Annotated in this window: 111 protein-coding genes and 1 pseudogene; 75 read left to right on the top strand and 37 right to left on the bottom strand. The window is 35.7% G+C overall.

Features of this window, described 5'->3' with window-relative positions; all coding sequences use genetic code 11:
* Nucleotides 1-65 precede the first annotated feature (65 nt).
* Nucleotides 66-368, top strand: coding sequence for a metal-sensitive transcriptional regulator (locus DFR56_RS17230; RefSeq protein WP_110396690.1), 303 nt, complete (start codon nt 66-68; stop codon nt 366-368).
* A gap of 675 nt (nt 369-1,043) precedes the next feature.
* Nucleotides 1,044-1,760, top strand: a complete 717-nt coding sequence (locus DFR56_RS17225) for an FAD-dependent oxidoreductase (RefSeq protein ID WP_110396689.1) — start codon at nt 1,044-1,046, stop codon at nt 1,758-1,760.
* 208 nt (nt 1,761-1,968) lie between these two features.
* On the opposite strand, the gene DFR56_RS17220 is transcribed toward DFR56_RS17225, so the two are convergent.
* From DFR56_RS17220 to DFR56_RS17210, 3 genes are all read right to left on the bottom strand, one after another.
* Complete coding sequence (locus DFR56_RS17220) at nt 1,969-3,165, bottom strand: MFS transporter (RefSeq protein ID WP_110396688.1); 1,197 nt, start codon at nt 3,163-3,165, stop codon at nt 1,969-1,971.
* Nucleotides 3,166-3,271: 106 nt separating this feature from the next.
* Nucleotides 3,272-3,538, bottom strand: a complete 267-nt coding sequence (locus DFR56_RS17215) for a helix-turn-helix transcriptional regulator (RefSeq protein ID WP_110396687.1) — start codon at nt 3,536-3,538, stop codon at nt 3,272-3,274.
* 11 nt (nt 3,539-3,549) lie between these two features.
* Nucleotides 3,550-4,245 carry a hypothetical protein gene (locus DFR56_RS17210; protein WP_110396686.1) on the bottom strand — a complete coding sequence of 232 codons (696 nt, stop codon included), beginning with the start codon at nt 4,243-4,245 and terminating at the stop codon, nt 3,550-3,552.
* Nucleotides 4,246-4,702: 457 nt separating this feature from the next.
* Between DFR56_RS17210 and DFR56_RS17205 the strand changes: the two genes are divergently transcribed.
* Entirely contained in the window at nt 4,703-5,755 is a 1,053-nt protein-coding gene (locus tag DFR56_RS17205; RefSeq protein WP_110396685.1) for an NAD(P)/FAD-dependent oxidoreductase, read from the top strand.
* Between the two features lie 326 nt (nt 5,756-6,081).
* On the opposite strand, the gene DFR56_RS17200 is transcribed toward DFR56_RS17205, so the two are convergent.
* Entirely contained in the window at nt 6,082-6,966 is an 885-nt protein-coding gene (locus DFR56_RS17200) for an aminoglycoside 6-adenylyltransferase (RefSeq protein WP_110396684.1), read from the bottom strand.
* 607 nt (nt 6,967-7,573) lie between these two features.
* Between DFR56_RS17200 and DFR56_RS17195 the strand changes: the two genes are divergently transcribed.
* The 3 genes from DFR56_RS17195 to DFR56_RS17185 all read left to right on the top strand — a co-directional run bounded on the left by DFR56_RS17195 (nt 7,574) and on the right by DFR56_RS17185 (nt 10,093).
* Nucleotides 7,574-8,155: a manganese efflux pump gene (locus tag DFR56_RS17195; RefSeq protein ID WP_110396683.1), complete on the top strand. Its 582-nt coding sequence runs from the start codon at nt 7,574-7,576 to the stop codon at nt 8,153-8,155.
* Nucleotides 8,156-8,500: 345 nt separating this feature from the next.
* A complete protein-coding gene (locus DFR56_RS17190) occupies nt 8,501-9,130 on the top strand; it encodes a DUF1232 domain-containing protein (RefSeq protein WP_110396682.1) in 630 nt (209 codons plus the stop codon).
* Nucleotides 9,131-9,142: 12 nt separating this feature from the next.
* Nucleotides 9,143-10,093, top strand: a complete 951-nt coding sequence (locus DFR56_RS17185) for an LCP family protein (protein ID WP_110396681.1) — start codon at nt 9,143-9,145, stop codon at nt 10,091-10,093.
* Between the two features lie 313 nt (nt 10,094-10,406).
* Here the strand turns inward: DFR56_RS17185 and DFR56_RS17180 are convergent, their stop codons facing one another.
* Nucleotides 10,407-10,874 (bottom strand): cupin domain-containing protein, encoded by a 468-nt coding sequence (locus tag DFR56_RS17180; protein ID WP_377725729.1) that lies wholly within the window; start codon nt 10,872-10,874, stop codon nt 10,407-10,409.
* A 267-nt stretch (nt 10,875-11,141) separates the two neighbouring features.
* On the opposite strand from DFR56_RS17180, the gene DFR56_RS17175 reads away from it, so the two are divergent.
* Nucleotides 11,142-12,080 (top strand): ArsR/SmtB family transcription factor, encoded by a 939-nt coding sequence (locus tag DFR56_RS17175; RefSeq protein ID WP_110396679.1) that lies wholly within the window; start codon nt 11,142-11,144, stop codon nt 12,078-12,080.
* A 67-nt stretch (nt 12,081-12,147) separates the two neighbouring features.
* Entirely contained in the window at nt 12,148-13,386 is a 1,239-nt protein-coding gene (locus DFR56_RS17170) for an MFS transporter (RefSeq protein ID WP_377724582.1), read from the top strand.
* A gap of 92 nt (nt 13,387-13,478) precedes the next feature.
* Here the strand turns inward: DFR56_RS17170 and DFR56_RS17165 are convergent, their stop codons facing one another.
* The 3 genes from DFR56_RS17165 to fdhF form a co-directional block, all read right to left on the bottom strand.
* On the bottom strand, nt 13,479-14,927 hold the full coding sequence (locus DFR56_RS17165; RefSeq protein ID WP_211320650.1) for a bifunctional metallophosphatase/5'-nucleotidase: 1,449 nt from the start codon (nt 14,925-14,927) through the stop codon (nt 13,479-13,481).
* Nucleotides 14,928-15,453: 526 nt separating this feature from the next.
* Complete coding sequence (locus DFR56_RS17160) at nt 15,454-15,930, bottom strand: helical membrane plugin domain-containing protein (RefSeq protein WP_110396727.1); 477 nt, start codon at nt 15,928-15,930, stop codon at nt 15,454-15,456.
* A 7-nt stretch (nt 15,931-15,937) separates the two neighbouring features.
* Nucleotides 15,938-18,874 carry a formate dehydrogenase subunit alpha gene (gene fdhF / locus DFR56_RS17155; RefSeq protein ID WP_110396678.1) on the bottom strand — a complete coding sequence of 979 codons (2,937 nt, stop codon included), beginning with the start codon at nt 18,872-18,874 and terminating at the stop codon, nt 15,938-15,940.
* Nucleotides 18,875-19,461: 587 nt separating this feature from the next.
* Between fdhF and DFR56_RS17150 the strand changes: the two genes are divergently transcribed.
* The gene (locus DFR56_RS17150; RefSeq protein ID WP_110396677.1) at nt 19,462-20,058 is read left to right on the top strand and encodes a nucleotidyltransferase family protein; all 597 of its coding nucleotides are present in this window, start codon (nt 19,462-19,464) and stop codon (nt 20,056-20,058) included.
* Nucleotide 20,059: 1 nt separating this feature from the next.
* Here DFR56_RS17150 and DFR56_RS17145 read toward each other — a convergent pair whose 3' ends face one another.
* A complete protein-coding gene (locus tag DFR56_RS17145; protein WP_110396676.1) occupies nt 20,060-20,644 on the bottom strand; it encodes a Uma2 family endonuclease in 585 nt (194 codons plus the stop codon).
* Between the two features lie 115 nt (nt 20,645-20,759).
* On the opposite strand from DFR56_RS17145, the gene DFR56_RS23860 reads away from it, so the two are divergent.
* From DFR56_RS23860 to DFR56_RS17130, 4 genes are read left to right on the top strand one after another with little or no spacing between them, the layout of a single operon-like run.
* Complete coding sequence (locus tag DFR56_RS23860) at nt 20,760-21,134, top strand: HAD hydrolase-like protein (RefSeq protein ID WP_342353172.1); 375 nt, start codon at nt 20,760-20,762, stop codon at nt 21,132-21,134.
* Nucleotides 21,127-21,426 (top strand): HAD family hydrolase, encoded by a 300-nt coding sequence (locus DFR56_RS23855; RefSeq protein ID WP_342353171.1) that lies wholly within the window; start codon nt 21,127-21,129, stop codon nt 21,424-21,426. Before DFR56_RS23860 ends, DFR56_RS23855 begins: the two co-directional genes overlap by 8 nt.
* 5 nt (nt 21,427-21,431) lie before the next feature.
* Entirely contained in the window at nt 21,432-21,989 is a 558-nt protein-coding gene (locus DFR56_RS17135; RefSeq protein WP_110396675.1) for a GNAT family N-acetyltransferase, read from the top strand.
* A gap of 13 nt (nt 21,990-22,002) precedes the next feature.
* Entirely contained in the window at nt 22,003-22,587 is a 585-nt protein-coding gene (locus DFR56_RS17130) for a GNAT family N-acetyltransferase (RefSeq protein ID WP_110396674.1), read from the top strand.
* 182 nt (nt 22,588-22,769) lie between these two features.
* Here the strand turns inward: DFR56_RS17130 and DFR56_RS17125 are convergent, their stop codons facing one another.
* The 4 genes from DFR56_RS17125 to DFR56_RS17110 form a co-directional block, all read right to left on the bottom strand.
* Nucleotides 22,770-23,534 (bottom strand): LamB/YcsF family protein, encoded by a 765-nt coding sequence (locus DFR56_RS17125; RefSeq protein ID WP_110396673.1) that lies wholly within the window; start codon nt 23,532-23,534, stop codon nt 22,770-22,772.
* Nucleotides 23,535-23,560: 26 nt separating this feature from the next.
* Nucleotides 23,561-24,859, bottom strand: a complete 1,299-nt coding sequence (locus tag DFR56_RS17120) for a TRAP transporter large permease (RefSeq protein WP_110396672.1) — start codon at nt 24,857-24,859, stop codon at nt 23,561-23,563.
* Between the two features lie 35 nt (nt 24,860-24,894).
* Nucleotides 24,895-25,434 carry a TRAP transporter small permease subunit gene (locus tag DFR56_RS17115; protein WP_110396671.1) on the bottom strand — a complete coding sequence of 180 codons (540 nt, stop codon included), beginning with the start codon at nt 25,432-25,434 and terminating at the stop codon, nt 24,895-24,897.
* A gap of 117 nt (nt 25,435-25,551) precedes the next feature.
* Entirely contained in the window at nt 25,552-26,613 is a 1,062-nt protein-coding gene (locus tag DFR56_RS17110; protein WP_244916564.1) for a TRAP transporter substrate-binding protein, read from the bottom strand.
* A gap of 338 nt (nt 26,614-26,951) precedes the next feature.
* On the opposite strand from DFR56_RS17110, the gene pxpB reads away from it, so the two are divergent.
* Genes pxpB through accC form a run of 4 tightly spaced genes read left to right on the top strand, consistent with a single transcriptional unit; the run spans nt 26,952 to nt 30,515 of the window.
* Nucleotides 26,952-27,692 carry a 5-oxoprolinase subunit PxpB gene (pxpB, locus tag DFR56_RS17105; protein WP_110396670.1) on the top strand — a complete coding sequence of 247 codons (741 nt, stop codon included), beginning with the start codon at nt 26,952-26,954 and terminating at the stop codon, nt 27,690-27,692.
* Nucleotides 27,682-28,701, top strand: a complete 1,020-nt coding sequence (locus DFR56_RS17100) for a 5-oxoprolinase subunit C family protein (RefSeq protein ID WP_110396669.1) — start codon at nt 27,682-27,684, stop codon at nt 28,699-28,701. The genes pxpB and DFR56_RS17100 overlap by 11 nt, the downstream gene beginning before the upstream one ends.
* Nucleotides 28,688-29,161 carry an acetyl-CoA carboxylase biotin carboxyl carrier protein gene (accB, locus tag DFR56_RS17095; RefSeq protein WP_170124512.1) on the top strand — a complete coding sequence of 158 codons (474 nt, stop codon included), beginning with the start codon at nt 28,688-28,690 and terminating at the stop codon, nt 29,159-29,161. The genes DFR56_RS17100 and accB overlap by 14 nt, the downstream gene beginning before the upstream one ends.
* Before the next feature lies 1 nt (nt 29,162).
* Nucleotides 29,163-30,515, top strand: a complete 1,353-nt coding sequence (gene accC, locus DFR56_RS17090) for an acetyl-CoA carboxylase biotin carboxylase subunit (RefSeq protein WP_110396668.1) — start codon at nt 29,163-29,165, stop codon at nt 30,513-30,515.
* Nucleotides 30,516-30,642: 127 nt separating this feature from the next.
* Here accC and DFR56_RS17085 read toward each other — a convergent pair whose 3' ends face one another.
* Complete coding sequence (locus DFR56_RS17085; RefSeq protein WP_110396667.1) at nt 30,643-31,398, bottom strand: IclR family transcriptional regulator; 756 nt, start codon at nt 31,396-31,398, stop codon at nt 30,643-30,645.
* Nucleotides 31,399-31,688: 290 nt separating this feature from the next.
* Between DFR56_RS17085 and DFR56_RS17080 the strand changes: the two are divergent.
* The 5 genes and pseudogenes from DFR56_RS17080 to DFR56_RS17055 all read left to right on the top strand — a co-directional run bounded on the left by DFR56_RS17080 (nt 31,689) and on the right by DFR56_RS17055 (nt 35,775).
* Nucleotides 31,689-31,999 (top strand): annotated as a pseudogene (locus DFR56_RS17080) (hypothetical protein).
* A 185-nt stretch (nt 32,000-32,184) separates the two neighbouring features.
* Entirely contained in the window at nt 32,185-32,901 is a 717-nt protein-coding gene (locus DFR56_RS17075) for an alpha/beta fold hydrolase (RefSeq protein WP_158525691.1), read from the top strand.
* 193 nt (nt 32,902-33,094) lie between these two features.
* Nucleotides 33,095-33,355, top strand: coding sequence for a PH domain-containing protein (locus tag DFR56_RS24050; protein WP_110396664.1), 261 nt, complete (start codon nt 33,095-33,097; stop codon nt 33,353-33,355).
* Nucleotides 33,356-33,511: 156 nt separating this feature from the next.
* Nucleotides 33,512-33,760: a hypothetical protein gene (locus DFR56_RS17060; RefSeq protein ID WP_110396663.1), complete on the top strand. Its 249-nt coding sequence runs from the start codon at nt 33,512-33,514 to the stop codon at nt 33,758-33,760.
* Between the two features lie 14 nt (nt 33,761-33,774).
* A complete protein-coding gene (locus tag DFR56_RS17055) occupies nt 33,775-35,775 on the top strand; it encodes a S9 family peptidase (RefSeq protein ID WP_110396662.1) in 2,001 nt (666 codons plus the stop codon).
* 43 nt (nt 35,776-35,818) lie between these two features.
* Here DFR56_RS17055 and DFR56_RS17050 read toward each other — a convergent pair whose 3' ends face one another.
* A complete protein-coding gene (locus DFR56_RS17050) occupies nt 35,819-36,121 on the bottom strand; it encodes a hypothetical protein (RefSeq protein WP_110396661.1) in 303 nt (100 codons plus the stop codon).
* A gap of 500 nt (nt 36,122-36,621) precedes the next feature.
* Between DFR56_RS17050 and DFR56_RS17045 the strand changes: the two genes are divergently transcribed.
* From DFR56_RS17045 to DFR56_RS17020, 6 genes are all read left to right on the top strand, one after another.
* Complete coding sequence (locus DFR56_RS17045; RefSeq protein ID WP_110396660.1) at nt 36,622-37,632, top strand: permease; 1,011 nt, start codon at nt 36,622-36,624, stop codon at nt 37,630-37,632.
* Nucleotides 37,633-37,642: 10 nt separating this feature from the next.
* The gene (locus DFR56_RS17040) at nt 37,643-38,590 is read left to right on the top strand and encodes a TIGR03943 family putative permease subunit (RefSeq protein ID WP_110396659.1); all 948 of its coding nucleotides are present in this window, start codon (nt 37,643-37,645) and stop codon (nt 38,588-38,590) included.
* Nucleotides 38,591-39,238: 648 nt separating this feature from the next.
* On the top strand, nt 39,239-39,439 hold the full coding sequence (locus DFR56_RS17035) for a hypothetical protein (protein WP_110396658.1): 201 nt from the start codon (nt 39,239-39,241) through the stop codon (nt 39,437-39,439).
* 393 nt (nt 39,440-39,832) lie between these two features.
* Complete coding sequence (locus tag DFR56_RS17030) at nt 39,833-40,018, top strand: hypothetical protein (RefSeq protein WP_110396657.1); 186 nt, start codon at nt 39,833-39,835, stop codon at nt 40,016-40,018.
* A complete protein-coding gene (locus DFR56_RS17025; RefSeq protein WP_110396656.1) occupies nt 40,019-41,011 on the top strand; it encodes an LLM class flavin-dependent oxidoreductase in 993 nt (330 codons plus the stop codon).
* Between the two features lie 553 nt (nt 41,012-41,564).
* Entirely contained in the window at nt 41,565-42,188 is a 624-nt protein-coding gene (locus DFR56_RS17020) for an AAA family ATPase (RefSeq protein ID WP_244916562.1), read from the top strand.
* Nucleotides 42,189-42,528: 340 nt separating this feature from the next.
* On the opposite strand, the gene DFR56_RS17015 is transcribed toward DFR56_RS17020, so the two are convergent.
* A complete protein-coding gene (locus DFR56_RS17015; protein ID WP_110396655.1) occupies nt 42,529-43,485 on the bottom strand; it encodes an acetamidase/formamidase family protein in 957 nt (318 codons plus the stop codon).
* Between the two features lie 11 nt (nt 43,486-43,496).
* Complete coding sequence (locus tag DFR56_RS17010; RefSeq protein ID WP_110396723.1) at nt 43,497-44,558, bottom strand: helix-turn-helix domain-containing protein; 1,062 nt, start codon at nt 44,556-44,558, stop codon at nt 43,497-43,499.
* A gap of 711 nt (nt 44,559-45,269) precedes the next feature.
* On the opposite strand from DFR56_RS17010, the gene DFR56_RS17005 reads away from it, so the two are divergent.
* From DFR56_RS17005 to DFR56_RS16995, 3 genes are all read left to right on the top strand, one after another.
* Entirely contained in the window at nt 45,270-45,650 is a 381-nt protein-coding gene (locus DFR56_RS17005) for a hypothetical protein (RefSeq protein ID WP_146214314.1), read from the top strand.
* A 221-nt stretch (nt 45,651-45,871) separates the two neighbouring features.
* Nucleotides 45,872-46,249, top strand: a complete 378-nt coding sequence (locus tag DFR56_RS17000) for a hypothetical protein (protein WP_110396653.1) — start codon at nt 45,872-45,874, stop codon at nt 46,247-46,249.
* 45 nt (nt 46,250-46,294) lie between these two features.
* The gene (locus DFR56_RS16995) at nt 46,295-46,765 is read left to right on the top strand and encodes an SgcJ/EcaC family oxidoreductase (protein WP_110396652.1); all 471 of its coding nucleotides are present in this window, start codon (nt 46,295-46,297) and stop codon (nt 46,763-46,765) included.
* Between the two features lie 58 nt (nt 46,766-46,823).
* On the opposite strand, the gene DFR56_RS16990 is transcribed toward DFR56_RS16995, so the two are convergent.
* The gene (locus DFR56_RS16990; RefSeq protein ID WP_110396651.1) at nt 46,824-47,027 is read right to left on the bottom strand and encodes a hypothetical protein; all 204 of its coding nucleotides are present in this window, start codon (nt 47,025-47,027) and stop codon (nt 46,824-46,826) included.
* A gap of 855 nt (nt 47,028-47,882) precedes the next feature.
* Here DFR56_RS16990 and DFR56_RS16980 point away from each other — a divergent pair.
* The 6 genes from DFR56_RS16980 (at nt 47,883) to DFR56_RS16955 (ending at nt 53,547) form a co-directional block, all read left to right on the top strand.
* Nucleotides 47,883-48,905 (top strand): DUF2332 domain-containing protein, encoded by a 1,023-nt coding sequence (locus DFR56_RS16980; RefSeq protein ID WP_110396649.1) that lies wholly within the window; start codon nt 47,883-47,885, stop codon nt 48,903-48,905.
* Nucleotides 48,906-48,991: 86 nt separating this feature from the next.
* Nucleotides 48,992-49,660, top strand: coding sequence for a response regulator transcription factor (locus tag DFR56_RS16975; RefSeq protein ID WP_110396648.1), 669 nt, complete (start codon nt 48,992-48,994; stop codon nt 49,658-49,660).
* Nucleotides 49,657-50,997, top strand: a complete 1,341-nt coding sequence (locus tag DFR56_RS16970) for a HAMP domain-containing sensor histidine kinase (protein WP_110396647.1) — start codon at nt 49,657-49,659, stop codon at nt 50,995-50,997. The genes DFR56_RS16975 and DFR56_RS16970 overlap by 4 nt, the downstream gene beginning before the upstream one ends.
* A gap of 187 nt (nt 50,998-51,184) precedes the next feature.
* A complete protein-coding gene (locus DFR56_RS16965) occupies nt 51,185-52,096 on the top strand; it encodes an ABC transporter ATP-binding protein (protein ID WP_110396646.1) in 912 nt (303 codons plus the stop codon).
* Nucleotides 52,093-52,803, top strand: coding sequence for an ABC transporter permease (locus DFR56_RS16960; protein ID WP_110396645.1), 711 nt, complete (start codon nt 52,093-52,095; stop codon nt 52,801-52,803). Before DFR56_RS16965 ends, DFR56_RS16960 begins: the two co-directional genes overlap by 4 nt.
* Nucleotides 52,804-53,547: an ABC transporter permease gene (locus DFR56_RS16955; protein WP_242694438.1), complete on the top strand. Its 744-nt coding sequence runs from the start codon at nt 52,804-52,806 to the stop codon at nt 53,545-53,547. It abuts the gene before it with no gap.
* Nucleotides 53,548-53,565: 18 nt separating this feature from the next.
* On the opposite strand, the gene DFR56_RS16950 is transcribed toward DFR56_RS16955, so the two are convergent.
* Together DFR56_RS16950 and DFR56_RS16945 are read right to left on the bottom strand one after the other, a co-directional pair.
* The gene (locus DFR56_RS16950) at nt 53,566-55,131 is read right to left on the bottom strand and encodes a Vga family ABC-F type ribosomal protection protein (protein WP_110396644.1); all 1,566 of its coding nucleotides are present in this window, start codon (nt 55,129-55,131) and stop codon (nt 53,566-53,568) included.
* A gap of 338 nt (nt 55,132-55,469) precedes the next feature.
* Nucleotides 55,470-57,056: an amidohydrolase gene (locus tag DFR56_RS16945; protein WP_110396643.1), complete on the bottom strand. Its 1,587-nt coding sequence runs from the start codon at nt 57,054-57,056 to the stop codon at nt 55,470-55,472.
* 372 nt (nt 57,057-57,428) lie between these two features.
* Between DFR56_RS16945 and DFR56_RS16940 the strand changes: the two genes are divergently transcribed.
* The gene (locus tag DFR56_RS16940) at nt 57,429-59,120 is read left to right on the top strand and encodes a methyl-accepting chemotaxis protein (RefSeq protein ID WP_110396642.1); all 1,692 of its coding nucleotides are present in this window, start codon (nt 57,429-57,431) and stop codon (nt 59,118-59,120) included.
* Nucleotides 59,121-59,157: 37 nt separating this feature from the next.
* On the opposite strand, the gene DFR56_RS16935 is transcribed toward DFR56_RS16940, so the two are convergent.
* The 5 genes from DFR56_RS16935 to DFR56_RS16915 all read right to left on the bottom strand — a co-directional run bounded on the left by DFR56_RS16935 (nt 59,158) and on the right by DFR56_RS16915 (nt 63,356).
* Nucleotides 59,158-60,195: a TolB-like translocation protein gene (locus DFR56_RS16935; protein WP_110396641.1), complete on the bottom strand. Its 1,038-nt coding sequence runs from the start codon at nt 60,193-60,195 to the stop codon at nt 59,158-59,160.
* 25 nt (nt 60,196-60,220) lie between these two features.
* Entirely contained in the window at nt 60,221-61,084 is an 864-nt protein-coding gene (locus DFR56_RS16930) for a permease prefix domain 1-containing protein (RefSeq protein ID WP_110396640.1), read from the bottom strand.
* Nucleotides 61,081-61,404: a PadR family transcriptional regulator gene (locus DFR56_RS16925; RefSeq protein ID WP_110396639.1), complete on the bottom strand. Its 324-nt coding sequence runs from the start codon at nt 61,402-61,404 to the stop codon at nt 61,081-61,083. The genes DFR56_RS16930 and DFR56_RS16925 overlap by 4 nt, the downstream gene beginning before the upstream one ends.
* A 442-nt stretch (nt 61,405-61,846) precedes the next feature.
* Entirely contained in the window at nt 61,847-63,037 is a 1,191-nt protein-coding gene (locus DFR56_RS16920; protein WP_242694439.1) for a chromate transporter, read from the bottom strand.
* Nucleotides 63,038-63,047: 10 nt separating this feature from the next.
* Nucleotides 63,048-63,356: a PadR family transcriptional regulator gene (locus DFR56_RS16915; RefSeq protein WP_110396637.1), complete on the bottom strand. Its 309-nt coding sequence runs from the start codon at nt 63,354-63,356 to the stop codon at nt 63,048-63,050.
* A 217-nt stretch (nt 63,357-63,573) separates the two neighbouring features.
* Here DFR56_RS16915 and DFR56_RS23065 point away from each other — a divergent pair, with 217 nt between their 5' ends.
* Nucleotides 63,574-63,747: a hypothetical protein gene (locus DFR56_RS23065; protein WP_158525688.1), complete on the top strand. Its 174-nt coding sequence runs from the start codon at nt 63,574-63,576 to the stop codon at nt 63,745-63,747.
* 291 nt (nt 63,748-64,038) lie between these two features.
* Here the strand turns inward: DFR56_RS23065 and DFR56_RS16910 are convergent, their stop codons facing one another.
* On the bottom strand, nt 64,039-66,144 hold the full coding sequence (locus DFR56_RS16910; protein ID WP_110396636.1) for a GDYXXLXY domain-containing protein: 2,106 nt from the start codon (nt 66,142-66,144) through the stop codon (nt 64,039-64,041).
* Between the two features lie 102 nt (nt 66,145-66,246).
* On the opposite strand from DFR56_RS16910, the gene DFR56_RS16905 reads away from it, so the two are divergent.
* Both DFR56_RS16905 and DFR56_RS16900 read left to right on the top strand, forming a co-directional pair.
* The gene (locus tag DFR56_RS16905; RefSeq protein WP_110396635.1) at nt 66,247-67,356 is read left to right on the top strand and encodes a serine hydrolase; all 1,110 of its coding nucleotides are present in this window, start codon (nt 66,247-66,249) and stop codon (nt 67,354-67,356) included.
* A gap of 88 nt (nt 67,357-67,444) precedes the next feature.
* Nucleotides 67,445-68,779, top strand: a complete 1,335-nt coding sequence (locus DFR56_RS16900; RefSeq protein ID WP_158525687.1) for an FAD-dependent oxidoreductase — start codon at nt 67,445-67,447, stop codon at nt 68,777-68,779.
* 171 nt (nt 68,780-68,950) lie between these two features.
* Here DFR56_RS16900 and DFR56_RS16895 read toward each other — a convergent pair whose 3' ends face one another.
* From DFR56_RS16895 to DFR56_RS16885, 3 genes are all read right to left on the bottom strand, one after another.
* Nucleotides 68,951-69,772, bottom strand: coding sequence for an aldo/keto reductase (locus DFR56_RS16895; protein WP_110396633.1), 822 nt, complete (start codon nt 69,770-69,772; stop codon nt 68,951-68,953).
* A gap of 132 nt (nt 69,773-69,904) precedes the next feature.
* Complete coding sequence (locus DFR56_RS16890; protein ID WP_110396632.1) at nt 69,905-70,846, bottom strand: ring-cleaving dioxygenase; 942 nt, start codon at nt 70,844-70,846, stop codon at nt 69,905-69,907.
* A gap of 302 nt (nt 70,847-71,148) precedes the next feature.
* The gene (locus DFR56_RS16885; protein WP_110396631.1) at nt 71,149-72,132 is read right to left on the bottom strand and encodes a ring-cleaving dioxygenase; all 984 of its coding nucleotides are present in this window, start codon (nt 72,130-72,132) and stop codon (nt 71,149-71,151) included.
* A 340-nt stretch (nt 72,133-72,472) separates the two neighbouring features.
* Between DFR56_RS16885 and DFR56_RS16880 the strand changes: the two genes are divergently transcribed.
* Entirely contained in the window at nt 72,473-74,068 is a 1,596-nt protein-coding gene (locus tag DFR56_RS16880) for a catalase (RefSeq protein ID WP_110396630.1), read from the top strand.
* A gap of 49 nt (nt 74,069-74,117) precedes the next feature.
* Here DFR56_RS16880 and DFR56_RS16875 read toward each other — a convergent pair whose 3' ends face one another.
* Entirely contained in the window at nt 74,118-74,576 is a 459-nt protein-coding gene (locus tag DFR56_RS16875) for a DinB family protein (RefSeq protein ID WP_110396629.1), read from the bottom strand.
* Nucleotides 74,577-74,624: 48 nt separating this feature from the next.
* Between DFR56_RS16875 and DFR56_RS16870 the strand changes: the two genes are divergently transcribed.
* The gene (locus tag DFR56_RS16870) at nt 74,625-75,155 is read left to right on the top strand and encodes a D-glycero-alpha-D-manno-heptose-1,7-bisphosphate 7-phosphatase (RefSeq protein ID WP_110396628.1); all 531 of its coding nucleotides are present in this window, start codon (nt 74,625-74,627) and stop codon (nt 75,153-75,155) included.
* A 428-nt stretch (nt 75,156-75,583) separates the two neighbouring features.
* Here DFR56_RS16870 and DFR56_RS16860 read toward each other — a convergent pair whose 3' ends face one another.
* A complete protein-coding gene (locus DFR56_RS16860; protein ID WP_110396626.1) occupies nt 75,584-76,459 on the bottom strand; it encodes a LysR family transcriptional regulator in 876 nt (291 codons plus the stop codon).
* Between the two features lie 247 nt (nt 76,460-76,706).
* Here DFR56_RS16860 and hpaB point away from each other — a divergent pair, with 247 nt between their 5' ends.
* From hpaB to DFR56_RS16825, 7 genes are all read left to right on the top strand, one after another.
* On the top strand, nt 76,707-78,170 hold the full coding sequence (gene hpaB / locus DFR56_RS16855; protein WP_110396625.1) for a 4-hydroxyphenylacetate 3-monooxygenase, oxygenase component: 1,464 nt from the start codon (nt 76,707-76,709) through the stop codon (nt 78,168-78,170).
* A 29-nt stretch (nt 78,171-78,199) separates the two neighbouring features.
* Nucleotides 78,200-79,183, top strand: a complete 984-nt coding sequence (gene hpaD, locus DFR56_RS16850; RefSeq protein WP_110396624.1) for a 3,4-dihydroxyphenylacetate 2,3-dioxygenase — start codon at nt 78,200-78,202, stop codon at nt 79,181-79,183.
* 30 nt (nt 79,184-79,213) lie between these two features.
* Nucleotides 79,214-80,038, top strand: coding sequence for an FAD synthetase family protein (locus DFR56_RS16845; protein ID WP_158525686.1), 825 nt, complete (start codon nt 79,214-79,216; stop codon nt 80,036-80,038).
* Nucleotides 80,039-80,490: 452 nt separating this feature from the next.
* Entirely contained in the window at nt 80,491-80,958 is a 468-nt protein-coding gene (locus DFR56_RS16840) for a flavin reductase family protein (protein ID WP_110396622.1), read from the top strand.
* Between the two features lie 373 nt (nt 80,959-81,331).
* Nucleotides 81,332-82,120: a fumarylacetoacetate hydrolase family protein gene (locus tag DFR56_RS16835; protein ID WP_110396621.1), complete on the top strand. Its 789-nt coding sequence runs from the start codon at nt 81,332-81,334 to the stop codon at nt 82,118-82,120.
* On the top strand, nt 82,117-82,863 hold the full coding sequence (locus DFR56_RS16830; RefSeq protein WP_110396620.1) for a fumarylacetoacetate hydrolase family protein: 747 nt from the start codon (nt 82,117-82,119) through the stop codon (nt 82,861-82,863). The genes DFR56_RS16835 and DFR56_RS16830 overlap by 4 nt, the downstream gene beginning before the upstream one ends.
* 22 nt (nt 82,864-82,885) lie before the next feature.
* Nucleotides 82,886-83,266 (top strand): 5-carboxymethyl-2-hydroxymuconate Delta-isomerase, encoded by a 381-nt coding sequence (locus DFR56_RS16825; protein WP_110396619.1) that lies wholly within the window; start codon nt 82,886-82,888, stop codon nt 83,264-83,266.
* Between the two features lie 278 nt (nt 83,267-83,544).
* Here DFR56_RS16825 and DFR56_RS16820 read toward each other — a convergent pair whose 3' ends face one another.
* Nucleotides 83,545-84,204 (bottom strand): GntR family transcriptional regulator, encoded by a 660-nt coding sequence (locus DFR56_RS16820; protein ID WP_110396721.1) that lies wholly within the window; start codon nt 84,202-84,204, stop codon nt 83,545-83,547.
* 280 nt (nt 84,205-84,484) lie between these two features.
* Here DFR56_RS16820 and DFR56_RS16815 point away from each other — a divergent pair, with 280 nt between their 5' ends.
* The 5 genes from DFR56_RS16815 (at nt 84,485) to hpaE (ending at nt 90,320) form a co-directional block, all read left to right on the top strand.
* Nucleotides 84,485-85,561 carry a TRAP transporter substrate-binding protein gene (locus DFR56_RS16815; RefSeq protein ID WP_110396618.1) on the top strand — a complete coding sequence of 359 codons (1,077 nt, stop codon included), beginning with the start codon at nt 84,485-84,487 and terminating at the stop codon, nt 85,559-85,561.
* Between the two features lie 18 nt (nt 85,562-85,579).
* Nucleotides 85,580-86,083, top strand: a complete 504-nt coding sequence (locus tag DFR56_RS16810; RefSeq protein ID WP_110396617.1) for a TRAP transporter small permease — start codon at nt 85,580-85,582, stop codon at nt 86,081-86,083.
* Nucleotides 86,080-87,381, top strand: coding sequence for a TRAP transporter large permease (locus DFR56_RS16805; protein WP_110396616.1), 1,302 nt, complete (start codon nt 86,080-86,082; stop codon nt 87,379-87,381). Before DFR56_RS16810 ends, DFR56_RS16805 begins: the two co-directional genes overlap by 4 nt.
* A 176-nt stretch (nt 87,382-87,557) precedes the next feature.
* Entirely contained in the window at nt 87,558-88,469 is a 912-nt protein-coding gene (gene hpaI / locus DFR56_RS16800) for a 2,4-dihydroxyhept-2-ene-1,7-dioic acid aldolase (protein ID WP_110396615.1), read from the top strand.
* Nucleotides 88,470-88,823: 354 nt separating this feature from the next.
* Nucleotides 88,824-90,320 (top strand): 5-carboxymethyl-2-hydroxymuconate semialdehyde dehydrogenase, encoded by a 1,497-nt coding sequence (gene hpaE, locus DFR56_RS16795; protein ID WP_110396614.1) that lies wholly within the window; start codon nt 88,824-88,826, stop codon nt 90,318-90,320.
* A gap of 164 nt (nt 90,321-90,484) precedes the next feature.
* On the opposite strand, the gene DFR56_RS16790 is transcribed toward hpaE, so the two are convergent.
* Together DFR56_RS16790 and DFR56_RS16785 are read right to left on the bottom strand one after the other, a co-directional pair.
* The gene (locus DFR56_RS16790; protein ID WP_110396613.1) at nt 90,485-91,024 is read right to left on the bottom strand and encodes a hypothetical protein; all 540 of its coding nucleotides are present in this window, start codon (nt 91,022-91,024) and stop codon (nt 90,485-90,487) included.
* Between the two features lie 648 nt (nt 91,025-91,672).
* Entirely contained in the window at nt 91,673-93,070 is a 1,398-nt protein-coding gene (locus DFR56_RS16785) for an NAD-dependent succinate-semialdehyde dehydrogenase (RefSeq protein ID WP_110396612.1), read from the bottom strand.
* Nucleotides 93,071-93,213: 143 nt separating this feature from the next.
* Here DFR56_RS16785 and gabR point away from each other — a divergent pair, with 143 nt between their 5' ends.
* The 7 genes from gabR to DFR56_RS16750 all read left to right on the top strand — a co-directional run bounded on the left by gabR (nt 93,214) and on the right by DFR56_RS16750 (nt 102,673).
* A complete protein-coding gene (gabR, locus tag DFR56_RS16780) occupies nt 93,214-94,623 on the top strand; it encodes a MocR-like transcriptional regulator GabR (protein ID WP_110396611.1) in 1,410 nt (469 codons plus the stop codon).
* Nucleotides 94,624-94,764: 141 nt separating this feature from the next.
* Entirely contained in the window at nt 94,765-96,057 is a 1,293-nt protein-coding gene (locus DFR56_RS16775) for a hemolysin family protein (RefSeq protein WP_110396610.1), read from the top strand.
* A gap of 124 nt (nt 96,058-96,181) precedes the next feature.
* A complete protein-coding gene (locus DFR56_RS16770) occupies nt 96,182-96,682 on the top strand; it encodes a hypothetical protein (RefSeq protein ID WP_110396609.1) in 501 nt (166 codons plus the stop codon).
* A 21-nt stretch (nt 96,683-96,703) separates the two neighbouring features.
* Entirely contained in the window at nt 96,704-98,494 is a 1,791-nt protein-coding gene (locus tag DFR56_RS16765; RefSeq protein ID WP_110396608.1) for a S9 family peptidase, read from the top strand.
* A 261-nt stretch (nt 98,495-98,755) separates the two neighbouring features.
* A complete protein-coding gene (locus tag DFR56_RS16760) occupies nt 98,756-100,549 on the top strand; it encodes a S9 family peptidase (protein ID WP_110396607.1) in 1,794 nt (597 codons plus the stop codon).
* A 188-nt stretch (nt 100,550-100,737) separates the two neighbouring features.
* Nucleotides 100,738-100,998, top strand: a complete 261-nt coding sequence (locus DFR56_RS16755) for a YiaA/YiaB family inner membrane protein (RefSeq protein WP_110396606.1) — start codon at nt 100,738-100,740, stop codon at nt 100,996-100,998.
* A 178-nt stretch (nt 100,999-101,176) separates the two neighbouring features.
* Nucleotides 101,177-102,673 carry a GGDEF domain-containing protein gene (locus DFR56_RS16750; protein ID WP_158525685.1) on the top strand — a complete coding sequence of 499 codons (1,497 nt, stop codon included), beginning with the start codon at nt 101,177-101,179 and terminating at the stop codon, nt 102,671-102,673.
* 127 nt (nt 102,674-102,800) lie between these two features.
* Here the strand turns inward: DFR56_RS16750 and DFR56_RS16745 are convergent, their stop codons facing one another.
* Nucleotides 102,801-103,424 (bottom strand): DUF3298 and DUF4163 domain-containing protein, encoded by a 624-nt coding sequence (locus DFR56_RS16745; protein WP_110396604.1) that lies wholly within the window; start codon nt 103,422-103,424, stop codon nt 102,801-102,803.
* Nucleotides 103,425-104,267: 843 nt separating this feature from the next.
* Here DFR56_RS16745 and DFR56_RS23540 point away from each other — a divergent pair.
* The 12 genes from DFR56_RS23540 (at nt 104,268) to DFR56_RS16695 (ending at nt 112,928) form a co-directional block, all read left to right on the top strand.
* The gene (locus tag DFR56_RS23540) at nt 104,268-104,387 is read left to right on the top strand and encodes a YobA family protein (protein ID WP_242694440.1); all 120 of its coding nucleotides are present in this window, start codon (nt 104,268-104,270) and stop codon (nt 104,385-104,387) included.
* 60 nt (nt 104,388-104,447) lie between these two features.
* Nucleotides 104,448-105,698, top strand: a complete 1,251-nt coding sequence (locus DFR56_RS16740) for a GTPase (RefSeq protein ID WP_158525684.1) — start codon at nt 104,448-104,450, stop codon at nt 105,696-105,698.
* A gap of 75 nt (nt 105,699-105,773) precedes the next feature.
* Nucleotides 105,774-106,874 (top strand): M24 family metallopeptidase, encoded by a 1,101-nt coding sequence (locus DFR56_RS16735; RefSeq protein WP_158525683.1) that lies wholly within the window; start codon nt 105,774-105,776, stop codon nt 106,872-106,874.
* A gap of 20 nt (nt 106,875-106,894) precedes the next feature.
* Nucleotides 106,895-107,224 carry a chaperone CsaA gene (gene csaA, locus DFR56_RS16730; RefSeq protein ID WP_110396601.1) on the top strand — a complete coding sequence of 110 codons (330 nt, stop codon included), beginning with the start codon at nt 106,895-106,897 and terminating at the stop codon, nt 107,222-107,224.
* A 15-nt stretch (nt 107,225-107,239) separates the two neighbouring features.
* The gene (locus DFR56_RS23260; RefSeq protein ID WP_170124510.1) at nt 107,240-107,383 is read left to right on the top strand and encodes a hypothetical protein; all 144 of its coding nucleotides are present in this window, start codon (nt 107,240-107,242) and stop codon (nt 107,381-107,383) included.
* 564 nt (nt 107,384-107,947) lie between these two features.
* Nucleotides 107,948-108,226: a GNAT family N-acetyltransferase gene (locus tag DFR56_RS16725; RefSeq protein WP_110396600.1), complete on the top strand. Its 279-nt coding sequence runs from the start codon at nt 107,948-107,950 to the stop codon at nt 108,224-108,226.
* A 157-nt stretch (nt 108,227-108,383) separates the two neighbouring features.
* Nucleotides 108,384-109,025, top strand: coding sequence for a hypothetical protein (locus DFR56_RS16720; RefSeq protein ID WP_110396599.1), 642 nt, complete (start codon nt 108,384-108,386; stop codon nt 109,023-109,025).
* 2 nt (nt 109,026-109,027) lie between these two features.
* Nucleotides 109,028-109,786: a cytochrome c biogenesis CcdA family protein gene (locus DFR56_RS16715; RefSeq protein WP_110396598.1), complete on the top strand. Its 759-nt coding sequence runs from the start codon at nt 109,028-109,030 to the stop codon at nt 109,784-109,786.
* Nucleotides 109,787-109,800: 14 nt separating this feature from the next.
* Nucleotides 109,801-110,325: a TlpA family protein disulfide reductase gene (locus DFR56_RS16710; RefSeq protein ID WP_110396597.1), complete on the top strand. Its 525-nt coding sequence runs from the start codon at nt 109,801-109,803 to the stop codon at nt 110,323-110,325.
* Nucleotides 110,326-110,353: 28 nt separating this feature from the next.
* A complete protein-coding gene (locus tag DFR56_RS16705; RefSeq protein WP_110396596.1) occupies nt 110,354-111,040 on the top strand; it encodes a response regulator transcription factor in 687 nt (228 codons plus the stop codon).
* Nucleotides 111,033-112,121 (top strand): sensor histidine kinase, encoded by a 1,089-nt coding sequence (locus tag DFR56_RS16700; RefSeq protein WP_110396595.1) that lies wholly within the window; start codon nt 111,033-111,035, stop codon nt 112,119-112,121. The genes DFR56_RS16705 and DFR56_RS16700 overlap by 8 nt, the downstream gene beginning before the upstream one ends.
* A 63-nt stretch (nt 112,122-112,184) precedes the next feature.
* Nucleotides 112,185-112,928, top strand: a complete 744-nt coding sequence (locus DFR56_RS16695; RefSeq protein ID WP_110396594.1) for an N-acetylmuramoyl-L-alanine amidase family protein — start codon at nt 112,185-112,187, stop codon at nt 112,926-112,928.
* A gap of 337 nt (nt 112,929-113,265) precedes the next feature.
* On the opposite strand, the gene DFR56_RS24045 is transcribed toward DFR56_RS16695, so the two are convergent.
* Nucleotides 113,266-113,442, bottom strand: a complete 177-nt coding sequence (locus DFR56_RS24045; protein ID WP_372442843.1) for an ImmA/IrrE family metallo-endopeptidase — start codon at nt 113,440-113,442, stop codon at nt 113,266-113,268.
* 330 nt (nt 113,443-113,772) lie between these two features.
* Nucleotides 113,773-114,372, bottom strand: a complete 600-nt coding sequence (locus tag DFR56_RS16690) for an Ltp family lipoprotein (protein WP_242694441.1) — start codon at nt 114,370-114,372, stop codon at nt 113,773-113,775.
* 357 nt (nt 114,373-114,729) lie between these two features.
* Here DFR56_RS16690 and DFR56_RS16685 point away from each other — a divergent pair.
* The coding region (locus DFR56_RS16685) for a hypothetical protein (RefSeq protein WP_211320648.1) at nt 114,730-115,343 on the top strand (614 nt) is incomplete at its 3' end.

Genomic DNA, 115,343 nt, shown 5'->3' with positions numbered 1-115,343 from the left:
TAAGTTTCATATGTGGAGAAAGTCCTAAGAAAGACTTTCTCCCCTTTAAGGGAGGGGTTTGAAAAATGGAAAATTTTCTTCATGAACATCCGATTGTGCCAAGAACAGATGAGGAAAAACAAGCTGTGATTAACCGATTGAAACGAATTGAAGGGCAAGTTCGTGGGATTCAACGTATGGTTGAAGAAGATCGGTATTGTGTAGATATATTAGTGCAAATTAGTGCTATTAATGCAGCTCTGAAAAAAGTTGGTTATACTGTTACAGAACGACATATGAAGCATTGTATTAGCCATGCAATTAAAGAGGGAGAAGGCGACTTAGCAATTGAAGAATTATTAGAAGTTATGAAACATCATTCTAAATAATTAGGGATATAACCGGAACTGTGTAAGATCTGATGCTCTATTACTTACACAGTCACGCCATTCTTTGGTTAAACTGTGCGAAATATTTGTTTCTCATGCATGATCTAAATGGCTGATTTATCAGTATATCATAATCCACATAACACGCCGACTATGATATAAGTCTAATTGAATAATGCTTGATAGGAAAGGGGTTGCTGAGGAGCAGACCTCTTTTTTGATGAAAAGTTAACATAAAAGGACACTAAGTCAAACGTTTGGATAAGTCCTATTCTATTTATTTGTGATCTCTCATCGACTGGAAAATCTCTCCCTCTCTGTGGGTGGCTGTTATTATTACTTACCCGCACCTCTCTTTGGACTAATTGATTCGTCTAATAAAAAGGACGAAGAAGTTCCACCAGATAAAAACACGACGTCCTGGGCTGTGATACTCGTCCTTTTCGAATATCGGAAAATGAAAAGGATTTAATCCAGTTTATTTATCAAGCGATACGAATTATCGAGGAAATGAGGTGTGCAACGAATGGACCATATTCAGTTATCGCAGAGTTAGAACGATAAAAGAATTGAGGCCTATATGATAAAACGAACAAATCTATTTAATTGAGAACTATTATCATTTATTGTATAGTAAGTAGTAAAGAATGTGTAATTGAAGGAGGAGAATGGATCATGCAAATTTATTGGACTAAAATAAATAAAATTATTGAAGAAACACCTGAGGTTAAAACATATATGATTGACTGTCCGGAAGGTTTTACATGGGAAGAGGGTGCTCATACCCACTTGGCACTGAAAGGGTTTAATGCTGGAGATAAACCAAACCGTGGGCTCGTTCGCCATATGTCCATTATGACTTTACCGCATGAAAATTTAATCGGTATTACTACACGCATTAGGGAGCAGTGCTCTGCATATAAAATGATTTTAAGAAATTTGGAAGTAGGAGATAAGGTTGCACTTTTTAAAACACATTCGAATGTACCGCTTAAAAGGGAAGGGAAAAATGTATACCTACTGTCATCAGGTGTCGGCTTAGCAACTTTTAGACCGCTCGTCCTAGATTATTTCGGACATCCTGAAAACGTTACAAAAATTCATTCCTTAAATATTGATTCATCAAGGGAGTTTCTATTCACAGATATTTTTGAAACGTCACGTGAAAAGAAGTTTACATCACAGTTCGTCGATAATCGTCAAGACTACTATGAAGAGGTGAAAAATCTTGCCTCAGATAAGGGTGGGCTCTTTTATGTCGTTGGTAGTGACGAATTCCTCAGACAGAACATTGACGTACTGCGCGATCAAGGCATCAAGCCGGAACAGATTATGCTTGATAAGCGCGAACAACAACGGCCTACGTTTTTATCAATAGAATTGCCAATGTAATCAGGATAAAACATTTATTTAAATTCATCAGAAAGAAATGAGCCTGGGTCATAACTAAAACAATCAAATCTAAAAAAACAATGTATTACCTTCTTGAAGTATATCTCCGGAGCGGGTTAGATGCAGCTACCATTGTTCGGATTTTTCTTTAGCAAAAACTTATTTGTCCCAGCCTCATACCTTCCTTGTAAATATAGTATTGATTATTTTAGTTTGCTAGTTCCTTCGCCCGTTGTAAGGTTAGACTTCGATGTGAAACAAACACATAGATCGTTAAGAAAATACTAATGAAAATACAAGTCCAATATGGTGCTTCTGGGTGAAATCGATATAATTCCGTCCCCATTACCGGTGCTAATAATGAGCCAATCCCAGTTGCTGCAGCAGTTAAACCTCCAGCCGCACCTTGATCATCTTCCCCAACAGCAAGAGAAATTCCAGTTGTATAACCAGGCATGAGAAAACCGCCACCAGCCCCAATTAACATGAAGGCAATGATAAATCCTGCTAGGTGATGGATAAAGATTAAAATGAGAAAACTAACGATAAAAACAGGAAGCCCAATTCGTACTAAAATATGTGGTGGCAATGTTCGTTTTTGGACAATGGTCATTTGAACGAGTGCCATCATAAAACCTACACAGAATAAGCCAATTCCGAACCAAATAGCGGTCTCTTTTGCGTCTAAAGAAAATCGATCTTGGATAAAGAATCCTGTAGTAATTTGTAACATAACGATCATTACCATTAAGCAAATTCCAATGAACAAATAGGGACGCAAGCCAACTTGTTTTAAATTAACTTTAATCTGTTTTTTTGTTAAAGTTGGTTTTGTTGGTGGTATGTTAACAATAATTAGTACCATTGCACAAAGAGATAAAATGGATGTAATAATAACCGGGAAAACGAGATGTATTGATGATAATGCTGCTCCTATTGCAGGTCCAATAATAAATCCAATCCCAGTTGCTGCTCCGATTATTGCCATTCCAGCAGATCTTTCGCTCGTTGTTGTTACATCAGCCATTAATGCTTGAGAAGCTGAAGTGATCGCTGGGAAAAATAAACCGAACAATACTCGCGAAAACAAAAGTAGGACAAATACAAGGTTTAAGGAAAGAATTCCTTTCATGCCAATCCATCCTAACAAAGCAAAAACGGCTAAACTAATCGAAAAACCTAAAAAACCAGTCACGATGATTCGTTTTCGACCAAATCGATCACTTAGTCGCCCCCAGACAGGAGCCGTTACTAATAGTACAAGTGCCGCAATAGAAATGACGATGCCAGCATGTCGTTCCTCCAGTCCCATTTCCCTAATTAAAGGAGCTAGAATAGGGTTAATCACTCCGAACCCAATATAACAAATAATTAAAGATATAAAAATGACTTTTTTTGAATCCATTTCTTTTCCTCCTTCGTTGACTTTATTATCGATCAAAGAAGAGTACTTAACTACTCTAAGAAGGATAGTTATGAACGGTAAACGGAATATTACTATTCATCGTCACTTATTTCGTTAGTAATTCATGTGGAAAAGCGAAGTCCCGTTTCAGTACTTCACTTGGATTATATCCAAATGTTTTACGAAATCGAGAAGCAAAGTGGCTCAAATTATGATAACCAACTAACATTGCTGTCTCCGTTACGTTTGTATTTCCTTGTTCTAACAGCTGCCTCGCTTCATACATTCTTAATCCTCTTACATAACCAAATACAGTTGTTCCGAATAATTCCTTAAATCCGTGTTTTAATTTGTAATCATTCAATCCAACCATTTTGGCAAGTGCTAGTAAACTAGGGGGGATAGAAAGGAATGATCAAGTACCTCTTTTGCTTGCTGAAGTGCTTCAATATCTGTCAAACTAAGCCTAACTGCAGCCCTTTTCATTATTTCCTCTTGTTCAACTCGATGTAAATGTAGAGCTAGTAATTCAAGAGCTATTCCTTCTAAATACAGTTTTTTAAGCGCACCTGTATATGGGCAATTTTTCATTTGTTCCATCATGACTCGTATTCGAGGGCATCCAGTTATCTGTTTACAAAAAAATTGTTTATTAAATAACTGCTTTTTTTCTACATAAAGGTGCTCCAAAAGTCTTAAATCAAAACGTAATTCCATTTGGATAATCTTTTCTTTAGCCGAAAACTCCGCATAGACTTTTTGGTTTTGAACAAATAAAAGATTTGAGGTATTTGTACTCATTTCATAACTATTTCTTTCATTTTCCCAAAAGCCACTTCCTGATAATGAATAAAAGATTTCAAGATGTGGGTAATGAACATGACAGTTTAAGGAGAATGATTCCTCAGGTGTGACATCAAACCAAAGTAGTTCAATTCCGTTTCTGAGCGGAATTCTTTCAACAGTTCCAGAACCATTTTGTAAAGGAAGTGTGTATACTTGTTGAAGCCGCTTCTCGCTTATCATTGTCATTTTATAATAAATAGAATTTAAATCTTCTGAGTTTAATTTTATGTTCAAGGGACTTATTCACCTTTCTTTACATATTTATTAAGTTTAGTATAAAACACTTCTTTCCTCTATAAAACTTTTTTGCTCACAGGAAAAATGCAAGGATGGAATAAGAGAAAAGAAAAATATCGCGAATGAAAATCATTATCATTTACGTGGTGTAATCATATCATTATCCATTTAATATTTAAAGAATAACTTCTAAGGGGGAAGAAATATTTACAACATAATAAAGAAGAATTACAACTTAGTAGACGTCAATATCACGACCTTTACTTTAATCATTGTGGTTAAAGGTTGAGGAACTCTAACGATTGGTTCTAATATATTGCAATTAAGACGTAGGCTGTTTTTTCAAACACTTCATTTGATGAAAAAAAATGTTACGTTAATGATAGACATTGTGATGAAAAAAGTGTATTCTAATTGATAGTGATTATCATTTTCATAAAGAGGTGCAAATAGAATGGCTAAGCGAGATATATTTGATGTGACAATTATTGGCGGTGGACCAGCAGGTTTATTTTCTGCTTTCTATAGTGGTTTAAGAGAAATGAAGACCAAAATTATTGAATTTCAACCATATTTAGGTGGTAAAGTCCATGTCTATCCTGAAAAAATGATTTGGGATGTTGGAGGCGTAACACCTGTTACAGGAGCTAAACTAATTGATCAAATGATTGAGCAAGGTAAAACATTTGACCCTGAAGTTATTCTTGGAGAGAAGGTTATTTCTATATCAAAGGATGAAGACGGAATATTTATGTTAGATACATTATCTAAACAAAAGCACTATTCTAAAACAGTTATTTTAGCTATCGGCGGTGGTATTTTACAACCAACGAGGCTTGAAATAGAAGGAGCCGAAAGATTTGAAGTAACAAACCTCCATTATACTGTTAAATCTTTAGCTAATTTTAAGGGAAAAACAGTGCTTATTTCTGGTGGAGGAAATGCAGCAGTTGATTGGGCAAATGAATTAGAGCCAATTGCTAAAAAAGTGTATCTAACGTATCGTAAAGATATGTTGAAAGGACATGAAGCTGAGGTTTCTCGACTTTTAAATAGCTCTGTCGAATGTTTATTAAATACGAACATTAATAAGCTTATTGCCTCAAAGGATCATGAAACAATTGAAAAAGTTACATTAGTTGATGAACATGATGAAGAAATTGTTATATCTGTCGACGAAGTGATTGTCAACCATGGCTATGATCGTGATCGAACAATACTTGAAAATAGTGAATTAGACATTGCGATGGCAGAAGAGAGCTTTGTAGCAGGTAGTTCAATGAGCGAAGCATCAGTTGAAGGATTATATGCAGCAGGCGATGTTTTGCACCACGAAGGTAAATTACACTTAATTGCAGGTGCTTTTCAAGACGCAGCAAATGCTGTGAATAAAGCAAAGCAGCTCATTACTCCTAACGCCTATGCAATGGGGCGGGTTTCTTCCCATAATGATATATTCAAAGAGAAAAACCAAAAGTATATAAAACATTTGTACACGGCAAAATAGACTAAAGAATTTTCTACGTTTCTAATCTCCAATATATTGATATTGGAGGTTTGTTGTTATTCTCACATATGTATAGTACTGAAGCAAATGGTTTACTTTAACTCAAAAGTGAGCTATACCGCATATCTAATGTATTTTTATGTAGTAATGTATATTCCAGTTGAACTTTTTCGCAAAGCCTATAAAAATAGACTATACTTCCATGTTTCATGTTTGAAGCTACATCATTCAACAGATTGTTCGAACTAATCTACATTATTTACAAGGAGCAGTAGATTGGCCTAAGATTCAGTTCCATTTATATGATGATAGGATAAAACGGATAATTAATTAAAAATAACGGTTGCATTCTTTGGCAGCTTGCTAACTTGATGAAGGTATTTTGTCATGTTTTGATCGTCTTTGTTTGGATAGGAGAACTTTAAATCATCAGCAATTTCTTTCGCCAATAATCTAAATAAATCACATGAGACAAAAATAGCATCCCAGAAATATTTTTCATTACCATCAGAGTAAGTGTTTCTATATAACTCCCAATATGCTTCTGGAAGATATCTTTTAAAATATTTTCCCATCTTACCAGTTGAAACTTGAAAGCCGTTCTGGGTTCCTATCCACCAGGAAACCATTTTATTCAATTCTTCCCTAATCATATGTTCAAACATCTGTTTTGCATATGGTAATTCTTCACGCCAAATACCTTTGGCAACATTTTGAAGACACCACCAAAAGTTATTACAACAACTAAAATACATCGATTCTGTTGGCTTTTTTACCCTATAATCAATATCTGTTGGTATAGCGATCAAGGGAAGAAGCTCGTCTTTATCTAATAATGGGATAGTAAGTTTGTCGCAACCGTATTCATTCATGACGGCATCTATCGTCTTAATTTGAAGGTCTATACGATTTCCATCTGTAAAAAGCATTAAATATCCATAAGATTGATCAACATTTCTTTTTAAACCAATTGATTGATCATTTTTATCAGGTTCTTGTATCATAAGCAGTTCTCCGAAGGCTTGAATCCACCCGTTATTTTTAATAAAAGAAGCAGTTTCTGTGACAACATACACAATATCATAGTCTTGAAAAATATCTTGGGGCACATTAGGATTGGTTCTTGATCCGTTCATATAAGCAGCACGAATTCGTTCATCTTTTTTTGCAACAGTTAAAATTAAGTCAAACATTTCATTTTCTATTCTCAAAACATCTCCACCTTAGTAAAACAATTCATTCGAAGTAATTTTTTTTTGGTATGTAGTTTTTTTATTTGTATAGTTGTTTTCAGCAAACGCTCTGATATCTTATTAGCGACTGAACATGATGTAAATGCGTATCTTAAAGTCTGCCGGACACTTCAAACGAATCATTTTGTCCGATCCAATGGGGGCTGCAATGGCTCCTGTTCAAAAGTGTCAAAATATCGGTTTATTCCAGCGGTCAGAAAAAATGATCCCTAAAAATAATTTGCAAAGGTGCATGGTGACTTTATACGTAATTACTACTTCCTACCAATAATGATATAACAAAATCCTATTTATATGAAGAGTAATTTTTAGAATGGGGGCATTTCAACATAAAGGTTCACCTGATGAAATTATATTTAAAGGAGAAAAACAATATTTTATAATGAATAAAATACAACATACTTTCCTTTAAAAAAGGAGATTCATATGACTAGACTTCCAACAAATATAAAAGTGATTAACCTTATCTTGTTGTAAAATTGTCAACGATATAAGGGTACAAGTTTCAAAGTGTCAACACGAACGTACATTAATAGTAATTAGAATAGAGGAGTTGGAAAGCTGTATGGCACCTTGGTTTATCATTGTTGTATTAACAATATCTTCAAGTATTGATAATTTGGGAGTGGGTTTATCCTATGGTATACGTAAAATTCGAATTAGCATTTATTCGAATTTTTTAATAGCGGTCATTTGCTTTTTATTTAGTGTTACCGGCATTTATTTCGGTCTCTGGATTGCTACTGTTTTACCTGGAATACTACCAATGATATTAGGAGCAATTATTCTAGGTATCATTGGTATCCGGATAATTCTTTTGACAAAACCAACTAAAGAGAAAGAAGAGATTGCTAAACTTCCTACAAATACAAAAACATCGTATATTGGTTGGGGAGAGTCGATTATGCTTGGGATCGCTCTTTCAGCAAATGCACTCACAAACGGAGTAGGAGCTGGATTACTTGGGTTTTCACCATTTTTGATTTCCTTGCTTGCAGCGATTGGTAGTTTTGTAACGGTTTGGGCTGGAGTAGAATTCGGAGTCAAATTAATTAATATCAGAATAGGAAAATATACTATAGGGGAATTTGGAACGGTAATAAGTGGTGTATTACTTTTAATTGTAGCGGTTTTAGTTTTCTTTTAAATGAATAAGAACATTAAAACATGAAACAATGAAAAGTCTAGAATGCTCTTCCATAAGTATTCATAGACTTTTCATTGGTAACCATTTAGCTCAATCATCTCCTTTGTTGCATACTCAATGATCTGATTAACAAAGAATCAGAGCCTACTTTTGTAAGAATGGATGCAACTTTTAAAGTGGTGTTGCATATTATGCAATAAATGAAATGGTTTTTATCTTTAGTTGTTGACATTTAATCAACATAATTATATAGTTATTTCTTAAGATGACTTAACGATGTATTTACGTGAATTCGTTAATAAGTTCATTTCTGGTACTCTTCTATTTTGAAAGGGGCTATTTAACATGATGGTGGAAAAGAATAATCAGCTTGGCGTCATATTAAAAGACCTATTAAAAAAGCACTCCTTATCCATGAGAAAATTGAGCGAACAAACAAATATAGATACGGCAACTATTTCAAGAATTGTAAATGGGAAACGGAAAGCTACATTAGAACATTTGGAGAAATTTTCCGAGCATCTACATATTTCTTTACATGAGCTGTTAGAGGCTGCAGGGTATCCACTCGAACAAGGGGAACGTCGATCTGAAACCAATGAATATGTAGGTAATATTCAATCTTTACTTGAGACCGCTGAGTTATCCGAACTTCCGATTAAAAAGATCGATCAAAAATTAGCCGATTTTACCGATTTTGCGCAAACAGAGGAAGGAAAAGAAACTATTGACGATAACTTTGAGGAAAAAATTAAGAAGGTTGATAGTGTTGGACCATTTATTACTCATTTAAAGGACTTTTATGAGCGTTTTCGATCAAGAGAGGGGACGCCACGGGAACTCATTTTAATTGGTGGAGCATTATTATATTTTATTGCACCAGTAGATGTTATTCCGGATTATATATTTCCAGTTGGCTATTTAGACGATGCAATCGCGATTCAAATTGTAATGAGATCATTATCAAAAGAATGAAGGTGTAATGACTTGACAAATAATCAGCAGAAATCAAGAAAGCGAACTCTAGTAAAAAGACTATTAATATCGGTTGTTTTTTTCATTAGTATCATCGTAGCTTATAGTATTTATCAATATAATGATGGTCTGTCTAACGCGAGAGAAGTATATGAGAAGGATGAAAATGACTTTGATTCGTTTGAGGGGGAGGAAATCCAATTCGGAGAAATGAAAGTTCTTTTGATTGGAAACGATGCAAGAGAGGGGGAGCAAGGTCGTTCAGATACATTGATGATAGCCTACTACAATCAACATACAAATCAAATAAAATTGGCTTCTTTGATGCGAGATATGTATGTAGAAATACCTGAATACGGAATGCAGAAACTAAATGCAGCATTTGCCTTTGGTGGTCCTGAACTGGTAAGGAAAACAATAAAGCACAATTTTGATATCGATGTTAACTATTATGCTGTAGTTGATTTTTCCGGTTTTACTGAAATAGTTGATTTGATTGCTCCTAAAGGAATAGAAGTCGATATTCCTGAGGAAATGTCTACCGGAATTGGAATGACCTTACACCCCGGAAAACAGACTTTATCTGGAGAGGAAGTTTTAGGATATGTTCGTTTTAGAAAGGATAATCAAGGCGATTTCGGACGAGTTGAACGCCAACAAGAAGTGCTATCCAAAATTAAGGATGAAGCTTTAAGTGTAGAAAACATCATTCATCTACCTAAAATTATTGGTACAGCTGATCCTTATATTGATACAAATGTGGACAAGCAGACATTACTTTCCATTGCAAAAGGACTAGTATCCACTGATTCTCACGAAATAAAAACGTTACGAATACCTTTAGACGATTCGTATACAGATGAACATGTGGATGTAGGAGCAGTTTTATCTGTAGACCTCGAAGAAAATAAACAAAAATTAAAACATTTCTTTTTCGAGGAAAGCAGTGTAGCTCATGATTAAGAAGATACGTTAAGGGTAGTCTAACTTCATGTTGCAGATATTTTTAACTATTTCACCGAACTTGTTTCACGCCAGAAAATCATTATTTTCAGTCCTCCTTGGACTCCACCGAGACAACAATGTTTATTGCAACGAGTGTGATAAACATTCATATCATCATTAGGAGTCGCCGTCGATATATATAGTTGTTAGCGATGAAAAGAATGGAGGAACAAGGAAGTGTTTGGCATCGAAAAAATAAGTACTAATGAGGAGAGAATGGCTCTTATCATTAGTACTTTTATTTTCGATTATCTGTATTCCATCATCGCCTTTAATGATGCTCTTCAGCAGCCATTGCGTCTGCTTTTGTTTGCTGCACTGTCCCAAATGGATGATTTGGAGGAGCATAAATTGTATATAATTTAAGTGGTTTATTACCTGTGTTCGTTACATTATGCCATGTCCCTGCAGGAACCATAATCGCATCATCATCTTGAACGCTTCTTTCAAAATTTAAATTATCCCTCGTAGGGCCCATTTGAACAAATCCTTCCCCATCCTCAATTCGCAAAAATTGGTCAACGTTAGGATGGACTTCTAAACCGATATCTTCTCCAACATCAAGGCTCATTAATGTGACTTGTAAATGCTCTCCTGTCCATAAAGCGGTACGAAATGTATTGTTCATTTTAGCAGCCTCGTTAATATTCACGACGAATGGCTGTTTGCCATAATCTTTTATTTCTATATGGCGACTTCTTATAGGCGATAGCATATTTCCTTGTTGATTCATCTGCATGTAGTAATTCATCGGTTGTCTTCCACAAGTACATAGAGGTACACAATAAGGGTATTGATACATTGGAACGTAGTACATAGTTACTCAATCCTTTCAATGACTTATCAAAATATTCTATGCTCACTGTTTAAAAATGGTACTTTGCCTATGTAGAAGTTATCATTAGTAAACCTTCACAGTTATGAATCGAACATTATATAATATGATCTTGTTTATTGTATATAGTTCGATTATAATCGAACTATATATCAATGGGAGTTTTAGAATATGAAAGTTGAATTAATTTTTCATCCAATATATGAACTGTTAAATAGTATACATGCCTATTCCGAAACAACTATTTATAAAAAAACAGAATTGGGCACTAATTGGAGAAAGCAAGCGACAAGTAGAATAAGTAAGGAGCTTGCAGAATCTTTAAATACCAATAAAAAGAAACTATTTAAGTTTCTTTATGAGTATGTATTAACACGATCATTTGATGAAATGCCGATCGAACAGATATTGGAAGAGTTAACAAACGTTGATGAACAACTAGTGATTAGCGATTTTTTTGCAAAGTTAAAGATGAAAGAAGACCAAATGAAGCTGATTACTGAAACATTTCATGAAGCTGTCGGCCTTGTAAAAAGGTGGAATGAAGAATATTTCCAACATGTAGACAAAACGATCATTACTCGATTAGAGTTAGACTTCAAACAAAAGAAAGATCAGTTAAAGAAATGCGCACCAAATAATGTATTACCTTTTATAGAAAAGGTGACAAATGGTCTTGTTTTAAACGATTTTAACGATGTAAAAAAAGTGGTTCTTTATCCAATTTATCATTCTAATCCAATGATTATTTACTCTATTTATGAGCAAATACATTTTTATGGTTATCCGACAGAGATTATCCTTCCTGAAGCGGAGCATGAACCCGCACCGAGATTGATGTATCGAGGGATGGCTTTAACAGATAAAAATCGTTTGAAAATTCTTCGTTATCTTGAAAACAAGGAGAGAAGTTTTACCGACATCGTTCAATTTATCGGGCTTGCTAAAAGTACTGTTCATCATCATATGGTTATTTTGCGTGCGTCTGGTTTAGTTCAAATTATTTTATCTCCTAATACTTCAGAACGTTTTCGATTACGGGAAAAAGGACTTGAAGAAATTTATCGGAGTTACCACGACTATTTATTCCGTGCTTCCAAAAAGGAATAACGGATAAAACATCCGAATATAGTTTCAATGCTTATAGTAAGCTTGCTTTTTCAAAAGGGGAGGAGTAATGGCGTTGAAAGACTTATTTCTAAATAGAAGGTTCGTGTTTTTATGGTTGGCTCAAGCGGCATCTGGATTAGGAAGTACTTTTGCTGCATTTTCTTTATCATGGTTACTTTATGAAATGACTGGATCTAAGATGGCGATGGGAAGTATTTGGGTCATTTTTATGGTACCTAGTATTATTGTCCAAATGTTTGCTGGTCCTTTTTTGGATCGATGGGATCGCAAAAAGATTATGATTTTTTCAGAGTGGTTAAGAGCGGCAGCTTTTATTTTTCCGGCCATAATGATACCGATGAATCAGTTGGAGGCTTGGCATTTATATGGAGTAGCTATTGCGATCGGGGTTGCACAGCCGTTATTTTATCCTGCCCTGATGGCTTATACAGCTGATATTTTACCGAAAGAAAAATTAATGAAAGGAAATTCCCTCCTAGAAGGAACGGGACAACTAATGATGCTTTTAGGACCTGCTTTAGGTGGATTATTGATTTCCGTATTTGGAACAGAATTAGTATTATTTATTCTCATTTTTTCTTTAGGCACAGCTGGGTTTTTATTAATGATGAATCCTAGTATTCAGAAAAAGCAATCGGAGAAAAAGGAAAGCTGGTATGTGCAATTTAAAGAAGGGTTGCAATTTTATCGTATCTATCCAATGCTTTTAGGTGTCGGAATCATGATGATGATTATTAATTTTTGCACGGGTGCCGCACAACCAATGTTTTTACCTTATATTACAGATGACTTAGGTGGTACAGCCTTTCAATACGGTTTATTTTCATCGTTTTTTTCTTTCGGTATGGTTGCCGGTTCGTTACTTACAGGCTTTCTAGATGAACCGAAAAATCGAAAAAGGGCGATGATCGGCTCCTTATTTATCAATGGCGTATTATTTATTGGACTCGCATGGACACCATATATTTGGCTGGCCCTTGTTATTTCTTTTGGTCAGGGGTTATTTGTAATTATTTTTAATATTAATAATACGACCCTTTATCAACGGAGAGTTCCTGATCATCTACGTGGTAGAGTATTTTCAGTCAGAGTTTTACTAGCACAAGCGGGAATCCCATTTGGCGCAGGTTTAGGTAGTCTTTTTGCTGAATGGTACTCTGTGCCAATATTATTTATGGTTTTAGGCTGTATTATTGTATGTACGACTGTGGTTTGCTCGTTGCATCCTACGTTTAATAGCCTTAATGATCAAACTCATGTAGATGTTCAACTAGAAAAAGTTTGAGAAAAATATTTTTTGCAAAGGTTCGATAGATAAAAAGAGGTTGATTTAACACGATTACATAGGATTAGCTTCATCGTTCCTATTTTTATCTATCATATTATTTGTACAGTTCCATGTAATTCAATGGATATAGTCCCTTTTTTCACGATGTATTGCTTTAAAGCATCAATTGCTTTTATTTCGAGATCACGGCGATTTGTACCATATTTTCTTGGAATGCCTTGTATGGTGACAAAAGAAGCAAAATACTTCTTTGTTTTGTCGACACGCTCATTCCCAATAAATAAATCTTGAACTCGCATTCCATTCGGATTTTCCAATTTAACGTACATTTTCATTCCAAGACAACGTTTCACATATCCTCCCATTTGCTTATATGGGTCAAAGGAAAAAGTATGCTCTAAGTTTTCTTCTAACATAGTCAACAGCTCTTCCCCCGTTATCTCCACGGTTGAGATTGGTGGATTTGTTGGGATGATATTCCACAGATCATTCATTGTTATTGGACCCGGAGGAATAGGCGCACCATAACGCCATCCATTTGAAAAAGCAAGACTGGCACCAGCGGCATCTCTGATAGCTTCAAGTAGCAGGTTGTCCATCGTCGACTCAAGTTGGGCGTAGCGATTCAACGCTGTTTCTGTTTGCCCGATAACCGTTTCAAGCATTTCACGATCGGATTTTATTGCTGAATTTATCATGGCTTGTACCTTCAGGTCGGGTTCAATTTCTTCTGTTACTTCGATTAACTCATGACGATGACGGATGATTCGTCCTTGTTCAACTTCCACATCAAGTCTACCGATAAAAGAACCATGACAACCAGATTGTATAAGAATCGTATCATTTACTATGACAGGCTCAGCTATCCGGTTATGTGTATGGGCACTTAACAGAATATCAATTCCATTAACTTCATTAGCTAGTTTTACTTCTTGTGGAAAACCGACATGTGATAACACGATGACAAGGTCTACTTTCTCTATGGTACGTAACGTATGAATAAGACTTGGTAATTCTTTATTACCGAGCGTAAAGTAGATTCCTTTTGAAAATTGAGGGGGCATTGTTTTGTCCACGATATGTTCAGAAATACCGATAATCCCGATTTTGAGACCCGCTCTTTCAATAATCGTATGGGAAGGGAAAACAAGTTCGGTTGTCTTTTTTCGATAACAGTTGTTTGCAAGCATTGGGTATGTTAACATGGAAACGATTTTTTCAAATTGTGCTGGACCATATGCGAACTCCGAGTGGGCTGTCATCCCATCTAAATTCAATGCATTTACTATCGGAACTAATGCTTCTCCTTTACTATGTACAGCCGGATATGTTCCGTGGAAAGTATCACCATTGTCTAAAGTTACCACTCCTTGTGGATTTTGCTCTCGAATTTGCTTAAAAAGTGTAGCAATCCGAGCATAACCACCAGCATGTCGGTAATAGGCACCTCCAGTTTCTATAAATATTTCAGGGTGAAGATTTAGGTATGCATGGGTATCATTCATTTGCAAAACAGTTAACTGTCTAGTGGTTTTCATTAAAATTCCTCCAAGTATGTAAATGTGTTCATTCAAACAGTCTAATACCGCACTTTCAGCTTTTATTCGGTTTTTCCGCACTAACCGATGTAAATTCCGCAATGGTCTTATAAATTCCACACTTGCCAATAGAAATTCCGCAACACCCTCACAGATTTCAGAAAAAGCTCTTCATCATAGATATCCTACCCTAATATTTTGTTACTAAATCGCGTAAAAATGATTATTTTTAAACTAGCAGTTACAGAATCGTGCTTGTTTTAACTCTTTTTAGCATATGGTTTTGGTTTCCATGTTCTCGAATCATTCACCCCATCGATAGCATATTTCTCAGCCCAATCATATAAAGTTGCCTTCATACTACTGTATTTTGAAGCCATAACACTTATATTTAAACTGAATTGAATAAAATTTATTTTTAGTGGACATAAAAACTCCCCCTAAGGTAAAAGCAGATTTTAATTTTTAAATCTGTCTACCTTAAGGGGAGTATATCGCTTCTCTAGGATAACTCTTATTTATATAATTATTTCAACCCTTTTCCCATTCCTTTTAAGAAATGAAGTCCGAATTTCATCGCCCGATTAATATCGGGATCATTGATAGCTTTCATTAAACTCAAAATAGATACTTTATCATCATTTGCAAGTTGTTCCTCTGCTTCATCCATTCCAATTTTTATACTGTTTGAAAGTTTTTCCGTAACTTCTGGGCTGATGGAGGAAGCAATAGCAGAGAGATTGAGACCGTGATTTATTAAATTTGTAATTGGTTCACGAGTTATTTGTTCAAGTCCAATCTTGGCAATATCTTCTTTGGCATCTAGCATCGCTTGTAATCCATCAATCGCACCAATTCGATCTAATTCTCCAGTTATATTTAAAAGCTTTTCTAATGCATCACCATGCTCGACAAGTAAAGATTGTAGTTCATTCAATTTCTCTTTTTCGAGCTCTGTTTCTGACTTGATCGTTCTTTTGATAGCTGTGATTGGTTCCGCCACTTGCACATCACCTCTTCTCTACATAATCTGTTAAATGGACGTAACCTGGTCTAGCCCATTTACGTTCTACCTCCACCCCATCTTGTGGATAACGTTCTTTATTACGATGGTTTGATTTCGGTAATGGATTTTTTCCGTTTGTTTTAAGCACTTCCATTCGAACCATTGTTTGTTTATAAGCAGGCGTATTTGTTCTCGTATCTGTTGCACTTCCGGTTAAAAAGTTGATCGCACTCTCTTTCTTCACAGAGTTCATCGGTAAAAATAATTCATTGCCCTTGACACGGTCCGTTACTAAAACAGGCAATTTTAAGGCACCATAAGGGGAGACGAGACGCACTAGTGACCCACTTTTCACACCACGTTTTTTAGCTAACTCTGGTGATACTTCAATAAACGTTTCTGGAACTTTTTCCTGAATTCCTTCTGACTTATTAGTTAAGTTACCTTCATGAAAATGTTCTAGTAATCGACCATTATTAATATGAAGATCAAACTCTTCCGGAAATTTTACAGGTTCAATCCAATCATTTAGAGAGAAACGGGCTTTCTTATCTGGAAAATTAAAACCATCTTTATAAAGCATAGGCGTACTTGCACCATCTAAACTTCCCCATAAGAAGCTACCCCAATCTTTTAATACGTCATAGTCTGCCTGGCTAAAGATAGGAGATAGACTTGCCATCTCATCAAAAATATCAGAAGGGTGACGATAATCCCAGTTTTGACCTAATCTATTAGCAACATCTTGGATAATTCGCCAATCTTCACGAGCATCCCCCAAATTAGGCAATGCTTTATACAATCTTTGTACTCTTCGTTCTGTATTTGTAAATGTACCGTCTTTTTCCAAAGAAGGTACAGCAGGTAAAATAACATCTGCATATTGCGCAGTGCGCGAGAAGAAAATATCTTGCACAACGAGAAATTCCAACTTCGATAATACATCATGTACATAGTTTGCATTGGAATCAACAAGTGCCATATCTTCTCCAACAATATACATTGCTTTCATAATGCCTTCATCGATTTTTTCTAGCATTTGAATATTATCTAGTCCAACCTCTCCGCTAATGGAAACGTCATATGCTTCTTCAAATTTTTTCCGTGCTTCATCATCGGTAATGTGCTGGTATCCTGGTAGCCATGCAGGTAATGAACCCATATCACAAGCACCTTGCACATTATTATGTCCTCGTAAAGGATATGCTCCGGCTCCTTCTCTTCGATAGTTCCCAGTTGCCAGTAAAAGGTTAGAGATGGCAGCAGATGTCTCAGAGCCACCCGTATTTTGCGTGACACCCATTCCCCACAAAATACATGTTCCATCGGCATCACGGATCATTTCAGCAATGTTTATGAGCGTTTCTTTTGATATTTTGGTGATTATTTCCGCATATTCCAACGTATATTTTTCAAGCACTTCTTTAAACTCACCAAAATGATTGACGTTTTCTCGAATAAATTGTTCATCATGCCAACCTTGATCAATCATATACTTTGTAACAGCCATTAGCCATACTTGATCGGTTCCTTGTTGGGGACTAATAAAGATATTAGAACGATCAGCCATTTCATTTTTCCGTAAGTCGGCGACAATTAATTTTTGTCCATGTAATTTATGGGCACGTTTCACCCGAGTTGCTAATACAGGGTGACCTTCTGCGGGATTTGCTCCAATAATAATGATCAGCCCTGCTTTTGCAATATCTTTAATTGTTCCAGAGTCCCCACCCATACCAACCGTTCGAAATAGTCCGTCAGTTGCGGGAGATTGACAATAACGAGAACAATTATCTACATTATTCGTTTTAAACACTTGACGAGCTAACTTTTGAATCACATAGTTTTCTTCATTCGTTATTTTAGAGGAAGAAATAACACCGATACTATCTTCTTCTTGTTCTTTCATTATTTGTGTAAATCGATCCGTAATAAGATTAAGTGCTTCATCCCAGGATGCTTCAACAAATGAATCTCCTTTACGAATAAGTGGGGAGGTAAGTCTTTCCTCACTATTGACAAAGTCCCAACCAAATTTCCCTTTCACACAAGTGGAAATCTGGTTTACTGGTGCATCTGACACAGGTTGAATTTTAAGGATTTTACGATCTTTTGTCCATACTTCATACGAACATCCAACTCCGCAAAATGTACAAACAGTCTTTGTTTTTTTCGTACGAGTATCACGCATCGCAGCTTCAATCTCTGAAACTGACATAATGCCACTGTAACCTGGCTCGATTTCTTTCACGAGAGTAATCATCGGTTCAAGCATTTCATTATCCATTCCAGTCATAAATCCAGCTTCACCAAGCATTGATTTTTCCATTAATGCATTACATGGACACACGGTGACACAATGACCGCATCCGACACAGGAGGACTCATTGATACTCTTTCCGCCATCCCAAAGTACTCGAGGACGATCAGCTTCCCAATCAATTGATAGTGTTTCATTCACTTGTAGGTTTTGACATACTTCTACACATTGTCCACAGGCAATACATTGATTTGGGTCATAACGATAAAATGGATGGGACATATCCACTTCACTAGTTGGAACTTTTGGTTCATATGGATATTTTTGATGTTCAATTCCCATCATATCAACCGTATTGTGGATTTTACAGTTCCCATTGTTATTATCACAAACTGTACAATAGAGTAAGTGATTCTCTAAAATTCGATCCATTGCTTCTGTCTGTGCTGCTTTTGCTCTAGGTGAAGAGAGTGAAACTTCCATACCTGAAATAACTTTCGTAGAACAAGCTCGCGCAAGTTGACCATCCACTTCAACGATACAAGTATCACATGTTTCAATTGGATCCACTTCAGGTAGGTGACAAATCTGTGGATGGGAAAGTTGATGTTCATTAATAACATCAATAATTGTCATGCCATGTTGAATTTCATATTCGTTCCCATTGATTTTGATCGACATGAAGATATCCCCCTTACATAAACTCACAATGAAACAGTATCTCTAAAAGACACCGTTTTCATATTAGATGATCTTTTAAATGCTATCATTCAATCCTAGACGATTGTATGGGTGAAATAGCCAAACAATATTATTAGTCTTTATTATAGTTTATTTTGGAATAATTACAATATTTTAAATAAAATACTATCATAGACTAAGAGAGGGTTAAGCATGGAGTGCTGAATTTAATCTTTTTCACACTGAACAAACTTGTCATTCCGCTGAATAATTCGCATTCGCGCTGAATGGTCTCCTATTAGCGCTGAATAATTTGGATCCGCGCTGAATTATATCCTACTTGCGCTGAATTAAACAGTATTCTCGCTGAATTAATTGGCCTTCATGCTGAAAAATTTGCATCCACGCTGAATGAGGCTACTATCGCGCTGAATCAATTTTATTTGTGTAACATCAACTCTCGATTAAGGATTGACGCTAAGTTATGTCTTCTAAATGCTTTTAAAAAGGGTTCCGAAATATTAAGATGAATGAAAGAGTGTTTGGAAATTGAAAAATGAAAAATTTGTTTAGGAAAGGTGGGGTTAATGAAAATGAAAAACGAAGAAGATATTATTTTCTTCATTCAAGAAGACGAATGGATGATGGAAATATTGAAAACCGTTAAATCGTTCCATTTGCCGGATTGGTGGATTTGTGCAGGTTTTGTACGATCAAAAATATGGGATGTGTTACATGGGTTTGAAGGACGAACACCTTTACCAGATATTGATGTTATTTACTATGATTGTACAACTATTAATGAAGAGAAAGAAAAGGTACTGGAAAAGAAACTAGCATCTATTCATCCTTGTCTTCCATGGTCAGTGAAAAATCAAGCGAGAATGCATCTTGTTAATAACGTTTCTCCTTACGTTTCATCTGAAGACGCTATGTCGAAATTTCCTGAAACTGCGACTGCTTTAGGAGTTAAACTAGATGAAAAAGACAATGTCCTATTGTCTTCACCATGTGGAGTAAAGGATGTGCTAAATTTAGAAATTAAACCAACTACCTATTTCCAAGGCTGCACGAAACGAATGAAAATTTTTGAGGAAAGATTAAAAACAAAGAATTGGCAATCAACATGGTATAAAATAAAGCTATTTAGGAATGAATTATGGCAGAATGATAAAAGCTTATGATCTAGTTAGATAGTTTAGGTATCTTTTCCATTACTTCTTTCATTGTAAAAGAAACACAAGGGATGTTTGGGGATAAAATTTGATCGTCATCTTGGAAAATATTGATCATTTCATAGTGGCTTTCCTTTAACGTATATTGCTCGATAATTCCAAGATTCGGATCCAAAATCCAATATTCTGGAATGTTAAAAAAAGCGTACGATTTTATTTTTTCTATTTTATCACGTTTCAATGAAGATGGTGAAAGAATCTCGATTACTAAGTCTGGAGCTCCCTCTATACCGCGATTTGTTAGAATATCCATTCGGTCTCGATGAACTAAAACAAGATCAGGCTGACGGACTTCTTTTGCTGATAGGATAACATCAATTGGGGCAAAAAAGATAAAATAGTCTGATTTACAATTAGATGAAATATGTTCATGTAATTCACCTAATATTAACTGATGAATAGTCGATGGAGACGGACTCATCAATTCTAATTGTCCTTTTACAAGTTCATATCTATTTTCATCGTCTAATGTTGCATAATCGTCATACGTTAGGTTATTTTCTTTTAGAATCTCTCGCTTCTTGTTTTTTTTCATTTAAACGTTCTCCTTTCTGTTTTTAATATCGTACCATATTAATTGAATATTCTCTACAAATAGTTAATGATGTAAGTAAATGGATGAGAGGCTTTGGAGATAAAGGGGTGTTCATTTGATCAAATCAGTCATTTTTGACCTAGATGGAACGTTACTAAATCGTGATGTTTCCGTTCAAAAGTTTGTTGAACGGCAATATGAGCGATTACATAAATGGGTCGGACACATTCCAATAGAAATATATATTTCTAGATTTATTGAATTAGATTGTCGTGGGTATGTTTGGAAAGATAAGGTGTATAAACAGCTTGTTGATGCATTCGATATACAGGGGGTCTCATGGACCAATTTACTAGACGACTATGTAGAGCAATTTAAATATAGTTGTATTGCTTTTCCAAATCTTATCCAAATGTTTGACGAGCTTAAACACGAAAAACTTACTTTAGGAATCATTTACAAACGGTTTTGGTACGTTTCAAATGGATAACATTAAAGCTTTAGGAATAAAGAAATATGTTGATACTATTTTAATTTCTGAATGGGAGGGAATTAAAAAGCCTGATCCAAAAATATTTTTAAAGGCTATTGAAAAACTACATGTCGAACCGAATCAATGCGTATTTGTTGGAGACCATCCAGAAAATGATATTCATGCAGCAAAAAATGTAGGAATGAAAAGCATATGGAAAAGAGATTACCAATGGGATCATGCTAATGCGGATTATATCATTGATGATTTATTAGAAGTACCGAACATAATAAAGAAAATGAAAGGGTAAAAACAATGAAAAATGAACAGCAAATCAAATTTCTTGAAAGTAAACGACTTTATTTGAGACCAGTAGAAATAGAAGATGCAAACATGATTTTTACAACATTATGGGATCGTGAGGCACGGCGACTCACTGGAACACAAAAAGTATTTAGTCGTCAAGGTGTCCATCAGTGGATCGAAAGTGTCACTTTAGATAGTAGTAGACTAGATTTACTCATTTGTTTACAAGAAAACGATGAACCTATAGGTGATATTGCAATGATGGAGATAGATCATGTAAACCAAAATGCGATTGTACGTATAGCAATATTTGAAAAAGAAAATTGGGGAAAAGGCTATGGAACAGAAGCGATGTCTCTATTATTAGATTACGGGTTTCATATATTAAATGTACATCGAATCGAGCTAGAGGTCTTTTCATATAATGTGAGAGCCAAAAAATCATATGAAAAACTTGGATTTAAACAGGAAGGAATCTTAAGGGATAAGCTTTATTATGATGGCGAGTTCCATGATTCCATTATGATGAGTGTACTGAAGAATGAATTTAAAAATCGTAGTACTTAAATGGGGGACATAAATGTTAATAAGATCGTATAAACCAAGCGATGAATCCGGTTGGCTTAGATGTAGAGTCCTATCTTTTTTGGATACAGCATATTATGACAATGTGTTACGTGAGAAAGAAATATATGAAAATTCATCTATTGAACTTGTTGCTGAAAAAGATAACCTCATAGTCGGGTTAATGGATATTGAGTATGAAGAAGAACCGGGAACTATTTGTTCAGATGATTCTATCGTAAGCGGAATGATTTGGCATGCAGCGGTTCATCCAGACTATCAACGTCAAGGAATCGCAACTGCACTTTTACATCATGCAATCAAAACTTTAAGTGATTTAGGCATGAATAGATTAGAGGCATGGACACGTGATGATAAATGGGTGAATGAATGGTATGAGTCACATCATTTTAAGAAAAAGAAGACGTATTATCATGTTTTTATGGAAGGTAATGAAGAAATGGAACCCACCTTTGTAACTAAAAATGTTCATTTGAAACCAATTTCCGCTTTTGCCCATTATATCGGTAACAATCCGGAAGAAATAAAGGGAAAGTTTAAAAGGGTTCATGCGTGTCATATGTATGAGTTGGTTTTTTAATACATGATAGAACTGGATGAGAAAGGATTAGAAAGGTAACGAAAAATAGTTCTTATCAAGAAGAACTAGTAAACTTTTCTGGGGAGAAATATACAACCATATTGATATAGTCTTTACATAAAAGTAGTGCTGCAAAGCAAAAAACAAGACCTTGGTCCATCGCCAAGGTCTTAGTACTATTATTATTGATTTGAAAGTGATTGAACTGTAACATTTGACTCTATTAGAGATTTTTTGAGGTGTTTTACTAATTCAACAGCCTCGTAATTATCACCATGCACGCAAATACTATCCGCATTTAATTCAACTTCTCCGCCATCAATTGTTTTTACTTTACCGTTTAAAACAATATGTAAAATTTGTTCTGTTGCCTGCTCTTTATTATAAATAACGGAACCTTCTTCCGTTCGACTAACAAGTGTACCTTTATTAGTATAAGTCCGATCAGCAAAAACTTCGCTAGCTGTTTGTAGCCCTATTTTATTTCCAGCTTTCACTAGTTCTCCGTTAGCAAGTCCCATTAAAATTAAGTTTGGATCAACTGCATAAACTCCTTCTGCAATTGCTTGGGCAATAGTAGCATCAACTGCTGCCATATTGTAGAAAGCACCATGGGGCTTTACATGTTGCATTTTTCCTCCAAGCGCTTTGACAAATCCATTTAAGGCACTGACTTGATACATAACATATGCTTTTGCTTCTTCGGGACTAATTTGCATTGGACGGCGACCAAAGCCTTTAAGGTCGGGAAAGCCAGGATGGGCACCAACAGCAACATTGTTTTCAAATGCTTTTTCAACTGTTTTTTCCATTACTTGTGGATCACCTGCATGAAATCCGCAAGCGACATTAACAGAAGTGACATGTTTAAGCACATCATCATCATTTCCGATTTTATATTGACCAAAACTTTCTCCTAAATCACTATTTAAATCAACCTTCATCATCTTCCATTTCCTCCTATTAGTGTTCGCTATTTCATCATCATTTCTGGGAACCAAAGAACAATTTCTGGGTATACAGTAATTACGCCCGTAACTAGTAAAATAATAATGAATGATGGAATAGCGTAATATGCGATTTTTAATACATCATCTTTTACAAGTCCATTAATAACAAATAAATTAAAGCCAACGGGTGGAGTAATTTGTGAAATTTCAATCATCAGGACAAGATAAATTCCGAACCATAACGGATCAAAACCAGCTGCAACTATTAAGGGTAATGCAAGTGGTAAACTCATAACGATGATGGAGAACCCATCAAGCATCATTCCTAAAATAATATACATGATAGATAAAATAAGAATGAGTTGAAACCCAGTCAAACCTAGGGAGCCGATAAATGCCGTAAGTTGTGCAGGTATTTTTAAGTATCCAACAGTAACAGATAAATAAGAAGCCCCACATACGATTAGCATAATCATTGTACTCGTTTTAACCGAACCTAAAATAATTTCTTTAAAGACTTTTCTGTTCAATGTTTTAGAAAAAAGGGCAATAATGAATGAACCAAGAACACCAACGGCTGCTGCTTCTGTCGGTGTAGCCCAACCAGTATAAATACTCCCTAAAACAAGGATGATTAGTAGAATAATAGGTAATAATTGTGGTAATGCTTTAATACGATCGCTCCAAGAGTACTTTTCGTCCCCTTTTGCAAGGCTAGGATTAAATAAACAACGTAAAACGATATAGCCACTAAAACCTGCAGCTAATATAATTCCTGGAATAATACCTGCGATAAAAAGCCTACCAATACTCACATCTGCCACGATTCCATAAACGATCATCATCATACTTGGTGGTATTAAAAACCCAAGTGTACCCGCTCCAGCCAAAGAACCAATACTTAATGAACGACTATAATTTCGTTTAATTAATTCTGGTAAAGCAATTTTACCAACTGTTGCAGTTGTTGCAGCAGATGAACCACTTACAGCTGAAAACAAACTACTAGCAATAATATTTACATGAAGTAGTCGGCCTGGCAAAAAGCTCATCCATGGAGCTAATCCTTTAAATAAACTTTCTGATAAACGGCTACGAACAAGGATTTCTCCCATCAAAATAAATAAAGGAAGAGCAAACATTGTCGCGCTGTTTGTATTGTTCCATAACATATTTGAAAGAATTGTTAGAGGAGGATTATTAGTAAATAAAATGATACTTATTATACCTACTACAAATAAAGAAACACCTACCCAAATTGTACTTCCTAACAATAACAATAATAGACCTAATAACGTTATAGAAATTACTCCAATACTCAATTTCATATCCTCCTTTTGAATGGTTTACCATCCATTTATCGACCCAATGCTTCTGATTCAAAATCATCCTCTTCCTCAAATTCCCCAGTTTTTAATTGCAAAATTGACTTTAAAATTTCTGCAAGAAACTGTAAGGAAATGATGAAAGACCCTAAAGGCATCGCAAATTGGGGAATGGCTAGATATGTTTTTGTTATTTGCATGGAGCGGGTACCAGAAGCCAAGCTACTTAAAAAATAATCGATCGTTGCATACGTAACAATTGCAAAAATTATGAACCCAATAATAAAGGCATAGATGTCTAATATTGTTCTCACTTTACCTACTTTAACGAACTTATGGATAAATGTAAGACGTATATGTCCCTTTTCTTTCAATGTATAAGCAAGCCCCAAAAATGTGATAGCCACCATAAAATAAGCAGTGTATTCTTGTGTAATATAAATAGTACTTGAGAAAACCGTTCGCACAATCACTTCAGTCAAGACGAGTACAACTCCTAAGATCATAAGTAATCCAGCAATTAGGCCTGAAGCATTTGATATCCTATCAATGATGCGAATAATCAGCGTCATTATTTTCCCTCCTTACAAAACTAAACGTTGTAGTATTTTTAACTAGAAAATCAATGGGTGAAATGAAGAAAAAGCAACCGACATTTGTAAACGAACTGTCGGTTGCCTGATGTTCAATTAACGGCCAACCTCTTCATTAAATTTCTCAACGATTTCTTTTGCTTCTTCTGGTGCAGTTTCTAACCAATCATTACGAATATCTTCTGTCAGATCAGATAACTCTTGTAAAAATTCTTCACTTGGTTCAAGTGTAGTAATTCCATTTTCATTTGAAATTGCTTCTTGTTCTTTATCAAGCTCAGCCACATCAGTCCATACTTTTTCTTCCATTTCTTTACCGACCTCTAAAATGGTTGCTTGTAATGCTTCATCTAGTTTATTAAATTCATCTAAGTTAACGGTTACAAAGTTAGTTGCCATCGTTACACTAACAGGAGAATAGAAATCTAATACTTCCCAAAAGCTAGCATCAACAGCAGTCGGTGTAGAAGTAAGTACAGAATCAATTACACCTGTAGAAAGAGAAGAATATACTTCACTAAATGGTAATGGGTGAGGTGTACCTCCACCAGCTTCTACAACTAGTGCTCCGTTTTTATCGTATGTACGCATTTTTAAACCTTTCATATCTTCCACAGACTCTACTTTATCTTTTGTCCAAAATCCGGCTGCTGGCCATGGTGTAACATAAAGAATTTTTTGATTCCATTTTTCTTCAGCAACTTGATCAAAATAAGGTCTTGCAATTTCATTTAATAGTTTTCCTTCATCAAAATTTTGAACTAAGAATGGTAGTGTTACAATTTCAAAGAGCGGTTCATCCCCAGCAACTCCACTTACGAGCATGTCCGAAACTGGCACAGCATTGTCCCGAACAGCAGTTAATAACTCAGGCCCCTCATAACCTAATGCACCACCAACCATTACATCAAGTTGTACTTTACCATCAGTAGCTTCATCTAATTTTTCGGCAAAGTCGTACAGTGCCTTACTGTTATGGTTATCCTCTGGATACACTTCGTTAGCAATCCATTCAACGCTATCTACAGATTCATCATTAGTATTACTATCATTTGTGCCTTCATTTGCATTGCTTTCTTCCTCTTTATTACCACATCCAACAAGTGCAATAGTCATAATGAAAAGCAAAGTTAATAATGTTAATACCGATCTTTTCATAATTGTTTCCCCCTGAATTGTTAGTTTATTTATGACGTTTACTGACCTATTAATATATTTTTGCATCACTCCTCATATAGAAACCCAATTATAATGTCAACGTTTTCAAATGGTTTAGTACCGATAATCGGAACCTTGGTTTTGAAATATTAAATTCATTCTAGCATATAAATTTATACATGTGAAGAATTATTATTAAATAATTATTTAAAAGGATATAATAGTGTGAACTTTTTACGTTCAAACTTGTATTTTGTTTGAAACAATTTATAATTAAAATGTATCCGCTTTATAAAACATTAGTACCGAATATTGAAACTTGATAGGAGTTGTTGTTAATGAAAACGGAGCAAAATGGAGTTAGTATTCGTCCTTTAGGAGATTCAGCACTTGTGATTCAACTGGGAGAAGGAATTAGCACCATTTTACATAAAAAAATAATTAATTTAGTAGATTTAATTGAAAATGACCCATTTGACGGGTTTATAGAGGTAGTTCCTAGCTATAATAATGTAACCATTTATTATGATCCAGTTACAATTCGATTAAAAAATTCAGCTAGTCAATTTGAAAGTTCATTTAAGCAAGTAAGTGATCGGATGAAGGATTATATGGAAAGAATAAATGATAATGAGTTACCACAAAAAAGGTTTATTGAAATACCAGTTTTGTATGGAAATGAATTTGGCCCTGATTTGGAATATATAGCAACTTATAATAAGCTACCTTCCGAAAAGGTGATAGAGCTACATACAGAAAAGGAATACTTAGTATATATGCTTGGATTTGCTCCAGGTTTTCCTTTTTTCGGTGGAGTTGATAAGAGAATATCTACTCCTAGAAAAGAGAAACCACGCCCAGCAATTCCAGCCGGTTCTGTAGGGATTGCTGGCGAACAAACCGGCGTTTACCCTATAGAAACGCCGGGGGGATGGCAAGTGATTGGTCGGACACCGGTAAATTTATTTAATCCAGAATTGTCTTCGCCAACATTATTGCAACCTGGAGATAGAGTTAGGTTTACTCCTATCACTCGTGAAGAATATTTTTCATATAAGGAGAAAAACAATGAGTATTAAAGTACTTCAAGCGGGTTTTTTAGCTACCATTCAAGATTTAGGAAGATACGGCTTACAAAAATATGGGGTAATCGTCGGTGGTGCAATGGATATTTTTGCAGTTCGAATTGCTAATATTCTTGTAGGAAATAAAGAGAATGAGGGTACAATTGAAGTAACGATGTTTGGTACAAAACTCTTCTTTAATGAAGACCACCTAATCGCCATTACGGGTGGCTGTTTACAACCGACAATAGATGATAAACCAGTATTAATGTGGCGACCAATCTTAGTTAAAAAAGGGCAAGTATTACAATTTAATGGAATAAAATCGGGGACACGGGCATATATTGCATTTGCTGGTGGTTTAAATGTTCCTAAAGTAATGAACAGTAAAAGTACTTATATTCCCGCTAAATTAGGTGGATTTAAAGGAAGGCAACTTCAAAAGGGAGATATTCTAACATGTGGAAAAATAAGCAATCAAGCGAACTACTTTATTTCACAGTTAGAAGAGACAAAAATACCTTTTTCTTGGTCCGTTAATCATGCTTCTTTTTATCCTTGTCAAAAGCCACAATCGATCCGTATTATACAAGGGGCTGAGTTTGAAAAATTTAATGATAAAAGTCAACAGGCATTCGTAGAAACCCTATATACATTAACAGTTCACGCTGATCGAATGGGGTACCAACTAAAAGGAAAAAAACTTCAATTAAAAGAAGAATTTGAATTACTATCAGAAGGAGTTACTTATGGTACTATTCAAGTTCCTTCTAAAGGTCAGCCAATTATTTTAATGGCCGATCGCCAAACAACAGGTGGTTATCCAAAAATTGGTCAAGTCATTTCAGTAGATTTACCACGATTAGCACAATTACAACCAAATCAACAAATAAAATTTGAAGTTGTCTCCATTGATGAAGCAGAAAACTTATTGATTCAACAAGAAAAGGATATGTATGAATTAAAAATGGGGATATATTTCAAAGCACACCTAACAGGGAGGAAAAAAATTGAAAATAAATGAAATAAAAGAACTAGTGGACCTAATAGAAAAATCAAAAATTGACATCTTAAAGTTAGAAAAAGGCGATTTTAAACTTTACTACCAAAAGCAAGATGCAAAATCATTGCAATTAAATGATGGAGAAGGAACGTGGGAACTGTCCTCAGAAGAAACGGAGGAACCAATTAGCTCAATACCTAAAAAAGAAAAAAATGAGGAGAAGGATCCCGCAGAAAATGATCATCAAATAACAGCACCTATAATAGGAGCATTTTATTCGCGTGCTAATCCGGAGGCGAAACCATTTGTTCAAATTGGTACAAAAATAAAGAAGGGTGATACAGTTTGTATACTTGAAGCAATGAAGTTGTTAAATGAAATTTCCTCTGATGTAAATGGAGAAATTGTTGAAGTATTAGTAGAAGATGGACAAATCATTGAGTATGGACAACCTTTATTTACCGTAAGGGTGAGTGAATAATATGCTGAAAAAAGTATTAATTGCAAATCGTGGAGAAATTGCTGTAAGAATTATTCAAGCTTGTAAGGAGCTAAAGATAAAGACCGTAGCTATTTTTTCTGAAGTAGATAGAAATTCACTCCACGTGATGTTAGCTGATGAAGCATACTGTATCGGACCACCACCTTCTAAAGATAGTTATTTGAACATCGAAAATATATTACATATTGCTACATTGACCAAGGTTGACGCGATCCACCCTGGATATGGATTTTTGGCGGAAAATGCTGAATTCGCTTCGATTTGTAAAAAATGTAATATTACATTTATCGGACCATCGGCAAGTTCGATTCGAAAAATGGGTGTAAAAGATATAGCGAGAAAGACGATGAAAGAAGCAGGAGTGCCAATTACTCCTGGGTCAAGTGGGATCGTTGAGAGCTATGAAGAGGCTGTAAACATTGCGGATGCAATTGGGTTTCCAGTCATTCTAAAAGCAACAGCTGGTGGTGGTGGAAAAGGGATTCGAGTTGTCCATGATGGTAAAAGTTTAAAAAGTGAACTAGAAATTACCCAGCAGGAAGCGGCGACAGTGTTTGGTAATCCGGGTGTATATATTGAAAAGTTCATTGAAGACTTTCGTCACATAGAGATTCAAATATTGGCAGATACATATGGAAATACGATTCATTTAGGGGAACGGGATTGTACGATTCAACGTAGAATGCAAAAGCTGATTGAAGAAACCCCATCACCTGTAGTGACAGAGGAATTACGAAAAAGAATGGGAGAGTCTGCTGTACAAGCTGCAAAAGCTGTTCATTATGTTGGCGCCGGTACAGTTGAATTTATTTTTGATCATTCAACCAACCGTTTTTATTTTATGGAAATGAATACAAGAATTCAAGTTGAACATCCAATAACAGAGATGGTTACAGGCATTGATTTAGTGAAAGAACAACTTCGTATTGCATCTGGATTAGAGTTAGAAATAAATCAAGAAGATATTTTAATAGATGGCTGGTCTATTGAGTGTCGAATCAATGCGGAAGATCCTACCAATCATTTTCTGCCATCACCTGGAAAGATTCATCAATTTATTGTGCCGGGTGGATTTGGAGTTCGTGTTGATTCAGCTGTTTTTTCAGGGTACACTGTGCAACCTTTCTATGATTCGTTAATTGCAAAACTTATTGTTCATGGCAAAGACCGGGAAGATGCAATCTTAAAAATGAAGCGAGCACTTGATCACTTTACCATTGAAGGAATTCAGACGACCATTCCATTTTTTAAAAACTTGTTACGTGATGAAGTCTTTTTAGACGGTATTTTCAATACAAGTTTTTTGGACGAATTTTATGCAACAGAGGAATAAGAGCGAAGAACTGGGACATAAGTTGAAAACGAATTGATTTTGGTATGATTCGCGAAAGTAAAAACGCATGAAATCAGGTTTTTAAACTGATTTCATGCGTTTTTTTCAAATGAATAGGTCCATTACCTTATTTCATATAACCTAACCGGAATGATATTTCATTAGCAGCTTCAATAACCTTTTTTGAAAAAATAGTTACATTGTCTTCTTGATAATTTGCTTCTATACCCGCAATGCTAAGTCCGGCAATGACATTACCATTATGATCAAAGATTGGTGCAGCAACAGAAGAAGTGTGGGTCTCTAATTCAGAATAACTGACAGTATACCCATCATTTCGAGCTTTTTCAATTAATTTATATAGCTCTTCTTTATCTGTAATTGTTCCTTCGCTAAATTTTCGTAATTCTGTTTTTTCAACGTAGTCACGAATTTTTTCATCTGATTGGAAAGAAAGAATAATTCGTGAACATGCACCTGCATACAGGGGACTTGTTCTCCCGACCGCCGTAAACAAACGAACCTTCTGTTTTAGATCAATTTTTTCAATATAAACGGCTTCCTCCCCTTGAATTACAATTAAGTTTATCGCTTCTTCTACATCATCATGCAACTCTTTCATTACAGGATATGCAACTTGTCTAAGGTCAATTCGTGAGGATACGAGGGAACCAAATTTAAGAAAAATAAGTCCAAGTCGGTACTTTAAATCAGAACCTTTTTCTAAAAACTGCATTTCTTCCAGTGATGTAAGCATACGGTAAACGGAGGTTTTTGGAATTCCTGATAAATCAATTATTTCTTGAAATGTAAGCTCTGTATGTTCGATAAATAAATTTAAAATGTCCATGGAGCGGACAACTGTTTTGTTTTTATAATTCATTTACTAAAAATTCTCCTTAACTAATTACTCATATAGAATGATACTTCTTTTCTAATCGTAACATATTTTTCGATGAAAGCCATTATTAATGAAAGGATGGGAATGTAACGTTCATAAATTTCAAGAAATGCACCCAAATTTGGATGAATTTGAAGAAGATGATTTTTATTCATTACGCTTATATATTACGAGTGGATAGGTGTTTTTCCTCTTTCATTTTTTCTGTTTTTAGCGTATCATTTTGGTTAAATAGACAGTTTTATCCAAGTAATTGTGAAAGGAGCTCTTAGTTGGAAAATAATAGTGCTATACAAAAGAAATATAGCTTCCTAAGCTTTGCCTCCTTATTTATCGGGATCATATGCTTTTTCATCGTTTTTATCACCCTGACAAGAATAGCTAAGATTGGTAGTTTACTAGGAGATTATGTGACGTTTTTTCTGACAGGAGTAGGTATTGTATTATCTATCATTGGGTTAGCCAGAAAAACGAGAAAAAACTCATTCCCTTCCTATCATTAATCTTATCCTCATCGTTTTTTATTTTTTGGCTTATTGTCATTTTTATGTTATTTACTGATTTAACTGATTTTGCACCTTAACTTAAAGAGCTATTGTTTAAATAAATAGGGATCGTTGACTAATTAAGTTTTAACGGCAGTTTGTCCAGGAATAGCGGGTTTTTTGGAATCAACCGACTAAGGTTAATTTTTATTTTTGTCTTCTACGTTCATTTTTGCTACTAGAAAAACACTAAGCTATATGTGAGACAGAAGGAGGAATTTTTGTGTCAATAATAGATTGTTATGCAAAAAAAGACGAGGTTACTATTCATTATCTTGACTCAACTAATGATGATCCGAACTTAACACCTTTTGTTTATATTCCAGGAGCTTTAGGGTTTGCTGAACAGTTTCAAGAGGAAATGAAGTATTTCTCTCCGAGGCGTAGTATTGCTCTTAGTCTTAGAGGAATGGGAAAAAGCGATGCACCTCAAACGGGGTATACATTGGAAGATCATGTTTCAGACATTCAATCTGTGGTAGAAAAAAGCAATGTAAAAGATTATTGCATGATGGCCTATTCAATGGGAGTTCCTTATGCACTTTCATTCGTTGTGCGCAACTCAGAGCAAATAAAAGGACTAATCATTTGTGACTATCCCGCAAAATATCCTTCTATTCCGCAAACATGGGTAGATGGAATTATATCTAAAGGGATACTGGGAACTGAACGATCCCATGTCATTCAAGAGATTCAAAGGGATTCAGTGGAAACGTATTTGTGGAAAGAGCTTTCGAGTTTACTATGTCCTGTCTTAATTCTAAAAGGTGGAACAGAACATGCGCTTTTACAAATGGAAGATGTAGAACAATACAAACATCATTTAAAAAATGTGTCTGTGGTAGAATTCTCGGATTCTGGTCATGAGTTATGGGTGCCAGATTATGATAGATTTATTCATACAATCAAAGAATTTTTGCTCGTATTGGATGAAATGTAACAATAGGAAGTGATTGTAATGTATTTTCCATCTAAAAAAGATAGTTGGTTTATCTTGCTCATTTGGGGTTTTATTTTAATATTTATTGTTTCATTGGTGTATGATGTAAAGTCTAGTAATAGTTATCTAGGATCGATTTTTTTACTTTGCACAATTGGACTACTATTGTGGCTTTGGTTTGTCAAGCTATCAAATGATTGATGGAGAGTTGAGGGTTCGCTGCGGCCCTTTCAAAAAGAAGGTACAGGTATGTGACATTAAACAAATTAGAAAAGTAAAAAATATACTATCAGCACCAGCTTTATCCATTGATAGGCTAGAATTACATTATAGCAAGTATGATGTGATTTATATATCACCTAAAAATGAGACGGAATGTATCAACGTTTTACTAAAAGAAAATCCGCGAATTAAATTAGACGAGAAGTTAAAAAAATACAACAATTTGTCGTGATTGTTACATATTTCCATTGTAAAGTAATAAAATAGAAGGTGATCATGAGTAAAGGTTGATCCTTCCGCTCGTTCTATTTTTAATGGTCTGATTATTTTTTTACATAGCTAATTTACTATAAACTAAAAGTTAACTACCAAGGAAAAAGGTGAAGTCATGTTAAAAAAAATGATCTTGTTTATGATGAGCTTTATGATCGCTTATTTTGTTCTTCAACTTATTTCGGGATTTCTATTAACCATGTTCTTCACACCCGATTTTATGGGGGAAAATGGAACTCATTTACAAACTCAAGTAGCTTTTGGAAGTGTGCATTTGATTCCAGTATTAGTTATATCACTTACTTCACTTGTCGTTGCTCTAACAATCTTACAATTAAGTAAAAGAAAGCTGAAAAATCACTAATCGGAGGGAATATAATGAATTTAAAACGTGCAATTACTGTAGATGATTTAACAAATTTTGAAGTGTATAGTGATCCACAACTTGCTCCTAATGGCGATGGATATGCATTTGTTTCAACGACGGTCAATGCGGATAAAGAATATGAATCTCAACTTTTTTATCAGGATATGAAAGACGAAAAAATAAGGCAATGGACATTTACAAAAGGAAGAAACAGCCATCCTCGTTTTTCACCAGACGGTACGAGTGTCGTTTTTCAGTCAGATCGAAGTGGCATTCCACAAATTTGGAGACTACCTTTAGGGGGTGGGGAAGCGAAACAAATAACTACATTCAAAAATGGTGCTACAAATCCAGCATGGTCTAAAGATGGAAATTATATCATATTTACCGCAAGTTTAGAAAAAGATGATTGTATACATAACCAAGAGGAACAAACAAAAGAAGCACGACAAAAAGAACAAGAAGAAAACAATAAACAGCCCAAGATTATTAGTCGCTTAGCATATAAGTCAGATGCGGGTGGTTTTTTAGACGAAAAGAAAAGCCAACTAATTTTATACAATATTGAAACACAACAATTTACTCCATTAACGACAGCAGATGCTGATCATACGTACCAAGATATTTCTCCAAATGGATCTGTATTGTTTGCTGCTAATTTACAGGAAGAAGCAGATTATGAACTAACGAATGATCTATATACAGTAAATATTTATACGAAGGAATTAACGAAAATAACGAAAGAAAAAGGCATATACTATGAAGCAAGCTTTTCTCCAAGCGGCGAGAAGATTGCATGTTTTGGCAATGATTTAACGTATGCTAGTGCAACTTTAACAGAATTGTATCTTTTTGATCTTGTATCAGGAGAAAGGAAATGTTTAAGTGAAGAGTGGGACTTTGAACTCGGAGATGCGATGATTGGTGATACGAGAATTGGAGCTTCTGAAGCGGGACCTATTTGGTCGAAAGATGAACAATCTATTTATTTTCTAGGAACAGACCATGGTGCTACAGGATTATATTCTGTAAGCGTATCTAGTAAACTAGAAACATTATATAAAAATAATAACCATGTCTTTGGCTTTTCATATGACATGGAACAAGAAAGTTTTGTAGTAGGAATTAGTAGTCCGACAGAACCTTGTAATTATTATTCATTCAAAAGAGGAGATGAAATAGGCAAGTTAACGAATGCAAACGCAACATTTCTAACAGAAGTTGAGCTTATAGAACCAGAGGAAATCCAGTTTAAAGCAGAGGATGGCTGGGATATCCAAGGGTGGCTCCTTCGCCCATACGGTTTCGAAAAAGGAAAGAAGTACCCATTTGTACTTGAAATTCATGGTGGACCTCATGCGATGTATGGGCAAACATTCTTCCATGAAATGCAGGTATTGGCGGCAAAAGGCTATGTCGTATTATATACAAATCCACGTGGTAGTCATGGGTATGGGCAAGAATTTGTGAATGCATGCCGTCATGATTATGGTGGGAAAGATTACCTGGATGTGATGAATGCAGTTGATTATGCCCTTGAAAATTTTCCCTTTATTGATGAGGAACGACTAGGTGTAACAGGTGGAAGCTATGGCGGGTTTATGACGAACTGGATTGTCGGTCACTCGAATCGATTCAAAGCTGCTGTGACCCAACGTTCAATTAGCAATTGGCTTAGCTTTTATGGTGTAAGTGATATTGGGTATTTCTTTAATAAATGGGAACATGGACATGACTTACTAGATGACCCAGAAAAATTATGGGAAATTTCCCCGCTAAAATATGCTAAAAATGTTGAGACACCGTTACTTATTTTACATGGTGAACAGGATTTTCGCTGTCCAATTGAACAAGCGGAACAATTATTTGTTACACTTAAACATTTGAAAAAAGAAGTGGAATTTGTCCGCTTTCCGGGTGCGAATCACGAATTAAGTAGAAGTGGTGATCCGAAACTACGGATGGAACGGCTGAATCATATTTGTCGTTGGTTTGAAAAGTATATAAGATAAACAAATGAAAACGGAGCTCTACCAATGTGGCAGAGCTCTGTTTTTATTTTGCCTTTTTGCGAAAAATAGCAAACAATGCTGATAATAATGTAATGATTAAGACAAGACAAATGCCTGGTCCTAAAACAATCATTTTCCCCAATTCTTCCATTCCTAGGTGGTTGGCAAAAATTAACCTACCAAACCGAACAAGTGTAGTTAAAATCGACATCATGACTGCTTTTCCAGTATTGACCACTGTTTTTACTAGATCATCAGTGCTTGATGTGCGTACTCGCTGTGTAATATGAACGGCGTTTCCTACACAATACCGATGATAAGAAACTTCATTTTGAAAAGCTTCCATCACTTCTTCATCCCATACATCCTCGTTTGGACGAAAGGTAATAAGTTGTTTTCCTGATGAAGCGATTGCTTAGAGTCACCCGTCTGGTGTGCCGTATGTAGGACATCATTACATTGCTCAAATATGCCGGATGCAAGGGGGTATCATTTCAGGAGTCATTTTTTGAGCTACTACCTCCGTTGTTGTCCTATTACGAGTTTCTATTAATTTTTCAATGACTGTTATTTTATAATCTTGATCTTCTGGTAAAAATTCAAGTATGGAATCGATAGAAGAGACATTTTCTAGTTTTTTTAACGGACGTAAAAAATTGAAGGTCAACACATTTGTTGCACATGGGAAACATTTTGCTTAAAATACTTTTTTTAAGGCATAACCGAACTATTACGTTTATATAATAGAGTAGAATATTATCTCTCATGAATGCTAACCATCATTCTAGCAAGCTGCTAATACAAATAGACATTTACGACATAGTATTTTATTTTAGGAGGAACTATATGCATACAAATGTAAGATCCTATTTAATAGATTTGTTAGGTATCGTATTAATTTGTGTATCGCTTTATATCATTTCTGTTAGTAGTTCTTTACAGGAAACTTTTCAATTACCTGCTTCGCTTTACAATATGAATATTATTTTTTTAAGCATAATCATTGAAGCGCTGCCCTTTGTTTTAATTGGTGTCTTAATTGCTGGTTGCATTCAAATATTTATCACTGAACATCATATCAAACGGTTGATTCCAAAAAATAGAATGCTTGCAGTAGTAATGAGTTGTGTGGTTGGGGCTCTGTTTCCAGCATGTGAGTGTGGAATTGTACCGATTGTTCGGAGGCTTGTTGCGAAAGGAGTTCCGATTTATGCAGGGATAGGATTTTTGCTGACAGGCCCATTAATTAATCCCATTGTCATCCTATCTACTTACATGGCCTTTGGGAACGACTGGAGAATGGCACTTTATCGGATGTTCATCGGTTTTTTCATCGCAGTGATCATTGCTTTTATTATTAGTATCCTTTATCGATCTCATCAATTAAAACAACAATACGCTATCCAAGCGAATAGTTTGATTCAAATAGACCGTGTAAATCGTCAACCATTAAAAGAAAAAATATTTAATATGCTAACACATTCAATTGATGAGTTTTTTGATATGGGGAAATACTTATTTATCGGTGCCTTATTAGCCGCATATGTACAAACATATATAGCCTCTGAATCATTTCTTATGCTAGGAAATGGTGTTGCTTCATCAACATTTATTATGATGGGCTTAGCCTACTTTCTTTCACTTTGTTCAGAAGCAGATGCATTTATCGGAGCCTCTTTTAGCAATTTATTTCCACCAACAGCCATTTTAGCTTTTCTTATTTATGGCCCAATGATCGATCTTAAAAATACGCTTATGTTATTAAGTGTGTTTAGAGCGAAATTTGTCTTTGTCCTTTTATTTATTATTACAATCATTGTTTTTGGGATGTTAATGATAGTTAATCGTTTTATCTAGGAGGAGAATCATGCGTTTTTATTTCCAACAAGCTTTAAGGGGATTGATTTTATTTCTCTTTACAATGTTTATTATTAAATTACACAGGACAGGTGATTTATTAAAATTAATTAATCCAAAATATACGGTTATAAGTATGATTGGGGCTGCAATTTTATTTTTATTTTTTCTCGTTCAATTACAACGGGTATTTATGGTGAAAAAGAAAAGTCATGTTCACGGTCATGATTGTTCACACGATCACGACCACGGTGATTCACCAATAACTAGTAGAAAAATGGTCTCTTACGCCATTATTTCACTACCAATAGTGATGTGGTTATTGATACCACTTTCTACGTTAGATTCTTCAATTGCAGAAAAGAAAGCAATCATGCTAAATTTAACAAATAATGCCATGAGTTCTGAACCAAAAGAAAATGATCAAAGTGAAAATAAAATGGATGGGAAAGGTAACGGCCTTTTTGATGGGAATACAGAGGATGATGTGACATACCATGATCTTCCGGCAGACCCGAATCTCTATTCAAATACAGTAACAAAGGATCAGTTTGAACAAATTGAACAAGAACTGGAATTACAGTCTTCAATTTTAATGTCTGAGCGAGTGTACGCTGTATATTATGACCGAATTAATCAGGAAATGGACAAGTTTGTCGGAAAAGAAATAACCGTAACTGGGTTTGTCTATAAAGAAGCAGACTTCGCGAGTGATCAATTAGTCCTCGGACGATTTTTAATTACGCATTGTGTTGCAGATGCGAGTATTATTGGTTTTTTAACTGAAATGGAAGATGCTGCATCTATTGCAGAAGATACTTGGATTGAAGTGAAAGGGACTATATTTTTGGAGGAATATAATGGAAGTAGACTTCCAGCTATTCGCGTGTCAAGCTGGAAAGAAATAAACGAACCAGCACAACCTTATTTATACCCATTGACTGTAAAATTAGTGTAGGGATTGAGAACTTTCGTAGAATCACCTTGAGTGGTGGCTAAATAACAATTATTTAAGATAAATCTAGGGCAATGGCTGAAAAGGAGTCTAGGGGGAGCATGCGCTGAATTATTCGTTTTTGCGCTGAATCTGGGTTTGTTTGCGCTGAATAATTGCCATTCGCGCTGAATGATAATCGATACGCGCTGAATAATTGCTATTCACGCTGAATAATTAGTTTGCCGTATTTACGATTTTTTTCATTCTATGTTAAGATTTATCTAAAGCATATCAAAACAAAAAATACAACCCAAACTGGGAAGCTAAAAAGAAAATAAGATGATGAAGAAGCGAGATTGAACGGGGGAGAACAACCAGATGCTGATGAGTCACCTCCTTTTGTAACAGAACAAATGGAGCAACTTTAAATAATATTGATCGAATATGTTCCTTAACATATTTTGTACACGAAAGATGATTTAACGATACTTTCGGTAAATGATGAACGAGCTACAATGAATGTTTCGGATGTGAAGAAAACGGAAATTACTTTATATTGGATACAAATGAAGTAGAATTAACAAAATAAATGGTCAGGTCGCATTTTATGCATGGGACAGCTAGAATCGTCCACACTAATAGTACATTACATAAACGGAGGTAGCTATAGTGGACGAGAAAAAAATTGATACACAAGTGGATTTAGAAGCAATGAAGGAACAAGCTAGGAGATCAGGACTCTCTTATAATGAGGCTATTGAATGGATTGCTAAAACGACTGGCGGACGTGATACGCATATATACAGTGATACTGATATAGCTGCAGTTAAAAAGCAAAATGAGCAATCGGAGCATAAAAAGAAGCAGTAACGAACAAGTGTGGAAATATACGGATCATTTAGTTTTGTTCGGAGATGAATTGCTTTTCATTAAGGGGGAATCATTTTGTCATTCATTACATTTTTACGGGAAGTATTTTTAAAAACTAATTCAAAAGAGTGTTAAAATAAAGTTAACGGGTTCACAAATAACAATCTAATATTGCAGAAAAAGAGATAACTACTTGTGGACGGAATATATGATATCACTGATAATAAAATAGCACAGTTGTTATGATGAATTGACACTTATTATCTATTACGGAATAATTAGATTCAAATTGTTCCGTAATAGATTGTAATCGAATTACGAACTGAAAGTACATGGAGAAATAGAAGTTATTCAAAACACTTGGCAAAAATGTCATGAGGAGGTAAGCACTCATTGAATAATTGGGCTTATGTTTTATATGCAGTGATTTTAGCAATTGTTTCGATTATTACAAAAGAAATTGTCACATTTATTATGCTCGGTTTTATTCTCATTAGTTTACAAAACATACATAAAACATTAAAGGATATAGTAAAAGCAAAACAGGAGAATGAGATTTTTATAGAAGAAGGTGAATAGATGAGATTAAGTGTATTAGATCAGGCACCGGTCACAAAAGGCAATACAGCAGAATCAGCATTAAAAAAGGCAGAAGAGTTAGCGATTCTTGCAGATAAATTAGGTTATGCACGTATGTGGATGGCGGAACATCATGGGACAAAAGCGTTTGCCAGTTCCGCACCAGAAGTAACTGCTGCACATTTAGCTGCTAAAACGAATAATATTCGGATTGGCACAGGTGGGGTGATGATGATGCATTATTCACCACTAAAGTTAGCAGAAGTATTTAAAACTCTTAGCGCATTATCTCCCGGACGAATTGATTTCGGTGTTGGACGGGCACCGGGTGGAGATAATTATTCCATCTATGCTTTATCGGAAGGTCAGCAACCAATGCTACATAATCTGTATGAGAAGTTCGATACTACTTTAAAGCTTTTAAATGATGAAGTGCCGGAAGACAGATTATATGATAAAACAATTGCGACCCCATCAAACGTCGTCTTACCGGGAGCGTGGATGTTAGGTTCAAGTGGTACAAGTGCTATCCAGGCGGGACGAATGGGTGTCGGTTATTCATTTGCTCAATTTTTTAATGGGGATTTATCTAAGGAAATCTTAGATGCTTATAAGGAACATTTTGAGTCATCATCTTTTATGGAGGAACCTGAAGCGATTGTGACATATATGGTGACCACAGCGGAAACGAAGGAAGAAGCAGAATTTGAAGCTCGTCCCCAAGATATTGCAAGGCTCATGTTAAGAAGAGGAAGAATGATGCAAGCTTTAACACCAGAAGAAGCACAAGATTATCAACTAACAGAATTAGATCGTATGGAAATTGCAGAAAACCGACGACTACATCTAGTTGGTTCGGCAAAAGAAATTGCGCTTTTACTACAAGAGGAAAAAGAGAAGTACGGATTTGATGAAGCGATGATTTGTAGTATCCCACACTCACAAGAAAAGCGGTTAGAAGTATATCGGCTTTTGGCACGTGAACTTTTCTAACAACGTACGGTCGATAGATTTGAAAACATGATTAGTATCGTATAGTAATGCATTCATGGGTAGTGGTCCACTCCCTTTTACAGATTAAATAAATGAGGATAGTTAGTTTAATATAATGGCTAATATCCTCTTTTTTATGCATAGTAAAGTTATATAATAGAGGTTGTTCAAAAAGTCCGGTAAAAATGACACTTCGCATTTCTTTGTTGGCTTGCTTTTCCGCTACTCTCGTATTAAAATGCATACGTTCCGTTCCTTGGAAAAGAAGACCATTTTTCCGGCGTGCTAAAACATTTGCTTAAAGCTACGCCGCCTCGAACTGCTCAATCCTTTTTATCCTCCTTTTTGAACACGCACTAATATACTTTTATATTTTAGTCTAATATGTTAAGTTTATGATTCTATTATTTTAAGGAGCTTAATATGAAAGTACAGGAAGAGTGGCTTATACAGAGGTATATAGAAAATGTTAGGAATTGAGAATGGCATTCTTCGGATTGACTATTCTTTCAGCTAACGGGTCATGTTGTTTAGTAAAGGAAGGAATTTTCGAATGAAAAAAATGCAGAGGTTCAGTAATCTCTTCAAGGCAAAAAATGAAGGAGAATTCAAAATGGAAGATCGTAATTTATTGAGAGATGACTATATCATTATTACCGGCGGACCTGGCTCCGGTAAAACAACCCTATTGGATGAATTAGGGAAAAATAATCATGAGTACGTTCCTGAGGTCGCAAGGGAAATTATTAAAGCACAGATTTCTTCCAATGGCGATGCCCTGCCTTGGGGGAATGTAACAAAATATCGTGATCTAATGTTAGATAAATCCATAGAAAGTTATCTTTCAGCATTGACGAACCCTTCAAGCCAGCCTCTATTTTTTGATCGGGGTATTCCAGATACTCTTACCTATACACATTTAATAAACATTCCTCTCTCGGAAAAACTAGAATCTGCCGTCAAAAGCTACAGATATAACAAAAAGGTTTTTATTTTACCCCCTTGGAAGGACATATACAAAACTGATGGTGAGAGAAAACAAGATTTTGAAGAGGCCGTCGCAACTTATAAGATCATGTTTAGGACTTACGAGCAACTTGATTATGAACTTATTGAAGTACCTAAAATAGGAATTAAACATAGAGCAAGCTTTATACTTAAGAATGTTATACTTTGAGAGCCTTTTCAAAATTAATTCTAATTTCGCAAACGTGAGCGATTATTGAGCAACACAGATAGAAAATGATCAAATTCTTGATGACTTTTTACGATTTAGGCCTTGATAATAAAAGAAGGGATGATGCAAATAACAGTGTTTCAAACATTAGTGCTTTGGCTAGAATAAAGTGAGAGGAGATTAGGGTGGATAACGTATAAAGGAAGAATTTATTGTTTTATGACTTGTGATAAAAATACCGAGTGGCAATCAATTGAATTTCTCCCATATAAATAACATGATTTTCTACTAATAAAACAAAAGGCGAAAGCGCTTTTCCAAAAAGGGCGCTTTCACCATCTTATCTTAGGGCACCAAAGGGAAGGAATGCATGAACTCCCTTTGAAGTATTTACAATTTGAGTAATTCGTAAGTCAACGACCATAGAAGCATATGCATAAGCTTCTGATCGAGAAATGTTGTATAAGTATGATATAAATTGGAGCATATCATCCAATGCCATCCACATCGCTTCTTCAAGATTCTCATGAAATGCCATTGTAATCCATCCACTTTTTGTTTTAGCTCTAGGTCTCTGGATTGGAAAATCGTCTAGGACGGTAAAAGTTAAACTAACTTTTTCCATAGGACATTCTAATGCGGGGCCGCTAACTTCCCCATCTCCCTGCACAGCATGCCCATCTCCGGTAGAAAACAGTCCGCCCTCTACCTCAATCGGTAAAAATAGGGTACTTCCAGCTTGTAACTCTTTACAATCAATATTTCCTCCCGTCTCTCTAGGTGAAATAGTCGTATGTTGTCCCGGTATAGAGGGGGGCATTCCCATAATTCCCATGAAAGGATTTAGCTTTACAGTGAAATCAAAGTTTCCAAATTGACTTTTTCCAATCATTCGATTGATATCTAATTCAAAATCCAATATCACTTCTTTTTCTTCGACCATACCTAATTTTGCATTCCAATAGCTCGAAAATCCCCCAGCGGAAGTCCATCCCCATGAGCCAGGTATAATTTCATTAATCTTAATTTCTAAAGTTTGACCTGGCTTTGCATCCCTAATATAGACAGGACCGATTAATGCATGGCCAAATTGTTTAGACCTCCGGTGAGGTTGAACATTGCCGAATCTTTTTTTAGGTTCCCCTAAAGCTTTGCGCTTCCCGACACCCCATGCACTATCGAGGGTTTCAAAATAAACTGTATCTCCCGAATCTATTTCCAATGCGGGTTCTAAATCTTTACTAAAGAAGCCATGCAATGACTTTGCACTCGGGTTTAATAGGTGGATTTTTGCCATAAGGGAAGACCTCATTCCAAATGATCGGATTGTAAATTCCCAATAAACTCTAGTTCTGATACATCTTTAGAATCTACAGCACCATTCATAATCTCTTTTACATCATTCAAAGTATCTTGCAGGCTAACAGCTTGGCCTAACTTTTTTGTAAAGGGCTCGGCAATATAAAAAGCCTGAGTTAAATATGCTTCAAGTTTCTCGCCTCTTCGATATGTTTGTAACGCAGAAGTCGGAATTCGTTCAATCCCGCTAACATTCACCAATGAACGGAGTTCCCGATAACGACGAAGAATTTTTAGGGCTTTTTGTTGAATAGTAAAGTGTTCCTGATCTAAATGGGCTCCTTCAAGAACAGATGATGTTGAGCTTAAAGGATTAACGGCTGGATAGCGGTGTCTTGCAACAAGATCAGCATCGAATTGCCATAAGGTTTCGAGTGGTCCATAAGGTAAATCTTCATCAACAACTTCGCCAGTCAAATCAACAAGAAAGGTTGTAACAGAATGAATTCCAACCCCTTGAAGATTCTCCTGTAATTGTTGGATTCGTCCTGTTATCACATGGGATCTGTCTGCAATGAACATAATATCTTGGTCTCCCCCGATATTCGCAATACGCTCATATGTGTCATCAATAGTGTTTGTAATGATTTCTACATTTTCAACAAGATCATTTAATCCTTGATGTTCACCTTCAGGCATTAAAAGAATCGTTTTATACACTTCCTTCTTAAAACGATAGAATAATTCTGCCAATACTACGAGCTGCCCCATTCCAGTACGTGCAACCAAACCGACAGTACCTCCTTTTGCTAAAGGAGCAAATAAATCTAACGTTTTGATTTTGGTTTCTATCATTTCGATTTTCTCCCCTCTAATAATTAGATCATCCAAACTGCAATCGGCTAATGATGCAAGTGCAACTAAAGTTCGAACCTCAGCCCTGCCAACAGATATTTTTCCCGTGCATAGATTAGAAACAGTGGCTGGTCGCAAGCCAACTTGGCGTGCTGCACTGGTTAGATTCGGTACTTTCCTACGTAATAAACTAACATTTAATCTTAAGTCATCCACTTTTTTCATCACTTACCTCCTTTACTCTATATAGTAAACTAAATTACGTTGTGTAGCAACATAAAATTACTCTTAAATTTAAATAGGTTACTCTATAAGGTGAAAATGATGAAAGGCTAGTCATTCTCAAAGAAGAGGTGCGTCAATCTAAGAAAGGATTGATCCTTTTTTTCATTGAATTTATTGTGTTAACGAATCAGATTGCCTCATGAAGTTAATGGATTTTTGGTGAAATTTATAAGGAATGAATGGTTTGATAGGGGAGTAAATGCAGGACATAAAAGAAACACCGAATAGAAAAAAGAGAGATTTAAGACCACAAGAATGAAAAGGAAATGGAATATTTATGTGTAAAATTAGGGTTTATATTTATAATGTATTCCGTCTTTTTTCACTATCAGATGCTTTAGGGAATGAACAAAAGCCTAATGTTCTACTCATAATTCAGAAAAAAATTGGCTTTTAGAATAATTCATTATAAACATACTTACAATAAAAGAACATTAGTCAAATCTCCCTTTTAAAAAAATGAGAAGGTGCTCCTTTTTGCATTTTTAATCGTGCAATTGTGAATACTTTTTGAAGGATTACTACAAAAGACCGAATAGCACTCATATATTGTTCGGCCTTTAATTTTTTACGAAAAGGAAGTGTACATGTTAAAATATGTATAAGTCAAATAGAAAGTGATTTAAAGTGGGGAGAAGCATGGTGAAAGTATGGATGGATGCTTTATTTTTAATTGTTATTGTTTATTTTGCTTTAAGGCTTGTTTCACTTTTGCTGAAAATGAAACAGAATGTTCTATTACCTGCATCAGAAAAGGAAGCAGCACAAATTCGTAATCATCCTGAAAAAATAGTAGATCTACCGAATTATTCTAACCAAAAATGTAGGTTTATTGTCCATTGGATCTATCTACTGTTTATTTTTACTATATTTATTTTGACTTTCCTTTTTGACTTTTCAAATTGGGCATTATATTGGTTATTTATCCCCTTATTTCTTTATTCCAATAATTCGTTTAATTTATTTGCAATAACAGAAGCGGGCATTCTTACTGGAACTAGATTTGCCTCGTGGAAAAAATAAAATCTTACTGCTTCGTACCAATCGATTTAAACCATAAATATTATGGTTTCTCGAAAGAAGCGAATAGCGGGTATGAATTGCAGATTAAAACAATAGGGTTTCCAATTAGCGTCGTTATTACTTCAGAAGAGATGAAATAAAAATTGGAAAAGGTAATGATAGTGCGTGTTCAAAAAGGTCGATAAAAAGGATCGAGAAGAGATGAAAGGAGGGAACGCAACTTGAAACGAACAACGGAAATAGTATTAGGAGTTACTGCGCTATTATTTCAACTTCTCGTTATTATTCTTCTAATTCCAACATTACTTTTTTTAAGCTTCAAATTTCCAGAATTTTTGTCATCAAAATTTAATGCGCCATTTGCATGGGGGGTAGTTGCAGTTCATATAACAGGCTTCCTATCAGGTGTTGTTGCTTTAGTTATGTTAAAAAATACTCCTCAAAAAGCAGGAATTACTTTACTTATAACGGGCATTTTCATGTTTTTCTTAACTTTAGGAGCTACATTTATTCAAACTGTTTTATTCGTTATTGCTGGAAGTATGTGTATAGTTAGACGACCTACCGAAACAAAAAATGACCGTATTAACTCAATGTAAAATTAATAGAATCAAACAGTTATTAGAACGAAAGGATGAAAAAATATGGTAAAAGAAGAAGTTAAAAGAGAAGTAGAATTGCTATACATACGGTTGATCAACGCATGGAATAAACGTGAAGCTAATAGAATGGCAACTTTATTTCGGAAAGAAGGAGAACTTATTGGCTTTGATGGCAGTCAAATAATTGGTAAAGAAGAGATTTTCTCTCATCTTGCTCCGATTTTTAATGATCATCCTACACCGCCTTTTATTGTAAAAGTGAAGAGTGTGCATGTGCTTAGCCCAGTAATTGCAATGTTAAGAGCAATTGGTGGAATGTTACCATCTGGACAAACCGAGATTAATCCTGATCTTAATACACACCATACACTTGTTGCGCTAAAAGAAGAAGATCAGTGGCAAATTCAATTATTTCAAAATACTCCTGCACAGTTTCATGGAAGACCTGAATTAGTTGAGCAAATGACAGCTGAGCTGAGTGAGCAATTGAAAAAAAATAAAAAAAGCTTGTAGCATGAAAAAACTTCCTGCCACAAGCTTTACATTTATATGCTATTTATTTGAAAAAGTTTTAATATCCATAATCCCAGTCAATTGCTTCTTCATGCCAAACTACTGAAAAAATCGGATCAAATTCAACTTCTTTGTCGCCAATAGTGCAATGCGGATGTGCTAAATCTTCTTCATTTGCTAACTCTTCGTACACTGAATGATCCACATTTTCCAAAACTGTTACTGATTGATCTTCGTTAATTAATAACGCTGTACCTTTCATTTTTCATACACCCTTCGAAGAATTATTTTGTACGATCTTTCGTACTATCTATAGTATAGATGAACAGGTTTGTAAATAACATTAATTGTGAAACGTTTCACAAACTGTTCAAAATTTGAGTTGCCAGATTTGTAACAATTAGATCGGAGAAGCAATTTTATCCTTCCATATTTCCGTTAAAAATCCGAACAACGGAGAACAGTTATTGTTTTTCACTCTAGATGAATGCTTTTTAGCGTGCGTGGTTAACCTTCGTCAGGCTAAACTTCTTGTCTTATCTGTTCTTTTCCTCTCGCGATGCGCAATGTTTATTGCACCGAGTCAGCACAGGTACACAGGTACACAGCCCCAAAGGTCTTGACGGGACGAGCATTTAGCGCATTCCCAAAGGTTTTGATGAGAGAGCATTTAGCGCAGCCCCGAAGCTTTTGATGAGACGAGCATTTAGCGCATTCCCAAAGGTCTTGACGGGACGAGCATTTAGCACAGCCCCAAAGGTCTTGATGGGACGAGCATTTAGCGCATTCCCAAAGGTCTTCGATGGGTCGAGCGAATGCGCAGTCCCAGGAAATACTAGTGCCGGGCGTTGGTCACTAAATTTTACGGTGGGACAACATTTAGTACAATCCTTGGACGTGACCGTTTTTGATCGACTAGGAGTCAACCACCTAGAATGGAAACGTTAGGTGTTAATTACAATGCACGAATAATAAGGTTTCTTCAATGAGTCATGTTCGGATTTATCCTTGGAATTAGTGTGTATGAAATTGATTCAGGAAGATGGTAGCTAATGATGTGATTGTATATTTTTACAAATTTGTTAAGATAATTATATATGAAAGGGGAGAATTTGAAATGAACATTCATAAGCTTTCCGAACGTTTTTATCATTTTGCAGATGAATGTAAAGGTTCGAGTGAATTGTATGAGTTTTTATCTTTGCAAATTGCAAAGGATGAGGAGGTTCTTCGTTTAAGTTCGTATGCACAAACAGGTCAACCAATTCCGAATCTATTATTCGGTGCTGTTCACTATTTATTGCTTCAAGGGAAAAAGCATATTTTAAGAGAATATTATAGTAGCTTAGTAGATCATCCTCGACCAATAGAAACGATTTTTACCCCGTTTAAAGATTTTTGCCAAACATATGATAAAGAAATAATCAAAATCCTCCAAACAAAATTAGTGCAAACGAATGAGGTAAGAAGGTGTGCCTATCTTTATCCTGCATTTTGCTATATGTATGAAAAAGTTAAAAGGCCGTTAGCGTTAATTGAAATAGGGACAAGTGCCGGATTACAATTACTTTTTGATAAATACAGTTATTCATATGGCGATAAAAATGTATACGGCAATGTAAATTCTACATTACATATTACTTCTCGGATCATAACACAACAGTCACCACGATTTCATCAAACAGCCCCACCTGTAACGGATCGGATCGGATTTGATTTACATGTGAATAATGTAAAAGATGCGGAAGATTATCTTTGGTTAAAAGCATTAATTTGGCCAAATCATCAAGAACGAAGAGAATTGTTTGAAAAGGCAGCTACATATGTGAAGGAAAACCAGCTTCAATTAATTGAAGGAGATGGAATAACATTACTCCCAAACGTGGTGGAGAAAATTTCTGAAGCGTCCGTTATTTGTATTTTTCATACACATGTGGCTAATCAGATCCCCAAAGACGCAAAATTAAAGTTAGTACATATGATTAAAAAAATCGGTATGAATCGGGATGTTTTTCACCTTTATAATAATATGTTTGATGGGAAACTTCATCTCGATTGTTTTATAAATGGAAGAGAAGCAAAAAAAACAATTGGAAAAACAGATGGACATGGAAGATGGTTTGAATGGAAGTTCGTTTAAATTTCGTTTAAATTTAGCGCACGAGACAGTTGAATAAACGAACATATGCTAAGATATATAGTAGTAATATATCTTGGAGGAAACCAATGGTTCATATTTTATATATAGAAGATGAAAAAGAAATCGGAAACTGGGTGAAGGAAGAACTTATTGAAAAAGGATACAAAGTGACCTGGCTTTTATCTGGTGAAGGGGTAGAGAAATATTTATCTATGGCGGATATCGTCATTCTTGATGTAATGTTGCCGGGGCTTGATGGTTTTTCCATTGGGAAACGAATAAAAAATGAATATCAAAAACTACCAATTCTTATGCTTTCCGCAAGAACAGCGGTAGAAGATAAAATTGAAGGGCTCGGTTTTGCAGATGACTATGTGACAAAACCATTTCATCCGAAAGAACTCATTGCTCGTGTGGAAGTATTATTGCGCAGGTTTAATAAAAAAGATCAAATTATCGAGTTACAGCATTTAACGATTGATCCGCAAGACTTTCAAATTGTCAATCGAGAAACAAGGGAAGAAATTCTGTTGACTGGCAAACAATATGCCATTTTTCAATATTTATTTAGACATGCAAATCAAATATTGACGAAAGAACAAATATATGAAAGTGTATGGGAAGAAGTGTATATTGAGAACGATAAGACGTTAATGGTTCATATTCGTTACTTACGAGAAAAACTAGAAAAGGACCCAGCAAATCCAACTATTATTGAGACGATTCGCGGAATTGGGTATCGGTTAAAAGAATGAAGTTTTTTAGGTCATTACTAGCAAAATATATGTTAATCATTATTACTGCATTATTTCTTTTTCAATTTATTATCTTCTTAACAGCTACATTATTGTTTAATACAGGAATGGCAAAGGAAAGAAATGAAAACTTCATGCCTACTGTTATTGAAGACAAATGGCATGAACAGGCGAGTAATTTAGAAAATGATCAGAAAAAGATTAATGACTTTTTTGCAAGATGGAAAGAGCAATATCCCGACAGTTCGATGTTTTGGATAAATGAAAAAGGAACATTACAATTACAACTTGATCTGGAAGAAAATGTTCCATCCAATTGGACAGCAACAACGACGGCAAGATTTATAAAAGAACGATATGATAGTGATCCGTTTACTGTTATTGCATTTGTCGGAAAAGAGGAAAAGGAAGGTTTTGTCGTTTTTGAGATCCCAAGAGATAAGCTGAATAAAGAGTTTTATGAAGAATATGGGGATCTTCTTTTAGGTATTGGTGTTATCATTTTGATTTTATTTATCGCTATCTCCTTTTTATTCTTTAGAAGTATACAAAAAAGGTTAATTTATGTACAGGAAGCGATGGAGATTCGTGATACTGATCATCTTCCTGTTCAAATAGATGTAAAAAAGCAAGATGAGATTGGTCAACTAGAATTAACCTTTAACAAAATGGTGGACGAACTTAAAAAGAGTAAAAGGCGTGAACAAGAGGAAGAGCAATTACGGAGAAAGTTAATTGCTAATTTATCACACGACTTACGAACACCATTAACGAAATTACAAGCTAATTTGTCTATCCTTCAAAACGAAGATCAAACCGAAGTAGGTAGACAAATTATTCAAGTGATGGAAGATTCAATTCAAAGTGTGGACGGATTGATGGATAATCTAATTTCCTATACATTATTAACGGCTAGTAAATATAAATATTCCCCAGAGAAAGTGGATATGATTCGATTTTTACGGACCTCTCTTGCATCTTGGTACCCGCTTTTTGAACAGGAACAATTTGAAGTAGACATACAATTAGATTCAGTTAAAATAGGTGAGTGGTATGTTGATCCATTATGGATGGAGCGAATTTTAGATAATCTATTTCAAAATGTGTTGCGTCATGCAAAATCCGGAAGATATATCGGAGTGCGAATAGATACGACTTCAACATATGAGGTAATTGTTATGACTGATCACGGAAAAGGGATGAAACATGATTCCGATGAAAAAGGGGCCGGGATTGGTTTATCCATAGTCGACGTGATGATTCGTGGTTTGGATTTAGAGTGGGAACTAGCATCTACTGAGAATGGAACAACCATTCAAATAAAAAAACACATCTAAAGATTATTTTAGATGTGTTTTTTCTATGATGCATCATCTTGATCATGGTTTGCGGAGGTGAAAAAATTGAAACACTGCATCTTACATAGCCGCTAAATTTTTAACTATCATATTTTAAACCATTTTTAACCTTCATCATTCCTTACTTTTAACCTTCACATCTTATCATGAATAATGAGGTGAGAAAATGGAATATATTGTGGAAACGAAAAAACTAACGAAACGATTTGGAAGGGAATATGCAGTGGAAGATCTTCATTTGAAAATACCTAAAGGGGAAATATACGGATTTTTAGGACCTAATGGTGCGGGGAAAACGACGACAATCCGAATGCTACTTGGTTTAATGAAGCCTACAGCCGGCAGTGCAACAATTTTTAAGAAAGACGTACAAAAAGAAAAAATAGATGTTTTACGTAAAGTAGGTTCATTAGTGGAAAATCCATCCTATTATCCACATTTAACAGCTAATGAAAATTTGGAAGCATTAAGGAAAATATTGAATGTTCCAAAGAAGAGGATAAGTGAGGTACTAGAGATAGTCCGGTTAACAGAGGTGGCAAATAAAAGGGTGAAAGGATTTTCCCTCGGAATGAAACAACGATTAGGAATTGCTGCATCTTTATTGCATGAGCCGAAGTTGTTAATTTTAGACGAACCAACCAATGGACTTGATCCATCTGGTATTATTGAAATGCGTCATTTAATTAAACGATTGCCAACTGAATATCAAATGACTGTTTTAATATCTAGTCATTTACTGTCAGAAATTGACCAAATGGCGACATGTGTTGGGATCATTTCGAAAGGAAAATTAATTTTTCAAGATTCTATTGAGGCGATGCGCAAACTTGCTAAGCAAAAAATAGTATTAAAAGTAAATAACCATGAAAATGCTTGGCGTGCTCTATTAGCGAAAGGGATCAAAGCAGAAAATAATCAGGATGCCATTTTTCTTCATGAAGAATCGGATGACGGGGTTGCTGAGGCAGTTCAAACACTTGTAGCTGAGGGATATGCTGTTTACCGAGTGGAGGAAGAAAAACGATCATTGGAAGATATTTTCCTTCAAATGACTTCGGAGGGAAATTTAAAATGATCGGGAAATTAATAATGGCTGATTTTTTAAAAATGAAACGAAAAGGGTTTTGGTTCTTAGCTTTTTTAGGCCCATTTGGTGTGATTGCCTTGCAAATGGTGAACTATGGCGTGCGAAAAGAGTATTTACTTACTCAAAGTGAAGATGATTGGGGCTATTATTTATTAAATGTAAACTCGTTTACCCCACTAGCAATTGTTCTTGGGATCGCTATCGTAACATCTGCCATTGCAAGTGTGGAAAATGAAACAAATGCTTGGAAACAGTTATTAGCATTACCTATCTCCAAAAAAACGGTATTCTTATCAAAATTTATGGTGCTTGCTTTTTTATTATTAGTTTCGTCGGCTTTACTTTCAATATTTACTCTCGGCTATGGCATGTATCTTAATTTTGATCAAGAAATTCCGTATTCTGATATTATTATTTTCAGCTTTTATCCATATTTTGCAGCTTTGCCAATTTTAGCATTGCAGTTATGGATAGCAACAGTAAGTAATAATCAAGGAATTCCAATCACTACTGGTATTTTAGGGACTATTATAACGTACTCATCTGCTAGTTTACCAGATTGGCTAATTTGGAAATGGCCTGCAGTCATGCTCGAGTGGGAGGAACCGATACGTATCGTCATGCTTGGTTTTGGATTTGGCTTTCTACTCTTTATAGTAGGGATGATCGATTTTGTTAGAAGGGATGTGAAGTAATTGTTTTTGTCCATTTTGCAATCAGAATGGTTTAAATTACGAAAATCTAAAATTAGTGCTATTATTTTAGCTGCCCCAATACTAACCTTTTTAATGGGGTTAACGATGGATGGGTTTGAATTTATTGGGGATGATGAAGTAAATGACTGGTTACTTTTCTTTTTGTTTTCAAATTTAACTTATTCATTGCTATTTTTACCGTTAATTAGTGGAGTATTTGCAAGTCTTGTTTGCCGCTATGAACATCAAGCAGGGGGATGGAAACAGTTATTAACCTTGCCTGTGACAAGGGGAAAGGTCTTTATGGCAAAATATACGTTACTATTGTTACTTGTTTTTGTCATTCAAATGTTATATGTTGTAGCGATTTTCTCGGTCGGAACGATGAAAGGATATACAGACGCCTTCCCAATGGCCATTATTTGGAAAAGTGTTTTCGGGGGCTGGGTTGCTGCGTTTCCGTTAGTCGCTTTACAACTATGGATGTCCATGATTTGGAAAACTTTTGCCTTACCACTCGCAGTTAATGTCTTTTTTACTTTACCAACTATTTTGGCAGTGAACTCAGAAACATATGGTCCATATTATCCTTGGGCACAGCCTTTTTTAATGATGTATTCCGTAGAAGAAAGTATGGATAGTGTATTTTATGTCCCATGGGATCAGGTTCTACTCGTTGTTGGTGGAAGTTTTATTCTATTCTTTTTTGGTGGGATGATCTATTTTAGTAGAAAAGCGATTTAATAAAGAAAAAAGGGCATATCAACCCTTTTTTCCTTCTAATTCATTTTTTTGTTTTAGAAGCTTTTGAAACTCCTTCTCCAAAGCTTCTGTTGGATCAATACTCAATCTACTTAGCACTTCCGTTAACTTTGTTTTCAGCACTAGTAAGTCATCTTCTTGTAAATCCGGTGCTTCGGATTTATATGCATCGTATGAACCATCAAAAATAGAAATTTTCCCATTTTCCATCGTAAAGATTCGATTGGCAATTCCTTCGATGAAGCGGCGGTCATGAGAGACGAGTATCACCGTGCCTTCATATTCACTTAGTAATGTTTCCAATGCTTCTACCGCTTCAATATCGAGAAAATTAGTCGGTTCATCTAAAAATAACGTGTTTACATCGCTAACAAATAACTTAGCAATGGCAACTTTTACTCTTTCACCACCACTTAAAACAGCAACTTTTTTATACACATCATCATGAAAAAATCGAAGCCTTGCTAATACAGTACGAATTAGTGTTTCATTGTGATTGGAGCTTGAACGTACATTCTCTAAAATCGACTTATCTGTATGAAGCACATCTAAATTTTGACTAAAATAACCAAGCTTTACGGCGGGAGAAATAGTAATTCCTTCTTCTTCATTCAATATTTTTTTCAAAAAAGTCGTTTTTCCAGCGCCATTGTTACCAATCAAAGCGATTTTATCGCCAGCATAGATATCCATATGATCAGTCTTCCAGAGCAATTGATCATTTATATGAGCGACTACTTCATGTAAACGAAGGATAATACGTCCTCTTAGTAGGTCTTTATTTGGTAAATCCATTTTGATAGGTGGTAGGTCTTTTATCTTTTCCACTTTTTCTAATCTTTCTAAGCGAGATTCAATTGCTTTTGCTGTTTGCTGAAGTTTTTTTTGTTTTTTAGCGAAATATGGTTTTGCACCAGTAATTTTCGCTTCTGATTGGCTAACATTTTTAGGTTTTTTCGTTGCTCGCTGTGCTTTTTGTTCTTTCAATACTAATGCTTTTTCAAGTTGTTTTTTCTTCGTTTTATACTGTTCATAGGCGTTTTCATGTTGCTTACGCTCCAGTTCTTTTTGAGCTAAATAACTAGAATAATTTCCGTTAAAAATAGTTACTTTACCATGATCTAATTCCCAAATGGTGGTACAGAGCTTATCTAAAAAAGCCCGATCATGAGATACGATAACATATGCACCTTCCCATCTTTTTAACTGTTTTTCTAGTTTTTCAATATTTTCTGTATCAAGATTTGTTGTTGGCTCATCTGCCAGTAAAATATCTGGTTTTAAAGAAAGGTAATAATTAATATACTCTTGTGTCACTTCACCACCACTTTTCGTTGCCTTCGCCTTTTTTAGTTGAGGTAATAGTTCACATTTTGCAGCGGAATTTATCACACCTTTCATTGCAATTCTTTTTTTAGCTAAAACTTCTAATAATGTTGTCTTTCCAGTTCCATTACGTCCAATTAAACCGATTCTGTCATTTGATTGAATCGTTAATTGTTCAATCTCGAATAGAGTCCGATTTTTTATCATCATTTGTACGTCGTTTGCTTCAAGTAAAATCAATAAAATCCTCTCCTTTACCAATAATATGCTGGAGTAAGGAGACAAAAATGCCTCCTATCCAATTTCAGAATAGGAGGCATGGGTAAACAAAAAAAGAGAGAGACTACTCCCTTTCTATGCTCGCAAAAGAAATACCAATCCTATTCTGAAAAGACCGAAGTAAAAAGGCATACGAAAACAAAACAGGTTTCTGCTTTATTCGTGGTATGACTCAAAAACATCCTTTACTTGGTTTATTCAAAAAATAGGATTAGTTATCCATTCGATTGGTTCACCCTTTACGTATTTGTTAATGCAATTATAAAGAAAAATCCACTTTTTGTCTAGAAAAGAAATAATTATTCTTTAGTTCTATCAAAAACAATCCGCCCTGCAACAACCGTTTTTACCGCATTTGCCTTCACCATATCTTCTGGAGTTCCAGCAAATAAGTCACGATCAAATATGGAAAAGTCGGCATCATACCCCATTTTTATCATACCCCGTTCATGCTCTTTACAAATCGCTTCTGCACTGCCAATTGTATACATTCGAATTGCTTCAAAACGAGTCAATTTTTGTTCATGTATGTAACCATCATGTTTTTCTCCCGGTCGTTTCCGTTCTATAGCTGCATAAATAGTTAAAAGTGGATTAATATCTTCAATCGGTGCATCTGTTCCTGCCGCACACATAATGCCCTGATCGAGTAGTGTTTTCCATGCATATGAATAGTTTAGTCGACTCTTGCCAAGGCGATCCTTCACCCATGGAAAATCGGATGAAACAAAAGCTGGTTGTACATCGACGACGATTGGTAAATGACTCATCCTTTCGATCAAATCTTTACGTAAAACACAGCAATGGATAAGGCGATCACGTTTTTCATTAACAACAGGGTATTTTTCAATGACATTTAATACTAATTCAGCTGCTGCATCTCCAATAATATGTACGGCGATAGCTTCATTATGTTCGCGAGCAACTTTCACGATCTGTTCAAATTCTTTATCAGTATGAATGAACAAACCTTTATTAGTCGGTTGATCTTTATAAGGTTCTGATAATGCGGCTGTTGCACCACCTAATGCTCCGTCAACGAAAATTTTCATCGCCCCTGCTTCGATAAAAGGTTCAGCAAACTTAGCACTTTCTTGCATCATCTCCTCAAACACTGCATGATGACGTAATAAGTGAACCTTGAAATGTTGTTTTTCGCTAATGACTCGATGAAAAGCGGTTAGGGGGTTCATATAATGACCAAAATAATGTAAATCTTCTGTATGTCCACCCGTTAGTCCATACGATAACAGATCATCGATGGCTAGATGTAATAGTTCGGTTAACGATTCAATATATGCTTCTCCTTCTTTTGGGATTGCATCAGTGACAAGATTCATTGCTTGATCAAATAAAAGACCGTTCAACTTACCATTTTTATCACGACCTATTTCACCACCAGCTGGGGATAAACTAGATTCACTAATATTGCCAGCTGCAAATGCGGTAGAATTTCCTAATGCGACATGGTGACATACACGCGTTAATAATACCGGCTCTTTGCGAATCGAATCTAATTGATCTATGGTTGGAATTCGTTTATCGGAGAAGTTATTTTCATTCCAACCTTCACCAAATAACCATTGATCAGCAGGAGTTTTCCGAGCAGCATCTTTTACCATTGTTAACATTTCCTCAGAAGATTTAGCTTCAGATAAATTGAGCCGAGTTAATTTTTGACCTTGATAAATCATATGTAGATGACTGTCGACAAAACCTGGATACATAACGGCTCCTTTTAAGTCGATGATGTCATCTGCCTGCTTGGAAAGAAGAGCATATGAGCCTGTCTCGGCAATTTTTCCATCTTCTACAAGCACTGCTTCCACTGTTTCATGTTCTTTTTCCATCGTATAAATTGTTCCACCATACCAAAGCTGTTTCATCGATATCCCCTTTCTATGAAGCTTTACTAGTAAAAACGATCTTCTTTCATTATGCAATGTCACTTCCTATTGTGCAACCCCTTGAAAGAATGGGGACATGAATGGAGATTATTAGCTCTAGTAAGTTTTATAAACCTTTTTATAATATATTGTCGCTAAAAACATCGTGTCTAATAAAAAATAATGAAACTTTTTTAGATAAATAGGTATTTGTACCTATAACAATCTATTCATTATTCATTAAAAATGCCGATATAATAAATAAGTGCTCATAAATGATGATGAACTCATTAGCTATTTCCAGTAGTGGGATAGCTTTTTTTGTTTCATCGAAAAAGGGCATTATAAAAGCAACAGATGGGGGATAACATCATGAAAAACGTAGTAAAATTTAAGAGCATTAAAACGAAAGTATTATTTGGCTTTGGGCTTGTCATTACCCTTGTGCTAGCCTTAAGTATAGTAAATTTTATCGGTTTTAGAACAATCAACAAACAAAGTAATGACATTATTAAAGAGCAATTGCCTTTATTGTTATTGGATGAACAAAATCGTATTAATTTGGCCGAAACAAGAAACTTAATTAGAGGATATTTTTTATATGATGATCCAAACATGAAAGAACAAGTATACGACAAAATGGAAGAGGCGGATCGTTTAGAAAAGGAACAATTAAAATACTTTTCAGCAGAAGAAATGAGAGAGTATTCCGAAAAAAGAGTCGAATGGAATAAGTCACTCGAGGAAGCGATTAGTGAATATGATGCGGGGAACTTAGATAAAGCACTCGAAGTGATGCACAAGTCTAGTTCATTATCGACTGAACTTTCTGAAGAAATTAAAGAGTGGGCAGAATCTACAGAGGACGACATTCTCGCTTCAGGTGAAGAGGTAATTGAAGTAGGAAATAAAACAATGATTACAACTACCATGATTGCCGTACTCGTTATTGTTCTAGGTATCATCGCTGCTTTCGTAACATCCAGATCCATTTCTCGTCCGATTCTTGCAGTAATGAACCGAATGAATGAACTGGCAGAAGGGGATTTAAGTAAGGAACCGTTACAGGTAATGACAAGCGATGAGACAGCACAGCTTGTTACAGCAACAAACACGATGACGAAAAATAATCGTGAATTATTGAATCGAATTCACGAAGTGTCAGAAACAGTATCAAGTCAAAGTGAAGAACTGACACAAGCGGCTGGTGAAGTAAAGTCAGGAACGGAACAAGTTGCGATTACGATGGAGGAATTGGCATCTGGTGCCGAGATGCAAGCAAATAGTGCTAGTGACTTGGCGAATGTGATGGGGATGTTTTCAAGCAAGGTAGAAGAGGCAAACGAAAATGAGCATCAAATCCAAGAAAATTCAAAAAAAGTGTTAGCTATGACAGCAGAAGGAAGTAAATTAATGAGTTCGTCTTCCGAACAAATGGCAAAAATTAATGAGATTGTACAAGATTCTGTCGAGAAAATGAAAAGTTTGGATCACCAATCACAAGAAATTTCAAAACTTGTGTCCGTTATTAATGATATAGCTGAGCAAACGAATTTATTAGCATTAAATGCAGCAATTGAAGCGGCAAGAGCAGGAGAAAATGGGAGAGGTTTTGCGGTTGTAGCAGATGAGGTGCGGAAGTTAGCTGAACAAGTTGCCTTATCCGTTAATGATATCACAGGCATCGTATCGAATGTTCAAGCAGAATCAAATAGTGTGTCAGAATCGTTAAAAACAGGCTTTATGGAAGTGGAACAAGGAAAAGTACAAATTGAGACGACTGAAAAAACTTTTAATCAAATAAACGTGGAAGTAGCGGAAATGGTAGATAACATTACGAATGTTTCCGAGAGTTTGGCTGAAATTGTTGCAAACAATGAAGAAATGAACCGTTCCATTGAAGAAATAGCTTCCGTATCAGAAGAGGCGGCAGCTGGAGTAGAACAAACGGCTGCATCTACTCAACAAGCTAGTGGATCAATGGAAGAGGTAGCAGGAAGTTCGGAACAGTTAGCGACATTAGCTGAAGAATTAAATGAACTAGTAAGAAGGTTTAAATTGTAAGTGGAGAGAGAACCCTTTATCCATTCGGATTAAGGGTTCAATTATGTTCTAAAGTAATTTCTTTCACGTTAGTCCCATCGATATCCATTTTATATAAATAGTTTTCAGGATAATGACTTTTCGCGAATTGTCTATCAACGATGAAATAAACGTGTTTGCCGTCATGGGTTATAATCGGATGTGCAGCATATGATTGTAAGTCAGTTAATCTTTTTTCTTTTTTTTGCTCCCAATCGTAATAATAAAGTTCATATTGAAAGGTTCCACCTGCACTGGCATTACTAACGGATTGGAAAACCATCGCTTCTTTGTTTGGAACTAATGCGAAGTCATAAATATCGATGTCCCTATCATTGTCGCTAATGACGGAAAATTGTTCAGGTTTATCAAGTGGAATTTGGAATATTTGTTGTTTCATCTCAAATATTTCTTCTGCAGTAGCATCATCAGCTACATCGTCCATTTGAACATAGACAACATCTTCGGTAGGGGACACTTGTAATGAATTAATCGAATAGCTTGCCATTTCAGTATGTTGAATATGAATATCTTCTGAAAGATGATAACTAAAAACATCAATATCATGTGGATAAGCCCTTGCAATCGGCGAGTAATTTTCATATGTTTCGGCACTTAAATAAAATAACTTATTTTCATCTTTCGGATCAAAAGCTAGTTCGGTAATATACGTAGCTTTTTGAAATAAGTTTTTACTATCAAGTGAGCGAATATCGAGTAATTGCACAGAGCTTTCTAGTCCATCCTCTACTTCCTCATCACTAATTGAATAGGCTAATGTCGTTCCATTTGGTGAAAACGCCATATCAGTAATGATTTGATCCACATCAAGTTTTAGTGCTAATTTTTCCTCTTGTTCTGTTTTGATATAAAGTTCTGGATGTCCTTTAGAATGGGAAACATAAGCAATGACCCCATTGACTGAAACATCATAAACTTCCGTCAAACCATTTATTTTTTCGTCTTCCGTTTTATTAAATAAGATTCCAATAATGACCAAAAAGGATGTAATGAGTCCAATACTGGAAAAGATCAATATAATTATTTTCTTGTTCATACAATCGCTCCTTTAACTAAAAAAGCTAAAAAATACTGAAGTACCAAAGGAAAATTGCCAATACGATTAAAAAGGGTATTGCTGCTACTATATATGCACTTATCCGTTTTCCTTTCTCGCTAAGTTTTATTTGTGTAACATATGTGACAATCCAAATGAGCATAGGAATGAAAATATATAACATGAAAGGTTCAAACGACTCTGAAAAAATTAGGACAGCCCATAAGAAAAACAATGATGCACTAATAATAATGATGCCTAAAGTAATATTTAGAAAATGGAGTAGTTTCGTTTGTTTTTTACGTTCAAATGTAAACTGAAAATCATAAATTGTCGTACGATACACTAGGACAATTGCTATTAGGATAATAACGAGTGAAAAATACGTTAACGGGACAGAAATGGAATGATTAATATATAATGATAATAAAAATCCATATAGATAGATAAAAATATGACAGATTAGAGCTATATTTAACCATGTTTTTCGCTCCAAAAAAGGTAAAGCTTGTAATGTAAATAGTAAAAGAATAGAACTTGTTCCAACAGATAAAAGTAGCCAACCTATATGGGCATCGCCTTCTAAAAAAAGTTGAACTGAATAAACGACGAACGAAAATAACAGGGAAGACAGTGTTAACAGGAGAAATAACAATTTACGAAAGGGAAACATTGCTTGTTGCATTTGGTCACCAATATCATTCGTTTCGCCAAAAGATTTCATTGCCATTTCGTTAGCCTCCTTTTCATCGTAACCTGCTAACATAAATTGTTCGCTAGAGAGTTGAAGATGAATAATAAGTTCCTCATAAATGTCTGTTTTCTCTTCTTCGTTACCGTCTATTTGTTGAACAATTTTTTTGACGTAGTGATCGAAGACGGGGTTCAAGATAATCCCTCCGAACTTCTCCTTATTAATTCGTTCATCCATTTCCAATTTCGCTTTTTAAGTTCTAGTTCCTTCGTTCCTTCTTTCGTAATATGGTAGTATTTTCTTCTACCACTATCTGTTTCTTTCCAGTACGACTTAATCCAATCCTTTCTTTCCATTCGTTTTAATGCAGCATAGAGCGTTCCTTCACTCATTTCATACGTTTCGTCGCTTAATCTTTTTAAAATGCGTGTCATTTCATAGCCATATAAATCCCGTTGTTCAATAAGGGATAACAATAAAAGATCAATACTTCCTTTCATCATTTCTTTATCCATGTAAAACACCTCTTTCTTGTATTGGCAGATAAGAAAGGATAAGTCCTTTCTTACTGTAAGTGTAACTAAGGCACTCGCCATAAAGGCTTTGGTAAATAAGTTATTCACTTATTAACATACGTGCAACATCACCTAGTCACCGCCTCTTCGGCTTGTCAGTCGGTGTGTTTTCTTTCGTCATAAACTAGCTATCCGCTTTAACAAGTCGAACGCAGGCTAAGAGCGCCACGTCGTGTGGCAACGCCTGCACTAGCACGTCCTGTGCGTCGTAAGTGCAACATCACCTCTGTCATCGCCTAACGGCTTGTCAGTCGGTGTGTTTTCTTTAACGTATGCCAAGTTTTCTAACTAACATTATATAACGATGTACATCGCATTGCAAGGGTGAGGAAAAAAGGAAAGTATGTGGCGAACAAAGAATACCACATACCTCTGGAAAAATTTATATATACGAAATAAGCAATCCACCAATTGCGCCAGCTAGGACTATGATCCATGGGGGAAGTTTCCAAAATACTAACATACTAAATAATACAGCTGCAAGTGCAAAATCAATCGGTTGAAAAATAGAGCTTGTCCAAATCGGTTGATAGAATGCTGAAATTAAAATCCCGACAACAGCGGCATTTACTCCCATTAACGCACCTTTTATTTTTGCGTTTTGGCGCAAACTATCCCAAAATGGGAGGGTACCTAAGATTAAAAGAAAAGCAGGTAGAAATATAGCAAATGTAGCAAGCAAGCCCCCTTGCCAACCGTTTATCACTGTTCCGATATAGGCGGCAAACGTAAATAATGGGCCTGGAACAGCTTGTGTTGCACCGTAACCAGCAAGAAATTGCTCTTCTGTTAACCACGCCGCTCGAACAAATTCACTTTCAAGTAAAGGTAATACAACATGACCACCTCCGAAAACGAGTGAACCTGAACGATAAAAACTATCAAACATGGCGATCCATTCCACTGCAGTTACTTCCCTTAAGATAGGTAAAAGGAGAAGTAACCCAAAAAATAACGATAAACAAATATAACCAATTCGATGTGAAATCGGAAATTTGTATGTTGGCGTCTGTTTTTCATCCAGTTTATGTCGATAAATGAAAAAGCCAATGAAAGCAGCTCCTACTATAACGGTTACTTGTGAAAAAGTAGATTGCCATAATAATGTTGTTACTAATGCAACTAATGCGATTGCACGTCTTTTTAAATCAGGGGTTAAATTATTAGCCATACCTAAAATAGCGTGAGCAACTACGACGACAGCGACAATTTTTAAGCCGTGAATCCAACCAGCATCACTAAGATCAAATGTGTGAAGGAAAGAAGCAAAAATAATAAGTGCAAGAACAGATGGAAAAGTAAAACCAATAAAAGAAACGATCCCACCTAATATACCAGCTCGCATTACACCAATACCAATACCGACTTGACTACTTGCAGGGCCAGGTAAAAATTGACAAAGCGCAACTAAGTCGGCATAGCTTTTTTCATCCATCCATTTTCTTCTACGGATATATTCTTCATGAAAATAACCTAAATGAGCAATTGGCCCACCGAAGGAAGTAAATCCTAATCTCGTCGAAACGAATAATACTTCAAATAATCGTTTTAATTTACTAGCTTTTGTTTGCAAGATGTCACCTCTACTCTTTTATTTCCTTAAATAGTTCATACGCTTTTTTTCGTGCATGAACGAGGACTTGTTCACCTTTTTCTGTAGCCGTATAATATTTTCTTATTTTCCCATTGACATTACGCTCTTCTTTTAGTAAAAGTTCATCTTTTTCCATGTTGTGTAGGATCGGATACAATGTTCCGGCACTAATGTCATAACCATGCTCTTTTAACTCTTCTACCATCCATACTCCAAAAATAGGATGTTCACTTGCATGATGTAAAATATGTATTTGAATAAAACCTAGAAATAATTTCCTAAGTATTCGATCCTCCATCTCTATTCCTCCTTTCATAGTTGATATCGTAACTCAATATCGTGATCCGATATCAATAACGTATCATACTATTGAAACGATTTCAAATGGATAAAAGGCTTCAAATGGTTCAAATGTGGTTCTAAAATGCGCTTAAAAACGTATAGTATACCAATTAACAATCGTGTAAGGAAAAACAGGCCTATACTAAGCAAAATGAAATGAAGGAGTAGATAGAATGAATAAGCGAAAAATAATTAATATTAGCTTATGGTCGATCGTCATTATTTCTATTTTACTATTTGTCGTTATCATTATTGTAGAACATAGTTTTTCAAGAAATGCTGCTAGTGGACTAGAAATCGAATCACAGGTAGCTTATAAATCGTTCATGAATAAGATTAAAATGTAGTTGACCAATTTAAAGTGGCGCATCTCCATGATTAATTGGCGATTCTCAGCGATAATATGGCGCATCTTCGCGGTTATACGTCGCATCTGCACGATAATATGGCGCATCTTCGTTCTGGATTCTGGTCACGAGTAGGTGTTAATCGTAACCGATTTTGTGAATTTTCCCGTTTTCAGTCACGAATAGCTCCTACTATGAAATTTCGGGTGGATATGCTCTAGTTTTAGAGGACAGAAAAGCACCGGGACGCATTTTGCCCGGTTTTTTTCTTACTGTCATCTCTGAACATATTTATTCAATATATTCAATGATCGCATTTCCCGTTTTCCCTACTCGGACATAGGCATATTCAACTTCATTTTGAAGATCTACCCCTGTTCCTTCAGGGACGAAATAGCTTTCAATCCCGTAAACTACTTCGTTTGGCCCATTTGATTTTCCATTTATCATGATGTCACCTTGTTCCTCATTATACGGCTTATTCCATTCTCCATTTATTTGGTAATAACCTGCATAGTCATAGATCCCATTATTTTCTCTAAGTACAACTTTTATTTTTTTATTCCAAAGCCGATAATCGTCTGTTTGTTCCATTTCAGTAATTCCATATCGTAATATAATATAATCACCTTGCAGCATTGAGCGAGGGTCAATAGGCATTAATTCTAACTTAATTAACTCACCTTCTTTTAATAATGTTTCATTTGTATACGATTGGTAACTAATAAAGCCAAGTTGTAATAATATAAGACTAATCAGAAACGGAGTCTTATATTGAATTCGCTTTGTACTTACAGTAGGGTTCGCCCTTTTTCGCTCAAAATAAATGGTCGTGCTGATGATAATGATGCCAAGGGCGAGAAACAAGATTGATTTATGGATTAACAACCATAAATATTCATAATACTTATAAGCGATAAATAGAAACCAGAAAATAAGACATGTCGTCCACTCCCAACGTCTTGTTGTCATTTTAATCGTAAAGATTGGAATGGTAACTGTTAAAAAGAAAGTGAAGTTATAGATAATACTTAGCCAATTTTCTACATCTAAAACTGTCAACGTTAGAAAAGCAAACAAACCGATGATGAATGCACTATATTTAGTCGCTATTTCTTTCTTTTGTGCCATATAGTAAAGTACATTAAAGAAGAGTAAACCAAGAAAAATCCCATGCACTTCAAACCACTCTGATAAAATGGAACCAAATACAATGTTTGCTAGAATATATAAAAATACTTTCATACTTCGCATAGGTACAGTAAAGATACCAGCACCAAGTAAGATCAATAAAATAATATTGTATATGATTATTGAAAAACTGCTGGCTCCAATTGCTAGTAAAAAGCCCGTAGATAAAAGGGTATATTTGATTTGGATAGGCCATTTTGTAAATAAACCTGGCGCAATTAGGGCGCATATCGAAAAGAAAAATAATACGTCTGCTGTCGCCTGAGGAAACAAGATGAAAAATAGTCCAGAAATGGCGAGTGTCGAAAACAATGTCGCAATAATCGTTACAATAATTGTAACTAATTGTGTTAGAATTCTATTTTTCTTCCCCTTTTTTAAAAAGCTAACGGCAATGACGCTTAAGAAAACGAGTAGCGCGGCAATAAGTAAAAAGAACAGCAACATCCACATACCATAATAAAGAAACATCCAATAAAACCCTTTTTGTAAGACGTAGAATGTGGCAAACAATCCTGTCAAAATTAAAAGAGGTCGATGGAGCTTCACTTTAAACCAATAATAAAAGCTGACGATGAAAATACCAATATAGAAAAGATTACTTAAAAAATCAAAAGGTAATTCATTGTTTATCGTTAAATAAATAAACATGGAATGAAACATAATAAATGCCATATAGAGAATCGTTTTAGTCGAAATAATCGTACGATAGGTGAGATAAAAAAGGACAGCATTTAATAGTGCTACAGTAAAAATGAACCCAAATAGCTCATAGTCAGTCCAGGAAGCAAAATATGTGGAAGGTGATAAAAAGAAAAAGATGGCTAAATGAGCCAAAATGAAACTGAACACGTAAAATGGTACATATTTAGTAATCAATGATAAGATGAATACGGGAACGAACCAAACGAGAAATAGCCAATAACTGTCTGCATGGGAATTATATATTTGTCCAATAAGTGCTACAGAAAGTCCGAAAACAACACTCGCTGCAACTAACATCCAATCGCTTAAAAAATATTGCTGGTTACCTATTTTTCGTACTAAAAAATGCAGTCCATAAAATAGAAGGACAAGCCCAATACTTAACATAATTTTTGTCAATCGTTCAAACCCTTGCCAGTTAGCAGCAAAAAAATAAAGAATGCTTGCAAGGATTAAACTAACTCCTAATAAATAACCAGTTTGGATCATTTTACTATTCAAAGAAAGCCCCCCTACCAATTATGGTGATTTTATTATGACATAGGAATGCTTTTTTTGATATAGGTTTTTTGACATATTAACGAATGAAAGAGGAGAATTGCTTTGGTAAAATATCTTACTATTTTCGGTGTGATTATTGGCCTCATTATTATCTCGATCATTGGACTTGGCTTTTGGTTAAACAAAGCGAATGCTCATTACGTTTGGAAAAAAATAAAGGATGAAAAAATGACATCTTCTGTTGTATTTAATGTAAATGGAGAGACGAAATTAGACGTACGATCAGATGAATTGATGCCTTTAGCAAGTACGGTAAAAATAGTTGTCGCTTTAGAATATGCTTATCAAGTGGAAGAGGGGAAACTTGATCCGAAAGAACAAGTTGATTTAGATGAACTAGAGAAATATTATGTACCTAAATTAGACGGTGGTGCTCATGAAGCTTGGGTGGGATTTTTGGGTGAAAATGCTTATCTTGAGAATAATAGAGTTCCCTTACAAGAAGTAACTAGGGGAATGATTGCCTTCAGTTCCAATGCGAATACAGAATATTTAATGAAAAAATTAGGATTGGAGAATATCGAACAGAGAATGCTAGAATTGGGCATACGAGATCATACACCTTTATTTTATTTTACTTCTGCACTTTTCATTCCTTATGAACTGAAAATGAGAGATTATCCCGACAAATCGATCGAGGAAGGAAAAGACAAGATTATTCAAGCAATGCACGATATGAGTGATGAAGATTGGATCGAAATATCTAGTATGATTAATGAAAAGTTAACAAACGATGCAGAAACCTATAAAGAGAACGCGGAAGTTTTAGAATGGTGGGACGAAGACTTTGATTTATTGTTCTCTGAAACCTTTATTAAATCAACGACCTCCGAGTATGCTAAGCTAATGGCGATGATTAATAATGAGGAACTTCCTCCTATTGCACAAGAGGAATTAGAATATTCACTAGGAATGATCATGGAAAATGAAACAAATCAACAATGGTTAAAAAGAGCTGGGAAAAAAGGTGGCTCAACCCAGTACATTTTAACCGATGCCATTTTTGCCGAAGATAAACAAGGAAATAAATTTGAAATAGTCATTTTCTTTGATGACTTGAAATGGTATGAAGGATTTAAATTAACAAATAGTTTAAATGAATTTGAATTGAAATTATTAAGTGATGAATCGTTTCGAGATGAAATTTTATAATAAGTTAAAGCCCCTTTCACTTATGTTTCACTAAGATGGATCTGGGTATAGTTACTATACGAGAAAAATCGTGAAAGGTGGAATGATTATGAAAAAGTTTGACGTCATCATCATTGGTTCGGGAACAGCTGGTGCTAAAATAGCGACTGAATGTGCGAAACGTAAAAAAACAGTCGCGTTAATTGAAAAAGATCATCATATTTTTGGTGGTTCTTGCATTAATATCGCTTGTATCCCAACAAAGACACTTATTCATGACAGCCTACATGATAGTTTATATGAAGAGGCGGTAGAAAGAAAAAATAAGCTTGTCAAAAAGATGAGTGAAAATAAATACAAATCTTTATATGGGCTAGATCAACTATCTATATATGATGGTGAGGCACGTTTTGTCGCAAATAAAGAAGTGGAGATTGTGACAAATTCTACGAAAGAAATAGTTACTGCAGAACATATTATTATTAATACGGGAGCAGTAAATAACACTCCGCCAATTGAAGGTATTGAACATGTAAAAAATGTCTACACGAGTACTTCATTAATAAACAGTGAAGAACTGCCTGACAAGCTAGTCATTATTGGTGGTGGCTACATCGGACTTGAGTATGCCTCTATGTATGCTAGTTTCGGTTCAGATATAACTGTTGTGATGCCTGAAGATACATTAATTCCTAATGAGGAACCTGAAATCGCGCAAGAAGTAGAAAAAGTATTAAAGGATAAAGGAATTACATTTCTATTTGGCAAGCAAGTTGAAAAGGTGAAGGAAGAAAATGGAGTTATTTCGTTACAATTATCAAATGAGGATGAAGTAAAAGGAGATGCCGTATTAATTGCTACTGGTAGAAAGCCAAACGTAGAAGATCTCCATCTTGAAAATACAAAGATTATGTTAACGGATGAGAAAGCCATTCAAGTCAACGACAAGTTACAAACGACAGTTGACAATGTTTGGGCTGTTGGTGATGTAAAAGGTGGCATGCAATTTACGTATATATCGTTTGATGATGCTCGGATCATCATAAACCAACTCTTCGGGGATAAAACATATTCAATGAAAAAGCGAAATAATGTTCCCTATACTGTATTTGTTGATCCACCTTTATCACGAGTTGGGCATACGAAGGAATCTGCCGAAAAAGATGGGTATGAGGTTGTTGTCAATAATATGCCAGTTTCATCCATCCCTCGTTCACATATTATGAACGACCAAAGGGGATTATTTACTGGAATCGTTGACAAGCAAACAGGACAAGTACTAGGCGCTTCGTTATTCGGTCACAGTTCCGAAGAATTAATCAATATCGTAAAAATTGCCATCGATCATAAGTGGCTTTATACGGATTTGAGAGATCATATCTTCAACCACCCAGTAATGAGTGAATCGTTAAATAATTTGTTTGATTTAGAAATAGAAAAATAAATATGAATCTTCAGTTGAGAATAGTAGAGGGAAGATGACAATATCAGTAACTTGTGGGTTAAAATGGTGAAATAAATTAAACGGTCACAACTAGTTATTAATTTTACAATTAACTAGAAAGAAATGACTTAAATAGATATTAAAAATCCCAAGTTTTCTTGGGATTTTTAATTATAACATATCCATTTCATTTGGGTCACGACCAGTTCGTTCATTACGATCGATGGATGCAATTTGCTCCATATCTTCCTTATCTAATGTAAAGTCAAAAACTTGGAAATTTTCTCGAATGCGTGAAGGAGTTACAGACTTTGGAATGACGATGGAATTTTCTTGGATATGCCAGCGTAGTATAATCTGGGCAACTGTTTTATGATGTTTTTGTGCAATTGCTTTGATCACTTCATCCTCTAATACACCACCACGAGCAAGTGGGCTCCACGATTCAATGAATATATTGTGCTCACTACAAAAAGCTTTTAAGTCTTTCTGTTGTAAGTACGGATGACATTCCACTTGATTTAAAACGGGTTTTATTTCACACTCATCAAATAAGCGTTCCAGATGTTCTTGATGAAAGTTACTTACTCCAATTGCTTTTACCCGCCCGTCCTTATATAGCTTTTCTAATGCTTTATATGTTTCCACAAAGCGATCATACATTGGAGTGGGCCAATGAATTAAGTATAAATCAAGATAGTCAAGTCCCAATTTTTCCATACTTTCATTAAATGCTGCTAATGTTTTATGATAACCTTGATGACTATTCCATACTTTTGTCGTAATAAAAAGATCTTCACGCGCAACATTACTTCGTCTTACCGCTTCACCAACACCACGTTCGTTTTCATAAAACTGGGCAGTATCGATGGAACGATACCCAGTTTCTATAGCAGCTGATATCACATCAATAGCCGCTTCATCAGAAACTTTGTAAACACCAAGACCAAGTTGTGGCATTTTTACGTTATTGTTTAATGTTATGTAATTCATTCAATCACTCCTCTTGCACTATATTTTAAATTAATTTTACCATAGTAAACAAAAAGACTAAACCGAACTAGCTTTAGAACAACGTCTAGAAAAAACAAGACTTTTTTTTCATCCATTTTGTTTGTTCCCTCTTTAATCAAGAGGTGCTAACCGTGCTTCGATTTCCGCTCGTTTCCTTTCCAAAAAGGGGGGTAAGTCTAATTTTTGTCCAAGTGTTTCTACGGATGAATCAACAGTAAATCCTGGTCCATCTGTAGCAAGTTCAAATACGATTCCATTCTCTTCTTTAAAATATAAACTTTCAAAATAGAAACGATCGGTTATTTTCATTACAGTGAAACCAAAATCTTTTATTCGCTCGTACCATACCCGAAGTTCTTCGCTATTTTTTACGCGAATGGCTAAATGGTGCACGCTTCCTTTTCCGGGTCTTTCATTGGGACCGTCTTTTTCAACAATGACAATTTCACCAAAAGCCTGCCCTTTAACAGACTGATAAATAGCTTCATTCGTTGTAGGAGAAACACGTTCATAGCCAAATAATTGCTCCAACGTATTTGCTAAACTATGTAAGGATTGTACGGTTATTTCAATAGCCCCCATCCCTAAAATACGATGTGTATTTTTTACACCTGAATCTTTCCAAGCTTTCCAATGTTCAGGAATGTACTCACCACGGTTATTAAGGAGTACCATACGAAGCCCTTCGTAATCTTCAAAATGCAGTGCTTCTCGCCCGGCATAAGCGGTAATATCACTGTGCTTAACATGTAATGTAGAAAAACGTTCTTTCCAGTAAACCAAACTATCGTACGATGATACTAATAAGCCTATTTTTGTAATCGCGTTCGTGCCACGGTGTGTACTGCCAACCATAGGCATTTCAAAAAAAGTTAATTCTGTTCCTGGGCTACCTGTCAAATCTCCATAAAATAAATGGTACATAGTAGGATCATCCTGATTGACTGTTTTTTTTACGCGACGTAATCCAAGTATTTCTTGATAAAACCGATTATTTAGTTGCGCATTTTTTGTCACCATCGAAATGTGATGGTGTCCCGCTATCTTGTTCATTGATTTCGCTCCTTTACATAGAGACTTCTGTACAACCGAACATTCTTTTTTAGCTTCATAAGTTTTTCAGTCAAAAAATAGTGATACTATGAATCAATTTCGTCATTTAATATTTCAGTTAAAAATCCGGACAACGGATTAGTTATTGGTTTCCACTCTAGGTGGTAGTTAAATACCTAGATACTGAAATTTTTAATATGTCATGTCCGGATTTATGGAATGATTATAGAAGAAATTGACTCAAATAAATGAACATTTTTATTTAACGAACGTAGCAATATGGGTTCATTTTTTTATAAGCTTTATTCGTATTCTTTTTCAAATTCAATTGTGCTGCGAATCGTATTGATAGGGCGGACCATCTCTTCAATTTGTTGACGTTTATCTTCCAAAAAGGGTGGTAAAGATAACCTTTCACCTAAAGTTTCATACGGTTCATCCCCCATAAAACCCGGCCCATCGGTAGCCCACTCGAATAAAATACCAGGTGCTACGCGAGCATATAATGACTCGAAGAAAAATCGATCCACATAACCGGAAGTGCCAAATCCAAAGCTTTCCATACGGTTCATCCATTCATGTAATACCTCTGTATTTTCTACACGAAATGCTGCGTGGTGTATTGTACCGAAACCTTGTTGTCCCGGTGGTAATACATTGTTATATTCCACAATGACTTGGGCACCATTACCACCTTCACCAACTTCAAATAAATGAAGCGAGCCTTCACTTGCGATTTCTCTGAATAACATCACTTTTTCAAGAAACTCTTTAAAGTAATCGAATTGGTCGACACGAATGTGAATTGGCCCTAGTCCAATAATGGCAAATTCCAATGGTATTGGTCCTTTTTCCCAAGGAGTCCCTGGTTCGATGCCTTTATTATTTTCATCTGAAACAAGTTGGTACTGTTGGTCGTCAAAATCGACAAATGATAATGTTTGTTTACCAAATAACTCTTTAACCCCTGTATGTTTTATTCCTAAACGATCAAAACGTTTAACCCAGTAGTCTAATGCAACATCTGAAGGTACTCGAAATGCTGTCTTATAAATTTCATTCGTTCCATGTGTTCCCTTTGAAATACCTGGAAAGTCAAAAAAGGTTATATCTGTTCCAGCTGACCCTTTATCATCTGCGAAAAATAGATGATACGTTTGGATATCATCTTGATTCACTGTTTTTTTCACTAATCGCATCCCTAAAACATAAGTGAAAAATTCATAATTTTTCTCTGCATTGCTTGTAATTGCTGTTACGTGGTGGATTCCTTTTACATGATTCATTTTTTATCCTCCATTTAATTGATGTCATGAAATTTAATTTATATGTTACTCGGTTACGAATGGTATAATAAATAGTTTATATTATTTACTTTACTCATTAGTAATATTACATTTAAATAAAATATCTCTAATTCGAGATAAATGTATCACAGATTTAATTAGAATGTCAATCATTTAATTCGATAATTTTTTGAATAAGTAAGATGAAAAGCAAATTAAATACATTTATACATGAAAAAGTTAGAAGTAGATGAATGGTTGTAACTTTATTGGATAAAGTATAAGTATAAAAAATGGAATTACTCGTTAACGATAATTACGTTTGTAAAGGATGATGGTATTGACAAAAGAACATTCAGATTACGAAACAAATATTGAACATGATGACACCTTGACGACGAGACAAGGACATCCTGTCACAAATAATCAGAATATAAGAACCGTTGGAAATCGTGGACCAGCAACCCTTGAAAACTATGATTTTATCGAAAAGATTAGTCATTTTGATCGTGAAAAAATACCTGAAAGAATTGTTCATGCACGTGGGGCAGGGGCACATGGCTATTTTGAAACATATGGAACTGCAGGAGATGAACCAGTTTCCAAATATACGCGGGCAAAAGTATTTCAAGAAAAGGGAAAGAAAACGCCTGTTTTTGTTAGATTCTCGACGGTTGTCCATGGAAATCATTCCCCTGAAACAGTTCGTGATCCACGTGGATTTGCAGTTAAATTTTATACAGAAGATGGAAATTGGGATTTAGTCGGGAATAATTTAAAAATTTTCTTTATCCGAGATGCAATGAAATTTCCCGATATGATCCATGCATTTAGACCTGATCCAGTCACAAATTATCAAGATAGCGAGCGTTTTTTTGATTTTTGTGCAAATTCTCCAGAATCTTTTCATATGGTTACCTTTATCTATTCACCTTGGGGAATCCCGGCGAATTATCGAATGATGCAAGGGTCAGGGGTGAATACGTATAAATGGGTGAACAAGGAGGGGAAAGCGGTTCTTGTTAAATATCATTGGGAGCCGAAACAAGGAATAAAAAATTTAACTCAAAAAGAGGCTGAAAAAATTCAAGCTAAAAACTTTAACCATGCAACACAGGATTTATATGAGGCAATAGAACGGGAAGAATACCCGGAATGGGAATTATTCGTACAAATCATGGAAGATGGTCCTCATCCCGAACTAGATTTTGATCCTTTAGATGACACGAAATTATGGCCAGAGGATCAATTTCCGTGGCTTCCTGTTGGACGTATGGTGTTAAATAAAAATCCAGAAAATTATTTTACTGAAGTAGAACAAGCTGCATTTGGAACAGGGGTTCTTGTCGATGGGCTTGACTTTTCAGATGATAAGATGCTCCAAGGACGAACATTTTCATATTCGGACACCCAACGGTACCGAGTTGGAGCAAATTATTTACAGCTACCAATTAATGCAGCGAAAAAGCGAGTAGCAACAAACCAAGAAGGTGGTATGATGCGCCATGAACCCGAGGCAAGAGGGAAGAAAAATCCGCATATCAATTATGAACCGTCTGTTTTAGGCGGACTAAAGGAAGCGGAGCAAATGGGACAAGAATATACACCAAAAATAGAAGGGAACTTGGTGCGTGAGTCGATTGAGCGGACGAGTAATACAAAACAAGCGGGTGAAACGTATCGGCGCTTTCAAGATTGGGAAAAAGATGAACTAATTTCTAATTTAGTTGGAGATTTGTCTCAATGTGACCCGCGTATACAAGATAAAATGATTACATTAGCAGAAGAAGCGGATGAAGCGTATGGACGTAGATTACGGGAAGGTTTAGCAAAAGCGAAAAAAGATGGGTCAAGCTACAATCCACTGGGATATAGTGATGCAGAAAAAGCGCCACAACAAGCCGTAGAAAAAGGAAAAGATGCAGAGCCGTATTAATACAAGCCCCCCTTTTGAAATTAGCTTTCTCAAGGGGGGGAGTCTTTCACTATAAACTTTTTTTAATATCCATGATTGCCTGAAGATGCATCCCTTCATGGAATATAGTTCGGATTAACACTTGTTCAAGCGTACACATTTCCATATCAATAGGTGGAAATGGTTCATCTAGCCTATCTCCATACGTTTGTTGAATGTCGTTTGGTTGTTTGCTCAATAGTTTCTTCAATTCAATCATCGAAGGAGTTTCGGCTGTAAAGTCTTTTGGCGAAGTACCGAATCCAAAGGAAGAATGGAAGATATTCGGAATATCCATTTTTTCCTTTGTTAAAGCTTGAATCCATAAATATTGATCAAGATAAATATGACCTAAGTTCCAATGAACATTATTATTAAATCCGGTTGGTATGAATTCTGCCTCTTTGTCAGTCATACCGTCAATGACATCTAATATTTCGTTTCGATAGGTTTGTAGTTGATTGAATAATACTTTTTGCCGATTGTTCATGTTAGTTGCCTCCTAAGTTCGTTTTAGATTAAATAAAGGGTGTTGTAGTTGAATAAAGGTATTTTTCTCGATCGTGATGGTGTCATTAATGAAGTATTAAGCCACCGAGTAAAATTTGTCAACAAACCAACCGATTTCTATTTACTCGATGGGGTTGGTGAAGCAATTAAAAAATTGAATGATGCGCATTTTTTAGTTTTTGTTGTAACAAACCAAGGAGGAATTGGGTTAGGTTATATGAAAAAAGCTGCTTTAGAAAAAGTACATGAAACAATGCTGGCGGAACTAGCTGCTTTTGATGCTAAAATAACAGATATCGCTTTTTGCCCCCATAAACCAGATGCACAATGTCGTTGTCGGAAACCTAAACCTGAAATGATTATAAAACTTGCCAAAAAACATCAAATCGATCTAGCGAAAAGCTATATGGTTGGCGATCGAAAACCAGACATTGAAGCAGGGAAAGGAGCAGGTACCAAAACGGTATTAGTCGGAAATCGACGAGGAAATGCGAAAGCAGATTTGTCTTTTCCAGATCTGCTTTCATTTGTAAATTGGCTTATCGAACGCTCATGTTAAAATGGTGCTTACATTTATTGTGTTGGTTGCGCATTTGCGCAAAATGCAATGAATCGCTACATAATTTAGCGAGATGCGCCATATAACCCCAGAGAAGCGCCACCTAATCTCGAGGAAGCGCCATGTAACCCCAGAGAAGCGCCACCTAATCTCGAGGAAGCGCCATATAACCCCAGAGAAGCGCCACCTAATCTCGAGGAAGCGCCATATAACCCCGGAGCAGCGCCACCTAATCTCGAGGAAGCGCCATCTAATCGCGGAGCAGCGCCACCTAATCTCGAGGAAGCGCCATCTAATCGCGGAGCAGCGCCACCTAATCTCGAGGGAGCGCCATATAACCCCAGAGAAGCGCCACCTAATCGGTCAAGACGCACTATTGTCAGAATCCGCTCATATCGTGTTTTCCATCACTTTATCAGGAAAGAAGTTTAGTTGAACAATTCAATAAATCGTTCTGCACTTTTGGAAAGATAACGATCTTTTAACCAAATAATAGCTGATTCAGAAACGATATGTGTATCCTCAATATGCAGAACACTTACATTACTCGTATTATGCTTTAATAAAGTAGATTTTGGAACAACAGTTGCACCTAGCCCTTCCGTTACAAGCCCCAAAAGCATATCAACATTTGGAGATTCACAAATGATATTAGGTGTTAAACCTTTATCACGGAATTTGTCCATAATAAGTTCAAATTGTCCAACCCCTCTGATCCGGTGTAGTAAGAGGAGAGGGATCTCGACAAGTTCTTCAATAGAGATCATTTTTTTATCCGGTTCATTTATCCAATTATTCGGTATAACGACAACATATTCCTCTTCTGGCAAGCGCAAATAAGAAAATCCATTCATATCGATTGGCAGCCGAATAATAGCAACCTCAATCTCTCGGTCCACTAATTGTTTCGTTAAAAAATAGGAATCTCCTTCTAATAATTTAAATTTCACTTGTGGATATTTTTCTTGATACGTACGAATCGTTTTCGGGATCCGAGAAAAACATGACTTGTTACAACCGATTGATAATGTACCACGAACCCCTTTGCCAGTTTCTTTTACTTCTATCATCGTTTCATCTATTTTATAAAATAATTCTTTCGCTTTTTCATATAATACAGCACCTGCATCTGTTAATTCCATTCTGCGTCCGTTTCTTTCGAATAATATAACACCTAAACGATCCTCTAACGCTTTTAAAGATTGACTTAATGGAGGTTGGGCAATATGAAGCTTTTTAGCGGCACGTGTGATTTGCCCCTCGTTCGCAATTTCATAGAAATATCGTAGTTGCTTTAAATTCATCCTAATTAACCCTCCTAGTATATGTTTTTCATATACAAAACAAACAATTTTAATATTTTACATATATAATAACATATATGATAATAAGATTAATAGAAATTAGAAATCGTTTACATTTTCATTATAGCTAATTTTTAGATAACTGTAATGTTTAAGATACATTTTGAGTTGTAATGAGGGTATTCATTTTAACTCTAAAGCGATTTCATTTTTTAAAAAATAAAGATTTTTAGGGAGGAAGTTTATCATGGGAGCGAAAACTGGTAAACAGTATAAAGAAAGACTACAAAAAGCGAAAAATAATGTGTATGCCAATGGGGAAAGAGTCGAAGATGTTACGACACACCCAGCTTTTAAAAATGTGATTGATTCAATGGCAAAACTTTATGATCTTCAACATGAAAAGGCTGACAAAATGTTATATACATCTCCAACAACTGGTGACAAAGTAGGGATGACATTTTTACATCCGACAACAATCGATGACCTTGTTGCTAGAAGGGAAGCAATTCAAGAGTGGGCACGATCCCATAACGGAATGATGGGACGCGCACCGGACTACTTAAACGCAGAAGTAATGGCCATGGGAATGAACAATGATTTATTCGGAGAGTCGGATCCACGCTTTGCTAAAAACGCCCGTGATTATTATGAATATGCACGTGAAAATGATATTAGTTTGACCCATACACTTATTCACCCGCAAGTGAATCGTTCAAAAGCTGAGCATGAGCAAAAGGATGCAAATGTTGCGCTTCATTTAGTAGAAGAACGTTCAGATGGAATTGTTGTCGATGGAATTCGCTTACTAGCAACACAAGGAGCAATAACGGATGAAACGTTAGTTTTCCCGTCCACAGTTAAAAAAGCTGGCGAGCTAGATGATCCTTATTCATTAGCATTTGTCGTACCGAATAACGCTCCAGGGGTAACCCATATTAGCCGAGAGCCTTGGGATTATAAAGATAATAAATGGGATTATCCATTATCATCACGCTATGAAGAAGGGGACACAATCATTTCGTTTGATAACGTGTTTGTTCCTTGGGATAAAGTTTTCGTATGTGGTAATTCATCGATTTGTAACCGTACATTTGGAGAAACGAATGCAGTTACCCATATGTCGCACCAAGTATTATCAAAAGCAGTCGTGAAAACGGAATTTATTTTAGGCGTAGCGTTAAGTATTATGGATGCAATTGGAATTGACCAGTTCCAACATGTAAAAGACAAAGGTCGCGACATTATGATTACGTTAGAAACAATGCGTTCTCATTTATATCGTGCAGAACATAATGCAAAATTGGATAAATACGGGACGATGAATCCTGATTTTGCTGCATTAGATGCTGCAAGAAACTGGTACCCACGTATTTACCCATCACTCACTGAAATTATTCGAGTCCTTGCTGCGTCTGGTTTAACAGGTATTCCTACAGAAGCAGACTTTTTAAATGAAGATATTGGACCAATTATTGATCGTGGATTACAGTCTAAAAACTTAAATGGTTACGAGCGTGTTCAATTGTTCCGTTTAGCTTGGGATTTAACTGCAAGTGCGTTCGGTTCGAGACAAAACCATTATGAGTACTATTTCTTTGGAGATCCCGTTCGTATGGGAATGACTTATTTTGATAAGTTTGAAAAAGAACCATATAAACAGCGTGTTACTGACTTTTTAAAGGAAGTAAGAAAACAACCAAGTAAATAAACTAAAGGATAAGGTTAGGGGGAAAAAGAATGAGTTTTAATATTTCAAGAACAGGTAGAGCAGTTCTGCATGTGACAGATTTAGAAGCGTCAAGAAAGTTTTATGTGGACGGTTTAGGTTTATATGAAACAGAGTCAGATGATAATCATATTTATTTACGTGGATATGAAGAACAAGGACACCATAGTCTTTTATTAAAAAAGGCAGCTAAACCGGCCGTAGAGGTAATTAGTTATAAAGTATATGATGACTCAGATTTAGATAAGATTGAACAAGTTGCACAGGCAAATAATCTTCCATATAAATGGGTTGAAAAAGGAGAACAACGTGCGATTGGTCGCGCTATACGTATGCAAGATGTTTCAGGGCTGCCACTAGAATTTTATGCTGAAATGGAACATGTTGATAGTTTAATGCAACGTTATGATCTATATAAAGGAGCAAGAATTCAGCGTATTGATCATTTAAACTGTCTAGTACCTGATGTGCAAAAAGCATATGACTTTTATCATAAGGAATTTGGTTTTAGAGCTTCAGAATACACAGAAGATGATGAAGGTAAATTATGGGCTATTTGGACACACCGTAAAGGTAATGTTCATGACCAAGCATTTATGAATGGAGATGGACCACTTTTACACCATGTAGGTTTCTGGTTGCCTGATCCACTCGCACTCATTCATGCATGTGATGTGTTAGCGTCGATGGGGATGGCTGATAATATTGAGCGTGGGCCAGGTCGCCACGGGTTATCGAATGCGTTTTTCCTATACTTACGTGATCCAGACGGACACCGAATCGAGTTATACTTTGGCGATTACTTTACAGGTGATGGAGACTTTAAACCGAAACGCTGGAGTGTACACGATAAAACACGTCAAACGTTCTGGGGACATGAAGCACCAGATAGTTGGTTTGATGAAGCATCAACGTTATTACACGTCATAACCGGTGAAGAAGTTAAACAAGAAAAAGCAAAACTTACGTTATATAAACCAGACTTTACGATGTAATGGATGAACATAGGTGGAAGGAGAGCAAAAATGGAAGTTATTTATTTAGACCATACCAGTAAATTAAAAGATATCGAACCCCATGTAATGGCAATTGGATTTTTTGATGGAGTTCATCTAGGACATCAGGAGTTGTTTGAGCGTGCTAAAAAGCATGCAAAAGCAAATGGAATATTATGCTCAGCTTTAACATTTAGTCCTCATCCTGATGAGGTGATTAAAGGGGAGAAAAACAGAAAATATATTACCCCTTTACAAGAAAAAATAACTAAAATTGCTCAATGTGGAATAGACAGATTGTTCGTAATGAAATTCGATAAAAAGTTTGCCTCTCTTCCACCGAAGGATTTTATCCATACGTATATTACTGGGATAAACACGAATCATGTCGTCGTTGGTTTTGACTTTGCGTTCGGATGTAAAGCACAAGGAAATACGGATTTACTTAAGAAAATGTCTCAAAAAGGTGATTTTGGGGTAACAGTCATACCGAAAAAGACATTTTTAAATACAAAAATTGGCTCTACGGAAACAAAAAGGCTAGTTTATGATGGGAATGTTGATTTAGTTCCTCACTTTTTAGGAGAATATTATGAAGTTCATGCACGTGTAAAGAAGAAATTTGATGAAGAAAATGTATTTAATGTAGAGATTCATCACCAATATATTCTACCGAAACAAGGTACCTATGAAGTTAGTATATTAATTGACCATGGTACTTACTACGGTGAAATAACGATTCAACCGAATGTAGAAAATGAATTACGTATTGATGAATATGAAAATCCAAACGATCAAGCACTGAAGATAGCGTTTTTAAATAGATTAGCAGTGAAGAGCGCTGTACTAGTATAAAGAAATAATATTTTTCTTCATTAAGTAGGGTCTACTAAATAAACAGAAATCCCATCTAAACCAATAGTTTGTATAGTTTCTCTCGATATAAAGTGCAAGGGTTTTGTCTGTTTTACCAAAAAACCTTTGCACATGTAATGAACTAATCTAGTTGTCTGGAGCGAAAGTGACTGACTCCAGCGGGAAAAGCACGAGTTTGAAGACCCCGCAGGAAATGGTTTTCTTCCGAGGCGGGTTAAGTACGCGACGTCCATGTCGCAACACCCGCACTAGCACGTCCTGCGACTGCGCTTACTCGTCGCAATAAACATTGTGCGTCGAAGGCTGAAGCCGTGCCCGCTAAAAAGCATTGTACATTTCGCGGAAGACAACGGTAGGATGGAAAGTAATTTAGTTGTTCAGCAGACCCTAAGTAAACACATAGACGAATAAAAATAAGGAGGAGACAAAATATGGATGATCGTATGTTTCGAAATGCGATGGGGAAATTTGCAACGGGTGTAACAGTAATTACATCAAAAGTAGGAGACGATATTCATGGCATGACAGCAAATGCATTTATGTCCGTATCCTTAAATCCGAAACTTATTACTGTATCGATAGATAATCGGGCAAATATGCTTGATCAAATTAAACAATCAAATCAATTTGGAGTCAATATTTTAAGTGAAAGTCAGCAAGATATCTCCATGCATTTTGCTGGCCAAACGAAAGAAGATAGAGAAATCAATTTCGGTTTTATTCAAGAGATTCCTGTCATTAAAGATTCGTTAGTTTCCATCGTATGTGATGTAGACACTTCTTATGTTGTTGGTGACCATACATTGTTTATCGGTAAAGTAATCGATATTGCATCGACAGAAGGAGAACCACTCACATTCTATTGTGGAAAATACGGGATTAATCCAGTAGTGAGTTAACCATTCACGAAAGAGGCTGAGACATAACTAAAACAACCAAATCTAAAGACGAACAATGCATTATCTGAGCGGAGGAAATATACGTAGACTCCTGCGGGAGGAAAGGCATCGGTGAGACCCCACAGTGCGCTAGCACGGGAGGCTCACCAGCCGCCCGCGGAAAGCGAAGTATATTTCCAGAGCGGTTTATATGCAGCTACCATTGTTCGGATTTTTCTTTGGTGAAAACACTTTTGTCCCAGCCTCTTTCTGACGACGTGAGAGAACCATCGTTTCTGATTGAGTTCGCACATCGCATTCGTAGTCGCTCTACTATTTCCGAAAATATTTTATCTAGATTATTGAAGATTTTAAATGAAGGAGTTGATTGTTCATGCAAAAAGTAACGTTAAAGCTGCGCGGTATTGAACAAGTACTTGAAGGGGAAGTAAATGAACAAGGGACAGTAGAAATTCAAGGTATTGATTATGAATTAGATGCATTGCCAGTAGACGTGCCAGTAAACGGGACAATCTATGGTACGCTTTTAAACTATCAAGGGGCGTTTGAGGTACTTGAGCCAGCTATGAAGGAAGCGCCATATAAAAACCCACCGAAAGCACCAGTATTATATATCAAACCAAAAAACACGTTTATTAGTAGTGGAAAACCAATCCCATTACCTGAACAGGTTGAAGCGTTAGAAATAGGTGCAGCACTAGGAATTGTCATTGGCAAAACGGCGACAAAAGTTTCGGAAAAGGATGTGCAAGAGTATATTGCTGGGTATACAGTTGTCAATGACGTAAGTATTCCACATGAGAGTGTGCACCGTCCAGCGGTAAAAGAAAAAGCTCGTGATGGTTTTTGTCCAATTGGGCCGTGGATTGTTTCGCGAGACTCAGTTGATAACGCAAATGATTTACGTATTACAGTTTCTATAAACGGAGAAGTAAACCAAGAAAATACGACGAAAAATCTCATTCGCTCTGTTGAAAAGTTAATCGCAGATGTAACAGATTATATGACACTTTATAAAGGTGATGTGCTATTAGTTGGTGTTCCTGAAAACGCACCGCTCGCAAAAGCGAACGACTTAGTAACAGTTGAAATTGAACAAATCGGTAAAATTGAAAATAGAGTAATGAGTGAACAAGACGTAATCGGAGGAGATACAGTATGAAACGTGCACGCGTTAGTTTCGGCGGTTTAATTCAAGATGCAATAGAAGTAGATGGAAAAGTAAAACTGAATGATGGACGAATGGTCGAAGAAGCAGATGTTGTTTGGTTACCACCAGTCAAACCACAAACAGTCTTCACACTAGGCTTAAACTATGCGGATCATGCTGCAGAACTTTCATTTGATGCACCGAAAGAACCGTTAGTCTTTTTAAAAGGACCAAACACTTTTATCGGACACCGTGGACATACTGTGCGTCCAAGTGATGTAACGTTTATGCATTATGAATGTGAACTCGCCGTCGTCATTGGAAAAACTGGGAAAAATATTAAAAAAGAAGACGCGTATGACTATGTGTCAGGATATACAATTGCCAATGACTATGCGATTCGTGATTATCTAGAAAACTATTACCGCCCGAATTTACGGGTGAAAAATCGTGATACATGCACACCAATTGGACCTTGGTTTGTCGATAAGGAAGATATTGCAGATCCGATGAATTTAACATTACGAACATATATTAATGGTGAGATTAAACAAGAGGGAACTACTGCAGATATGGTGTTCGGAATTCCTGAGTTAATCGAATATTTAAGTTCCTTTATGACGTTAAATGAAAATGACCTCATTTTAACTGGTACACCAAAAGGATCAGTTGATACGAAAGTAGGAGATGAAGTAATTACAGAAGTAGAAGGAATTGGAAAGCTTGTGAATACGATTGTAGGTGAGAATGACTAATTTGTTAGGAGGGGTGTGAGCTATGCCACACTTAATTATTGAGTATACTGATAACATAAAGGAAGACGTAAACATTCCACAGCTATTAAAAAAAGCAAATGATTCTTTATTACAACATCGTGACATTATTCCAATTGGTGGATTACGTTCAAGAGCCATTGAGTTACATGATTACTGTGTTGCAGATGGCGCGGAAGATGACGCATTTGTCCACGCTACCCTTAAGCTCGGAGGCGGAAGATCGGAAGAACAGATAAAAAGTGTTTGTGATAATTTATTCGCTACGATAAAAGCACATTTTAGTGAAGTTTTTGCTAAACGATATGTAGCCTTGTCAATGGAAGTATACGAGTTCACAAGACCTACTTATAAACAAAATAATATTCATTTACGATATAAATAACGAATAGAAACTATTTGTATTGAGCATGAAAAAAAAGAAAGAGACTGGGACAAAAGTATTTTCACCAAAGAAAAACCCGAACAATGGTAGCTGCATATCACCCGCTCTGGAAATATACTTCGCTTTCCGCGGGCGGCTGGTGAGCCTCCTCGTGCTAGCGCACTGTGGGGTCTCACCGATGCCTTTCTTCCCGCAGGAGTCTACGTATATTTCCACCGCTAAGATAATGCATTGTTCGTCTTGAGATTTGGACGTTTTAGTTATGTCCCGGCCTCTTTCTACCTTTCATCATTACGATGTTTAAAAGCTTCCAACGTATTCAATTTATGGTTTCTCGTGTATCGCTCAATCTCATCTGCACTCTTATTATCACTTAAATACTGAATGATCGTATTATGTTCTTCAATAGAGTGGGGTGTCCGTTTAGGGAAAAACCGGAAGCCAGTGTGACGAACGACATCTAATCGTTCCCACATTTCTTTAATGTTTGTAATGAGTAGTTCGTTTGGACAATAAGAATAAATAAAAAAGTGAAACGCTCGGTTTAATTCTGCTATTTTGTCCAACTCGTAATTTTGTAAATGCTCACTCATTTTCTCGTTTATTTCAGTTAACTTTTGAATTCCTGACTGATTTATATGGGGTGCACTTAATGCAGTCGCATAACCTTCTAATAAAGCTAATACTTGTAATGTGTCCATATAAAGTGAATCATTTATTCCTTTCACAATGGCACCAATATTCGGTTCATACTCAATTAGTTGTTCAGACTCTAATTGATGAATCGCTTCACGGACGGGTATATGACTGGAATTAACCTCCTTTGCGATTTGGTCGATGACAATTCGTTGCCCTGGCACATAGACTCCTTCAAGAATTCTCGATCTAATTACTTGGTATGCATATTGTCTTTTGTTTAATTTTTTATTAGTAATCATATACATAATATATATGAAGAGATATATTATTGCAAAAGATATCATTCCTTGTATTAAAAGTATTTTACCCGAGCATTTTCAATAAAATGCTTTGAATGAAATATAAAAAGTGTTGATAAAACACTTGATAACATATATGGTATGATATATGATAATACCTATGAATGAGTTAAAAGGGGGAGTCTTATTTTAAACTTTTATGAAAACGCTTTAAAAGTGAAAATTATCCAAAAAAGAAAACATTACTAAAAGAGAAAATTTGAACACTAGGAGTGAAAACATGAAAATGCATGATAAAATGAAGTTTTTTTTATTGTTAGCGATCGCAGGAATTATATTTTTGGCGGCTTGTAGTGGTGGAGACGATGCAGCGGAATCAAAAGAATCTAGTAATGATAAAAATAGTAGCGGAGGCGGGGAAGAATACGAGTTTGATTTTTCGCATTTTTTCCCACCTACACATTTTATGGAAGAGGAAGTTCAGGCATTTAGTGAAGAATTAGAAGAAGCGACAGATGGTAGAATAAAAATTACTTCCTACCCAGGAGCGTCATTAGCTGCTCCAGATGAACATTTTGATGCAGCAGCTACAGGTTCAGTAGATTTTGCCTTAAGTGTACACGGTTACACACCGAATCAATTCCCGTTAACTTCTGTGATGGAGCTTCCTTTTATGTCTGAATCAGCAGTGGAAGGTTCCAAAAATTTGTGGGAACTATTTAATGAATTTGACGAATTTGATGATGAGTATGCAGGAACAGAACCATTATGGCTTTATACGACAGATCCTGGCCAACTATACACAGTTGGAAAGCAAGTGAAAAGTATGGAAGATTTAAAAGGCATGAGAATTCGTTCACCATCTCCAGAAACGAGTGAATGGCTTGAGGCACTCGGTGCAACTCCTGTGTCGATGCCGATGAATGAAAACTTTGAAGCATTAGAACGAGGTGTTGTAGATGGAACAATTGCCCCGTGGGAAGCAGTAAAAACGTGGGGACTAGATGAAGTGATCGATTATGCAACAGTTGGAAACTTCTATTCTACAACGATGTTTGTTGTAATGAATGAAGACATTTGGAATGAATTAAGTGAGGAAGATCAATCAACAATTAAAGAACTAGCTGGAGAAAGAATGGCTACTAAAACAGGAGAAATTTTCGATCAGTTTGGAAAAGATGCTGTAGACCAAGCGAAAGAAAAAGGGGTCGAAGTGTACGAATTAAGTGATGGTGAATTAGCAGAGTGGAGCGAGTTTATTAATCCAACCATTGAAAACTGGATTAATCATGTGGAAGATAAAGGACTACCAGGACAACAAGTATATGATCGAGCAGTTGAATTAAGCGGTAAGTAAGGTAGGAGTGAAAGCACCATGCTAAAATTGATCGAGAAATCTGAAAAAGTGTTTAATAAAGTAGTAGATATTCAGCAGTTCATTTCCAATATGTTTCTCATTTTTATTATGTCTATCATAACGTTCGATGTGCTTGGTCGGAATTTATTTAATAAGCCGTTAAAAGGAACATTCGAAATGACAGAACTGGGTGCAGCTTTATTAGTGTTTTTTGCTTTAGCAATTACACATCGACGTGGCGACCATATTACGATTGATTTTGTTGTTGAGCGTTTTTCAGAAAAAAGTAGAAATATAGTGAATGGTATCATCGAAGTAGTAATAGCAATCACATTACTCTTTATGTCTAGACATATTTTCGATAACGGGCTTCGTATGATGGAAAGAAAAACGACGACGACTGATTTAGCACTTTCTATTCACCCATTTCTATTCATTATTACGTTTACGCTAATCATTTTTGCTATTACAGCAATTTGGAAAGCGCTTCATTATTTCGGATTGGCGGTGAATAAGAAATGAGCCCAGAATTAATCGGTATAATAGGGATTATTGTATTACTATTATTGTTTTTAATACGAGTTCCTATTAGTGTCTCCCTTATTATTGTTGGAACATGTGGGCTTGCTATGATAAGAGGATGGGATTCCGCCCTTGTTCAACTTGGAACCACACCATTTTCAACAGCGAGTTCTTATTCTCTAAGTGTTATACCGCTATTTATCTTAATGGGAATGTTTTTATCCTATAGCGGTTTCGGAAATGATTTGTACACTGCAGTAGATGCATGGATCGGTCATATCAAGGGAGGTCTAGCTATTACGACGATCGGTACGAGTGCAATGTTTTCGGCCATTTCAGGCTCCGTTAATGCAACGACAGCTACAATGGCACGAATTGCACTTCCAGAGATGAAGAAGTATCGCTATGATGATGCACTATCAACTTCATGTGTTGCGGCTGGAGGCACTCTCGGTATATTAATTCCACCAAGTGTCATCCTTGTTTTATATGGAATTTTGACGATGGAGCCGATAGGGAAACTGTTAATTGCCGGTCTTGTTCCAGGCTTACTGCAAATGGTTTTATTTATGCTCGTTATTTATGTCTTAGTACTGAAAAATCCATCCATAGCACCGGTTACTGCTAAAAAACCTTTTAAAGAAAAAGTAGCTTCTTTAAACAGTGTGTGGCCATTCGTATTTTTGTTTGTCCTTAGTATTGGGGGAATTTATTTCGGGTTTTTCACCCCTACAGAAGCGGGTGGAGTCGGAGCTTTTGGCGCATTTCTGTTAGCGGTAGTAACGCGGCGATTAAGTTGGGATGATTTTAAATCATCGTTAAATGAAACGACACGATTAACAGCAATGATCTTCTTTATCTTAATTGGTGCAGATATTTTTAGTAAATTTCTCGCTTTGAGTAAAATTCCTGTCGTCATTACAAAATTTGTATCCAATTTAAACATGCCAGCGATGGTCATCATGCTCTTCATCCTAATCGTCTATTTTATTTTAGGATTGTTTTTGGAAGGAATTGCGATCTTTGTTTTAACTTTACCAGTCGTTTACCCACTAATTACTCTGCTAGGTTTTGACGGTATTTGGTTTGGTGTCGTGATGATTTTCGTGATGAATATTGGCTTACTTACTCCTCCACTTGGATTAAGTGTTTACATTATAAGTGGAGTAGCAAAAGATGTGCCTATACAGCGTATTTTTAAAGGAGTTATCCCAATGTTACTCATGATGATTTTATGTTTAGCAATAGTAGTGATATTCCCTAGTATTGTCACATTTTTGCCAGATTTGATGAAATAAAATAAAGGGGAATAAACAGTTGCTTTGATCGTAATTGTTTATTCTCCATCCCATAAAAATAAGTTAAGAAGTTTTTATATTTGAAATCATATATGATTTAGTATATTATTTACTTATAGGAAAATTTAAAGGAAGTTTTATTAAATAAATATAAAAAAAGAATGGAGAAGATACGTATGAGTAAATATGATGAAGCAAAACAGAAATTAAGGGGATCGATTTGCCCGGTAATTACACCATTTAAAGAAGATGGTTCGATCGATGAAGAAACATTCAAAAATTTAGTAGATTGGCAGATTAAAAGTGGAAGTCATGGTATTTCTGTCACAGGAACTAGTGGAGAGCCAAGTTCTTTAAATGTTGCAGAAAGAAAGCGTGTAATGGACCTTGCAAAAGAAGCAATTAATGGTCGAGTAATTTTTACACCAGGTACAGGATCTACGAATCATGATGAAACGATAGAATTAACAAAATATGCAGAAGAAATTGGTGTAGATGCAGCAATGGTTATTGTTCCTTACTACAATAAGCCAAACCAAGATGCATTGTATGAGCATTTTAAAACAGTAGCTGATTCAGTTGAAATCCCAATTATCATTTACAATATTCCAGGACGTACTGCCGTAAATATGGAAGTAAGTACGATGAAACGTTTAGTGGAAGATTGCCCGAATATTATCGGTGCCAAAGAGTCGAATAAAGATTTTGAACATGTAAACCGTGTGTTATTAAATTGTGGGCGCGACTTTCTATTATATTCAGGAATTGAACTATTATGTTACCCAATGCTTGCAATCGGTGGGGCAGGATTTATTAGTGCAACAGCGAATGTTGAGCCTAAAAAAGTTGCCGAACTATATAATGCTTGGGAAGCAGGAGACGTAGCAAAAGCGCAAGATCTTCATTATGAATTAATGCCGTTGAACGACGTATTATTTAAAGATACAAATCCGACAGTGGCAAAAGCAGCATTAGGTATGATGGGCAAAATTACGCCAAAACTCCGTCTACCACTCGGTTTACCTTCTGAAGCATTACAAAAAGAAGTACGTGAAACATTGGTTAATATGGAGATTTTAGAAAAATAGAGGATAAATAAAAAAGCTGTATAATAAATTGCTTTATTGCTTTGAACGAAGAAAAGTTTTGTTAGATACTACTAGATGACCCGAATACACGTAGAATCATGTTTGGTCAAAAATGGCCACGTCCTGAGACGCTGGACTCCTCGTCCCTCAAAAGCTTTGCGACTGAGATTACTCATTGCTATAAAGATTTGGATGTCGGAGGCTCAACTGCGCTAGCAATAGAGAGACATTGTAAAAGCAAATGAAAGCGCAGCTAGAACAGATGTCACTCTTATGCCTGTAATGAAAGCGAAGTGTATTCGGGACGCGGTCTAGGTTAGAAATAAATCACATGAAAAGGATAGGTGAGAACGAATGGCAAAAGCATTAGAACATATAACCCAACCTGACATTTCGCTTTATATTAACGGTGAATTTGTAGGCAGTGAAGCGGGTCAAACATTTGAAAACTATAATCCATATACAAATGAAAAAATAAATGCCATTGCTGAAGGGCGTAAAGATGATATTAATAAAGCAGTAGCTGCAGCAAGAGAGGCCTTTGATCATGGTCCTTGGCGTACAATGAAATTAACAGAAAGAATGGCTTACATTTATCGTATTGCTGATTTAATTGATGAGGAAGTCGAAAAAATTGCTTATTTAGAATCGCTAGATACCGGACTTCCAATTAAACAAACGCGTGCAATGGTAAGTAGAGCATCAGAAAACTTTCGATTTTATGCGAGAATGGTTGAAAGTCGTCTTATCGGTGAAGCATATCAGGTTGATGAGCATTTCATTAACTACACAATAAATGTACCAGCAGGTGTTGCAGGATTAATTACACCTTGGAATGCACCATTTATGCTAGAAACTTGGAAAGTGGCACCAGCACTTGCAACTGGTAATACAGTTGTGTTAAAACCGGCAGAATTTTCACCTTTATCAGCTAATTTATTAGCAGAAGTGATTGATAAAGCTGGACTTCCAAAAGGAGTATTTAATGTTGTTCATGGGTATGGGGAAACAGCAGGGGATGCACTGGTAAAACATCCAGATGTACAGTTAATTTCCTTTACAGGAGAAACGACAACCGGTTCAACGATTATTAAAAATAGTGCTGATACATTAAAAGCTTGTTCCATGGAATTAGGTGGGAAATCGCCAATCCTCGTTTTTGATGATGCAGACTTTGATCGGGCACTTGATGCAACTGTTTGGGGAATCTTTTCATTTAATGGAGAAAGATGTACAGCGAACTCAAGACTTTTTATCCAAGAAGGGATGAAGGATCGATTTATTGCAGCATTAAAAGAACGAGTTGCTAATGTACGAATTGGAGATCCATTAGATGATACGACAGAGGTAGGTCCACTCATTCATAAAGAACATTATGATAAAGTAGTTAGCTATTTACAAATTGCACAAGATGAAGGAGCAGAAGTACTTACTCGTGAAATACCTGAAGAGTTTAAAAAAGGTAATTTTGTTGCACCGACGATGATTGTTAATGTCGAAAATAGTATGCGAATCGCTCAAGAAGAAATCTTTGGTCCTGTCCTTTCTGTCATGACTTTTAGAGATGAGGCAGAAGCAATAAAACTTGCTAATGACATTGATTACGGCCTTGCCGGATATGTGTGGACGAATGATATTAAACGTGGTCATAGAGTAGCACAACAAATAGAAGCTGGGATGCTTTGGGTAAATGCCCAAAATGTTCGTGATTTACGTACACCATTTGGAGGATCAAAAGCTTCCGGGATTGGCCGTGAAGGTGGACATTACGGATTTGAATTCTATACGGAGAAAAAGATTATTCACGTTTCAATCGCGGATCATCCAATACAACAGTTTGGAAAACAATAAGGTGAGAAAATCCTCTATCCTAATGATAGAGGATTTTCTTATATTCTTCCGTATAGTGTTGGGTCCAACAACTTTGAACAATGAAATGGTATGAAGATGTAGTACTTATGTTGACTTTGTATGGACTGCTAGGTTAGAAGCAGTCTGTTTACATGCTTTTTTCGTTAAGATTGCCAGTGACATGATGCAGTTGAAGGAACTGTGCAGTACTCCCATGAACAGTCCATTTCTTGCATTAAACTCTGCTTTTTTCGCTGGAACTGTACATTTTTGTTTTGAACTTTGCATTTTTCGCTGGAACTGTACATTTTTGTTTTGAACTCTGCATTTTTGAGCTGGAACTGTGCATTTTTGTTTTGAACTCTGCATTTTTTGCTGGAACTGTGCATTCTTGGTTTAAACTTTGCACTTTTCGCCTTGAACTGTGCATTCCTGGTTTGAACTCTGCATTTTTCGCTGGAACTGTGCATTCCTGGTTTGAACTCTGCATTTTTCGCTGGAACTGTGCATTCCCGGTTTGAACTCTGCATTTTTCGCTGGAACTGTGCATTCTTGGTTTGAACTTTGCATTTTTCGCTGGAACTGTGCATTCTTGGTTTAAACTTTGCATTTTTCGCTGGAACTGTGCATTCCCGGTTTGAACTCTGTATTTTTCGCTGGAACTGTACACTCTTGGTTTGAACCCTGCTTTTTGCTTCTGACATTCCTTAGCGAAGGGTGAATGCGAGAACGTAGACCCCGAAACGAGAGAGGTTGTTTAAGGTCGCGACGTCCTTCGCAACACCCGCACTAGCACGTCCTAGGAATGTGCATTCGCCCGTCCCCTCGAAGACATTGCGACTGCGATTACTCGTCGCAATAAACATTGTGCGTCAGAGGCTTAGCAGCCGCCCACGGCAAAGGAGACACTGTGGAAAACAAGCGATAGCGCAGGTTGAACAGATGTCGCGATTGTGCCTGTGGTGAGAGCGGGGTGTATTTCCGTAGCGACGGGACATCTCACTAATTGAAGTTACTGCACAGTTTATCTTTTATATGTAACAAAAAATCTACTTTAGTAAGATAAGTATAGCGCGTTTTAAAAGAAGCTTTATTACTGAGTTATCAAGTATATAATAAGAAACACATTAACCTGAACGATGCGAAGTATGTAAACTCATTTTTGGGTGCGAAAGTTAAACCATATCATTATTGAACGATGTCATGGGGAACATGATCGAAAACAGACACGAAAAAGATATGATCATGCACTAAGCAGTGTAATTTTTAAAAACGGTCACGAAAAAGCGATTTTTATTCCATTTATAAAAAAACTAAGCCCCTACTTTCAAGGCTTAGTATCACGTTCATGTTTATTCGAATAAATTGCCAATCGATAAATATTTTGTTTCTAAATATGGTTCTATTCCTTCTGTTCCACCTTCACGGCCAAGTCCACTTTCTTTCATCCCACCAAATGGGACGTGAGCTGCGGAAGGGGCACCGTCATTCCAGCCGATAATGCCATAATCTAAATTATCGAAGAGGTAATTTCCAACTTTATAGTCATTTGTGAAAAAATATGCAGCAAGACCATAAGGCGTATTATTAGCAATTTTAATCGCTTCATCTAGATCGGAAAATGCTGTGAGCGGTGCAACAGGACCGAATGTTTCTTCATGCATGATTTCCATCTCATCAGTAACATTGGCAAGTACGGTAGGATGAACGAAAAATGATTTGCGCTCTTGATCCACATCATATTTAGCACCAACTAATACTTTTGCACCTTTTTGTACTGCATCATTAATTTGCTGGACAATTTTTTCGTAACTTCCTTCATTGATAACTGGGCCAACATCTGTATTTTCGTCTAGTCCATTTCCAACGACGAGTTGTTTTGTTTTTTCCGCAAGCTTTGTTGAAAACTCATCTATAATTGATTCATGGACAAGTACTCGGTTTGCACAGACGCAAGTTTGTCCTGCATTACGGAATTTTGTCGTTATCGTTTGAGCGACAGCCATATCGATATCAGCGTCTTTGGCAACGATTACTGGTGCATGTCCACCGAGTTCCATTGTGACACTTTTAACCGTATCAGCACTTGCTTTAATAAGGGCTTTTCCAACAGGAGTAGAACCAGTAAAAGTGATTTTACGAACAAGTTCACTCTCCGTAAAAATTTTACCAACGACACGACCTTGTCCATTCATACATTGAATTACATTTGTGGGAATCCCCGCTTCATGAGCAAGTTCTGTTAAGCGAATCGTTGTTAGTGGTGTTTCTTCAGCAGGCTTTACGATAAATGTACAACCAGCTGCCAGTGCTGGTGCAGCTTTACGTGTCATCATCGCTGCTGGGAAATTCCACGGTGTAATAGCAGCTACAAGACCGATTGGATGTTTACTAACCATCAGACGTTTTCCGTCCACATGCGCGGGAATCGTTCTACCGTAAATACGTTTTGCTTCTTCCGCATACCAATCAATATAACTTGTTGCATAGTCTACTTCACCGATTGATTCAGCAAGTGGTTTTCCGTTTTCTTCGGTCATTACCTTGGCAATAGCTAATTTATTTTCTTGGATAAGATTGGACCATTTCGTTAACAATCGCGCTCTTTCATGTGCATTCGTTTTTTTCCACGTTTGGAATGCATCATGTCCTTTCTGGATGGCTTGTTCAATTTCGTCCACACTATTCCGCGTGATTGTAGCAAGTGTTTCGCCAGTTGCGGGATTTTTTACAGTAAAAGTATTTGTCATCGATAAAACTCCTTTAAATAGTCGTCATTAAAATAGAAACAATTCGATAGGTATTTCTTTTTATTATGAAGTAAAATGGAATAAATGAATAGTACCAGGCAAAGCTTAAATAGGGCACCAGCCTTAAGAATGGAGAAAGAAAAATGATTGAAATAAAGATCGATAAATCAGATGAAAAAAAATATATTTATCAACAAGTGTATGACAAGATAAAAAGTTATATCGTAGAAAAAAGAATCGATGCAAATGAACAACTACCTTCAAAACGTTTATTAGCGGAACAATTAAATATTAGCGTCAATTCCGTTACGACAGCATATGAACAGCTGTTAGCGGAAGGATATATTTATACGATTGAACGGGCAGGATATTTTGTGGAAAAAATAACTGATTTGCATAATAAAAAAGCGTCAGAGTGTGTACTACCAGAAGATTTACGAGAAGCTGAAAACGCCAAAACAGGGTGGCTTTCCTTTTCGCATATTTCCGTTGATGCTAGTATGTTTCCATGGTCCAACTGGATGAAAAGTGAGCAAAAGGCGATGAAACACAATCGGGCCCAAATAGCGGAACTTACCCATTTTCAAGGGCCCATGCAATTAAGGCTAGAGATTGCTAAATTAATAGCACTCACTCGTGGTGTTATTTGTGAACCAGAACAAATTGTGATTGGTGCCGGAACCCAAAGTCTAATTGAAAGACTCGTTTCTTTATCCGATAAAAACACAAAAATTGCCATTGAAGACCCAGGATATAGGCGCTTTTATCATTTGATTAAGCGGATTGGTTATCATGTCGAACCTATCCCACTTGATCATAATGGGCTTAACATACAGGCATTACATCAATCGGAAGCGAAAATTGTTTTCGTTACTCCATCACATCAATTTCCAACGGGTACGATTATGCCGATTTCTCGTCGCAATGAACTACTAAATTGGGCAGCACAAAATGAGACTCGGTTTATAGTGGAGGACGATTATGATAGTGAATTTAAGTATGAAACGGATCATATTCCCTCCTTGCAGAGTTTGGATCAAAATCAGCAGGTTGTTTATACAGGTTCTTTTTCTAAAACGATATTGCCAAGTTTACGTATAAGCTATATGGTTTTACCATTTCACCTACTTAGAAAATACCGCGCTCGTTATGCTGATATTATGCATGAAGTAAGTGGGATTAATTTATATACACTATATTATTTTATTCAAGACGGACTATACCAAAAGCATGTCCGGAATATGAATAAACAGTATGAGAAAAAGCGTATACAACTAATAAAGCGATTAAAATATACGTTTAAAGATCAAATGGAGATAATCGATGTGCCAGCTGGATTACATTTTTTAACTTATATGAAAACAATCAAAACATATGATGAAGTGAAGGAGCGAGCAAAGGAAGAAAAGTTAGAAATGTATACGTTACAAAGGTTTAATTTAACTAATCGGGTGGAAAGTGAACAGAGATTAGGAATTATTATTGGGTTTGCAGCTATTCAAGAAGAAAGAATCGAAGAAGCAGTAAACCGATTGTTGCGAGTGTTTTCATAAATGGAGAAAAATTCAAAATAAATGAGTATAAATCAGACAAATTTATCTGAAATTATTGTATGATAATAAGAAGTAAACTTTAGAATGAAATATTCTAGTAGGAGGTGTTTCCCTTTTCTACAATGTAGGGAGGGAGAATGGTTGGAAATATTTAATTTAATGATGGTCATCATTTTAATTGCATTAACTGGTTTTTTTGTCGCAACCGAATTTGCTATTGTAAAAGTAAGGAGTACTAGGATTGAGCAATTAGTAAAGGAAGGGAATAAAAATGCAATTGCTGCACAAAAGTTAACTGATAATTTAGACGAGTATTTATCAGCATGTCAACTTGGGATAACTGTAACAGCATTAGGTCTTGGTTGGTTAGGAGAACCGACCGTAAAACAAATACTTACTCCTTTATTTTTACAAATGAATGTATCTGATTCGGTTTCCTCTATTCTTTCCTTTGTTTTGGCATTTTCATTTATTACTTTTCTACACGTTGTCGTTGGAGAACTAGTACCTAAAATTTTCGCATTACAAAAATCAGAAAAAGTAGCATTATATTGTGCTAGACCAATGATTCTTTTTTATAGGACGATGTATCCATTTATCAAAGCGTTGAATGGAACCGCAAGATTCATTGCTAGCTTATTTGGTGTGAAGGCGGTATCAGAACATGAAGTAGCACATTCTGAAGAAGAATTACGGATGATCTTGTCCGAAAGCTTTAAAAGTGGTGAGATAAATCAATCTGAGTACCAATATGTAGACAATATTTTTAAATTTGATGATCGGATCGCAAGGGAAATTATGGTTCCCAGAACAGAAATTATCGCTTTTGAAAAGTCAGATACGTTACAAGACTTTATTAATTATGTAACAGAAAAAAACTATACAAGGTATCCAATATTTGATGGAGATAAAGATAATATAATTGGATTAGTAAATTTAAAAGAAATACTGATCCATTTTGCTAAAGGAAAAAATCTAGATGATACGGTAGAAAAGTATGTTCGACCAGTCTTACAAGTGGTGGAATCAATTCCAATCCATGATTTATTATTAGCAATGCAAAAGGAACGAGTTCATATGGCAATTTTAATGGACGAGTATGGGGGCACAGAAGGGATGGTAACGGTAGAAGATATTTTAGAAGAAATAGTCGGTGATATTCGCGATGAATTTGATGAAGATGAAGTACCGGAAGTGCATAAAATCGATGAAAATAGAACAATCATTGATGGAAAAGTCTTAATAGAAGATGTGAATGAAATGTTTGGCTTACATATTGACGACACAGAGATGGATACAATTGGTGGTTGGATGTTAACCGAAAAAGCGAACCCACAAATAGGAGATTCAGTTCAAATTGATCATTATGAATTTATTGTAACAGAAGCAGATGGCTACCATATCAAAACATTAGAAATTCAAAAAATTGGTTAATAGTTGTACGAAATTGAAGCAGATCTAAAAAAATAACCCGAACATTAAAACTAAATATTAGTGTAATCGATCAAAAAATAGTATAAAATAGATGCATCCATTCATCCTTATGGGAGGAAATTTTATGCGACTACCAAAGAAGCTGTACCCCTTTGCAATTATCATTTCACTAACTTTAGTTTTAATCGTTTTTTACTTACTAAATCAAGGTCATTTAGAACAGGTTGGTCATCATCCATCCATTAGCCCCGATGTCGCCCGTCAAGATGGGGTGCTTTATATTAGTTATGATATGGTTTGGACTGGCTATGGTGAGCCAAAACTAAAAGAGGTTAGATGTTTAAATGACGCTGGTAATGAATTAATCGTTACTCCTTATATTGAAACTTCGAGCAATCAAATAACAGGAATCTTAACAGAAGAAGAAATGAATGAAGGGAATTACATTGCTAACCTAACTGATGTAAACGATTACAAGTTGGCCGATCCAACATTTCGAATCGTATTAAAATTAGATCTCGCTCAAGAAGACTTGCAGAAAATAGCATATTTGCAAATAACATATAATACATTTGGTATAGTGAAAGAACAAACGATCAATGTAGGTAATAGGATGGGTGAATAGAAATAATTTAGGAGTGATATCATGATAAAATTTCCAAGGCCAACTGTTGAACAATTTTTTAGAACGTACATTATTTCAGAATTTACAGTGAGTGATGATGAAAAGAGACTGATATTTAGCACGAACTTAAATGGAAAAATGAACCTGTGGGCATTAGATTTACCTGATACGTTTCCCTATTTATTTGCGCAAGTGGATCAGTCTTGTAATTTTATTAAAATAGACAAAGAAAATCGTTATGTGCTTGCTGGGTTTGATAAAGAAGGCGATGAAAATTATCACATATATGCATTAAATCGTGATGGTGGCTTACCAGAAAAATTAATCACGGGAGAGCCAACAGAAAAATATTACTTTGCCCATTTGAGTGAAGATGGCAAACGGGTCTATTATATGACATCTGAAGAAAATCCCCGTTTTTTAAATGTTAGAATGCGAGATGTAGAAAATGGCCAAGATAAGTTACTACACGAAGGAGAGACAGCGCCGACCTATTTAGTAGCTATTTCGGATGATGAAAAGACTCATGTATATATGAAGGTGCTAGCTAATACATATAATCAATTATTTATCAAAGCGAATGGGGAAAAACATTACTTAGTACCAGATCCTGACAAGGTACATGTAAATGACTACCCTCTTGTGATCCATGATGAGGCGATTTATTTCCCGACAAACTATGAGAGTGAATTTCACTATTTAGCAAAATATGATTTACGTACCAATACATTTTCAGTCGTTAAGCAGATTGATAATGAAAGTATTCAGCAAATTAAGTATGATAAACAGAACAATGCAATATATCTTCGTACAGAGGTTGGAGTTAAAGATCGCTTGTACCGATTATCCCTACACGATGGCGAACTCGAATTAGTCCATACACCAATAGATATAATAGAAGAGTTTCACATCGCAAAATCTAGTAATCTTTATATTTTAGGAAGAAGTGCAACAATTCCGCACAATATTTTTCAATCAAAAGATCGACTAGAGTGGACCCAACTGACGAATAACCGTGTTTTAGGGGTGAAAAGTGAAGAAATGGTTGAACCCGAGGTTGTCACCTATGAATCATTCGATGGCATGGAAATAGAAGCATTATTATTTCGAGCTAACCAAGAAAATGACAATGGCCACACCATTTTTTGGCCTCATGGGGGACCACAAGCGGCCGAAAGAAAATTTTTTCGAGCAATGTTTCAATCTTTTTTAAATCGTGGATATACGATTTTTGCACCGAACTTCCGTGGCAGCACAGGGTATGGATCTTCTTTTGTAAAATTAGTGGAACAAGATTGGGGACACGGTCCAAGACTGGACTGTGTAGCGGGCATAGAATGGTTATTTGAGCAAAAGATAACAAACCGAAATAAATTATTTTTAATCGGTGGTAGTTATGGTGGCTATATGGCGTTACTATTACATGGTCGTCACTCAGAATATTTTAAAGCCGTTATTGATATTTTCGGTGTATCTAATTTATTCACGTTTGTGAATTCTGTTCCTGAACATTGGAAGCCACTCATGGATCGATGGCTAGGGGATCCGGAACGAGATAAAGAACGATTTACGAAAGATTCTCCAGTAACATATTTAGATGGAATGACAAAGCCAATGCTCGTTATTCAAGGTGCTAAAGACCCAAGGGTAGTAAAGGAAGAGTCTGATCAAATTGTTGCTAAATTAAAGGAAAAAGGTCGGGATGTACAATATCTTGTTTTAGATGATGAAGGACATGGATTTTCAAAGAAAGAAAATGAAATGAAAGTATACCAATATATGCTTGAATTTTTAGAAAAATATCAATCATAAATGGAGAAGAATGTAGTGTATATCTTGTTTTAGATTCTAATATAATTTTAGGGTATTCGGGTTATCGTGCTGAAAAGTACCAATGTTGATTGATAAGCTCCCTAGCAAATAGAGGATGGAGACTGCTACGTTCTGTTGTGGCAAAAGGCGATAATAGGACGTTCTGTTCGTTGTGGAAAGAGAGTATATCCTATTATGTGATTAGGAGGAAATACTCTTTTCACACTATTTTTCGATTAGCTAAAATAAATTAGGAGTGATATAGTGGAGATATTTACCAAGCCGACTGTTGAACAATTTTTTAGAACGTATATTATATCAGACTTTACAGTAAGTGATGATGAGAAGAGAATCATTTTTAGCACAAACTTAAATGGGAAAATGAATCTGTGGGCCTTAGATGTACCTGATGCATTTCCCTATTTATTTGCGCAAGTGGATCAGTCTTGTAACTTTATTAAAATAGACAAAGAAAACCGTTATGTGCTTGCTGGATTTGATAAAGAAGGCGATGAAAATTATCATATATATGCATTAAATCGCGACGGTGGCTTACCTGAAAAATTAATCACGGGAGAGCCGACAGAAAAATATTTCTTCGCCCATTTGAGTGAAGATGGAAAGCGTGTCTATTACATGACATCTGAAGAAAATCCACGTTTTTTAAATGTTAGAATACGAGATATAGAAAATGACCAAGATAAGTTACTACATGAAGGAGAGACAGCGTCAACCTATTTAGCAGCTGTTTCGGATAATGAAGCCACTCATGTATATATGAGCATATTAGGCAATACATACAATAAACTATTCATAAAAGAAGACAGTGAAACATATTATCTAGTTCCAGACCCTGAAAAAACTCATATGAATCATTCCCCCGTTATTATCGGTAACGAATCAATTTATTTTCCAACAAATTATGAAAGTGAGCATCATTATTTAGCAAAATTTGATTTAAAAACGAAAATTTTCTCAACTGTTAAAACAATAGAAAATGAAAGTATTCAACAAATAAAATATGATAAAAAGAACAACGCTATATATATGTGTACAGAGGTTGGAGTAAAGGATCATTTATATCGTTTCTCCCTAGATACTAATAAGCTTGAGCATATAGATCTTCCAATCGATGTGATGGAAAAAATTCACATTGGAGCAGAAGGTAATCTCTATATTTTAGGGGAGAGTGCAACGATTCCACAAAATATATTTCAGTCTGAAGATGGCAAAGAGTGGACACAACTGACAAATAACCGTGTATTAGGTGTAAGGAAAGAAGAGATGGTTGAACCCGATGTTGTCACTTATAAATCGTTCGACGGAATGGAGATAGAAGCATTATTATTTCGGGCTAATCAAGAAAATGATAATGGTTACACCATTTTTTGGCCTCATGGGGGACCACAAGCTGCAGAAAGAAAGTTTTTCCGAGCAATATTTCAAATCTTTTTAAATCGTGGTTATACCATTTTTGCACCGAATTTCCGGGGCAGTACTGGTTATGGCTCCTCCTTTGTAAAACTTGTGGAACGAGATTGGGGACACGGTCCAAGACTGGACTGTGTAGCAGGCATAGAATGGTTATTTGGGCAAAAGATAACAAACCGAAATAAATTATTTTTAATTGGTGGTAGTTTTGGTGGATACATGGCTTTACTTTTACATGGTCGTCATCCAGAGTACTTTAAAGCAGTCGTCGATATGTTAGGTGTTTCGAATTTATTTACGTTTGTCGAGTCGATCCCAGATCATTGGAGTACGAAAGTGGAGCGCTGGCTAGGAGACCCAGTGCGTGACAAAGATCGTTTTAGAAGAGATTCACCAATTACTTACTTAGATGGGATGACAAAACCAATGCTCGTTATTCAAGGAGCAAAAGATCCAAGGGTAGTAAAGGAAGAGTCCGATCAAATTGTTGCTAAATTAAAGGAAAAAGGTCGAGATGTACAATATCTCGTATTAGATGATGAAGGACATGGTTTTTCAAAGAAAGAAAATGAAATGAAAGTGTATCAATATTTGCTTGATTTTTTAGAACAATATCAGTCATAAGGAGAGAAAGGATAAAGCATAGAGAATCCCCCTCCTAGTAAGTTAGTGTCAAATGTGTTAATTGGCTCTTTTTTGTAAAAGGATCAGGGAGACTGTCGGTCAAGATACTTGCTCCTTTTTTCCTATTGCCTGAATGTATCTTTTAACGTATATTGTTTGTAGTATATGTAGAGAGGGAGGAAACACGTATGCAAGAACATCGGCGAAGAAATACACCGGCATTTGTTTTTATGGCATATTTTACTTTTGCAGTTGGAGTTATTTTATTTTGTGTCGGTCTATGGAATGCAGAGATGGAATTGAACGAAAAAGGCTATTATATCGCTGTGATGATCTTAGTCGCAGTTGGGGCGATCTTAACACAAAAAGTGGTAAGAGATAATGCTGAAGATGATTACATGATTGAACAGCAAAAAAGAGATAGAGTCAAAGAGAAAAAGAGTGAATAACTCATGACGAAAAGTGTTCCAATTCAGGAGCGCTTTTTTATTTTAACAAATTCCATTGCTTCATGTAAATGATTAGTATATGATTAAATAGAATAAGTCTAAACAATTAATGGTAAAAATATGAAACTATTAGACTAATAAATTCATCTGAAAATATATAATGCTCGGTGGTATGAACATGGGTTCTCGATTTCGCTTAAAATTATTCATAACATTACTTGTCTTCGCCCTTATCATTTCCATTTCCATTGCAACGATCGATTATTTTCGGTTAAAGGAACGGACAATAAAAGATAATAAATTACAAATTGAACAGGCGACAGAAACAGTAAAATATGCCTTAAAAACGATTGATAAAGCTTATTTTTATTTAGATGAAGAAACGGCTACTAGAATGGCTGAAAACACCTCCTTATTACAAAAAAAATATGAACAGAATCCACAATTTTATTCATGGGATTTTGAATTATTAGCAAAAGAAATGGATATGGATATTTATATTTTAGATGAAGGAAATAAAATAATTCATAGCAATGACCCCAGGGAGGTTGGTTTAGACTTTTCTGTCTGTTGTGGATCATTCAATAAATTATTAAATGAAAGAAGAGCTTCTGGTGAATTATTTATTGATGGAATTGATGTCGATCAGCAAACCGGAAAAGTAAAGAAATTTAGTTATATGGCAACAGACGATAAAAAATATATGATTGAGCTAGGTTACTCTTTAGAAAATGAAGCGATTTTTCAAGAGTTTGATTTTTTAAAAGTGACTGATGAGTTAGTGAAGGATTTTGCTTTAATTGAAGGCATCCATGTGCTTAACTTAGGGGGGCTTCCATTTGGAACGAGAAAAACGGAATCTCCTCCTTCTGAACGAAGAGAAGCATTTGAACGAACGAGAGAAACAAATGAAGTGGTTGAAATAGACGGTGAATATAAGGGGAAAGCAGTCATGTTTCGCTATGAACCTTATCAATCAGCTTATGATAATGGAAGTACGAAAGTAAAAGTAGTTGAAATTATTTACAATAAAAATAATTTACATGTTCTTTTACGAGAAAGTCAAAAATCTTATTTTATTCAATTACTCATTATTTTTATTGTGACCATCATTATTTCTTCCGTTATTGCTAACTGGTTAGCTAAACCTGTTTATTTAGCTTATCATGATAGTCTAACAGGCCTAAAAAATAGAGCCTCATTTGATCGATTTTTAAAAAGCGCATTAGCAGAAAAAAAGGAAACAACAGCATTGTTGATGATGGATATCGATAACTTTAAATTAGTTAATGATTATCTAGGTCATGGGAGAGGCGATTATTTACTTCAGTTAATCGCACAAACAATTAAAGAGGCCGTTGGAAGCGACTATGAAACGTTTCGACTAGGTGGCGATGAATTTGCCGTCATTATGAAAAACACAACGAAAAAAAATGCTGAGCAAACCGCACAAATAATAATCGATACGTTAAAAGAAACACTAAAGGTTGAAAAGGATATCCATACGCTATCTGTATCGATTAGTGTAGGGATTGCTTTATCTGGAGAAATCCAAAGTCCAAAAATGTTATATAAAAATGCGGATATCGCCTTATATGAGTCGAAAGAAAAGGGCAAAAACCAGTATCAAATTTATCAAGGCGGAAAAGCTCCAAAAATTCCATTTATTGATTAATCAATACTCCACTTAATTTCAGTAGTTATGAGGAAGTTCCGTCAAAAAAAGAAAACCAAAAAGGCTAATTGATTGTTACATGATTCTTTCAATTAGCCTTATCCTATGCCGGAATTTTTCCCGCTAATTAATTATTCGTTGCCATCACTCCAAGAGGGCCATCTTCCCGAAGAATACCTTCTAATTCAAACACCGAGATTGGAAACATTGGAAAGCCAATATAATAAGGTGTAATTTCGTATAATTGAAAATAGATAACTAAAGCTTTATCTGCAATATAGAAATCTTGATCATGTCGAATTGTCGTAAATGGTTCTAATAAAGGTATATTTCTTTCGTTAATTTGTCTTCTAATGATGTCAGAAAGTACTTCTACATAATTACTATCCGGTTTAAAAAGATCCTTTAATACATATGATTTTCCCGTTTCCATATTAAATGTGAGTGATTTCATGATCGTCAGTCCATGGGCTGCATGATAAAAAATCGCATAATTGGAAAGAGATAGACTTAAAATATGACGGTCATTTGTTTTAATCTCATATGTTCCAAGCATTTCAACAAACTCATTTGTATTTTGCTGTACATATTGTTCATGAATTAGTTTTTGCACCAGATGAAATATGTCTTGATTTACTTTTGATTGGACAACCATATTTTTCATCCCAAAAACTACTGGATAATAAATCGTCTTTTCTCGTTGGTGAATAATGTTTGTTTTCGTCATCACAGGAAAAGCTACTATATCCATATCCTCATTCCTTTTAACATAGTCTATTTATTGTATTCATTTCCTAGGATAATGTCCTTCATCAATCTCAGCATTCTTTCACGAAAGTCAGCATTTCGAAATCAAAGCCAGTATTATTTCAAGAAGCTCAGCATTCTATTATATAATTAATCACAATTCCCCGAGATCTAGTATTCCTTTTTTTAGTTTCAATAATAGGATGAATCGGTTACAATATGAATCAATTTCATAAATGCTAAAATAAATAAAAAATGCGAACAAATAGTTGAAATATTAATTGAATGTTCGTTTACAGGAACTGCTTACTATTGAAACGAAAGGTGGCGACTCCTGCAGGATAAAAGGGAGAGCACTGAAAAAGTCTCCCACGGTTAGCGCGCTTGTGTTCCATCCGAATCCACTACGCTTTCCACGGGCAACGCCTCAACTAACTTCATACGTTTTTCCAAAACGTATGAAGTGGATTTTCGGCTGTTACTTTTCCCGTAGGAGTCTTCGTGGATTCGGTTTCCACACAAAAGGGGAAATACTGACTATTTCTTTATCTCTTCATATAATGGATTTTTAAATAAGGGTGTTTTTTTTCCAAAATGAAAACATTTATTTATATTTTGCTCTTTTCTCTTGGCGTACTTTTCTTAGTATCTGCTTGTGGAGTACCTGATAATATTGGAGATAATAACAAGGAGGATAATAACGACTTTAAAAGCAACGATACTTTAAACTGAACCGAATTTTTCTTGTAAAACATTGGAAGGGGAAGAAGAATTTCTTTCCTCAGATCCAATCATTGTCTCAACGAATGAAGCAAATTGACTCGATAGCAATGAAAATGTGATTGAAATGACTGGCTTTGAACCAAATATGACAGTGGAGATTGAATATGATGGTAGCATGGCAGAAAGTTATCCTGCACAAATAGTAACCTGTTATAAAATAAAAATAATCGGCGATGATGCATAAATTGGACAAATGAAAAGACATGATATAATGAAGATATCATTTAAAAAGCGGTGAATGTTAATGAGCGAAAAAAAGAGTAATATGTACAAACAAATGGAAGACCTATTTCAATTTATTTTAAAAAATGTAGATAAATCAAAAGTCTCTAGTAAAAATAAATCACAGATTAGAGAGGAGATTGTCGGTTTGCAGTCTTTTGTGATCGGTGCAAGACCGGCAAGAATCGCTATTGTCGGAAGAAGAGGAGCAGGAAAATCAAGTCTCATTAATGCTATTTTTGGTGAACAGAAAGCGGAAGTCGGTGATTATAAATCACAAACGGGTAGTGGTAAATGGTATTTGTTTGAGAATGAATTAGGTGGTATCGATATTTTAGATACTCGTGGTTTAGGGGAGTCGCATAATCCTGAGGAAGCAGTGCTTGCTGAGAGCCCGATCGAAGAAGTCAAACAGTCGGTTAAACATAAATGCCCTGATGTCATTTTGTTTTTATGTAAAGGGAAGGAAGTTGGGGCACGAATTGATGAAGATTTAGAACAATTGCTACAGCTTAAAAAAGATGTTCTTGCCATGCATGCATACGATGTACCGATTGTTGGAATTGTAACGCAAGTGGATGAACTTGCACCAGCGTCAAATAGCGAGCCTCCTTTTGATCATCCGAAAAAACAAGAAAACATGACAGCAACCGTTCATATGTTAGAGGAAAAAATGAAAGAAATCATTACCACTCCTGTAAAAGTAATCCCAATTAGTGCCTATGTAGAATATGAAGAAGGCGAGATTACGTATGATCGTCGTTGGAATATTGATTTATTACTCGATTATTTAATTACCGAACTCCCAAAAGAAGCACAAGTTATCATTGCCAAACTGTCTAAAATAAAGTCTGTTCAAAAAAAATTAGCCCGTAATATCGGAAAAAGTGTGATGACAGTTACTGGACTTATAGCTGCTACACCAGTACCAATTGCAGATATGCCTGTGATCACAGGGTTACAAATATCAATGATTGGGACTATAGCAATGATTAGTGGTACAAAATTAAATCGTAAAACCATTATTCAATTTGTTGGTGCAATGGGAATGAACGTAGGAGTCGGCGTTGCGCTTAGAGAAGTTTCACGCCAATTAGTAAAAGTTTTCCCCGGGGCAGGGAGTATTATCTCGGGAACAATTGCAAGTGCTGGAACGTACGCATTATGTGAAGCGGCAATCACTTATTTCATAGACAGTAAGACGACCGAAGAAGCGAAAGAAGTGTATGAACAACAATTTGAAAAACAAAAGAGAAAGGGAGAGGAAAAATAATGCACGGATTTACGAGAATCATACGATGTTAAAAACGTTCTATGTTCAAATGAAAAGAAAAAGGAGGAAATGATAATGTATCAAACAAGACAAAGAAGGTTGATAAATCATTTACAAACAGAGCAGAATATGGATGTCGCACTGATCACCTCCCCAACAAACATATATTATTATACTGGGTTTCTAGCTAACCCTCATGAACGGTTTTTTGCTCTTGCGATTGATACTAAGAAAGATAAAACCATGTTATTTTTACCTTCACTAGATGAACAGGCTGCAAAAGAAAAAGCAGAAGTAACTGAACTCATTCCAATTGATGATCATGAAAATGCGTTCGATAAATTCAGAGACTCCCTTGGTAAAGTTGATTCATTCGCATTTGAGAAAAGTCATGTCACAGTTATGCGATTTGAACAAATAGCTGCATATTTTAACAATACGAGTTTTACAAATATTGAACCTTTCATACTTTCGGAACGATTAACAAAGTCCACAAAAGAAATAGACCATGTAAAAAAAGCGATACAAATTACGGAAGAAGGATTAGCTCATACTATACCGAAGATAGCACTAGGGCTAACCGAGCTACAAATAAAAGCTGAATTAGAATATCAATTAACCGTCTTAGGTTCGGATGGACTTGCGTTTGATACACTCGTTTTAAGTGGAGAAAAATCTGCTTTACCCCATGGCACAGCTGGAGAGCGGCCAATTCAAAACGGGGATTTTTTATTATTTGATTTTGGCGTGAATGTTAACGGGTACTGTTCCGATTTAACGAGAACTTTTATCATCGGGGAAGGAACAGAAAAGCAATCCGATATTTACAACACAGTGTTAGCGGCAAATGAAAAAGCAATTTCACAAGTAAAGGTCGGCGATGAATTACTGAATATTGACAGGGCAGCACGCGACTTTATTACATTGAAAGGATATGGGAACTATTTTACACATCGGATCGGACATGGTCTCGGATTAGAAGTACATGAGAAGCCATCGATACATAATGAAAACAAGGAATTGATTCAACCTGGGATGCTCTTTACGATTGAACCGGGAATTTATGTCCCCAAAATCGGCGGTGTTCGGATAGAAGATAATATTTATATAACGGAAGATGGGGGAGTCGAAGTTTTAAGCTCGTATCCTAAAAAATTAACCTATATTCCAATATAAAATGATGGAGGTACATACATATGATACAATTCGATGATTTTTTAAAAGTTGATATGCGGATAGGAACGGTTGTGAAGGCGGAACCATTTCCTGAAGCGAGAAAACCAGCAATTAAATTGGAAATTGATTTTGGTGAGTTAGGAGTTAAACGTTCATCTGCACAAATTACCAAACGTTATCATGCGGATGAGCTTGTTGGTCGTCAAGTGGTAGCCGTCGTAAACTTTCCACCGATGCGAATCGCGGGTTATAAATCAGAAGTGTTAGTTCTAGGTGGAGTACCTGATGAGGAAGATGTTATCTTATTACGCCCGGATATGGAAGTTGAAAACGGTACAAAAATTTCTTAATAGGAGGCGATTTACATGGACAAAATAATTAATCAAAATCGAGAAGAGTATGAGTTATTACTTATCATAACGACGATATTTTCCGTCCTAACCTTCAAGAAAATTAAAAAACTTGAATGTTATCGACAGAAATTAAAAGAAAAATTATTTATTGATTAACCAACTAACCTTTGCCATATGCAATGAACTACTCTAGTTGTCTGGAGCGAAAATGACTGACTCCTGTGCGAACTGCAAATGGTCTTCGATGGGACGAGCATTTAGCGCAAAAGCTTTTCGATGGGACGAGTAAGCGCAGTCCCAGTCCCACGTGTCCGAAGACCTCGCAGAGCGGTTTTCTCAAGGAGGCTAAGGTCGTGCCCGCGGAAAGCATGCCACATTTCGCGGAAGACAACGGTAGGATGGAACACAATTTAGTTGTTCAGCAGACCCGAAGTTACTATGCAGTTTATTTTTTATACGTAACAGCAAATCTATTTTAGTAGGAGAAGTATTGGCAGTACGAATCTTTTGGAAAACGGTTTATTATACCGAGGTTGCCAAGGATATCATCAGAAGCACCTCAAGTCTTCATCAAGCGAACTGTTTTCACTCATTTTATCGGTGCGAAAGTTGAGTGATTAAAAAATATAGCTCATAGCAAAAGTACAAAAGTGTAAACAGATGATTTTAAATTGTCTGATTCATTATGGTACGATGATAACAAATAAAGGAGGAGAACGAATGGCGACAATTCAAAAAGGTGACAATAAATTTTATGTTGGAGAAAATGAAAACGACCCACTCGCGGAAATCACGTTTAAGCAAAAAGACGAAAATACAATTATTGCAGATCATACGTATGTTTCAGATGAGCTGAGAGGACAAGGGATGGCGGGAAAGCTAGTTGAAGCCCTCATAGCATATGCCCGTGAAGAGAATGTAAAAATTGTTCCACAATGCTCTTATGTACAAAGTAAGATGGAAAAAACAACTGAATACCACGATTTAATTGCTAAATAAACGATCCTCGCCTTAATGAACCCATTCATTAAGGTTTTTTGTTTGATGAAAATCCATTAAAATCGTTACAATATTGTGACCTCCATTCATTTTCATCAAATTTTCATATGACTACGTTATAATGAATTGGAAACCATCTTATTTGGAGGAAAATTCATTGGCATCTACTTCCATATTTATCTCTATCGCAATCATGATCGTTAGTTTTATTGGTGGCTTATCATTTTTTTATGTTAGTAGTTACCAGCCAAGAAAAGTAAAAAAGCAACAGTTAGATCAACTAATGTCCTTTTTAATAAATTACATTATTTATATTTGGATTGGAAAAGTTCTTGCTCATTTTACAACCTTTATAAAAGACCCATTGGCTGTATTAGCTTATCCAAGTAATTCAACTGCTTTTTATTATGCAACGATCTTGATCGTCGTTCATCTTTTATATCGAATGAGACATAAAAAGGCGGAAATGTTTATTGTATTGCAAACATCTTTACCTGTCTTTTTAAGTGCTTCTTTTTTATATGAATTTTTACAAGTCATTGTGGCAAAAAATCAGATAAGTTGGGGATATTTAACGCTATTAATGGTATTCATTTTACTATATTTATTCATGCAAGGGAAAGGCTCTATTCGTAATCGTTCACTTATCATTTTTTATATGTGGATATTTGGACAATTCCTGTTGTCATTTTATTCTAATATCACTATTTTTGACTATATGATCTCACCAATATTTTTAATTTGCTTATTTGTCATTGTTCTATTCTTTCAAATGTTTAATCGAAAAGGGAAGGTGTAAAAATGGGAGGTATAGAAACAGATACTTTTTTACTAGTAGGAATGGTTTTAGCATTAGGGGCTGGGGCACTATCTTTTTTATCCCCTTGTGTATTGCCAATTTTTCCAGCATACTTATCCTATATTACAGGGATCAGTGTGAAAGAATTACAAGGAACGCAAAGAGGTAAAATACGCGGAAAATTGCTAACTCATTCTTTCTTTTTCCTATTAGGAGTCTCACTCGTTTTTATTAGTTTAGGTGTTGGCGCATCCTTTTTAGGGCAGTGGATTCAGCAATTGTTATCGGGAAATTCAGGTCTTTTTATACAACGAATTGCTGGCATATTTATCATTGTAATGGGGCTATTTGTTGCCGGGTGGCTACAAATTAATTTTTTAATGAAAGAAAAGCGGATGCAGTATCGGAAGTCAAATGTAAGTTATGCAGGTACCTTCTTTGTTGGAACAGGGTTTGCTGCCGGTTGGACACCTTGTATTGGTCCGATATTTGGCTCTATTTTATTTTTAGCAGCAAGCCAACCAGGACAAGGAATCTTTTATACGATCATGTATGTTATTGGATTTGCGATTCCATTTTTACTATTAACATTTTTCCTTGGCTCGACAAAATGGATTGTAAAAAAGAGTGACGTCATTATGAAAACAGGTGGCATTATTATGATTGTGATGGGAATTATACTATTCACAGGACAAATGCCGAGAATCACCCAATTTTTACTTGATTTAGTAGAGGATACTTGGTTATCTAGACTTGGATAAATGGAGGAAATGAAATGAAAAAGTGGATAATAGTCGTTATCGTTGTAGGTTTGTTTGGCTGGGCATTGTATGATTTTGTTAGTAAAGAGGATCCTAAAGAGCTTGAGGCAGAGGTTGGGATCGAAAAAGGGGATATGGCTCCTGACTTTGAATTAGAAACAGTCGATGGTGAAAAAGTAAAGCTTTCCGATTACCGTGGGGAAAAAGTATTGTTAAACTTTTGGGCAACATGGTGTCCACCTTGTCGTGCGGAAATGCCTGATATGCAAAAATTCCATGAAGAATATGGAGATGGAGTTATTTTAGCCGTTAATTTACGTGAAACGGAAACTAGTTCCTCTAATGTTGAAAACTTTCTTGATGAATATGGTATTACGTTTCAAGTTTTATCAGATAAAAATACAGTAGTCGCTAATGTTTATAAAGCACAAGCGCTCCCAACATCCTATTTAATAGATTCAGAAGGTATCATTCATAATATTGCAATAGGTCCTTTAAATTATGAGGCAATGGTACAAGAATTTGATAAAATGAATTAAGGAATGAATTTTTAAAGAGGTGTGCCATTTGAAACAATTAGTTTTAGTTGTGGAAGATGATGAGCTAATACGAAATTTAATTCAATTCTACTTGGAAAAAAATAAATATGAAGTCATAACGGCAAAAGATGGGGAAGAAGCGAAAGAATTATTTCTACAATTTCATCCCTGTCTTATTATCCTTGATTTAATGCTGCCTAAAATAAGTGGGGAAGAAATTTGTCATTGGATTCGTCAGGACTTAAATAATAGTGAAGTATCGATCATCATGGCAACAGCTAAATCACAAATAGGCGACAAAATTGAAGGTTTAAAAATGGGTGCGGATCATTACGTAACAAAACCATTTAATCCCGATGAACTCATTGCCCATGTAGAAGCATTATTAAGACGAACGGGACAGTTTTGCCAAAAAGTGACGTATGATGGTTTATGTATTATGCCACGTAAAAGAGAAGTATTACTTTATGATCAGTCTATCTATTTAACAAAACATGAATTTGAATTACTATATTATCTTATGTCGCACCCCAATATAGTTTTTACGAGAGAACAACTTGTCAACCAATTATATGCGTATGATGATCAACATATATTAGACCGTACGATTGATGCACACATTAAGAAAATAAGGGAAAAAATCGAGGAAACACCTGCTAAACCGAAACGAATTCAGACTGTGCGAGGAACGGGGTATAAATTTGTCCATGAATAAATGGTTTCGTTTTTTGCCAAAAAGCTTTTTATGGAGATTAACGATCGTCAATGTTTTTGTTATTTCATCTGCTATATTACTAACTGGTTGGGCAGTTTATGAAACGGCCTGTTTTTTAGTGGACGGAATTGGAAATTTCTCCGTGATCCGCCAACAACAATTTAATGCGACACTATTTGAATATTTACTCATTTTTACAGGAATAGCAGTCTGTATAAGTAGTGTCATTCATTTTTATGTTACAAGAAAACTTATTTCTCCGATTAATGAACTAATTGAAGCCATTAAAATATTGAAAAAAGGAACCTATCCTGCTCCAATTCCGATTCAATCGAAGGATGAAGTCGGAAAATTAGTTTCTCATTATAATGAATTATTATATCAATTACAAAAAAATGAAGAGCAACGAAAAAAGCTTGTTGATGATGTTTCCCACGAACTACGCACACCAATAGCAAACTTAACGGGATATTTATATGCTCTAAAGTCTGGAGATTTACAAGGATCTAAACAATTATTCGCCGCTTTACATGAACAAACTGAACGATTAACAAATATGGTGGAACAAATAGAGCGACTGAACGAATGGGATGACCATACGAAACAGCAGCATACAAATAAAGAAACTGTTCAAATAAAAGAGATTGTCGATCAATGTATTCAGTTGTTTTCCTTGAAATGTGATCAAACAGGTTTACGTATAGATGCTGACATAGAACGGGAAGAAGTTTTCATTCATAAAGAAGGTATCAGGCAAGTTGTTACGATTTTGCTTGATAATGCGATACGTTATTATGAGGGAAACGGGTCAATATCGGTTATCGGAATGAAACAAGATTCAGCGTACGTTATTTCCGTTTCTGGTCCGGGTGCTCCCATCAATAGGGAAGAACAATCCAAAATTTTCGATCGTTTTTATCGAATTGATCCATCTAGAAATCGTAAAACAGGCGGAAGCGGATTAGGTCTCGCTATTGCAAAAGAAATCATTGAAAATCACAAAGGAACCATAACCGTTCAATCATTTACAGGGATAAACACATTTACATGTAAACTTCCGACAAAAAATATGCGTTCATGATAGCGTATATGACTGAACGAAAATTTCTCTTTTTTCATTTAATAAAAATGAGGAGAGATTTTTATGGTGAAAATTTTTATTGATCCTGGCCATGGTGGAGTGGATTCAGGTGCAACGGGAAATGGTTTATTAGAAAAAAATGTCACGTTACAAATCGCACTTTTGGTCCGTAAGTATTTAACGGCCTACGAACATGTAACGATCAAAATGTCAAGAACTTCGGATAAGACAGTAACATTAAGTGCACGTACAAATGAGGCAAATAATTGGGGAGCAGATTATTTCTTAAGTATTCATATCAATGCCGGTGGAGGAACAGGCTTCGAATCATATATTTACAGTAGACTTTCTAGTTCTGGTGAAACAGCTAAATGTAGAAATATTATTCATAATGAGATCGTAAAAGTGAATGAATTAAGAGATCGTGGGAAGAAGCAAGGGAATTTACATGTGTTACGTGAATCAATGATGTCTTCTATGTTAACCGAAAATGGTTTTATTGATACAAAAGCAGATGCGGAAAAAATGAAAGATAAAAAATGGCTTGAAACGGTGGCAAAAGCACATGCAGATGGTCTTGCAAAAGTATTTCATTTAAAGAAAAAAGCACATAAAGATGATAGATATACGATGACGAAAAACACCCCTGGATATTATACAGCTGAAGATGCAAAGAAGGGAAAAAATAAAAAGTCGACTATGCTACCAGGTAAGTATTATATATATAAGCAAGCATCGGGAATGATAAATATAACGAAGCAAAAAGGGGTCCCAGGTAGTTGGATAGACCCGAAAGGAAGAAAATAAGAAATTGGTAAGAGTTCACGATGTACATTTTAAAAATAAGAAAAGGGCTGGGACATAACTAAAACGACCAAATCTAAAGACGAACAATGTATTACTTTAGCGGAGGAAATATACGTAGACTCCTGTGGGAGGAAAGGCATCGGTGAGACCCCACAGTGCACTAGCACAAGGAGGCTCACCAGCCGCCCGCGGAAAGCGTAGTATATTTCCAGAGCGGGTTAATATGCAGCTGCCATTGTTCGTGTTTTTCTTTGGTGAAAACACTTTTGTCCCAGCCTCTTTCTGCTTTTGATTACAGTTCATCTCCCTGAGGTTTTTCAAGTAATATTATTAATCTTTAAACACATAAGCATAAATGTGGGTACAAAAAGTGATACGCAAAATAGTTAGCCATTGTTTCAAAATAATCTACTAATTGTTTTCTTAAATAAAGCCTGATCCCTTTGTCGAAGAAATAATGTTTCATTTCGTGTCCCAAATCTTGCCATTGCTGCTGCTTATTCAAACTATCCATTAATGAAGACTTTATTTTTTTCTTTTATAATCCGTCATTACTCTTGAATAAGACCATTAATTAATGCATAACTTCATTCTTTCTGAAATGTTTTCAATGCTTAGTTGCTCAGGACTTGTGATATTGATAGATTTGTAGAAATTCATAGTACAAAGTTGTGCGGCATTCATGTTGTTACCACTATTATCTATTAAAGTGTATCATAAATGGTATACTTAAATTTGTATGCCTAAATATTCTTTTGAAAGAATACTGTTATAGAGGTTTTTGAAAATTACTCCATTTCGGGTTAACAAAAAAAGGTGTGCAACAAAGTGCACACCTAATTGTTTATTCTAAATTATCAATAGCATATTGTGCTTCTTCTTCGGTAAATTGTTCCCCGTACTCCGAAATCAGTTGATCAAAGATGGCATCGTTTGACATGTCCATTCCATCTGCATATGTTTCTGCTTTTTTTAAAGCATTTTCTTTCCAGTCAGCTTCAAGGTTATCGATGGCATATTCCGCAGCGTCTTCGGGAAAATTTTCACCATACTCTGAAATTAATTGGTCGTAAATGGCTTTTTTTGACATATGCATATTGTTGGCATACGATTCTGCTTTCTTTAATGCCGCCTTATGCTCCCTCGGTACATCATCGTTACTTTCTTTTTCTGTTTCTTCTTCATTTTCATTATTATCCTCATCATCATTTGATTCTGAACTCTTTTCCAACACTTGTTTCGCATCGTCATCTATTTCGTTCATAACATCATTAACTACACTACCAATACCCATCACAGAAGCGATTATCATAACAAATAATCCAACGACGGAAATAATAATATTACGTATAGCTTTACCATTTTTCTTAACCAAAGAAACAATCCACATAATTCCAAAAACAACAAAGACAATAAATCCAACAACACCTAAAAAGCCAAACATATAAATGCCCCCCTATGTAAGTTTTAATATAATTTATATAAAATGACACATATGAATGTCATAAAATATCGTTATGTATTTGCTATCTTTTTATTGAAACTTGGAACTAAAAATATTTATAATAAAACACCATAAATTTGGTAGTTTATGATATAATCTCCTGTTGTTTGTGATAAAAGACACGATAAAATATAGTAGTATTTTTGGGCGATTAACAATGCTAGGCAATAATGTTAACCATATTATCGTATGCTTCTAAAAAAAGCTACAAGACTTTTACTAAATATGGTAACTAATTCCACCAAAATCATTATATAGCAATATTATGCTACATTCAAATAAATATAGATGAAAAGTATGGAAGAATATGAAATTTTTACTTGTCGCAACGCTTTGTCTTATGGGATGTATAACGTCATGATCGGATCACGTGCAAGTAACGACCCTAACGAAGCTCGAACATATCAAGTAGCGATTGGGTATAATACATCAACTACTGCTACTAGTGCGGTCGCTATTGGTGCCAACTCACGAGTAAGTGCCCAGAGGTCTGTCGCGATAGGTGCATACGCTTCATCTCCGAACAGTGGTATAGGAGTTCTAGGTACTTCACACACCTTAGCTAACGGCACATACAACTGGCAAGTGCCTGGTAGCTTTACAGTATCTGGTACGAAGAATTTCGAAATACCGCACCCGCACCCAGACAAAAAAGACACGCATCGACTTAGGCACGCAGCGGTAGAGAGCCCGACAGCGGGAGACACTCTATATCGTTACACGATAGAAGCTGTTAGAGACAACGAAACTGTTAAAATGTTATTGCCTGATTATTTCCAATATCTAAACAAGAACGTAGATGTTTGGGTTAACGGGCATATGCATTTCGGTAGGGCATTCGGTATTGTGGAAGACGGTGAACTGAAAGTGACATGCGAATCCGCAGGCGAATACAAAGTACTGGTTATCGG

It is taken from the genome of Pseudogracilibacillus auburnensis (assembly GCF_003201975.1).
Classification (GTDB): Bacteria; Bacillota; Bacilli; order Bacillales; family Amphibacillaceae; genus Pseudogracilibacillus; species Pseudogracilibacillus auburnensis.
This window is presented reverse-complemented; position numbering and strand designations above follow the sequence as displayed.

What these genes read in the sequence shown, in the direction of transcription:
- DFR56_RS17230 (WP_110396690.1), top strand. Translation starts at nt 66, where the DNA reads ATGGAAAATTTTCTTCATGAACATCCGATTGTGCCAAGAACAGATGAG.
- DFR56_RS17225 (WP_110396689.1), top strand. Translation starts at nt 1,044, where the DNA reads ATGCAAATTTATTGGACTAAAATAAATAAAATTATTGAAGAAACACCT.
- DFR56_RS17220 (WP_110396688.1), bottom strand. Translation starts at nt 3,165, where the DNA reads ATGGATTCAAAAAAAGTCATTTTTATATCTTTAATTATTTGTTATATT.
- DFR56_RS17215 (WP_110396687.1), bottom strand. Translation starts at nt 3,538, where the DNA reads ATGGTTGGATTGAATGATTACAAATTAAAACACGGATTTAAGGAATTA.
- DFR56_RS17205 (WP_110396685.1), top strand. Translation starts at nt 4,703, where the DNA reads ATGGCTAAGCGAGATATATTTGATGTGACAATTATTGGCGGTGGACCA.
- DFR56_RS17195 (WP_110396683.1), top strand. Translation starts at nt 7,574, where the DNA reads ATGGCACCTTGGTTTATCATTGTTGTATTAACAATATCTTCAAGTATT.
- DFR56_RS17190 (WP_110396682.1), top strand. Translation starts at nt 8,501, where the DNA reads ATGATGGTGGAAAAGAATAATCAGCTTGGCGTCATATTAAAAGACCTA.
- DFR56_RS17180 (WP_377725729.1), bottom strand. Translation starts at nt 10,874, where the DNA reads ATGCAGATGAATCAACAAGGAAATATGCTATCGCCTATAAGAAGTCGC.
- DFR56_RS17175 (WP_110396679.1), top strand. Translation starts at nt 11,142, where the DNA reads ATGAAAGTTGAATTAATTTTTCATCCAATATATGAACTGTTAAATAGT.
- DFR56_RS17170 (WP_377724582.1), top strand. Translation starts at nt 12,148, where the DNA reads ATGGCGTTGAAAGACTTATTTCTAAATAGAAGGTTCGTGTTTTTATGG.
- DFR56_RS17165 (WP_211320650.1), bottom strand. Translation starts at nt 14,927, where the DNA reads ATGAAAACCACTAGACAGTTAACTGTTTTGCAAATGAATGATACCCAT.
- fdhF (WP_110396678.1), bottom strand. Translation starts at nt 18,874, where the DNA reads ATGTCGATCAAAATCAATGGGAACGAATATGAAATTCAACATGGCATG.
- DFR56_RS17150 (WP_110396677.1), top strand. Translation starts at nt 19,462, where the DNA reads ATGAAAATGAAAAACGAAGAAGATATTATTTTCTTCATTCAAGAAGAC.
- DFR56_RS17145 (WP_110396676.1), bottom strand. Translation starts at nt 20,644, where the DNA reads ATGAAAAAAAACAAGAAGCGAGAGATTCTAAAAGAAAATAACCTAACG.
- DFR56_RS23855 (WP_342353171.1), top strand. Translation starts at nt 21,127, where the DNA reads ATGGATAACATTAAAGCTTTAGGAATAAAGAAATATGTTGATACTATT.
- DFR56_RS17135 (WP_110396675.1), top strand. Translation starts at nt 21,432, where the DNA reads ATGAAAAATGAACAGCAAATCAAATTTCTTGAAAGTAAACGACTTTAT.
- DFR56_RS17130 (WP_110396674.1), top strand. Translation starts at nt 22,003, where the DNA reads ATGTTAATAAGATCGTATAAACCAAGCGATGAATCCGGTTGGCTTAGA.
- DFR56_RS17125 (WP_110396673.1), bottom strand. Translation starts at nt 23,534, where the DNA reads ATGATGAAGGTTGATTTAAATAGTGATTTAGGAGAAAGTTTTGGTCAA.
- DFR56_RS17115 (WP_110396671.1), bottom strand. Translation starts at nt 25,434, where the DNA reads ATGACGCTGATTATTCGCATCATTGATAGGATATCAAATGCTTCAGGC.
- DFR56_RS17110 (WP_244916564.1), bottom strand. Translation starts at nt 26,613, where the DNA reads ATGAAAAGATCGGTATTAACATTATTAACTTTGCTTTTCATTATGACT.
- pxpB (WP_110396670.1), top strand. Translation starts at nt 26,952, where the DNA reads ATGAAAACGGAGCAAAATGGAGTTAGTATTCGTCCTTTAGGAGATTCA.
- DFR56_RS17100 (WP_110396669.1), top strand. Translation starts at nt 27,682, where the DNA reads ATGAGTATTAAAGTACTTCAAGCGGGTTTTTTAGCTACCATTCAAGAT.
- accC (WP_110396668.1), top strand. Translation starts at nt 29,163, where the DNA reads ATGCTGAAAAAAGTATTAATTGCAAATCGTGGAGAAATTGCTGTAAGA.
- DFR56_RS17085 (WP_110396667.1), bottom strand. Translation starts at nt 31,398, where the DNA reads ATGAATTATAAAAACAAAACAGTTGTCCGCTCCATGGACATTTTAAAT.
- DFR56_RS24050 (WP_110396664.1), top strand. Translation starts at nt 33,095, where the DNA reads ATGATTGATGGAGAGTTGAGGGTTCGCTGCGGCCCTTTCAAAAAGAAG.
- DFR56_RS17060 (WP_110396663.1), top strand. Translation starts at nt 33,512, where the DNA reads ATGTTAAAAAAAATGATCTTGTTTATGATGAGCTTTATGATCGCTTAT.
- DFR56_RS17055 (WP_110396662.1), top strand. Translation starts at nt 33,775, where the DNA reads ATGAATTTAAAACGTGCAATTACTGTAGATGATTTAACAAATTTTGAA.
- DFR56_RS17050 (WP_110396661.1), bottom strand. Translation starts at nt 36,121, where the DNA reads ATGGAAGCTTTTCAAAATGAAGTTTCTTATCATCGGTATTGTGTAGGA.
- DFR56_RS17045 (WP_110396660.1), top strand. Translation starts at nt 36,622, where the DNA reads ATGCATACAAATGTAAGATCCTATTTAATAGATTTGTTAGGTATCGTA.
- DFR56_RS17040 (WP_110396659.1), top strand. Translation starts at nt 37,643, where the DNA reads ATGCGTTTTTATTTCCAACAAGCTTTAAGGGGATTGATTTTATTTCTC.
- DFR56_RS17025 (WP_110396656.1), top strand. Translation starts at nt 40,019, where the DNA reads ATGAGATTAAGTGTATTAGATCAGGCACCGGTCACAAAAGGCAATACA.
- DFR56_RS17020 (WP_244916562.1), top strand. Translation starts at nt 41,565, where the DNA reads ATGAAAAAAATGCAGAGGTTCAGTAATCTCTTCAAGGCAAAAAATGAA.
- DFR56_RS17015 (WP_110396655.1), bottom strand. Translation starts at nt 43,485, where the DNA reads ATGGCAAAAATCCACCTATTAAACCCGAGTGCAAAGTCATTGCATGGC.
- DFR56_RS16995 (WP_110396652.1), top strand. Translation starts at nt 46,295, where the DNA reads ATGGTAAAAGAAGAAGTTAAAAGAGAAGTAGAATTGCTATACATACGG.
- DFR56_RS16990 (WP_110396651.1), bottom strand. Translation starts at nt 47,027, where the DNA reads ATGAAAGGTACAGCGTTATTAATTAACGAAGATCAATCAGTAACAGTT.
- DFR56_RS16980 (WP_110396649.1), top strand. Translation starts at nt 47,883, where the DNA reads ATGAACATTCATAAGCTTTCCGAACGTTTTTATCATTTTGCAGATGAA.
- DFR56_RS16975 (WP_110396648.1), top strand. Translation starts at nt 48,992, where the DNA reads ATGGTTCATATTTTATATATAGAAGATGAAAAAGAAATCGGAAACTGG.
- DFR56_RS16970 (WP_110396647.1), top strand. Translation starts at nt 49,657, where the DNA reads ATGAAGTTTTTTAGGTCATTACTAGCAAAATATATGTTAATCATTATT.
- DFR56_RS16965 (WP_110396646.1), top strand. Translation starts at nt 51,185, where the DNA reads ATGGAATATATTGTGGAAACGAAAAAACTAACGAAACGATTTGGAAGG.
- DFR56_RS16960 (WP_110396645.1), top strand. Translation starts at nt 52,093, where the DNA reads ATGATCGGGAAATTAATAATGGCTGATTTTTTAAAAATGAAACGAAAA.
- DFR56_RS16945 (WP_110396643.1), bottom strand. Translation starts at nt 57,056, where the DNA reads ATGAAACAGCTTTGGTATGGTGGAACAATTTATACGATGGAAAAAGAA.
- DFR56_RS16940 (WP_110396642.1), top strand. Translation starts at nt 57,429, where the DNA reads ATGAAAAACGTAGTAAAATTTAAGAGCATTAAAACGAAAGTATTATTT.
- DFR56_RS16935 (WP_110396641.1), bottom strand. Translation starts at nt 60,195, where the DNA reads ATGAACAAGAAAATAATTATATTGATCTTTTCCAGTATTGGACTCATT.
- DFR56_RS16925 (WP_110396639.1), bottom strand. Translation starts at nt 61,404, where the DNA reads ATGGATAAAGAAATGATGAAAGGAAGTATTGATCTTTTATTGTTATCC.
- DFR56_RS16915 (WP_110396637.1), bottom strand. Translation starts at nt 63,356, where the DNA reads ATGGAGGATCGAATACTTAGGAAATTATTTCTAGGTTTTATTCAAATA.
- DFR56_RS23065 (WP_158525688.1), top strand. Translation starts at nt 63,574, where the DNA reads ATGAATAAGCGAAAAATAATTAATATTAGCTTATGGTCGATCGTCATT.
- DFR56_RS16900 (WP_158525687.1), top strand. Translation starts at nt 67,445, where the DNA reads ATGAAAAAGTTTGACGTCATCATCATTGGTTCGGGAACAGCTGGTGCT.
- DFR56_RS16895 (WP_110396633.1), bottom strand. Translation starts at nt 69,772, where the DNA reads ATGAATTACATAACATTAAACAATAACGTAAAAATGCCACAACTTGGT.
- DFR56_RS16890 (WP_110396632.1), bottom strand. Translation starts at nt 70,846, where the DNA reads ATGAACAAGATAGCGGGACACCATCACATTTCGATGGTGACAAAAAAT.
- DFR56_RS16885 (WP_110396631.1), bottom strand. Translation starts at nt 72,132, where the DNA reads ATGAATCATGTAAAAGGAATCCACCACGTAACAGCAATTACAAGCAAT.
- DFR56_RS16875 (WP_110396629.1), bottom strand. Translation starts at nt 74,576, where the DNA reads ATGAACAATCGGCAAAAAGTATTATTCAATCAACTACAAACCTATCGA.
- DFR56_RS16860 (WP_110396626.1), bottom strand. Translation starts at nt 76,459, where the DNA reads ATGAATTTAAAGCAACTACGATATTTCTATGAAATTGCGAACGAGGGG.
- hpaB (WP_110396625.1), top strand. Translation starts at nt 76,707, where the DNA reads ATGGGAGCGAAAACTGGTAAACAGTATAAAGAAAGACTACAAAAAGCG.
- hpaD (WP_110396624.1), top strand. Translation starts at nt 78,200, where the DNA reads ATGAGTTTTAATATTTCAAGAACAGGTAGAGCAGTTCTGCATGTGACA.
- DFR56_RS16845 (WP_158525686.1), top strand. Translation starts at nt 79,214, where the DNA reads ATGGAAGTTATTTATTTAGACCATACCAGTAAATTAAAAGATATCGAA.
- DFR56_RS16840 (WP_110396622.1), top strand. Translation starts at nt 80,491, where the DNA reads ATGGATGATCGTATGTTTCGAAATGCGATGGGGAAATTTGCAACGGGT.
- DFR56_RS16835 (WP_110396621.1), top strand. Translation starts at nt 81,332, where the DNA reads ATGCAAAAAGTAACGTTAAAGCTGCGCGGTATTGAACAAGTACTTGAA.
- DFR56_RS16830 (WP_110396620.1), top strand. Translation starts at nt 82,117, where the DNA reads ATGAAACGTGCACGCGTTAGTTTCGGCGGTTTAATTCAAGATGCAATA.
- DFR56_RS16825 (WP_110396619.1), top strand. Translation starts at nt 82,886, where the DNA reads ATGCCACACTTAATTATTGAGTATACTGATAACATAAAGGAAGACGTA.
- DFR56_RS16820 (WP_110396721.1), bottom strand. Translation starts at nt 84,204, where the DNA reads ATGATTACTAATAAAAAATTAAACAAAAGACAATATGCATACCAAGTA.
- DFR56_RS16815 (WP_110396618.1), top strand. Translation starts at nt 84,485, where the DNA reads ATGAAAATGCATGATAAAATGAAGTTTTTTTTATTGTTAGCGATCGCA.
- DFR56_RS16810 (WP_110396617.1), top strand. Translation starts at nt 85,580, where the DNA reads ATGCTAAAATTGATCGAGAAATCTGAAAAAGTGTTTAATAAAGTAGTA.
- DFR56_RS16805 (WP_110396616.1), top strand. Translation starts at nt 86,080, where the DNA reads ATGAGCCCAGAATTAATCGGTATAATAGGGATTATTGTATTACTATTA.
- hpaI (WP_110396615.1), top strand. Translation starts at nt 87,558, where the DNA reads ATGAGTAAATATGATGAAGCAAAACAGAAATTAAGGGGATCGATTTGC.
- hpaE (WP_110396614.1), top strand. Translation starts at nt 88,824, where the DNA reads ATGGCAAAAGCATTAGAACATATAACCCAACCTGACATTTCGCTTTAT.
- DFR56_RS16790 (WP_110396613.1), bottom strand. Translation starts at nt 91,024, where the DNA reads ATGTCAGAAGCAAAAAGCAGGGTTCAAACCAAGAGTGTACAGTTCCAG.
- DFR56_RS16785 (WP_110396612.1), bottom strand. Translation starts at nt 93,070, where the DNA reads ATGACAAATACTTTTACTGTAAAAAATCCCGCAACTGGCGAAACACTT.
- gabR (WP_110396611.1), top strand. Translation starts at nt 93,214, where the DNA reads ATGATTGAAATAAAGATCGATAAATCAGATGAAAAAAAATATATTTAT.
- DFR56_RS16770 (WP_110396609.1), top strand. Translation starts at nt 96,182, where the DNA reads ATGCGACTACCAAAGAAGCTGTACCCCTTTGCAATTATCATTTCACTA.
- DFR56_RS16765 (WP_110396608.1), top strand. Translation starts at nt 96,704, where the DNA reads ATGATAAAATTTCCAAGGCCAACTGTTGAACAATTTTTTAGAACGTAC.
- DFR56_RS16755 (WP_110396606.1), top strand. Translation starts at nt 100,738, where the DNA reads ATGCAAGAACATCGGCGAAGAAATACACCGGCATTTGTTTTTATGGCA.
- DFR56_RS16750 (WP_158525685.1), top strand. Translation starts at nt 101,177, where the DNA reads ATGGGTTCTCGATTTCGCTTAAAATTATTCATAACATTACTTGTCTTC.
- DFR56_RS16745 (WP_110396604.1), bottom strand. Translation starts at nt 103,424, where the DNA reads ATGGATATAGTAGCTTTTCCTGTGATGACGAAAACAAACATTATTCAC.
- DFR56_RS23540 (WP_242694440.1), top strand. Translation starts at nt 104,268, where the DNA reads ATGACTGGCTTTGAACCAAATATGACAGTGGAGATTGAATATGATGGT.
- DFR56_RS16740 (WP_158525684.1), top strand. Translation starts at nt 104,448, where the DNA reads ATGAGCGAAAAAAAGAGTAATATGTACAAACAAATGGAAGACCTATTT.
- DFR56_RS16735 (WP_158525683.1), top strand. Translation starts at nt 105,774, where the DNA reads ATGTATCAAACAAGACAAAGAAGGTTGATAAATCATTTACAAACAGAG.
- csaA (WP_110396601.1), top strand. Translation starts at nt 106,895, where the DNA reads ATGATACAATTCGATGATTTTTTAAAAGTTGATATGCGGATAGGAACG.
- DFR56_RS23260 (WP_170124510.1), top strand. Translation starts at nt 107,240, where the DNA reads ATGGACAAAATAATTAATCAAAATCGAGAAGAGTATGAGTTATTACTT.
- DFR56_RS16725 (WP_110396600.1), top strand. Translation starts at nt 107,948, where the DNA reads ATGGCGACAATTCAAAAAGGTGACAATAAATTTTATGTTGGAGAAAAT.
- DFR56_RS16715 (WP_110396598.1), top strand. Translation starts at nt 109,028, where the DNA reads ATGGGAGGTATAGAAACAGATACTTTTTTACTAGTAGGAATGGTTTTA.
- DFR56_RS16710 (WP_110396597.1), top strand. Translation starts at nt 109,801, where the DNA reads ATGAAAAAGTGGATAATAGTCGTTATCGTTGTAGGTTTGTTTGGCTGG.
- DFR56_RS16700 (WP_110396595.1), top strand. Translation starts at nt 111,033, where the DNA reads ATGAATAAATGGTTTCGTTTTTTGCCAAAAAGCTTTTTATGGAGATTA.
- DFR56_RS16695 (WP_110396594.1), top strand. Translation starts at nt 112,185, where the DNA reads ATGGTGAAAATTTTTATTGATCCTGGCCATGGTGGAGTGGATTCAGGT.
- DFR56_RS24045 (WP_372442843.1), bottom strand. Translation starts at nt 113,442, where the DNA reads ATGGATAGTTTGAATAAGCAGCAGCAATGGCAAGATTTGGGACACGAA.
- DFR56_RS16690 (WP_242694441.1), bottom strand. Translation starts at nt 114,372, where the DNA reads ATGTTTGGCTTTTTAGGTGTTGTTGGATTTATTGTCTTTGTTGTTTTT.